The 112365-nt window shown below is 72.5% G+C and carries 104 protein-coding genes and 4 pseudogenes (1 of these 108 cut by a window edge); 54 read left to right on the forward strand and 54 right to left on the reverse strand.

Annotated features, from left to right (window positions below):
- The 3 genes from AB0K18_RS24075 to AB0K18_RS24085 form a co-directional block, all read left to right on the forward strand.
- Positions 1 to 27 carry the end of a hypothetical protein gene (locus AB0K18_RS24075; RefSeq protein ID WP_364917865.1) on the forward strand. It extends 222 nt beyond the left edge of the window, so the window shows 27 of its 249 coding nt (coding positions 223–249); the start codon falls outside the window, past its left edge; the stop codon is at positions 25 to 27.
- Positions 28 to 262: 235 nt separating this feature from the next.
- Positions 263 to 1732: an MFS transporter gene (locus AB0K18_RS24080; RefSeq protein WP_364917867.1), complete on the forward strand. Its 1470-nt coding sequence runs from the start codon at positions 263 to 265 to the stop codon at positions 1730 to 1732.
- Positions 1729 to 2172 carry a MarR family transcriptional regulator gene (locus tag AB0K18_RS24085; RefSeq protein WP_364917869.1) on the forward strand — a complete coding sequence of 148 codons (444 nt, stop codon included), beginning with the start codon at positions 1729 to 1731 and terminating at the stop codon, positions 2170 to 2172. Before AB0K18_RS24080 ends, AB0K18_RS24085 begins: the two co-directional genes overlap by 4 nt.
- On the opposite strand, the gene AB0K18_RS24090 is transcribed toward AB0K18_RS24085, so the two are convergent.
- Together AB0K18_RS24090 and AB0K18_RS24095 are read right to left on the reverse strand one after the other, a co-directional pair.
- On the reverse strand, positions 2169 to 3605 hold the full coding sequence (locus AB0K18_RS24090; protein ID WP_364917872.1) for a M81 family metallopeptidase: 1437 nt from the start codon (positions 3603 to 3605) through the stop codon (positions 2169 to 2171). The two genes, AB0K18_RS24085 and AB0K18_RS24090, sit on opposite strands and share 4 nt — an antisense overlap.
- An 11-nt stretch (positions 3606 to 3616) precedes the next feature.
- Positions 3617 to 4771 (reverse strand): ROK family transcriptional regulator, encoded by a 1155-nt coding sequence (locus AB0K18_RS24095; RefSeq protein WP_364917874.1) that lies wholly within the window; start codon positions 4769 to 4771, stop codon positions 3617 to 3619.
- A gap of 313 nt (positions 4772 to 5084) precedes the next feature.
- Here AB0K18_RS24095 and AB0K18_RS24100 point away from each other — a divergent pair, with 313 nt between their 5' ends.
- From AB0K18_RS24100 to AB0K18_RS24115, 4 genes are read left to right on the forward strand one after another with little or no spacing between them, the layout of a single operon-like run.
- On the forward strand, positions 5085 to 6815 hold the full coding sequence (locus AB0K18_RS24100; protein ID WP_364917877.1) for a peptide ABC transporter substrate-binding protein: 1731 nt from the start codon (positions 5085 to 5087) through the stop codon (positions 6813 to 6815).
- A 3-nt stretch (positions 6816 to 6818) separates the two neighbouring features.
- Positions 6819 to 7778 (forward strand): ABC transporter permease, encoded by a 960-nt coding sequence (locus AB0K18_RS24105; RefSeq protein ID WP_345404185.1) that lies wholly within the window; start codon positions 6819 to 6821, stop codon positions 7776 to 7778.
- Complete coding sequence (locus AB0K18_RS24110) at positions 7775 to 8656, forward strand: ABC transporter permease (RefSeq protein ID WP_355419555.1); 882 nt, start codon at positions 7775 to 7777, stop codon at positions 8654 to 8656. Before AB0K18_RS24105 ends, AB0K18_RS24110 begins: the two co-directional genes overlap by 4 nt.
- Before the next feature lie 17 nt (positions 8657 to 8673).
- A complete protein-coding gene (locus AB0K18_RS24115) occupies positions 8674 to 10698 on the forward strand; it encodes an ABC transporter ATP-binding protein (protein ID WP_364917879.1) in 2025 nt (674 codons plus the stop codon).
- Here AB0K18_RS24115 and AB0K18_RS24120 read toward each other — a convergent pair.
- Positions 10668 to 10853 carry a hypothetical protein gene (locus AB0K18_RS24120; RefSeq protein ID WP_364917882.1) on the reverse strand — a complete coding sequence of 62 codons (186 nt, stop codon included), beginning with the start codon at positions 10851 to 10853 and terminating at the stop codon, positions 10668 to 10670. The two genes, AB0K18_RS24115 and AB0K18_RS24120, sit on opposite strands and share 31 nt — an antisense overlap.
- Before the next feature lie 69 nt (positions 10854 to 10922).
- Here AB0K18_RS24120 and AB0K18_RS24125 point away from each other — a divergent pair, with 69 nt between their 5' ends.
- Positions 10923 to 12365 carry an MFS transporter gene (locus AB0K18_RS24125; protein WP_364917885.1) on the forward strand — a complete coding sequence of 481 codons (1443 nt, stop codon included), beginning with the start codon at positions 10923 to 10925 and terminating at the stop codon, positions 12363 to 12365.
- On the opposite strand, the gene AB0K18_RS24130 is transcribed toward AB0K18_RS24125, so the two are convergent.
- Positions 12366 to 13979 (reverse strand): heparinase II/III family protein, encoded by a 1614-nt coding sequence (locus AB0K18_RS24130; RefSeq protein ID WP_364917888.1) that lies wholly within the window; start codon positions 13977 to 13979, stop codon positions 12366 to 12368.
- Between the two features lie 101 nt (positions 13980 to 14080).
- On the opposite strand from AB0K18_RS24130, the gene AB0K18_RS24135 reads away from it, so the two are divergent.
- The 5 genes from AB0K18_RS24135 to manA all read left to right on the forward strand — a co-directional run bounded on the left by AB0K18_RS24135 (position 14081) and on the right by manA (position 19645).
- Positions 14081 to 15037 carry a hypothetical protein gene (locus tag AB0K18_RS24135; protein ID WP_364917891.1) on the forward strand — a complete coding sequence of 319 codons (957 nt, stop codon included), beginning with the start codon at positions 14081 to 14083 and terminating at the stop codon, positions 15035 to 15037.
- Between the two features lie 74 nt (positions 15038 to 15111).
- Positions 15112 to 16056: a hypothetical protein gene (locus AB0K18_RS24140; protein WP_364917893.1), complete on the forward strand. Its 945-nt coding sequence runs from the start codon at positions 15112 to 15114 to the stop codon at positions 16054 to 16056.
- On the forward strand, positions 16053 to 17144 hold the full coding sequence (locus AB0K18_RS24145) for an FAD-dependent oxidoreductase (protein WP_364917896.1): 1092 nt from the start codon (positions 16053 to 16055) through the stop codon (positions 17142 to 17144). The genes AB0K18_RS24140 and AB0K18_RS24145 overlap by 4 nt, the downstream gene beginning before the upstream one ends.
- Entirely contained in the window at positions 17141 to 18361 is a 1221-nt protein-coding gene (locus tag AB0K18_RS24150; protein ID WP_364917899.1) for a cytochrome P450, read from the forward strand. Before AB0K18_RS24145 ends, AB0K18_RS24150 begins: the two co-directional genes overlap by 4 nt.
- A 90-nt stretch (positions 18362 to 18451) precedes the next feature.
- The gene (manA, locus tag AB0K18_RS24155) at positions 18452 to 19645 is read left to right on the forward strand and encodes a mannose-6-phosphate isomerase, class I (RefSeq protein ID WP_364917902.1); all 1194 of its coding nucleotides are present in this window, start codon (positions 18452 to 18454) and stop codon (positions 19643 to 19645) included.
- A 1-nt stretch (position 19646) separates the two neighbouring features.
- On the opposite strand, the gene AB0K18_RS24160 is transcribed toward manA, so the two are convergent.
- Positions 19647 to 21221, reverse strand: a complete 1575-nt coding sequence (locus AB0K18_RS24160) for a bifunctional NAD(P)/FAD-dependent oxidoreductase/class I SAM-dependent methyltransferase (protein ID WP_364917905.1) — start codon at positions 21219 to 21221, stop codon at positions 19647 to 19649.
- A gap of 90 nt (positions 21222 to 21311) precedes the next feature.
- On the opposite strand from AB0K18_RS24160, the gene AB0K18_RS24165 reads away from it, so the two are divergent.
- Entirely contained in the window at positions 21312 to 21899 is a 588-nt protein-coding gene (locus tag AB0K18_RS24165; protein WP_355419539.1) for a helix-turn-helix domain-containing protein, read from the forward strand.
- A 135-nt stretch (positions 21900 to 22034) separates the two neighbouring features.
- A complete protein-coding gene (locus AB0K18_RS24170; protein WP_364917908.1) occupies positions 22035 to 22622 on the forward strand; it encodes a hypothetical protein in 588 nt (195 codons plus the stop codon).
- Positions 22623 to 22625: 3 nt separating this feature from the next.
- On the opposite strand, the gene AB0K18_RS24175 is transcribed toward AB0K18_RS24170, so the two are convergent.
- The 3 genes from AB0K18_RS24175 to AB0K18_RS24185 are packed head-to-tail and all read right to left on the reverse strand — an operon-like array spanning position 22626 to position 24671.
- Positions 22626 to 24023, reverse strand: a complete 1398-nt coding sequence (locus tag AB0K18_RS24175; RefSeq protein WP_364917911.1) for an amino acid permease — start codon at positions 24021 to 24023, stop codon at positions 22626 to 22628.
- A 58-nt stretch (positions 24024 to 24081) separates the two neighbouring features.
- Positions 24082 to 24258 carry a hypothetical protein gene (locus tag AB0K18_RS24180; protein WP_364917914.1) on the reverse strand — a complete coding sequence of 59 codons (177 nt, stop codon included), beginning with the start codon at positions 24256 to 24258 and terminating at the stop codon, positions 24082 to 24084.
- Positions 24207 to 24671, reverse strand: coding sequence for an AMP-binding protein (locus AB0K18_RS24185; RefSeq protein ID WP_364917917.1), 465 nt, complete (start codon positions 24669 to 24671; stop codon positions 24207 to 24209). Before AB0K18_RS24185 ends, AB0K18_RS24180 begins: the two co-directional genes overlap by 52 nt.
- Before the next feature lie 253 nt (positions 24672 to 24924).
- Here AB0K18_RS24185 and AB0K18_RS24190 point away from each other — a divergent pair, with 253 nt between their 5' ends.
- The 6 genes from AB0K18_RS24190 (at position 24925) to AB0K18_RS24215 (ending at position 32784) form a co-directional block, all read left to right on the forward strand.
- Entirely contained in the window at positions 24925 to 25686 is a 762-nt protein-coding gene (locus tag AB0K18_RS24190; RefSeq protein ID WP_364917919.1) for an alpha/beta hydrolase, read from the forward strand.
- A gap of 107 nt (positions 25687 to 25793) precedes the next feature.
- Positions 25794 to 28298 (forward strand): hypothetical protein, encoded by a 2505-nt coding sequence (locus AB0K18_RS24195; protein ID WP_364917921.1) that lies wholly within the window; start codon positions 25794 to 25796, stop codon positions 28296 to 28298.
- On the forward strand, positions 28295 to 29095 hold the full coding sequence (locus AB0K18_RS24200; protein ID WP_364917924.1) for an SDR family oxidoreductase: 801 nt from the start codon (positions 28295 to 28297) through the stop codon (positions 29093 to 29095). The genes AB0K18_RS24195 and AB0K18_RS24200 overlap by 4 nt, the downstream gene beginning before the upstream one ends.
- 203 nt (positions 29096 to 29298) lie before the next feature.
- A complete protein-coding gene (locus tag AB0K18_RS24205) occupies positions 29299 to 30693 on the forward strand; it encodes a family 2B encapsulin nanocompartment shell protein (protein WP_364917926.1) in 1395 nt (464 codons plus the stop codon).
- A 27-nt stretch (positions 30694 to 30720) separates the two neighbouring features.
- On the forward strand, positions 30721 to 31893 hold the full coding sequence (locus AB0K18_RS24210) for a family 2 encapsulin nanocompartment cargo protein terpene cyclase (RefSeq protein WP_364917928.1): 1173 nt from the start codon (positions 30721 to 30723) through the stop codon (positions 31891 to 31893).
- Between the two features lie 36 nt (positions 31894 to 31929).
- The gene (locus AB0K18_RS24215) at positions 31930 to 32784 is read left to right on the forward strand and encodes a geranyl diphosphate 2-C-methyltransferase (protein ID WP_355419525.1); all 855 of its coding nucleotides are present in this window, start codon (positions 31930 to 31932) and stop codon (positions 32782 to 32784) included.
- On the opposite strand, the gene AB0K18_RS24220 is transcribed toward AB0K18_RS24215, so the two are convergent.
- The 3 genes from AB0K18_RS24220 to AB0K18_RS24230 form a co-directional block, all read right to left on the reverse strand.
- Positions 32785 to 34092, reverse strand: coding sequence for a hypothetical protein (locus AB0K18_RS24220; RefSeq protein WP_364917932.1), 1308 nt, complete (start codon positions 34090 to 34092; stop codon positions 32785 to 32787).
- A gap of 70 nt (positions 34093 to 34162) precedes the next feature.
- Entirely contained in the window at positions 34163 to 35056 is an 894-nt protein-coding gene (locus AB0K18_RS24225) for an MBL fold metallo-hydrolase (RefSeq protein ID WP_364917935.1), read from the reverse strand.
- Positions 35057 to 35178: 122 nt separating this feature from the next.
- Entirely contained in the window at positions 35179 to 36015 is an 837-nt protein-coding gene (locus AB0K18_RS24230; RefSeq protein ID WP_364917938.1) for an alpha/beta hydrolase, read from the reverse strand.
- Positions 36016 to 36129: 114 nt separating this feature from the next.
- Here AB0K18_RS24230 and AB0K18_RS24235 point away from each other — a divergent pair, with 114 nt between their 5' ends.
- Positions 36130 to 37086: a class I SAM-dependent methyltransferase gene (locus AB0K18_RS24235; protein WP_364917940.1), complete on the forward strand. Its 957-nt coding sequence runs from the start codon at positions 36130 to 36132 to the stop codon at positions 37084 to 37086.
- Between the two features lie 102 nt (positions 37087 to 37188).
- Positions 37189 to 37833, forward strand: coding sequence for a DNA starvation/stationary phase protection protein (locus AB0K18_RS24240; protein ID WP_364917942.1), 645 nt, complete (start codon positions 37189 to 37191; stop codon positions 37831 to 37833).
- 70 nt (positions 37834 to 37903) lie between these two features.
- Here the strand turns inward: AB0K18_RS24240 and AB0K18_RS24245 are convergent, their stop codons facing one another.
- Complete coding sequence (locus AB0K18_RS24245) at positions 37904 to 38800, reverse strand: ABC transporter permease (protein WP_364917944.1); 897 nt, start codon at positions 38798 to 38800, stop codon at positions 37904 to 37906.
- 309 nt (positions 38801 to 39109) lie between these two features.
- The gene (locus AB0K18_RS24250) at positions 39110 to 39952 is read right to left on the reverse strand and encodes a hypothetical protein (RefSeq protein ID WP_364917947.1); all 843 of its coding nucleotides are present in this window, start codon (positions 39950 to 39952) and stop codon (positions 39110 to 39112) included.
- Positions 39953 to 40102: 150 nt separating this feature from the next.
- Between AB0K18_RS24250 and AB0K18_RS24255 the strand changes: the two genes are divergently transcribed.
- On the forward strand, positions 40103 to 40852 hold the full coding sequence (locus AB0K18_RS24255) for an HAD-IA family hydrolase (RefSeq protein WP_364917950.1): 750 nt from the start codon (positions 40103 to 40105) through the stop codon (positions 40850 to 40852).
- Positions 40849 to 43755, forward strand: coding sequence for a pyridoxamine 5'-phosphate oxidase family protein (locus AB0K18_RS24260; protein WP_364917953.1), 2907 nt, complete (start codon positions 40849 to 40851; stop codon positions 43753 to 43755). Before AB0K18_RS24255 ends, AB0K18_RS24260 begins: the two co-directional genes overlap by 4 nt.
- Before the next feature lie 18 nt (positions 43756 to 43773).
- On the opposite strand, the gene AB0K18_RS24265 is transcribed toward AB0K18_RS24260, so the two are convergent.
- From AB0K18_RS24265 to AB0K18_RS24275, 3 genes are all read right to left on the reverse strand, one after another.
- Entirely contained in the window at positions 43774 to 44883 is a 1110-nt protein-coding gene (locus AB0K18_RS24265) for an esterase-like activity of phytase family protein (protein ID WP_364917957.1), read from the reverse strand.
- A 278-nt stretch (positions 44884 to 45161) separates the two neighbouring features.
- A complete protein-coding gene (locus tag AB0K18_RS24270) occupies positions 45162 to 45968 on the reverse strand; it encodes a putative protein N(5)-glutamine methyltransferase (protein WP_364917960.1) in 807 nt (268 codons plus the stop codon).
- A 210-nt stretch (positions 45969 to 46178) separates the two neighbouring features.
- Positions 46179 to 46928: a class I SAM-dependent methyltransferase gene (locus tag AB0K18_RS24275; RefSeq protein WP_364917963.1), complete on the reverse strand. Its 750-nt coding sequence runs from the start codon at positions 46926 to 46928 to the stop codon at positions 46179 to 46181.
- Between the two features lie 77 nt (positions 46929 to 47005).
- Between AB0K18_RS24275 and AB0K18_RS24280 the strand changes: the two genes are divergently transcribed.
- Together AB0K18_RS24280 and AB0K18_RS24285 are read left to right on the forward strand one after the other, a co-directional pair.
- Entirely contained in the window at positions 47006 to 47719 is a 714-nt protein-coding gene (locus AB0K18_RS24280) for a histidine phosphatase family protein (protein ID WP_364917966.1), read from the forward strand.
- A 10-nt stretch (positions 47720 to 47729) separates the two neighbouring features.
- Positions 47730 to 48182, forward strand: coding sequence for an NUDIX domain-containing protein (locus AB0K18_RS24285; protein ID WP_364917969.1), 453 nt, complete (start codon positions 47730 to 47732; stop codon positions 48180 to 48182).
- A gap of 51 nt (positions 48183 to 48233) precedes the next feature.
- Here the strand turns inward: AB0K18_RS24285 and hutC are convergent, their stop codons facing one another.
- Positions 48234 to 49013 carry a histidine utilization repressor gene (hutC, locus tag AB0K18_RS24290; RefSeq protein WP_364917971.1) on the reverse strand — a complete coding sequence of 260 codons (780 nt, stop codon included), beginning with the start codon at positions 49011 to 49013 and terminating at the stop codon, positions 48234 to 48236.
- A gap of 169 nt (positions 49014 to 49182) precedes the next feature.
- On the opposite strand from hutC, the gene AB0K18_RS24295 reads away from it, so the two are divergent.
- From AB0K18_RS24295 to hutI, 5 genes are read left to right on the forward strand one after another with little or no spacing between them, the layout of a single operon-like run.
- On the forward strand, positions 49183 to 50610 hold the full coding sequence (locus tag AB0K18_RS24295) for a cytosine permease (protein ID WP_364917974.1): 1428 nt from the start codon (positions 49183 to 49185) through the stop codon (positions 50608 to 50610).
- Between the two features lie 16 nt (positions 50611 to 50626).
- Positions 50627 to 52282 (forward strand): urocanate hydratase, encoded by a 1656-nt coding sequence (hutU, locus tag AB0K18_RS24300; protein WP_364917977.1) that lies wholly within the window; start codon positions 50627 to 50629, stop codon positions 52280 to 52282.
- 34 nt (positions 52283 to 52316) lie between these two features.
- Entirely contained in the window at positions 52317 to 53540 is a 1224-nt protein-coding gene (locus tag AB0K18_RS24305) for an allantoate amidohydrolase (protein ID WP_364917978.1), read from the forward strand.
- Positions 53531 to 54871 carry a formimidoylglutamate deiminase gene (locus AB0K18_RS24310; RefSeq protein WP_364917980.1) on the forward strand — a complete coding sequence of 447 codons (1341 nt, stop codon included), beginning with the start codon at positions 53531 to 53533 and terminating at the stop codon, positions 54869 to 54871. The genes AB0K18_RS24305 and AB0K18_RS24310 overlap by 10 nt, the downstream gene beginning before the upstream one ends.
- 19 nt (positions 54872 to 54890) lie before the next feature.
- The gene (hutI, locus tag AB0K18_RS24315; protein ID WP_364917983.1) at positions 54891 to 56042 is read left to right on the forward strand and encodes an imidazolonepropionase; all 1152 of its coding nucleotides are present in this window, start codon (positions 54891 to 54893) and stop codon (positions 56040 to 56042) included.
- 7 nt (positions 56043 to 56049) lie between these two features.
- Here the strand turns inward: hutI and AB0K18_RS24320 are convergent, their stop codons facing one another.
- The gene (locus tag AB0K18_RS24320) at positions 56050 to 56259 is read right to left on the reverse strand and encodes a 2Fe-2S iron-sulfur cluster-binding protein (protein ID WP_364917985.1); all 210 of its coding nucleotides are present in this window, start codon (positions 56257 to 56259) and stop codon (positions 56050 to 56052) included.
- Here AB0K18_RS24320 and AB0K18_RS24325 point away from each other — a divergent pair.
- On the forward strand, positions 56236 to 56505 hold the full coding sequence (locus tag AB0K18_RS24325) for a hypothetical protein (protein WP_364917987.1): 270 nt from the start codon (positions 56236 to 56238) through the stop codon (positions 56503 to 56505). The genes AB0K18_RS24320 and AB0K18_RS24325 overlap by 24 nt on opposite strands.
- Before the next feature lie 59 nt (positions 56506 to 56564).
- Here the strand turns inward: AB0K18_RS24325 and AB0K18_RS24330 are convergent.
- Positions 56565 to 56774: pseudogene (locus AB0K18_RS24330) on the reverse strand (molybdopterin cofactor-binding domain-containing protein); the annotation flags it as partial.
- On the opposite strand from AB0K18_RS24330, the pseudogene AB0K18_RS24335 reads away from it, so the two are divergent.
- A pseudogene (locus AB0K18_RS24335) lies at positions 56773 to 57012 on the forward strand (helix-turn-helix domain-containing protein); the annotation flags it as partial. The pseudogenes AB0K18_RS24330 and AB0K18_RS24335 overlap by 2 nt on opposite strands.
- Positions 57013 to 57042: 30 nt before the next feature.
- On the opposite strand, the gene AB0K18_RS24340 reads toward AB0K18_RS24335, so the two are convergent.
- Positions 57043 to 58212 carry a cytochrome P450 gene (locus tag AB0K18_RS24340; RefSeq protein WP_364917990.1) on the reverse strand — a complete coding sequence of 390 codons (1170 nt, stop codon included), beginning with the start codon at positions 58210 to 58212 and terminating at the stop codon, positions 57043 to 57045.
- A gap of 86 nt (positions 58213 to 58298) precedes the next feature.
- Here AB0K18_RS24340 and AB0K18_RS24345 point away from each other — a divergent pair, with 86 nt between their 5' ends.
- From AB0K18_RS24345 to AB0K18_RS24355, 3 genes are all read left to right on the forward strand, one after another.
- Positions 58299 to 59369: a TetR/AcrR family transcriptional regulator gene (locus AB0K18_RS24345; protein WP_364917992.1), complete on the forward strand. Its 1071-nt coding sequence runs from the start codon at positions 58299 to 58301 to the stop codon at positions 59367 to 59369.
- 222 nt (positions 59370 to 59591) lie between these two features.
- Complete coding sequence (locus AB0K18_RS24350) at positions 59592 to 60299, forward strand: TetR/AcrR family transcriptional regulator (protein ID WP_364917995.1); 708 nt, start codon at positions 59592 to 59594, stop codon at positions 60297 to 60299.
- Between the two features lie 171 nt (positions 60300 to 60470).
- Complete coding sequence (locus tag AB0K18_RS24355) at positions 60471 to 61385, forward strand: DMT family transporter (protein WP_364917997.1); 915 nt, start codon at positions 60471 to 60473, stop codon at positions 61383 to 61385.
- Here the strand turns inward: AB0K18_RS24355 and AB0K18_RS24360 are convergent, their stop codons facing one another.
- From AB0K18_RS24360 to AB0K18_RS24400, 9 genes are all read right to left on the reverse strand, one after another.
- A complete protein-coding gene (locus AB0K18_RS24360; RefSeq protein WP_364918000.1) occupies positions 61386 to 62927 on the reverse strand; it encodes a two-component sensor histidine kinase in 1542 nt (513 codons plus the stop codon). It abuts the gene before it with no gap.
- 67 nt (positions 62928 to 62994) lie between these two features.
- On the reverse strand, positions 62995 to 63858 hold the full coding sequence (locus AB0K18_RS24365; protein ID WP_364918004.1) for an SMP-30/gluconolactonase/LRE family protein: 864 nt from the start codon (positions 63856 to 63858) through the stop codon (positions 62995 to 62997).
- A 52-nt stretch (positions 63859 to 63910) separates the two neighbouring features.
- A complete protein-coding gene (locus tag AB0K18_RS24370; protein ID WP_364918007.1) occupies positions 63911 to 65044 on the reverse strand; it encodes an MFS transporter in 1134 nt (377 codons plus the stop codon).
- A 68-nt stretch (positions 65045 to 65112) separates the two neighbouring features.
- A complete protein-coding gene (locus tag AB0K18_RS24375; protein ID WP_364918010.1) occupies positions 65113 to 65592 on the reverse strand; it encodes an Rrf2 family transcriptional regulator in 480 nt (159 codons plus the stop codon).
- Between the two features lie 90 nt (positions 65593 to 65682).
- Positions 65683 to 66561 (reverse strand): pentapeptide repeat-containing protein, encoded by an 879-nt coding sequence (locus AB0K18_RS24380; RefSeq protein ID WP_364918012.1) that lies wholly within the window; start codon positions 66559 to 66561, stop codon positions 65683 to 65685.
- Between the two features lie 62 nt (positions 66562 to 66623).
- On the reverse strand, positions 66624 to 67400 hold the full coding sequence (gene uppS, locus AB0K18_RS24385) for a polyprenyl diphosphate synthase (RefSeq protein ID WP_364918015.1): 777 nt from the start codon (positions 67398 to 67400) through the stop codon (positions 66624 to 66626).
- Positions 67401 to 67566: 166 nt separating this feature from the next.
- Entirely contained in the window at positions 67567 to 67713 is a 147-nt protein-coding gene (locus AB0K18_RS24390; RefSeq protein ID WP_364918018.1) for a hypothetical protein, read from the reverse strand.
- Positions 67714 to 67719: 6 nt separating this feature from the next.
- Complete coding sequence (locus AB0K18_RS24395) at positions 67720 to 68928, reverse strand: MFS transporter (RefSeq protein ID WP_364918021.1); 1209 nt, start codon at positions 68926 to 68928, stop codon at positions 67720 to 67722.
- Positions 68929 to 69131: 203 nt separating this feature from the next.
- Entirely contained in the window at positions 69132 to 69383 is a 252-nt protein-coding gene (locus AB0K18_RS24400; RefSeq protein WP_364918024.1) for a hypothetical protein, read from the reverse strand.
- A gap of 215 nt (positions 69384 to 69598) precedes the next feature.
- On the opposite strand from AB0K18_RS24400, the gene AB0K18_RS24405 reads away from it, so the two are divergent.
- Complete coding sequence (locus AB0K18_RS24405) at positions 69599 to 70255, forward strand: response regulator transcription factor (protein ID WP_364918026.1); 657 nt, start codon at positions 69599 to 69601, stop codon at positions 70253 to 70255.
- Positions 70256 to 70350: 95 nt separating this feature from the next.
- Here AB0K18_RS24405 and AB0K18_RS24410 read toward each other — a convergent pair whose 3' ends face one another.
- Positions 70351 to 71139: a hypothetical protein gene (locus tag AB0K18_RS24410; RefSeq protein ID WP_364918029.1), complete on the reverse strand. Its 789-nt coding sequence runs from the start codon at positions 71137 to 71139 to the stop codon at positions 70351 to 70353.
- 167 nt (positions 71140 to 71306) lie between these two features.
- Positions 71307 to 72518: an ATP-binding protein gene (locus AB0K18_RS24415; RefSeq protein ID WP_364918031.1), complete on the reverse strand. Its 1212-nt coding sequence runs from the start codon at positions 72516 to 72518 to the stop codon at positions 71307 to 71309.
- A 453-nt stretch (positions 72519 to 72971) separates the two neighbouring features.
- Between AB0K18_RS24415 and AB0K18_RS24420 the strand changes: the two genes are divergently transcribed.
- Together AB0K18_RS24420 and AB0K18_RS24425 are read left to right on the forward strand one after the other, a co-directional pair.
- Positions 72972 to 73325, forward strand: a complete 354-nt coding sequence (locus AB0K18_RS24420) for a hypothetical protein (RefSeq protein WP_364918034.1) — start codon at positions 72972 to 72974, stop codon at positions 73323 to 73325.
- A 22-nt stretch (positions 73326 to 73347) separates the two neighbouring features.
- Entirely contained in the window at positions 73348 to 73908 is a 561-nt protein-coding gene (locus AB0K18_RS24425; RefSeq protein WP_364918037.1) for an OmpA family protein, read from the forward strand.
- A 364-nt stretch (positions 73909 to 74272) separates the two neighbouring features.
- Here the strand turns inward: AB0K18_RS24425 and AB0K18_RS24430 are convergent, their stop codons facing one another.
- The 4 genes and pseudogenes from AB0K18_RS24430 to AB0K18_RS24445 form a co-directional block, all read right to left on the reverse strand.
- Positions 74273 to 74578 carry a hypothetical protein gene (locus AB0K18_RS24430; RefSeq protein ID WP_364918314.1) on the reverse strand — a complete coding sequence of 102 codons (306 nt, stop codon included), beginning with the start codon at positions 74576 to 74578 and terminating at the stop codon, positions 74273 to 74275.
- A 73-nt stretch (positions 74579 to 74651) separates the two neighbouring features.
- Positions 74652 to 75080 (reverse strand): annotated as a pseudogene (locus AB0K18_RS24435) (transposase); the annotation flags it as partial.
- Between the two features lie 247 nt (positions 75081 to 75327).
- A pseudogene (locus AB0K18_RS24440) lies at positions 75328 to 76068 on the reverse strand (IS982 family transposase); the annotation flags it as partial.
- Positions 76069 to 76163: 95 nt separating this feature from the next.
- Positions 76164 to 76730: a TetR/AcrR family transcriptional regulator gene (locus AB0K18_RS24445; protein ID WP_364918039.1), complete on the reverse strand. Its 567-nt coding sequence runs from the start codon at positions 76728 to 76730 to the stop codon at positions 76164 to 76166.
- A 75-nt stretch (positions 76731 to 76805) separates the two neighbouring features.
- Here AB0K18_RS24445 and AB0K18_RS24450 point away from each other — a divergent pair, with 75 nt between their 5' ends.
- Positions 76806 to 77804 carry a DsbA family protein gene (locus AB0K18_RS24450; RefSeq protein ID WP_364918042.1) on the forward strand — a complete coding sequence of 333 codons (999 nt, stop codon included), beginning with the start codon at positions 76806 to 76808 and terminating at the stop codon, positions 77802 to 77804.
- Positions 77805 to 78071: 267 nt separating this feature from the next.
- Here AB0K18_RS24450 and AB0K18_RS24455 read toward each other — a convergent pair whose 3' ends face one another.
- Entirely contained in the window at positions 78072 to 78539 is a 468-nt protein-coding gene (locus AB0K18_RS24455) for a hypothetical protein (protein ID WP_364918044.1), read from the reverse strand.
- 74 nt (positions 78540 to 78613) lie between these two features.
- Entirely contained in the window at positions 78614 to 79240 is a 627-nt protein-coding gene (locus AB0K18_RS24460) for a GNAT family N-acetyltransferase (RefSeq protein ID WP_364918047.1), read from the reverse strand.
- 270 nt (positions 79241 to 79510) lie between these two features.
- Between AB0K18_RS24460 and AB0K18_RS24465 the strand changes: the two genes are divergently transcribed.
- On the forward strand, positions 79511 to 79780 hold the full coding sequence (locus tag AB0K18_RS24465) for a hypothetical protein (RefSeq protein WP_345404004.1): 270 nt from the start codon (positions 79511 to 79513) through the stop codon (positions 79778 to 79780).
- Positions 79781 to 79937: 157 nt separating this feature from the next.
- Positions 79938 to 80777 carry an LLM class flavin-dependent oxidoreductase gene (locus AB0K18_RS24470; RefSeq protein WP_364918050.1) on the forward strand — a complete coding sequence of 280 codons (840 nt, stop codon included), beginning with the start codon at positions 79938 to 79940 and terminating at the stop codon, positions 80775 to 80777.
- A gap of 209 nt (positions 80778 to 80986) precedes the next feature.
- On the opposite strand, the gene AB0K18_RS24475 is transcribed toward AB0K18_RS24470, so the two are convergent.
- Positions 80987 to 81424, reverse strand: a complete 438-nt coding sequence (locus AB0K18_RS24475) for a MarR family transcriptional regulator (protein WP_364918052.1) — start codon at positions 81422 to 81424, stop codon at positions 80987 to 80989.
- A 97-nt stretch (positions 81425 to 81521) separates the two neighbouring features.
- Here AB0K18_RS24475 and AB0K18_RS24480 point away from each other — a divergent pair, with 97 nt between their 5' ends.
- From AB0K18_RS24480 to AB0K18_RS24490, 3 genes are read left to right on the forward strand one after another with little or no spacing between them, the layout of a single operon-like run.
- On the forward strand, positions 81522 to 81851 hold the full coding sequence (locus AB0K18_RS24480) for a multidrug efflux SMR transporter (protein WP_364918055.1): 330 nt from the start codon (positions 81522 to 81524) through the stop codon (positions 81849 to 81851).
- A 35-nt stretch (positions 81852 to 81886) separates the two neighbouring features.
- Positions 81887 to 82207 carry a multidrug efflux SMR transporter gene (locus AB0K18_RS24485; protein ID WP_345403995.1) on the forward strand — a complete coding sequence of 107 codons (321 nt, stop codon included), beginning with the start codon at positions 81887 to 81889 and terminating at the stop codon, positions 82205 to 82207.
- A gap of 60 nt (positions 82208 to 82267) precedes the next feature.
- A complete protein-coding gene (locus tag AB0K18_RS24490; protein WP_364918059.1) occupies positions 82268 to 83062 on the forward strand; it encodes a TetR/AcrR family transcriptional regulator in 795 nt (264 codons plus the stop codon).
- 40 nt (positions 83063 to 83102) lie between these two features.
- Here the strand turns inward: AB0K18_RS24490 and AB0K18_RS24495 are convergent, their stop codons facing one another.
- From AB0K18_RS24495 to AB0K18_RS24515, 5 genes are all read right to left on the reverse strand, one after another.
- The gene (locus AB0K18_RS24495) at positions 83103 to 83462 is read right to left on the reverse strand and encodes a DUF4180 domain-containing protein (protein WP_364918062.1); all 360 of its coding nucleotides are present in this window, start codon (positions 83460 to 83462) and stop codon (positions 83103 to 83105) included.
- Positions 83459 to 83860: a helix-turn-helix domain-containing protein gene (locus tag AB0K18_RS24500; RefSeq protein WP_364918065.1), complete on the reverse strand. Its 402-nt coding sequence runs from the start codon at positions 83858 to 83860 to the stop codon at positions 83459 to 83461. The genes AB0K18_RS24495 and AB0K18_RS24500 overlap by 4 nt, the downstream gene beginning before the upstream one ends.
- Before the next feature lie 44 nt (positions 83861 to 83904).
- A complete protein-coding gene (locus AB0K18_RS24505; protein WP_364918067.1) occupies positions 83905 to 85023 on the reverse strand; it encodes a winged helix DNA-binding domain-containing protein in 1119 nt (372 codons plus the stop codon).
- Positions 85024 to 85096: 73 nt separating this feature from the next.
- Entirely contained in the window at positions 85097 to 85948 is an 852-nt protein-coding gene (locus AB0K18_RS24510; RefSeq protein ID WP_364918070.1) for an ATP-binding cassette domain-containing protein, read from the reverse strand.
- A 98-nt stretch (positions 85949 to 86046) separates the two neighbouring features.
- The gene (locus AB0K18_RS24515; RefSeq protein ID WP_364918073.1) at positions 86047 to 86724 is read right to left on the reverse strand and encodes a nucleotidyltransferase domain-containing protein; all 678 of its coding nucleotides are present in this window, start codon (positions 86722 to 86724) and stop codon (positions 86047 to 86049) included.
- Positions 86725 to 86763: 39 nt separating this feature from the next.
- Between AB0K18_RS24515 and AB0K18_RS24520 the strand changes: the two genes are divergently transcribed.
- The 3 genes from AB0K18_RS24520 to AB0K18_RS24530 all read left to right on the forward strand — a co-directional run bounded on the left by AB0K18_RS24520 (position 86764) and on the right by AB0K18_RS24530 (position 90178).
- Positions 86764 to 88002: a sigma-70 family RNA polymerase sigma factor gene (locus AB0K18_RS24520; RefSeq protein ID WP_364918076.1), complete on the forward strand. Its 1239-nt coding sequence runs from the start codon at positions 86764 to 86766 to the stop codon at positions 88000 to 88002.
- Positions 88003 to 88039: 37 nt separating this feature from the next.
- Complete coding sequence (locus AB0K18_RS24525) at positions 88040 to 88516, forward strand: metallophosphoesterase family protein (RefSeq protein ID WP_364918311.1); 477 nt, start codon at positions 88040 to 88042, stop codon at positions 88514 to 88516.
- A gap of 357 nt (positions 88517 to 88873) precedes the next feature.
- Complete coding sequence (locus AB0K18_RS24530; RefSeq protein WP_364918079.1) at positions 88874 to 90178, forward strand: FAD-binding oxidoreductase; 1305 nt, start codon at positions 88874 to 88876, stop codon at positions 90176 to 90178.
- A gap of 130 nt (positions 90179 to 90308) precedes the next feature.
- Here the strand turns inward: AB0K18_RS24530 and AB0K18_RS24535 are convergent, their stop codons facing one another.
- On the reverse strand, positions 90309 to 90575 hold the full coding sequence (locus AB0K18_RS24535) for a WGxxGxxG family protein (RefSeq protein ID WP_345403963.1): 267 nt from the start codon (positions 90573 to 90575) through the stop codon (positions 90309 to 90311).
- Positions 90576 to 91048: 473 nt separating this feature from the next.
- Here AB0K18_RS24535 and fusA point away from each other — a divergent pair, with 473 nt between their 5' ends.
- The gene (fusA, locus tag AB0K18_RS24540) at positions 91049 to 93037 is read left to right on the forward strand and encodes an elongation factor G (protein ID WP_364918083.1); all 1989 of its coding nucleotides are present in this window, start codon (positions 91049 to 91051) and stop codon (positions 93035 to 93037) included.
- Positions 93038 to 93083: 46 nt separating this feature from the next.
- On the opposite strand, the gene AB0K18_RS24545 is transcribed toward fusA, so the two are convergent.
- The 6 genes from AB0K18_RS24545 to AB0K18_RS24570 all read right to left on the reverse strand — a co-directional run bounded on the left by AB0K18_RS24545 (position 93084) and on the right by AB0K18_RS24570 (position 101503).
- The gene (locus AB0K18_RS24545; protein ID WP_364918085.1) at positions 93084 to 93578 is read right to left on the reverse strand and encodes a GNAT family N-acetyltransferase; all 495 of its coding nucleotides are present in this window, start codon (positions 93576 to 93578) and stop codon (positions 93084 to 93086) included.
- Between the two features lie 69 nt (positions 93579 to 93647).
- Complete coding sequence (locus tag AB0K18_RS24550) at positions 93648 to 96206, reverse strand: M14 family zinc carboxypeptidase (protein ID WP_364918088.1); 2559 nt, start codon at positions 96204 to 96206, stop codon at positions 93648 to 93650.
- Positions 96207 to 96285: 79 nt separating this feature from the next.
- Entirely contained in the window at positions 96286 to 98325 is a 2040-nt protein-coding gene (locus tag AB0K18_RS24555) for a M14 family zinc carboxypeptidase (RefSeq protein WP_364918091.1), read from the reverse strand.
- Between the two features lie 123 nt (positions 98326 to 98448).
- The gene (locus tag AB0K18_RS24560; RefSeq protein ID WP_364918094.1) at positions 98449 to 99102 is read right to left on the reverse strand and encodes an aspartate/glutamate racemase family protein; all 654 of its coding nucleotides are present in this window, start codon (positions 99100 to 99102) and stop codon (positions 98449 to 98451) included.
- Positions 99103 to 99185: 83 nt separating this feature from the next.
- Positions 99186 to 100070 (reverse strand): hypothetical protein, encoded by an 885-nt coding sequence (locus AB0K18_RS24565; RefSeq protein WP_364918096.1) that lies wholly within the window; start codon positions 100068 to 100070, stop codon positions 99186 to 99188.
- Entirely contained in the window at positions 100067 to 101503 is a 1437-nt protein-coding gene (locus tag AB0K18_RS24570; RefSeq protein ID WP_364918098.1) for an FGGY family carbohydrate kinase, read from the reverse strand. The genes AB0K18_RS24565 and AB0K18_RS24570 overlap by 4 nt, the downstream gene beginning before the upstream one ends.
- 137 nt (positions 101504 to 101640) lie before the next feature.
- On the opposite strand from AB0K18_RS24570, the gene AB0K18_RS24575 reads away from it, so the two are divergent.
- Entirely contained in the window at positions 101641 to 102462 is an 822-nt protein-coding gene (locus tag AB0K18_RS24575; protein ID WP_364918101.1) for a DeoR/GlpR family DNA-binding transcription regulator, read from the forward strand.
- A 66-nt stretch (positions 102463 to 102528) separates the two neighbouring features.
- Here the strand turns inward: AB0K18_RS24575 and AB0K18_RS24580 are convergent, their stop codons facing one another.
- Complete coding sequence (locus AB0K18_RS24580) at positions 102529 to 103608, reverse strand: hypothetical protein (protein ID WP_364918103.1); 1080 nt, start codon at positions 103606 to 103608, stop codon at positions 102529 to 102531.
- A 425-nt stretch (positions 103609 to 104033) separates the two neighbouring features.
- On the opposite strand from AB0K18_RS24580, the gene AB0K18_RS24585 reads away from it, so the two are divergent.
- On the forward strand, positions 104034 to 106352 hold the full coding sequence (locus tag AB0K18_RS24585) for a rhamnogalacturonan lyase (RefSeq protein ID WP_364918105.1): 2319 nt from the start codon (positions 104034 to 104036) through the stop codon (positions 106350 to 106352).
- 600 nt (positions 106353 to 106952) lie between these two features.
- Here the strand turns inward: AB0K18_RS24585 and AB0K18_RS24590 are convergent.
- From AB0K18_RS24590 to AB0K18_RS24600, 3 genes are all read right to left on the reverse strand, one after another.
- The gene (locus AB0K18_RS24590; protein ID WP_364918108.1) at positions 106953 to 107519 is read right to left on the reverse strand and encodes a hypothetical protein; all 567 of its coding nucleotides are present in this window, start codon (positions 107517 to 107519) and stop codon (positions 106953 to 106955) included.
- 259 nt (positions 107520 to 107778) lie between these two features.
- Positions 107779 to 108540 (reverse strand): hypothetical protein, encoded by a 762-nt coding sequence (locus AB0K18_RS24595; protein ID WP_364918111.1) that lies wholly within the window; start codon positions 108538 to 108540, stop codon positions 107779 to 107781.
- 518 nt (positions 108541 to 109058) lie between these two features.
- Entirely contained in the window at positions 109059 to 109772 is a 714-nt protein-coding gene (locus tag AB0K18_RS24600) for an ATP-binding cassette domain-containing protein (protein WP_364918113.1), read from the reverse strand.
- Between the two features lie 161 nt (positions 109773 to 109933).
- Here AB0K18_RS24600 and AB0K18_RS24605 point away from each other — a divergent pair, with 161 nt between their 5' ends.
- Both AB0K18_RS24605 and AB0K18_RS24610 read left to right on the forward strand, forming a co-directional pair.
- A complete protein-coding gene (locus AB0K18_RS24605; RefSeq protein WP_364918117.1) occupies positions 109934 to 111499 on the forward strand; it encodes a histidine kinase in 1566 nt (521 codons plus the stop codon).
- Between the two features lie 21 nt (positions 111500 to 111520).
- Entirely contained in the window at positions 111521 to 112150 is a 630-nt protein-coding gene (locus AB0K18_RS24610) for a response regulator transcription factor (RefSeq protein ID WP_364918119.1), read from the forward strand.
- The last annotated feature ends 215 nt before the right edge of the window (positions 112151 to 112365 follow it).

Here is a 112365-nt window from a genome sequence, read left to right on the forward strand (position 1 = left end):
GCCGGTCAGGACTGGCGCGGGTCGTAGCCTCTGAAGCCGCTCAGCTCCACGGCGCTGTCCGGCAGGGTGAGGTTCTTCAGCGGGACGGATCCCTCCAGCCAGGGCCGCCGCTCCGGTGACCGCTGCCAGCGGTCGGCCACCTCGCGGGCGAGGGCGGTGAACGCCTCGTCGGACCGGCCGAGCCGGAGTACACGTCCCGGCCCACCATCCGGGCACTTCCCCCAAGCGGTGACATCATTAGTTATGCGAATATAATCGTTGTATGCCTATAACCGATCAGTCCGCCTCCGCCGCGGCGGCGCCCCCCGCGCTCGGCCGGCGGCGGCGGATGCTCGTCCTGGCGATCTGCTGCATGAGCCTGTTCATCGTCGGCCTGGACAACACGATCGTGAACATCGCGCTGCCCGCCATCCGGCGCGACCTGAACGCCTCCGTCTCCGGCCTGCAGTGGATCATCGACGCCTACACGGTGGTGCTGGCCAGCCTGCTCATGCTGTCCGGCTCCACCGGCGACAGGATCGGCCGGCGCCGCACGTTCCAGACCGGGCTGACGCTGTTCACGCTGGGCTCGCTCATGTGCTCACTGGCGCCGAGCCTGGGCTGGCTGATCGGGGCGCGGGCGTTGCAGGCGGTGGGCGGGTCGATGCTCAACCCGGTCGCCATGTCGATCATCACGAACACCTTCACCGAGCCGGGCGAGCGGGCCAGGGCGATCGGCGTGTGGGGCGGGGTGAGCGGCGTCAGCATGGCGCTGGGCCCGCTGGTGGGCGGCGCGCTGGTGGGCGCGGTCGGCTGGCAGTCGATCTTCTGGATCAACATCCCGGTGGGGGTGGCCGCGTTCGTGCTGTGCGCGCTGTTCGTGCCCGAGTCGCGCGCGCCGCGCCCGCGCCGGGTGGACCCGGTCGGGCAGGTGCTGGTCATCGTGGCGCTGGCGACGCTGACGTTCGGGCTGATCGAGGCGCCGGCCGCCGGATGGGGGTCGCCGCGTACGCTGGCCTGCTTCACGGTGGCCGCGCTGGCGCTGGCCGGGCTGATCCGCTACGAGCTGCGCACCGAGGAGCCGCTGATCGAGCTGCGCTTCTTCCGCAGCGTGCCGTTCGCGGGCGCGACCGTGACGGCGGTGTGCGGGTTCGCCGCGCTCGGCGGCTTCCTGTTCGTCAACACCCTCTATCTGCAGGACGTGCTGGGCCTGTCCGCGCTGCACGCCGGCCTCTACACGCTGCCCATGGCGGGACTGACCGTGCTGTGCTCGCCGCTGGCGGGCCGGATCGTGGCCAACGCCGGGACCCGGGTGCCGCTGCTGCTGGCCGGCGCCTCGATCGGGGCGAGCGGCCTGATCATGACGGGGCTGGCGACGGACACGCCGATCTGGCGGCTGATGGCCGCGTACGTGCTGTTCGGCCTCGGCTTCGGCATGCTGAACGCGCCGATCACCAACACCGCCGTGTCCGGCATGCCGCGCGAACGGGCCGGGGTGGCGGCGGCGGTGACCTCGACCAGCCGGCAGATCGGGCAGACGCTCGGCGTCGCGGTCATCGGCGCGCTGGTCACCTCGGCGGTGGCCGGGCCGTTCGTCACCGGGTTCCCTGCGGCCAGCCACGTCGGCTACTGGATCATCACCGGCTGCGGCGTGGCGATCGTGCTGCTCGCTATCCTGACCACCACCGGCTGGGCCCGCCGCAGCGCCGCGCGCACCGCCGAACGGCTGGCCCACCCGCAGGAGACGACATGAGCGAGACCAACGAGCAGGAGGCGGTGGCCCGGGTGTGGGCCGCCATGTACGACCTGGTCCTGCGGCAGGAGAACCGCCGCAAGGAGGTGGCCGACGCGCTCGGCATGAGCTTCTTCCGCATCAAGGCGCTGCGCTACCTGCTGGCCGGGCCGATGACCATGCGGGAGCTGACGACCGAGCTGGCCACCGACAAGCCGTACACCTCGCTGATGGTGGACGACCTGGAGCGGCGCGGCCACGTCACCCGCAGCGTCTCCCCCGGCGACCGCCGCAGCAAGATCGTCACGCTGACGCCGTCGGGCACGGCGGTCGCCGAGGAGGCCCAGCGCATCCTGGCCCGCCCGCCGCGCTCCCTGCTGGCCCTCGACCCCGACGATCTGGCCGCGCTCGACCGCATCATGACCAAGCTGCGCGCCCCTGAGGAGCAGGCCGCGCGCTAGAGCGCGGCGTCGGCGTCGAGCGGGAAGATGGGCCGCTTGAGGTTGCGGTAGGGCAGCCGGTGCAGGTCCTGGTCCACGCCGCCGGGCGTGAGCGCCAGCATCCAGCCGGCGGCGGCCTCGAACAGCTCGGGCTCCAGGTAGCCGATCTTCACGGTGACGACGTCAACCTCGGCGACCTCCACCCCCAGCCGCCGGTACGACTCCAGCAGCCGGTACTGCATGCGCCGCGAGGTGAGGAAGACGCTCAGCCCGCCGATGCGCACGCTGACCACCCGGCCGCCGTCGGGGTCGTCGGCCACGGCCTCCAGCGTGCCCTCCAGCAGGAGCGGCCCGGGCGCGCGGGTGTCGATCCGGCCGCCGGCGCGCACACCGACGGGCGAGCCGACCGGCAGGTGCCCGACGCGCGCCACCGCCTCGGGGTCGACGAGGGAGGCGAAGACGGCGCGTACGGAGCCGTCGCGGATCTCGGGCCTGGCCAGCAGGCGCTCCAGGGCGTAGGTGACGTCGTCGGCGCCGCCCGCGCCCGGGTTGTCGCCGGAGTCGCTGATGAAGTAAGGCCGGGCCGCGCCCTCCTTCAGCGCCGCGTCGAGGCACTCGTCCATGGAGCCGGTGGGGGCGACGAAGGCGAAGTCGTCGCGGGCGTCCCAGAACGCCTGGCCCAGCTCGCGGGCGGCCTGCTCGGTGGCGGCCCGGTCGGTGCCGGTGGCCACGACGGCGCCGGTGCAGCGCGGCTCGTCGGCCCAGGCGAAGCCGATCCAGATGGCCGCGTCGATCACGCCGGGCCTGGACTCGACCTCGGGGATGCGGGCGTACAGGCCGCGGGCGGGCTCGACGCGGGTGCTGGTCATCTCGCCGGGCAGCAGGATCGGCACGTGCACGAGCGCCTTGTGCGGCCGGCCGCCGGCGTGCAGCGCCTCGACGAGGTTGCGGGCGGCGCGCTCGCGGGTCTCCCAGACGTCCACGTGAGGCGCGGTGCGGTAGCAGGTCAGCAGGTCACAGCCGTCGAACAGGACGTGGGAGACGTTGCCGTGCAGGTCCATCGCGGCCGACACGAGCGGCTCCGGGCCGATCACCGACCGGATCGCGGTGATGAGGTCGCCTTCGGCGTCCTCGCGGCCGACGACGCTCATGGCGCCGTGGATGTCGAGCAGAACGCCGTCGAAGTCACCCTGGCCGAGGCCCTGGACGATCTCCGCGCGCCAGGCGTCGTACGCGGCGGGCTCGACAGCGCCGCCGGGCAGGGCGCGGGCGTGCACGAGCGGCACCCACTCGACCTCGGCCGCCCATGGGCTGCCCAGCCAGTCGTAGCGGTCGAGCAGGGCCTGGCCGCGGGTGACGTCGAAGTCGGCGGTGCCGCTCAGGTGCGGCGAGAAGGTGCTGGACTCGATGTGGATGCCGCAGACGGCGATACGCAGGGACCCGGTAATGGTCACGGTGGTGCTTCCTAGGTGGTGGCGTCGGTGGTGGAGTGCAGGTCGGTCGTCTCGCGCAGCAGCCTTCCGAGCCCGATGAGGGCGGCGTCGGGGCCCGCCGCGCTCGCCTCGATGGACAGCGACTGGGTCAGGGGCGGCAGGCAGCGCTCGTACAGCACGCCTTTGACGGCCGCGACGTAGACGTCGAGGCTGGACAGCGCGCCGCCGATGACGACGCTGTCGGGGTTGAGGAAGTTGACCAGGCCCGACAGGGCGACGCCGAGCAGCCGGCCGGCCTGGCGCACGAGCGTCACGACGGCGGGGTCGGCGTCCACGGTGGCGGCCACGACGTCGCGCAGCCCGGTGACGGGCCGGCCGCGGCGGGCCAGCTCGCGCACGAGCGCGGCGCCGCTGGCGACGGTCTCCAGGCAGCCGCGGCTGCCGCAGGAGCATTCGCGCTCGCCGCTGTCGGCCACCCGCACGTGGGTGAGGTCGCCGGACAGGCCGCGCCCGCCGCGGTAGATGCGGCCGCCGGTGACCAGGCAGCCGCCGATGCCGCTGCCGGCCTTGACGTAGATCATGTCGCCGGTGGCGCGGCGGGTGACGTACTCGCCGATGGCGGCGGCCTTGGCGTCGTTGTCGGCCAGGGCGCCGGCCTGGAAGCGCTCGCCCAGGTCGGCCTGGACGTCGTAGCCGCTCCAGCCGGGCATGCGGGCCGGGCCGACGAGCCGGCCGTGCGGGAAGTCGACGGGCCCCGGCAACGCCATGCCGACGGCCAGCAGGCGGCGGCCGGGCGCGTGGGCGGTCCTGACACGGTCGAAGGCCTCGCTGATCTCGTCGAAGATCGCCTGCGGGCCTGCGCTTATGTCGACGGCGAGCTCCTCGGCGACCTGGAGTGCTCCTGAGGGGGCGCACAGGCCGACGCGGGCGTGCCGGCCGCCGAGCTCGGCCACGGCGAGCACGCCGCCGTCCTCGCGCAGCCGCAGGATCCTGGGCCGGCGGCCGCCGGTGGAGGCGCCGACGCCCTCCTCCAGGATCGTGCCCTCCTCCAGCAGGCGGCGTACCACGCTGGAGACCGTCGAGGGAGCCACCTCCAGGAGCTCCACCAGGTCCGCACGGGAGGCGGCCTTGCCGCTGGCCAGCAGGTTCAACGCCTGCTCGCGCAGCTTGGCGGGCGGCTCCGGCATGTCTCTCCTCCCCCCTGGCGCAGCGCAGGCGAGCACGGGGGCCCGCGAGCGGGCCCGACCCCTGGGCCCAGGCGGGCCATCACAGCAGACGCCCATCATCGGGCACGAAGACGATCACCGAAAGATGTCACGCGGATGTCGCATGCGTTCCACGCGGATCTCGCCCGGCGGACCTCCTCGCCGCGGACTCTATCCCGAAATAAGTGTCCCGAACAAAGCCGATTTTTCACATTGACTTAGTACTTGTACCTCTATACATTCTCCGGACTGAAGGCCCCCTGGAGGGCCCGCGCACGTCTCGACGAGGAGAAACATGGGGACGAGAACCCGCATCGTGAGCGGCGTGGTGGCCATCGGGCTCGGTTTGACCGCCTGCAGCGCGGGCGCCGGCGGCGGTACGCCGCAGGGCGGAGCGGCGCAGAGCAAGGACACCGTGACCGTGGCCCTCCGCACGCCGAACTGGATCCTGCCGATCTCGGCCCCCGGATTCACCCAGGGCGAGAACGACATCTTCTCCACCGCCCTGTACCGCAAGCTCTACAGCTTCCAGCTCGACGGCACGACCGAGGACAACGTCAACCCGACGCGGTCGCTCGCCGAGCCGCCCGTGGTCAGCGACAAGGGCAGGACGCTGACCATCACGCTCAAGGACAACACCTGGTCCGACGGCAAGCCGATCACCACCAAGGACGTCGAGTTCTGGTGGGACCTGGTGACCACCAACAAGGACAAGTGGGCCTCCTACCGGCCCGGCGGCTTCCCCGACAACGTCGCCGACTTCAAGGTCAAGGACGACAAGACCTTCTCGATCACCACCAAGAAGGCCTACAACGCCGCCTGGTTCGTCGGCAACCAGCTCAACCGCATCGTCCCGCTCCCCCAGCACGCCTGGGACAAGGGCGACCCCAAGAAGACGTTCGAAGAGCTGACCGCCGCCTCCAAGGACCCCAAGACCTACGCCACCAACCCGCTGTGGAAGACCACCAGCGGCCCCTGGAAGCTGGAGAGCTACGTCCCCAGCGGCGAGGTGGTCCTGGCCAAGCAGGACGCCTACTCTGGCCCCGACAAGCCGAAGATCGGCAAGGTCGTGCTGCGCCCGTTCACCGGCGACGACGCCGAGTTCAACGTGCTGCGCGCCGGCGACATCGACTACGGCTACATCCCGCCGGCCAACCTGTCGCAGAAGTCGTACCTGGAGTCCAAGGGCTACAAGGTCGCCCCCTGGTACGGGTGGTCGATCACGTACCTGCAGCTGAACTTCAACAACCCCAAGACCGGGGCGTTGTTCAAGCAGCCGTACCTGCGCCAGGCGCTGCAGCACCTCATCGACCAGCCCACCATCAGCAAGGTCATCTGGGCCGACATGGCCGCCCCCACCTGCGGCCCCGTTCCCGCCAAGCAGGGCTCGCCGGCCGGCGAAGGCTGTGTCTACCCGTTCGACCCGGCCAAGGCCAAGCAGTTGCTGGAGAGCCACGGCTGGAAGGTCACCCCCGACGGGACCACCACCTGCGCCGACCCCGCGCTGTGCGGTGCGGGCATCGCCAAGGACACCCCGCTGAACTTCACCGTCACCAGCCAGTCCGGCTTCGCCGCCACCACCAAGATGTTCGCCGAGATCAAGTCCCAGATGGCCAAGCTCGGCGTGCAGCTGACCATCAAGGAGGTGCCCGACTCCGTCGCGGTCACCCCCGCCTGCAAGCCGGAGGAGTCCAAGTGCGACTGGGACATGTCGTTCTTCGGTTCCCAGGGCAGCTGGTACTACCCCGCCTTCGCCTCCGGTGAGCGGCTCTTCCAGACCGACGCCCCCGTCAACCTCGGCAGCTACAGCAACCCCGAGGCCGACGAGCTGATCGAGAAGGCGCAGTTCTCCGACGACGCCGGCGCCCTCCAGGAGTACGACGACTTCCTGGCCAAGGACCTGCCGGTGCTGTGGATGCCGAACCCCGTCTACCAGATTTCGGCGTACAAGTCGGGCCTGCAGGGCGTCGAGCCGCAGGACCCGATGAACCTCATGTACTTCCAAGACTGGTCCTGGAAGAGCTGACCCTTGCCCCGGTACCTCCTCACCCGTCTGGGCCAGGCCCTGGTCATCGTGATCCTGGTGACGCTGATCACGTTCGTGATCCTGCACCTGCTGCCGGGAGGCGCGGCCAGGGCCATCCTGGGCAAGGAAGCGACGCTCGAGCAGATCGCCGCCTTCAACCACGAGATGGGGTACGACCGGCCGCTGTGGCAGCAGTACGCGATGTACCTGCAGCGGCTGGTCACCGGCGACCTGGGCTACTCCTTCCAGCTCAACCAGTCGGTGTCGGAGGCCATCGCGCAGCGGCTGCCCAAGACCATGCTGCTGTCGCTGGCCTCGACCCTGCTGGCGGTCGTGGTGGCCGTCCCGCTCGGCGTGGTGCAGGCCGTCCGGCGTAACCGCTGGCCCGACTACACCATCAACGGGCTGTCGCTGCTGGCCTACGCCACCCCGATCTTCTTCATGGGCCTCATGATGATCATCCTGTTCTCGCAGGTGTGGCCGCTGCTGCCGCCCGAGGCGCCGCAGGGCTTCACGCTGGCGGAGGTGCTGGCCGACCCGGCCGGGCTGGTGCTGCCCACGGTCACGCTGGCCATCCTCACCGTCGCCGTCTACTCCCGCTACGTACGCTCGTCCATGGTCGACAACCTCAACGAGAACTACGTGCGCACGGCCCGTAGCAAGGGCCTGTCGGAGAGCCGCGTGATCGTCGGCCACACCCTGCGCAACGGCCTGTTCCCCGTCATCACGCTGCTCGGCATGTACCTGCCGGCGCTGTTCAGCGGCGCCCTGGTGGTCGAGCGGCTGTTCAACTACCCCGGCATGGGGCTGCTGTTCTGGCAGGCGGCGCTCAAGCGGGACTACCCGATCCTGCTCGGTGTCACCCTGCTGATCTCCGTGGCCACCGTGCTGGGCGCGCTGGTCGCCGACGTGCTCTACGCCGCCGTCGACCCGCGCGTACGACTCAAGGCAGGCCGCTCATGACCGCGACCCCGCACGAGGACGAGGCGCCCGTCCGCGGCATGTGGCGCCAGGGCCTGGAGGTGTTCTGCGAGAACCGGCTGGCCCTGGTGGGCGTCGGCCTGTTCGTGCTGCTGGCCGCCTTCAGCTTCCTAGGGCCGCTGTTCTACCAGACCGACCAGGTGCACACTGACCTGACGAAGGTGTTCCTCACCCCCGGCGACGGGCATCCGCTCGGCACCGACGGCGTCGGCTACGACCAGCTCGGCCGGCTCATGCTGGGCGGGCAGACCTCCATCGTGGTCGGCCTGGCGGCCGGCCTGCTGGCCACGGTCGTCGGCACCGTCTGGGGCGCCGTCGCGGGCTTCGCCGGCGGCTGGCTGGACGCGGTCATGATGCGCGTGGTCGACGCGTTCATGTCGATCCCGGCGCTGTTCCTGTTCATGCTCATGGCCTCGATCGTCACGCCGACCGTGCCGATGCTCATCGTCATCATCGGCGCCTTCGCCTGGCTCGGCCCCGCCCGGCTGGTCCGCGGCGAGGCGCTGACGCTGCGCACCCGCGAGTACGTCATGGCGATGCGCGGCATGGGCGGCACCGGCGGGCGCGCGGTGCGCCGGCACATCATCCCCAACGCCATCGGCACGGTGATCGTCAACGCCACCTTCCAGGTGGCCGACGCCATCCTGTACGTGGCGTACCTGTCCTTCCTCGGACTGGGCGTGCCGCCACCCGCCGCGAACTGGGGCGGCATGCTGTCGGACGGCCTGTCGGACACCTTCAGCGGCCACTGGTGGCTGCTGTACCCGCCGGGCATCGCCATCATCCTCATCGTCCTCGCCTTCAACTTCATCGGCGACGGGCTGAGGGACGTCTTCGAGGTCCGCCTCCGGCGGCGTTGACAGGAGTTTTTCGCACCATGGGGAACCCCACCAGCGAGCCGCTGCTGCGGCTGCGCGACCTCAGCACCGACATCGCGCTGCGGCGCGGCACCGTGCACGCGCTCGACCGCGTCACCCTCGACGTCCACCAGGGCGAGACGCTCGGCATCGTCGGCGAGTCGGGCAGCGGCAAGACCATGACCGTGCTGTCGATCATGGGGCTGCTGCCCACCGGCGGCTCCGTCGTCGGCGGGGAGATCCTCTTCGACGGCCGCGACCTGCGCACCATGCAGGCGCCCGAGCTGCGCCGGGTGCGCGGCGTCGAGATGGGCATGGTCTTCCAGGACCCGCTCACCTCGCTCAACCCCACCATGCGCATCGGCGCCCAGGTGGCCGAGCCGCTGCGGGTGCACCAGAAGGTCGGCAAGGCCGAGGCGCGCGAGCGGGCGATCGAGATCCTGCGCCGGGTCGGCATGCCCCGCCCCGACAAGATCGTCGACGACTACCCGCACCAGCTGTCGGGCGGCATGCGCCAGCGCGTGGTCATCGCCATGGCGCTCATCCGCTCCCCGCGCCTGCTCATCGCCGACGAGCCCACCACGGCCCTGGACGTCACCACCCAGCGCCAGATCCTGGAGCTCATCGACGACCTGCGCGAAGAGTTCAGGATGGCGGTCATCCTGGTCACCCACGACCTCGGCGTGATCGCAGGCCGCGCCGACCGCGTCGCCGTCATGTACGCCGGCCGCGTCGTGGAGACCGCCACCACCCCCGAGCTGTTCCGCGCGCCCCGGCACCGCTACACCGAGGCGCTCATGCGCGCCCTGCCCGAGTCGGCCACCGACGGCGACGGCCGCCTCTACAGCATCCCCGGCCTGCCGCCCGACCTGTCGCGCCCGCTGACCGGCTGCCGCTTCGCGCCGCGCTGCCGCTTCGCCACCGACGAGTGCCGCACCGGCGACATCGCGCTCACGGCGGCCGGGAACGGGCACGCCTTCGCCTGCCTGCACCCCGTCACCGAGCCCGTCGTGCTCGCCCCGCCCACCGGCCGCGAGCAGGCCGCCACGGCCGCCGCCGAGCCGATCCTGAGCGTGCGCGACCTGGTCAAGGAGTACGACGCGGGCGGCGCCGGGCTGAAGCGCTCCAGCGGCAAGGTCAGCGCCGTGGCCGGGGTGTCGTTCGAGGTCGCGCCCGGCGAGACGCTCGGCATCGTGGGCGAGTCGGGCTGCGGCAAGTCCACCGTCGGCCGGCTCGTGGCCGGTCTCGAGCCCGCCACCGGCGGCAGCATCGTCGTGGACGGCACCGACATCGCCGGCCTCGACCGGCGCGCCCGCCACCGCATGCACCGGCAGGTGCAGCTGATGTTCCAGGACAGCTACGCGGCCATGAACCCGCGCATGCGCATCGACTCCATCCTCACCGAGCCGCTGGAGATCCAGCAGGCCGGCGACGCGGCGCAGCGGCGCGCCCGGGTCACCGAGCTGCTCGACCAGGTGGGCCTGCCCAGGACGGCGCTGGAGCGCTACCCGCACGAGTTCTCCGGCGGCCAGCTGCAGCGCATCGGCCTGGCCAGGTCGCTGGCGTTGCGGCCCCGGCTCATCGTCGCCGACGAGCCGGTCAGCGCGCTGGACGTCTCGGTGCAGGCCCAGGTCCTCAACCTGATGCGGGACCTGCAGGGCGAGCTGGGCCTGTCGTACGTGTTCATCAGCCACGACCTGTCCGTGGTCGACTACATGGCCGACAGGATCGGCGTGATGTACCTCGGCAAGATGGTCGAGATCGGGCCCGCCCACCAGGTCGTCCGCGCCCCGCGCCACCCCTACACGCAGGCGCTGTTGGACGCCGTCCCCTCACCGGACCCCGATCACGTGCCCAGCCCGGACACCACGATCAAGGGCGAGCTGCCGAGCGCGCTGAACCCGCCGACCGGCTGCCGCTTCCGCACCCGCTGCCCGCTCGCGCAGGACATATGCGCTGCCGAGCCGCCCCTTCAGGGCGGGGCGCACCAGGTGGCCTGCCACTTCCCGCTGCGTCAGGAGGAGCCGGCCGCGCCCCTGGCGTAGGCCGGCCAGGGGCGGGCGGGGAGGCGTTCGACGTCGTCGTCGAGACCGAAGGCTCTGCTGAGCTGCCCGATGGACATCGGCCCCTCGCGGCGGATCCGGCTGAGCAGGAGGTACGCGCTGCGGTCGAGGTGCATATCTTCCACAAGAATGTGCAACACCCACAATGTGTGCATTCATCACGCTATGTGGGTGGTGCACGTCGCTACCATCGGGGGGACACACGCGTGGAAGAGCCCGGCAGACCCGCAACCCGGCACGGCATCGTCACCGTGATGGCCGTCGCCGGCATCGTCGCCTCACTCACCCAGACCCTCGTCGTCCCCCTCATCGGCCGCCTGCCGTCGATGCTGCACGCCACCGCCTCCGACGCCTCCTGGGTGGTCACCGCGACCCTGCTGGCCGGCGCCGTCACCACCCCCGTCATGGGACGGCTCGGCGACCTGTACGGCAAGCGCCGCATGATGCTCGTCTGCGCCGTCCCCCTGGTCCTCGGCTGCGTCACCTGCGCCCTGGCCGGCTCGCTCGCCCCCATGATCGCCGGACGCGGCCTGCAGGGCATGGGCATGGGCCTCATCCCCCTCGGCATCAGCGCCCTGCGCGAGGTGCTGCCGCCCGACCGGCTCGGCCCGTCCATCGCGCTGATGAGCTCGTCCATGGGCATCGGCGGCGCGCTCGGCCTGCCCATCGCCGCCGCCGTCGCCGAGTACGCCAGCTGGCGGGCGCTGTTCTGGGCCACCGCCGTGCTCGGCCTGCTGGTGGCCGCGCTCATCCGGCTGCTGGTGCCGTACACGCCGCCCGCCGCGCGCGGCCGCGTCGACGTGCTCGGCGCGCTCGGGCTCGGCGCGGGACTCGTCTGCCTGCTGCTCGGCGTCTCCAAGGGCGCCGACTGGGGCTGGGACAGCGCGCCCACGCTCGGCCTGCTGGCCGCCGCCGCCCTCGTGCTGCCGCTGTGGGGCTGGTGGGAGCTGCGCGCCCGCGACCCGCTGGTGGACCTGCGCGTCGCCGCCCGCCCCCAGGTGCTGCTCACCAACGTGGCCTCGATCGTGGTCGGCTTCTCCATGTACGCCCAGTCGCTGATCGTCATCCAGATCCTGCAACTGCCCGCCGCCACCGGCTACGGGCTCGGCCAGTCCATGCTCGCCGCCGGCCTCTGGATGGCCCCCGCCGGTCTCATGATGATGATCGTCTCCCCCGTCGGCGCCCGCCTGTCGGCCGCCCGCGGGCCCAAGGTCACGCTCATCACCGGCAGCCTCGTCATGGCGCTCGGCTACGGCCTGTCGGTCGTCCTGCTCGGCTCCACCTGGGGCCTGCTCGTCATCACCTGCGTGTGCGCCGTCGGCGTCGGCTTCGCCTACGGCTCGATGCCCGCCCTCATCATGGGCGCCGTGCCGCGCTCGGAGACCGGCGCGGCCAACAGCTTCAACACCTTGATGCGCTCCATCGGCACCACTGTCTCCGCCGCCGTCGTCGGAGTCGTGCTCTCGCAGCTCACCATCGACTTCGGCGGCCACCCGCTGCCGTCGGAGCGCGGCTTCCACGTCGGCATGCTCATCGGCTGCGGCGCGGCACTCGCCGCCGCCCTCATCACCATGACGCTCCCAGGTGAGGGCGGCCCGCCCCGACGCGTGCTGGTGCCCGCCGACCCCGCCCCCGCCACCGAGTCCTGATCAGCCGTCCACGGTGAACGTGAACCGGTGCGCGCCCGACGGCACCCTGGCCGACAGGCGCACCCGGTGCACGGTCTCCTGCTCGCCGTCGTGGCCGCGTACCGCCAGCTCGTCGGCCTCGGCCCGCCACCCGGCCGGAACCTCCAGCGCGACCGGCCCCCACGTGACCCGGCCGTCGCCCAGCACCGGGCGCCGGCGCGACACGAACACCTCGGTCACCCGCGCGTCCCGCGTGGTGAAGCCGAACGCGTCGGTCAGCTCCAGCCCGCCGGGCCGCCACCGGAACGTCCGGGTGAGCCGCTCCAGGCAGGGCACCGCGTAGGCGGCGGTGAGGTCGAGTGCGAACGTCACCGCGTCGCCGCCGGCGGCGTGCTCCAGCACCTCGGCCCGCCGCTCGGGCCCCGGCACCTGCCCCCGCCCCTCGACCAGCGGGATCGAGTGCCACTCCGCCGACGCCTGCGGCACCAGGTAGCGGCCCTCGCGGAAGTAGTCGCGGGTGTACTCCGGCGCGCCCAGATCGTCCAGCAGCGTCTCACCCCGCACGTGCAGCACGAACGTGCCGACGTCGAGGTGGTTGTGCGGCTCGTCGTTGTGCCCGCCCTTGGCCGCGAACGCCGCCCCGCCGGACCGCGCCACCACGATGCCCGCGTCCGGCAGGTACGCATGCGGCTCCGGCTCCGCCACCGGAACCTCCCGCGCCCACCACAACGTCCGCGACAGATGCGCCCACCGGTAACAGGCGTCGTCATGGAACGACGGCTCCCCCACGGTGACCGGCACCGGCACGCCGAGCCGCTCCGACAGCCGCGACAGCAGCCCCGCCGGGTAGACGCCGCGCGCCTGCGCGTCCGCGAACGCCGGCCTGGTGCCGTCACCCAGATCCACCCGCGCCGGGTAGGCGGCCATCTCCCGCACGTGCGGATCGTCCAGCAGGTCCGCGCCGGTGTGCTCGCGCAGCGCCTCGGCGAAGTACACGAAATATCCGAACCCGTACGCCCAGTAGTCCGGCCCCTCCAGGCAGGCGCCGTCGGCGCCCGTACCCGACAGGAACGCCTCCATCGCGCCCTTCAGCCGCGCCACCACCCGATCGGCGCCCAGAGCCAGCGCCGCCGCGCCCGCCGCGCCCGCGCACACCGCCGACCAGTTGTGCGGGGCCGACTCCCACCACATCGTCCCCGCCTCCAGCGAAGCGAAGACCCGCCGCTCCACCTCCGCGCGCACCCGCGCCCGCACCCGCGCGTCCACGTGCCCGCCCAGCAGCCGCACCCCCTCCGCCAGCGTCTGCGCCGTCTCGGCGGCGAACAGGTCCACGAACGCGTTGGGGTCGCCGCCCTCCGGCTCGTGCGCCGGCAGCACCCAGGAGTACTCGTCGCACACCGACCACAGCAGGTCGTCCAGCGCCGGGTCCGGCCGGTCGTCCAGGTGCGCGGCCAGCAGCAGCGCGGCCAGCCTGCGGCGGCGCTCGAAATAGGCGCCCTCGTACGCCAGCCGGTCCCCGCCGTCGGCGAAGCGCCGCCACAGGGAGAACGTCAGCTCGGGAGCCGGCGACGTACGGGCACGCTCCGCCTCCTCGTGGATCTCGCGGACCAGACGGGTCAAGACATCGGCGGACATACGGTCCTTTCACCTCCAGCGGGGTCACGTGATTCTCCCAGCCCCCGACCCGCGGAAAATCGCCTCGCGGCACGACCACCCGCCCGGCTAGATTCAGGAACGTGGCGCAACCCCTCGAAATCGCGTGCGACGAATCCGGCGCGGAGGGCGAGAAGCTCGTCGGCGGCAACAGCGACGTCTTCGCCCACGCCAGCGTGCTCATGGACGCCGAGGCGGCCGCCGCCGTCATCGCCGAGCTACGCGTGCGAGCGCCCACCCCCGCCGACGAATACCGCGCGAACCACGTCCTGCGCGAGAAGCACCGCGCCGCCCTGCTCTGGCTGCTCGGCCCCAGCGGCCCCGTGCTCGGCCACGTCCGCGTCTTCGTCGCCGACAAGACCTTCTGGCTCACCGGCAAGGTCACCGGCCTGCTCCAGGACGACCACACCCCGCGCCTCGGCCTCGACCCCCTCGCCAGAGCCGACGCCCTCGCCCTCTACCGCGAGGGCCGCCGCACCTTCGGACCCGGCCGCTGGGCCGCCTTCCTCGACTCCTTCAACTACCTGCTGCGCGCCAAGAACGGCCAGGGCATCACCACCTCCGTCGCCGACACCTACCTGCTGATCGACGAGCTGCGCACGGCGCACGGCCCGGCCGGCGACGTCATGCGCGCACTGTGGAAGGTCCGCGACCGCGTCGAGGAGTTCCGCGACCGCCTGCTGACCGACCCCCACGTCTTCCCCGCGCTCGACCCGCTCATCCCCGCCATCGTCCAGGCCGTCACCTCCTGGGGCGACGGCCGCGGCCCCGTCGCCGTCGTGCACGACCGCCAGACCACGCTGACCGACGAGCGCATCGCCCAGATGCGGCAGATACTCGGCGGCCGGATGGCCGGCCTCCGGCTCGTCGTCTCCGAGCTCGACGAGCGCGTGCAGATCGCCGACGTGCTGGCCGGCATCGCCCGCAAGGCCGCCTCCGACGAGCTCAACGGCCGCCCCGACCCCGAGCTGACCCACCTCCTGCGCCCCTACGTCGATCCCGCCTCCATCTGGGCCGACGAACGCGGCCCTTTCGCATAAACCCAGGTCATGCCCCGGTAAACAGCCCCACCCCCACACGATCGCCACCAAACGTGACGTTAGAGTGACGTAGTGTGAACGAGACGAAGCAACTGGAAATCTCCTGGCCCGGCCTCGGCATCACCGTGGCCGCCGAACTCGACCAGCGCAACCCCTCACTGGCCCAGGCCCTGTGGGACGCGCTGCCCTACCGCAGCCTCCAAGGGCATGCCCTGGTCGCCGGGTACCACCTGTACCACCTCGCCCCGGTCCACGCCCTGCTGCACACCGCCGCCGAGTACAAGGTGGACCGCCGCACCGTGCCCGACGGCACCCTGTTCTGCTCCCGCCTGCAACACCTCGGCATCAAGTACGGCGAACTCACCGAACCCATGACCGCCACCCCGATCGGCCAGGTCGTCGAAGAGGACCTCGACGCCCTCATCCACGCCGGCCGCGAAGTGTGGAACTCCGTCTACACCACCAAGGAACCGGTCATCGCCGAGGTCCGCCAGGCCGGCCAGACCGGCGGCCACGTGCTGCCCCGCCTGCCCGTCGGCGACCCCGAGCTCAACCAGCTCGCCAAAGAGGTGCACGCCGAGACCGAGCGCATCTGGCTCGACCCGCCCAGAGAGCTCCTCGACCTGCACGAAGGCCGCATCCCGTCCGGCGCGGGCAGCTACGAGACCGTCCTGACCACCCTGCTGTTCGTCAACGGCGAGACCCGCCCGCTCGGCTACAGCTGCTACGGCGGCCTCGTCCGCGCCGCACTCGACGGCATGCCCATGCCCTGGCTGCGCCAGATGACCCGCCAACTCGCCCACACACCCGCCGAGTTCCTCGGCTACTGCGGCCTCGACCGCCTCTGGGACTTCACCCAGCGCCTCCTGGACGGCCTCGAACGCCTCGACAGCCACGAGGACTACATCGCGATCATGGCCCACATGGCCCTCTACTGCAACTGCCTCGGCGGCTGGAACCTGCACCTGTTCCCCTGGGAGGCCGGCGCCCACCTGCGCAGACTGCAGGTCCAGGCATGAGCGCCGGATCCCGCGTGGTGGTGATCGGCGGCGGCGTCATCGGGCTGTCGATCGCCTACCACCTCGCCGAAGCCGGAACCGACGTCACCCTGCTCGAACGCGGCACGCTCGGCTCCGGCGCCTCCCGCGCCACCGCCGACGTCGTACGCTCCTACTTCGCCGGCAACCCGGTCAGCTCCGCGCTCGCCGTCCGCAGCCTCGCCGCCTACCACGCCTTCCCCGAAAGGCCCGGCATCGACCTGCCGCTGCGCCAGGTCGGCTACCTCGTGCTGTTCACCGAGCCCGAGCAGGTCACCGCCTTCGAAGCCGACCTGCCCGCCCAGCACGCCGCCGGCGTCGACGTCGGGCTCATCGGCGCCAAGGAGGCCAGGCGCCGCAACCCGCTCATCGGCGACCTGCCGCTGCTGGCCGCCGCCTACTCGCCCGACGCCTACATCTCCGACACCACCGCCATCGTCACCGCCTACGCCATGGCCGCCGAGAAAGCCGGAGCCACCCTGCGCACCGGCTGCCCGGTGACCGCCATCGACGCAGAAGCGGGCCGCGTCCAGACCGCCGACGGCGAACTGTCCGCCGACGCCGTCGTCTGCGCCGCCGGCGCCTGGTCGGCCTCGCTCGTCCGCTGCGCCGGCGTGGACCTGCCGCTCACCGAACCCATCGAGCAGGAGCTGCTCACCACCGACCCGCTCCCGCCCGGCACACCCGACATCCCGGTCACCCTGCACCCCGCCAGCGGCCTGCTGATCCGGCGGCGCGACGACCGCATGCTCATCGGCATGGGCTACCCGGGACCCGACCGCGAGTCCTGGCGCCGCGACGTCGCCGCCCGGCTCGCCGAGACATACCCGAGCCTGGCCGGCCTGGCCCTGCACACCGCCGTCACCGGGCTGCGCGACGCCAGCCCCGACAAGACGGCCTTCATCGGCCACCAGCCGGGCCCACCGGCCTTCCTGTACGCGACCGGCTTCTCCGGCCACGGCCTGTGCAACGCGCCCGCCGCCGGCGAACTCGTCCGCGACCTCTACCTCGACCAGGACCCCGGCATGGACGTGACCGCCCTGGCGGTCAGCCCACGACGAACGGGATGACCATGACCGACGACCGCTTCATCCTCGACCCGGCCACCCGCGACATCCACGCCGACAACGAACGCCTGCGCGCCGCGGGACCACTCGTGCCGGTGACCGCGGAAGGCGTACCGGCCTGGGCCGCCACCCGGTACGCCACACTGATGACCGTCCTCACCCACCCGGACCTGTCCAGGGAGCTGCGCCACTGGTCAGGCCGCGACGCCCTGCCACCGGGCACCGCCATCGACCGCATCGTCACCGACACCTCCATGCTCAACGCCGAAGGCGAACGCCACCGGCGGCTGCGCATGCCGCTCACCGCCGCGTTCTCACAACGCCGGCTCAACGGCCTGCGCCCGCGCATCGAGGAACTCACCGCCCGGCTCATCGACCACCTCGCCGAGCAGCCGCCCGACCAGCCGGTGGACCTGCGGCTCGAATTCGCCTACCCGCTGCCGCGCGAGGTCATCTCCGAGCTCATCGGCATCCCGCCCGAGCACCAGGACGAGCTGCACCGCCTCACCGACGCCGTCGCCCAGGTCGGCGACCTCGAAGACTCGCCCGGCCTGCGCAAAGAGCTGCACGAACTGCTCGACCAGATCATCGACGAGCGCCGCGGCGCACCAGGAGAAGACCTCATCACCGACCTGTTCCGGCTGCACGAGAAGGACGGCGGGCGGCTGTCGGAGGACGAGCTGTTCGCCACCATCGAGCTGCTGTTCATCGCCGGGCACGTCACCACCGTCAACCTCATCACCAACGCCATCGGCGCCCTGCTCGGCCAGCCGGGCCAGCTCGGGATGCTGCTGTCCGGGCAGTGCCCGTACAGCGCCGCCGTCGAGGAGACCCTGCGCTGGGACTCGCCCATCGCGTACTTCCCGATGCGCTACGCCGTACGCGACGTCGAACTCGACGGTGTCCGCGTACCCGCGGGAGAGCCCGTCCTGGCCTGCTTCGCCTCCACCGGACGCGACCCCGACCAGTACGGACCCGACGCCGACCGCTTCGACATCACCCGCACGCAGACCCAGCACCTCGCCTTCGGCCACGGCCCGCACTTCTGCCTGGGCGCGCCACTGGCCAGGCTGGAAGGCGAGATCGCGCTGCGGGCGCTGTTCACCGCCTTCCCGGGCATGCGGCTCGCCACGCCCGCCGAGGACCTGCCGCCGCTGGACACCCTGCTCGGCAACAGCACCCGCGCCATGCCCGTCCTGCTGGGCCCGCGCGCCCGCTGACCAGATGGGCCGCCCCGCGCGGCCCAGCCCGGGTACGCACTCCCCCCGCACGCGTTCTACGCTCCATGAACGACGATTGGAGCCAACGCCGTGCAACACCCCGCCCCGCCATCGGGCACCGCCCCCATACGCCTGGCCACCACCATCCGCCCTTACGACTGGGGCTCGGTCACCGCCCTGCCGCGCCTGTTCGGCACGGAGCCGACCGGCGAACCGCAGGCCGAACTCTGGATGGGCGCCCACCCCGGCGCGCCCTCGACCGCCGGCGGCGTCCCGCTGAACGAGCTCATCGCCCACGACCCCGCCGCCACCCTCGGCGCCCCCGCCGCCGATCGCTTCGGCCCCGAGCTGCCCTACCTGCTCAAGGTCCTCGCCGTCGAACGCCCGCTCTCCCTCCAGGTCCACCCCACCACCGAGCAGGCCAGGGCCGGCTACGCCGCCGAGAACGCCCGCGGCATCCCGCTCGACGACCGCACCCGCACGTACAAGGACGCCTCCCACAAGCCCGAGATGGTGTGCGCCCTCACCCCCTTCCACGGCCTGTGCGGCTTCCGCGCCCCCGCCGCGACCGCCGCCCTCCTCGACCGGCTCGGCCTGCCCGGCCTGCGCCCCTGGATCGACGCCCTCACCGACGGCGAGCCCGAGGCCGCGCTGCGCCGGGTGTTCGCCGAGATGCTGGACGACGCCGCCCGCCCGCTGCGCGCCGGCGTCGAACGCGCCCTGCTGGAAGCCGTGGAGGACGACGAGCTGGCCGTCTACGCCGGCATCGCCCGCGCCTACCCCGGCGACCCCGGCATCGTCGCCGCCCTCCTGCTCAACCACGTCGACCTGGCCCCCGGCGAGGCCCTCTACCTCGGCGCCGGCGTCCCCCACGCCTACCTCGGCGGCATCGGCGTCGAGATCATGGCCAACTCCGACAACGTGCTGCGCTGCGGGCTCACCTCCAAGCACGTGGACGTGCCCGAGCTGATGCGCGTCGTGGACTTCACCCCGACCGCCCCGCACCGGGTCGAGCCGGCCGAGGACCCCCGAGGGGCGTACGCCTACCGGCCGCCCGCCCCCGAGTTCGCCCTCACCCGCCACGAGCTGACCGGTGAGCACACCCATCAGCTGCCCGGCGGGGTGCCGCAGATCGTGCTGTGCGTGGAGGGCGAGGCCCGCCTCGGCGAGGATCTGACGCTGCGTCCCGGCGAGTCGGCGTTCGTCCCGGCCGCCGCTGCCTCGGTGACGCTGGCCGGCAAGGGGACGGCGTACCGCGCCGAACCCGGCGCCTTTACACTGTAGATCACAGACGGCGGAGCACCAGGACGTTGTCCTTGCGGGTGGTGGGGGTGCCGTCGGGGGCGGTCTGGGGGCGTTCGAACTCGGCGTCCTTCAGCACCTCCCACTCCCCCTCCGTCAGGTCCAGCGACTCGTACACCTCGCGGGGCGTCGGGAGGTGCACGTGGGGGTGGGGGTTCGGCTCCCAGGACGGCCCGGCGGCGTGCCCGGCCACCAGCAGCACCCCGCCCGGCGCGACGGCCGCGGCGGCGGCCCGCAGGATCTCCTCACGGGGCAGGTCGTGCGGTGAGTGCAGGTAGCAGGCGGTGACCAGGTCGTACGTGCCCTCGGGGAAGGACCGGCCGAGGTCGTGCCACTGCCAGTCGATCCGGTCGGCCACGCCCATGCGCTCGGCGAGTTCGGCCGCCCGGCGCAGCGCCACCCCCGACACGTCGGCCGCGGTGACCCGCCAGCCCCGCTTCGCCAGCCACACCGCGTCGCCGCCCTCGCCGCTGCCCAGGTCGAGCGCCCGGCCCGGCGGCAGGTCGCTCAGCTCGCGGACGAGCACCACGTTCGGCTCGCCGGTCCAGAGCCGCTCGCGCTCGGAGTAGCGGCCGTCCCACAGCTCCTCGGGAGTCACCTCGGCCTGGGCGGCCCGGCGGGCGGTGACGGCGGCTCTGGTCTCCTCCTCGATCAGGTCGGCGTTGATGGCGGCGCCGGCCTTGACGCCCGCCGCCGCCGAGCCGATGACCTGCTCGAACAGGCTGGTGACGTTCCCCGCCGCCCACACCCCTGGCACGGACGTGCGGCCCGTGGGGTCGGCGGGGACGTGGGTGCCCACCACGTGGCCGCCCATCTCCATCTCGGCGGTCTCCAGCCTGAGCCGCGCCAGCGGTCCGACGCGGGCGGTCAGCCGCGTGCCCAGGGCCAGCGCCTGGCGGGCGTGCTCACGGCCGTCGGCCGTCCGCACGCCGTGGAGCCGCCCGTCCTTGAGGACCAGCTCCGTCACCTCGCCCTCGATCACCGCGACGCCCCGGGCGTCGAGCTGCTCGCGCTGCTCGCCGGACGGCTCCGGCATGGTGTGCGAGAACAGGGTCACGTCGTCGCTCCACTGCCGCCACAGCAGCGCCTGGTGCACGGCGAGCGGGCCGGTGCCGAGCACGCCGATGGCCTGGTCGCGTACCTCCCAGCCGTGGCAGTACGGGCAGTGCAGCACGTCCTTGCCCCACAGCTCGGCCAGTCCTGGCAGCGGGGGCAGCTCGTCGATCAGGCCGGTCGCGACCAGCAGCCTGGCCGCCTCGACGGCGGTGCCGTCGTCCAGCGTGAGGCGGAAGCGCCCGTCCCCGAGCCGCTCCGCTCCCGTCACGGCGGCGTTCTCGACGCGCACGCCGTACGCGGCCACCTCCTCGCGCCCGGCGGCCAGCAGCTCCGACGGCGGCGTGCCCTCGCGGCCGAGGTAGACGTGCACCCCCTCGGCGGGGGCGTTGCGCGGCCGGCCCGAGTCGACCACCAGCACGCTGCGGCGGGCCCGGCCCAGCGTGAGCGCCCCGCTCAGCCCGGCGGCGCCGCCGCCGATCACTACCACGTCGTACGTCTTCATGTCGCGGTCTCCCTTCCGTATGCCAGGCAACTGTGCGCGAGCCGCCGACGAGTTGACAAACTTCGTTGCCGGAATGGCAAGGTTGGGTCCATGGAACTCGACGAGGTGCTCCAGGCGGTGGGTCCCCGGCTGCGGGCCCTGCGCCTGGAGCGCGGCATCACCCTCACGCAGCTCGGCAAGAGCACCGGCATCTCGGTCAGCACCCTGTCCCGGCTGGAGTCCGGCGGCCGCAAGCCGACGCTCGAGCTCCTGCTGCTCCTGGCCAGGGCCTACCAGGTGCAGCTCGACGAGCTGATCGACGCGCCCGTGACGGGCGACCCGCGCGTGCACATGCGGCCGGTCAAGCGGCACGGCATGACCTACATCCCGCTCACCCGGCGGCCCGGCGGGCTGCAGGCGTTCAAGCAGATCTATCCGCCGCACTACCCGGGCTACCTGCCCGAGCAGCAGGTGCACGAGGGCTACGAATGGCTGTACGTGCTGTCGGGCCGGCTGCGCCTGCTGCTCGGGCCGCACGACACGACGCTGGTGGCCGGGGAGGTGGCCGAGTTCGACACGCGGACGCCGCACGCGTTCATCAACCCGGGCGACGAGCCGTGCGAGGTGCTGGCGCTGTTCGGCAAGCAGGGCGAGCGCATGCACGTACGCGCTCGTCCGGCCGCCCGCAAGCAGGACTGAACCCCAGGTCGGCTTCCTTTTCGAGAGGGATGTGGGGGTTCGTCATCGCGTTGACGGGCAGGGCGGCGGGGCGGGATCGCGGACTCCCGGACGGGCGGCGGTCAAGGCCCTAAAGTCCGTGCTGGGGGGTGCTCGATGAAGCTGGTGATCGACGGCGTGACGCGGCTCGTACGGCGCTACCGCCCTGACGGCAACCCGCTGCGCCGGCGTACCGACCGGTGGGAGAGCGCGGGGCTGGTGGTGGCGGTGCTGCTGATCCTGCTCTCCCTGTGGCCGGCGACGGCCGCCGCCCGCCAGGCGTACGCGGGCGCGCTGGCCACCGGCACCGGCCGCCAGCAGGTCCGGGCGACGCTGCTGGCCGACACGCCGGTGACGACGCTGTCGTTCGGCGAGGTGGGCGGCGGCGGGCTGGTCTCGGCGGGCTGGACGACGGCGTCCGGCCGCCGGCACACCGGCAAGGTGTCCGTGCTCTCCCCCGCCAAGGCCGGCGCGCAGCTCACCATCTGGGTCGACAGGTCAGGCCGCCCGGCCCCGCCGCCGCCCAGCGAGGCCGAGCTGCGCATCACGGCGGCGGCCACGGCCCTCATGATCCTCGGCGTGGCCGCCTGCCTCGTGCTGACGCTCTTCGCCGCGTTCCGCCACGGCCTCGACCGCGTCCGCTACCGCGACTGGACCGTCGCCTGGGCACTCGCCGACGACCACTGGCGCCAAAGCCCTTCGTGACCGTTACGATCTGCGTTCCAGGGCCGAGTGGCGGCGGCTGTAGGTGAAGTAGATGATCAGGCCGATGACGAACCAGACGGCGAAGCGCAGCCAGGTGTGCGGGTCCAGGAACGTGATGAGCCAGATCGAGAAGACCACCCCGATCGCGGGCACCACCGGCATCCACGGCGTGCGGAACGTACGCGGCAGGTCGGGCTGCCGGTAGCGCAGCACGATCACGGCCGCGCACACCACCACGAACGCCAGCAGGATCCCGATGTTGGTCAGCTCGGCCGCCTCCCTGATCGGCAGGAACCCGGCGATCACCGCCGAGGCCGCCCCGACGATCCAGGTGACACGGGTGGGCACCCGCCGTACGGGGTGCAGCTTGGCGAACCAGGCCGGCAGCAGCCCGTCGCGGCTCATCGCGAACCACACCCGCGTCACGCCCAGCATGAACGTGAACATGACGGTCAGGATGCCGATGATCGCGCCGGCCGCGATGAGAGAGGCAAGACCGGACAGCCCGACGGAGGCGAACGCCGAGGAGAAGCCGCTCTCCGGGTCGATCTCGCGGTAGTTCTGCATGCCGGTGAGCACGAGCGTGGCCAGCACGTACAGAACCATCGCGATGATCAGCGAGTAGATGATCGCCTTGGGCATGTGGCGCTGGGCGTCGCGCGACTCCTCGGCGGCGGTGCTCATGGCGTCGTAGCCGAACACCGCGAAGAACACGGTCGCCGCGCCGGTGATGGCGCCGCCGATGCCGAACGGGAAGAACGGCGAATAGTTGGCGGTGTTGATGTGGAAGAACCCGACGACGATGACGAGCAGCACGACGGCGACCTTGATGGCCACCACGAACGTCTCGAACCTGGCGGCGGCGCGGATGCCGAGGTTCAGCAGGTAGGCGATGAGCAGGCACAGCAGGGCCGCGAACAGGTCCACCACGCGCCCCTCGCCGGTCCCCGGCGCGCCCAGCATCCAGGGCGGCAGCGTGAGGCCGAGGTTCTGGACCAGGAAGCCGAAGTAGCCGGAGATGCCGATGGCGACGACCGCGACGATGGCGGTGTACTCCAGCAGCAGGTCCCAGCCGATGAACCAGCCGACGATCTCGCCGAGCACCGCGTAGCCGTAGGTGTAGGCCGAGCCGGCCTTCGGGATGAGGCCGGCGAACTCGGCGTACGAGAGCGCGGCGGCGGCGCTGGCCACCCCCGCGATGAGGAACGACACCAGCACCGCGGGCCCGGCCGTCTCGTGGGCGACGGCGCCGGCCAGCGCGAAGATGCCGGCCCCGATGATGCCGCCCACGCCGATGGCGGTGAGCTGCCACAGGCCGAGGGTCCTGGCCAGCTCCCCCTCGTGCTCGGTGGCGATCTGCTCCACCGGCTTGCGCCGGAAGACGCCACGGGAACCGACCATGACACCCCCACTGCCGATCGTCGCATCCGTGGGGGCGACCTTCCCTTCTGGCAGCGGGCTAACCTGCGGCGCGCCGCCTCAGCACGGTCTTCTGAATCTTGCCGGTGGAGGTCTTGGGGAGATCGCAGAAGTGGACCTCGTCGGGGCGGGCGACGACGGCCTCCTGCACGGCGGGGTGGGCGGTCAGGACGTTCTCGACCTCGACGGAGGCGCCGCGTACCGCGATCTCGCCCACGGTGGTGGCGTCGGCGGGCACGTCGGAGCCGTCGCCCGCCACGCCTCGCCGGGATCGACGACCTTGGGCAGGCACACGTGCCTCGCTCCGGCCAGCGTCACGGCCCACGGGAAGCACCAGCCGTGGCAGTGGAACATGGGCAGCGTCCACAGGTAGCTGCTCGCCGCCTCCAGCCTGGTGTGCAGGGCCATGGCGAGGGCCTGGAGGTAGGCGCCGCGGTGGTGGTGGACGACGCCCTTGGGGCGTCCTGTGGTGCCGCTGGTGTAGTTGATCGGCAGCGGCGACAGCTCGTCGGTGACGGGCACGAGCAGCTCTCGCGCGGTCTCGATCATGCTCTCGTACGCGGTGCCCGAGATCAGGCGCGGCGTGACCGTGCTCTGCTCGGCCGCGGCCTCGGCCAGGCCGCCGGCCAAGCCGCTGGACGCGCTGCCACAGCTCGGCGCAGGTCAGCTCCAGGCCGCCGTCCACGACGGCCAGGCGGGGGCCGAAGACGGCGGCGGAGCGCTGGAGGAAGCTGGTGGGTGTCAGGGGATCGTAGGACAGTACGGACTTCCGGTCCTCCTGTTCGTGACGCACGATGATCGTACGCACGCGCCGGGCCTTCCAGGGAGGGCGCTAACATCCGTGCCCGGACGAGGACGAGAGGCGACGACGAGAGGCGAGCACGTGAGCGAGCACCCCCTGTGGCCGGTGGACGGCGCGGCCACCATCACCGCCCTCCCCGTACGCGCGGCGCGCCCCGCGCCGGCGGTCGTGGTGTTCCCCGGCGGCGGCTACCACCATCTGGCCGACCACGAGGGCGCCCCGGTGGCGCGGTGGCTGAACGGGCTCGGCCTGGCCGCGTACGTGCTGCGCTACCGCCTCGCGCCGCACCGCCATCCGCTGCCGCTGCTCGACGCCGCGAGGGCGGTGCGCTGGGTCCGCCACCACGCCTCCGCTCATGGTGTGGACCCGGCCAGGGTGGGGGTCCTCGGGTTCTCGGCGGGCGCCCATCTGGCGGGTCTGCTGGCCACCGAGCCCGGGCCGGCGCTGCCCGAGGGCCCGCACGACGCGATCGACCGTGCCGACCCGCGGCCCGGCCTGGCCGTCCTGGGCTATCCGGTGACGGTGCTCGACGGGCACCGCGGCTCCGCCGACAACCTGCTCGGCCCCGATGCGCCCGCGTCGCTGCGCGCCGAGCTGTCGCTGCCCGGGCGCGTCTCCGCCGCCACGCCGCCGATGTTCCTGTGGCACACGGCCGACGACGAGTCCGTCCCGGTGGCCGGCACCCTTGAGCTGGCGGGCGCACTGGCCAGGCACGGAATCACGCAGGAGCTCCACGTCTACCCGAACGGCCGGCACGGCCTCGGCCTGGCGGCGGGCGAGAACCCGACGGCCGCCGACTGGACCGCCCGCTGCGCGGTCTTCCTGCGCGACCAGGGCTGGTGACCCGGGCCGGGCGGCCCGGGCTTTTGTGGGCGACGCGCCGGGATTACTCATGCGCGGTGGCGCCCGAGGGATTCATCATGGAGTCCCCCGCTGAGGGAGGTTGCGCCATGACGACCGCGAGCACGGGACACGAGGAGCCCGCGCGCAGGGTGGCGGCCGGGCTGGGACGGCGGCCGGACGGGTTGTCCGGAGTGGTGGAGATCCGGTTGCACGGGGTGGGCGGCACGTCGCCCCAGTCGCTGCTCGACGACCTCGCCCCCATGCAGGTCTCCGGCGACCGCATCGCCGGCTTCTACCGGACGGCCGACCGGGAGGGGCGGCACGTGGAGGCGTACTCGTGGGGCGGCCTGACCTCGGGCAGCGCCTGGCGGGTGCTGTGGCTGTTGCTGCTGCCGTTCGCGATGGCGAACATGGCGGCCCGCATGTTCCCGCCGTGGCTGCCGGGCAGGCCGCGCCGGTTCACGGTGTTCCTGTGGGCGGCCAGGCTGGCGTCCTTCGGGCTGACGCTCAACCTGGTCCTGCTGGCCGCCGCCATCCCGGTCGACTACGTGGCGTACCAGTGCGGGGGCGCGCCGGAGTGCGCGCGCTGGCCGGCCTGGCTGCTGCCGCCCGAGCGGCCCGGCGTACGGATCCTGGTGGGCGCGCTGGTGCCGCTGCTGGTGATCGCCGTCCTGTACCTGCTGGCGCACACCTCCCAGAACCGCTACGACCAGGTGAAGCCGCCGGCTTATGACACCGGCGTGCCGCCCAGGGAGACGGGGCTGCGCGAGGGCGAGTTCCCCGGCCTGTCGGACCCCGCGTTCTGGGACGACGTCGAGCACACCAGGACGCTCACCCGCCTGCACGTGGCCGGTGCCGTGGCGCTCGTCGCCGCGCTGGTCGCGTGGACGTCGCACGCGGTCAGGCCGCTCCCTGAGCCGTGGGCGGCGATCGGCGTGGCCGTCCCGCTGGCCGTGATCGGCCTGTGCGCGCTCGCCCTCATCGGCAGGCGGAAGGCCGGCTCGTGGGCGCTGCTGGCGGTGGCGGGCGCGGCGATGGCGCTCTCGGCGGTGCTGGCCGCCGGGCAGCCGCCGGGCGACCCGTTCGGCGCGGGCCCGCACGAGCTGCCCGGCCTCCAGGTGTTCATGAACGGCGTGTACGGAGGCGTGCTCGGCGCGCTCTTCCTCGTCCCCGTCACCCTGGCCGCCGCCGCGTGGACCAGGGCCGACTGGCCGGGCGTGGCCGCGCGGGCCGTGCTCGTGCCGGTCGGGTTCGCCGCCGGGGTGGCGCTGCTGTCGGTGTGGGAGACCGACTACCGGTGGATCTGGACAGGGCTTGGGCTGGGCGTCGCGGTCGGGGCGTTCGCCGTCCTGACGAGCGGGGACGGCCGGCTGGGCGGCAGGTTCCGCTGGGGTGCGCCGTTCGTGGTGCTGGGGCTCGCGGTGGCCGCGCTCAACACGTTCATGCTGGCCACGCTGCTGCTGGTGGCCGAGTGGCTGGGCACGCTGCGGCCCTGCCACGACCCGCGCCGCGGCGGCTGCCTGGACGTCCCTGAAGCGGGGACGGCGGAGACGCCGATCGCCGTGTTCCCGATCATCAGGAACGTCATCCCGTACCTCATCGTGGTGCCCGTGCTCCTGCTGCTCTGCTTCCTGCTCTACCAGGGGGTGCGCTGGTGGAGCAGCGGCGTGCAGGGCGGTCGAGGCGTGGCCCGCCACTACCGCGAGCGTTTCGCCGTCCCCGACGGCCCGCTCAAGCGGTGGTGGGCGTCCACGGTGGACGAGCGCCCGGTCCCCGCGTGGCACCGGCGGCTGGTCGGGAGCTGGCCGGCCCGCGTGGCCAGAGCCCGGCGGCTGGCCAGGGTGCCGCGCGACCTCGACCTGCTGCTGACCGCGCTGATGGCGGTCGGCGGCATGGTGCTGGCCTGGGTGCAGTGGCGGGTGTGGTGGCACGACGACCTGCCGTCCAACGCCAACTGGCTCACCTCGCTGTGCGCCGGCGTCGCGATGCTGCTGCCGTTCGTGCTGGTCGGGCTGTTGCGGCTGGGCTGGAAGGACGAGCGCAACCGCCGCCTCATCGGCGTGCTGTGGGACGTCGCCACGTTCTGGCCGCGGCACTGCCACCCGCTCGCCCCGCCGTCCTACGCCGAGCGCGCCGTCCCCGAGCTGCAGCGGCGGCTGTGGTGGCTGCACGACAACGGCGGCGTCCCGCTGCTGGCCGCCCACAGCCAGGGCTCGGTCATCGCGGCCGCCGCGCTCGCCCAGCCCTGCTCCAGGCCGCGCGACGACCGGGTGACGCTGGTGACGTTCGGCTCGCCGCTGCGCACCCTGTACGCCTGGGGTTTCCCCGCCTACTTCGACGACGAGCTGTTCCGCCGGCTGGCCCACGGGCCCGGCGTCCAGGTGGCCCGCTGGCGCAACTTCTGGTGCGACACCGACTACATCGGCGGCCCCGTACGCGACGACGTGGACGAGCAGCTGCCCGACCCGCCCGACTGCCGCTTCCTGTACGGCCAGCCGCCGCCCGCCATCGGCGCCCACACCGGCTTCTGGGATGACCCGCGGCTGCACCGCCGCATCGCCGAGCTGGCCTCCGGTTTCCCCTCCCCACCAGGGGCAGGGAACGGCTCATGAACGACACCTACGACAAGGTCGCGATCGTGACGGGTGCCGACTCCGGCATCGGCAAGGCCACCGCGGTTGCGCTGGCGGAGCAGGGCTTCGAGGTGGGCATCACCTACCACCGGGACGAGGACGGCGCGGAGGAGACGGCCCGCCTCGTGCGCGCGACCGGCCGCGCCCCTGCCGTCCGTCAGCACGACCTGACCGATCCTGTACGCGCGGCGGCGGTGGTGGACGAGCTGGCCGACGAGCTGGGCGGGCTCGGCGTGCTGGTGAACAACGCGGGCACCGGCAGCCACGAGCCGCTGCTGGAGATGGGCTACGACCGCTGGCGGTCGGTGCTGGCGGTGGACCTGGACGGGCCGTTCCTGTGCGCGCAGCGGGCGGCCCGCCGCATGGTCGCCTCGGGGCGGGGCGGCCGGGTGGTGAACATCACCAGCGTGCACGAGGAGTACCCGAAGATGGGCTCGGGGCCGTACTGCGCGGCCAAGGGCGGGCTGCGCATGCTGAGCCGGGTGCTCGCGCTGGAGCTGGCCGAGCACGGCATCACGGTCAACACCGTCGCGCCCGGCGAGATCGCGACGCCGATGACCGGGCAGGAGGACATGCCGCCGCAGACCGGCAGCAGGCCCGGCAACCCGATCCCGCGGCCGGGCGACGCCCGCGAGGTGGCGGCCGTGGTGGCGTTCCTGGCGGGGCCGGCGGCGTCGTACGTGACGGGGGCGACGGTGTTCGTGGACGGCGGGATGACGATGATGGGCCCTCAGGGCGCGTCGGCGCTGGGATCGAGTGACTGGCGATCCCTTTAGCCCTTCGCCCGGCCCTTAGCCGCGAGGCGGGGTTTCACACCAGGTCAGGCGGTTCCCATCACGGGCTCGTCCAAGGGTGGCGGGCCCGTGACATCGACCTTCCGCGATCGCCAGCAATCCTGTCCGCGCAGAGACTCCTACGCTCCGTATCAATATCACTACTTTTAGTGGCGACTGCCCTGCCGACCCCGCCCGGAGGAAAGATGCCCACGGAGCCGACGGAGACGCGGCTGAGCCTCGACACGAGGGCCGCGCGCAACCTGGCCACCACCACCAAGACCGTCCCGCAGATGCAGGCGATCAGCTCGCGCTGGCTGCTGCGCATGTTGCCCTGGGTGGACGTGCGCGGCGGTACGTACCGGGTGAACCGCCGGCTGACCCATCGCATCGGGCGCGGGCGGGTGGCGGTGACCAACAACGGGGCCGACGACGTCCGTGTCGTGCCGGAGACGCTGACGGAGATCCCGGCCCTGCGCGGCTTCGGCGATCCCGCCGTGCTGGCGGAGATCGCCTCCACGTTCACCGCCCGCGAGGTGCAGCCGGGCGAGATCGTCGCCGAGGCGGGCCGCCCAGTGAACCAGACCTGCGTGATCGCCCACGGCCGGCTCGAGCGCCTGGGCACCGGCCCCTACGGCGACCGCCAGTTCCTCGGCATCATCGCGGGCGGCGACCAGTTCGGCGACGAGGCGCTGACCGAGGACGACCCGCGCTGGCCGTGCACCTACCGCGCGGCGACGGCCTGCACGGTGCTGGTGGCGCCGCGCTGGGAGCTGCGCCGCGTCGCCGACCGCTCCCCCGAACTGCGCGACCACCTGGCCCGCTACCTGGAGGTGCTGAGCCGACCCGCCAACCGCCGCGGTGAGGCGGCGGTGGAGGTCACGGCCGGGCACAGCGGCGAGCCGGCCATCGGCGGCACGTTCGTCGACTACGACCTGCACCCCCGCGAATACGAGCTGAGCGTCGCCCAGACCATCCTGCGCGTGCACACCCGGGTGGCCGACCTCTACAACCAGCCGATGAACCAGATCGAGCAGCAGCTCCGCCTGACCATCCACGAGCTGCGCGAGCGCGAGGAGTGGGAGCTGCTCAACAACCGCGAGTTCGGGCTGCTCCACAACACCGACTACGACCAGCGCATCTACACCTGGTCGGGCCCGCCCACCCCGGACGACCTCGATGAGCTGATCAGCATGCGGCGCAAGACGAAGCTGCTGCTCGCCCATCCGAAGGCGATCGCGGCGTTCTTCCGCGAGTGCAACAAGCGGGGGCTGGTGGTCGGCAGCACCGACGTGGGCGGTCACGAGGTGCCGGCCTGGCGGGGCATCCCCATCTTCCCCTGTGGCAAGATCCCGATCTCCGGCGCGCGGACGACGTCGATCCTGGCGCTGCGGACGGGCGAGGAGGACCAGGGCGTGGTGGGCCTCTACCAGACGGGCATCCCCGAGGAGTACGAGCCGGGGCTGAACGTGCGCTTCATGGGGATCAACGAGCGGGCCGTGATGTCTTACCTGGTCAGTGCCTATTTCTCGGTGGCGGTCCTGGTGCCGGACGCGATCGGGATCTTGGAGGACGTCGACATCGCCGCCCCGCGCTCGTGACCGGCCGACCCCAGGAAGAGGCATGACATGCCGGACATCTCCCCCCATGACGCTCCAGTGGCGCGGCTCCTGGCCGGGCCCGCCGGGCTGGGCTCGTCCTCGCTGAGCCTTCGGGCCGCGCTGCTGCCGCACCGGCGCGCGTACGAGGAGGGGGACGGGCACGAGCCCCCCGGTTCGCCGGTGGGGCCCGTGCCCGGGTCCGACCTGACGCCCCTCCCCTACCGCGAGCGCGAGTGGGGCGACGGCACGTACCCGCCGCTGCTCTGCCCCGAGACCGTCCGCGTGGACGACGCGCTCGCCTCGGAGGTGGACCGGCGGCTGACGGCCTGGGCCGGGCGCATCGGCCTGCACGAGGGGCGGATGGAGGAGTTCGCCGCCACCGGGTTCGGCCGGCTGGCCACGCTCGCCCACCCCGACACCGACGACCCCGACCGGCTGCTCATCGCCGCCCAGATGAACGCCGCCTGGTGGGCCGCCGACGACTACTACGCCGACGAGACCGACCTCGGCGCCACCCCCACCGAGCTGCCGCCCCGGCTGGCGCTGGTGACCTCCGCCATGGACCCGCCGCCCGACGCCGGCCCCTACACCGAGCAGCTCGAGGCGGCCATCGCCGCCGACCCGGTGCTGGTGGCGCTGCGCTCGGCGCTCAGCCACGTCGCCCGCCACGCCACCGACTCGCAGATCCTGCGGGTCCGCAACATCACCAGCCAGATGTACGTCAGCTGGGCCGCCTACGCCGCCTGGCGCTACCTGGAGACCCCGCCGCCCGTCTGGCGCTACCTGGCCGCCCGCCAGCACGACAGCTTCTACACCTCGATGACGCTCATCGACGTCGTGGGCGGCTACCGGCTGCCCGCCGAGCTGTTCGCCGAGCCGCGCTTCCACACCGCGCTCATGCAGGCGGGCACCGCGAGCGTGCTGGTCAACGACCTGCACTCGGCGGCCAAGGAGGCGGCCGACGAGCTGCCAGACTCCAACGTCATCCTGCTCATGGCCGCCGAGGACGGCTGCTCGGCCCGCGAGGCCACCGAGCGCGCCGTGCACCTGCACAACGACTTCGTCCGCGGCTTCGAGCAGAGCAGGCAGGCGCTGTCGGCCGTCCACTCCCCCGAGCTCAAGCGGTTCCTGCGCGGCGCGCAGGCGTGGATGGCCGGGTGCCTCGAATGGCACGGCAGCAGCAACCGCTACCAGTCCTGACCGTCACCCCGTCCCGTAACTGAGAAGGAGTCGTTGATGACCATGACGCCCCATGCCCCCGTGCTGAACAGCCTCTACCAGCAGTCGGTCGCCGACTACTGGAACACCGAGGAGAACCCGGTCAACCTGCGCCTCGGCGAGGTGGACGGCCTCTACCACCACCACTACGGGGTGGGCGAGGTGGACTGGTCGGTGCTGGAGGGCCCGGCCTCCACGCGGGAGAGCCGGGTGGTCAAGGAGCTGCACCGGCTGGAGACCGCGCAGGCCGAGATGCTGATGGCGCACCTCGGGCCGCCGCGCCCCGACTACCGCGTGTTCGACGCCGGGTGCGGCCGTGGCGGCTCCAGCCTGCTCGCCCACCTGCGCTTCGGCTGCGAGGCCGACGGCGTGTCCATCTCGGAGTCGCAGGTGGCCTTCGCCAACCGGCAGGCCGAGGAGCGCGGCGTCGGCGACAAGGTGCGCTTCCACTTCCGCAACATGCTCGACACCGGCTTCCCCACCGGCGCGTTCCACGCCTCGTGGAACAACGAGAGCACCATGTACGTCGAACTGTCCCTGCTGTTCGCCGAGCACGCCAGGCTGCTGGCCCGGGGCGGCCGCTACGTCTGCATCACCGGCTGCTACAACGACGCCTACGGCCTGCCGTCCCGGGCCATCAGCCAGATCAACGCCCACTACATCTGCGACATCCACTCCCGCAGCACGTACTTCAAGGAGATGGCGGCCAACCGGCTCGTCCCGGTCAGCGTCATCGACCTCACCGCGGCCACCATCCCCTACTGGGAGCTGCGGGCCAGGACCCATCTGGCCACGGGGATCGAGGACGCGTTCCTGGAGGCGTACAAGAGCGGCAGCTTCCAATACCTGCTGATCGCCGCCGACCGCGTCTGATCACACGCGTGCTGTGCGCCGGTCGGCTCCGGCGCGCAGCAGGTGCGTCCAGGCCAGGAGCGGCGCAGCGACCGCGCAGGCGACGGTGAACCACAGCGGCGACATCCCGATCGCCAGCCGGTCAGTGGCTACGACCAGGGCCACCACGGACACACCGGCCAGCCCGGTGGCGGCCAGCGCGGCCAGCGCGAGCCTCCTGCCCCGCCACAGCACGGCCGTCAGCACCACGACGGCCAGCCCTCCGAGCCCGACGGCGGCCTCGAACCCCCGCCACAGCAGCGACAGCGGCTCGCCGATCATGCTCTGTACGGTGTGCAGGGGCAGGTACCGGGTGAGCCACAGCGGGTCTCGGCTGATCAGCGGCGGGATCAGGACGCTCACGCACGCCGCGAAACCGGCGAACCGCACCAGCGGCGCGGGGCCTTCAGGTGCCAAGCCGGGTGGCCGGGCCGGTGACGTGGCCTGTGATGGGGCCTGTGATGGGGCGTGTGATGGGGCCGGCTGCGGAGCGGCGAGGTCGTGGGCGGAGCGGGCCAGCCAGATCACGATCATGGCGTCCATGACGGCGTACGCCGCGAGGTCCACGCCGGCGACCCGAGCCGGCAGGAGCGCGACGAACATGACCAGGAGGAGGGGCAGGACCTGGGCGGCGACGCCGTACAGGACGGTCGCGCGCCGCCAGCGGCCGTCCCGCCACTGAGCCGCCAGCACCAGCACATACCAGAGCGTCCCGGCCAGGCCGCCCAGCCCGGCCGCCTGGGCCGCGCGCTCCCAGTCGTGCAGGTCGAGCGCGTAGAACACCTCGCCCGCGACCGTCGTCACGTAGCCCAGCAGCCCCGCCGCCAGCGCGAACCCGGCCAAGCTCCACCGCTGCCGCAGCACGGGATGGAGGGCCACCACGACCGCGGCCAGCACCGTCGCATCGAGCACCACGGCCCACCACGGCCAGATCGGCGCGGCAGCGTAGACGACCCAGGTGCCGGCGACGACGTAGAGGGTCAGCCGTAACCGCCGCTCGTCCCGCCCTGCGGGGTGACGGGCGGCTCCGGGCGGTGGGCGCGAGGGGCCGCGGAGGGACTGCCACAGTGTCCAGGTCCAGACGGCGCCGACTGCGAGCAGCAGGCCGACGCTCGGCCGCGACAGTCCGGCGATGACGTCCCGCAGGGTCGGCTCGCCGCCGTCGCCGTCGTCGGTCTCCTTCAGGACGGTCAGCCGTTCGAGGGGGCCGATGTCGCCGCCGGTCAGCGCGATGCCGGCGGTGACGGCGACGGCGATGACGTAGGCGGCGGTGAGCAGGAGGGCGGGCACGGCTGATCGGTGGCGGCGCACGGGGGGTCACACTCTCAAGGAAAGCCAGGTGTACTGGGGTGAGGACGCCTCACCTTAGCGGGCCGGAGTCACCCGGTCGATCTTGCAGGCCGGGCCGCCATGCGTACGCCCCGCCGCGCCGCTCGATGCGGCCCAGCCCGGGGAACGGCAGGTGGTAGGCGTGCATCGGCACCCCCTCGTCGGCGGCCCACGCGAGCAGCCTGCGGCGGGCGGCCACCGACCGCACCTGGTCGTGGTCCCACGGCGTGCGCCAGTCGGGGTGGGCGAGCTGGAGCGGGTCGTAGAAGGTGTCGCCGAGGCAGAGCAGCCGCTCGCCGCGCGAGCGCAGCAGGATCGCGGTGTGGCCGGGGGTGTGGCCGGCGGCGTCCACGGTGTGCACGCCGGGTAGCAGCTCGGCGTCGTAGCTCGCCGGACGCAGCCGCTCGCCGAAGAGCCTGATCGCCTCCAGCGCGGGCCGGCGCTGCTCGTCGGGGATCCGCTGGGCGCGGTCGGACCAGTAGGCCACCTCGGCGGCGTGCGCGTACGCCACCGCGCCGGGGAAGGCCGGCTCGCCGTCGGTCCCGGCGCCTCTGACGTGGTCCTCGTGCAGGTGGGTGAAGACGACGGCGGACACGTCGGACGGTGTCAGCCCGGCCTCGCCCAGGCCGGCGCCGAGCTTGCCGACGTAGGGCGTGAAGGCGGGCCCGTAGCCGAGGAAGCCGGGCCCGAGCCCGGTGTCCACGATCGCGATCCCGTCGGGGGTGCGCACGCACAGGCAGTTGTACGCGCACGTCAGCGTGGTGCGGCCGCTGCCCTCCTCGGCCACCGCGTCCCGCAGCTCGGACTCGGGCACCCCGGTCGCGGGCTGGTAGAAGGAGCCCAGCGGCGGCTCCAGCGGCGGCTCTGACTGACCGTCGCCGACGACGGCGCACTCGAGATCACCGACCGTGAACCGATGGAACATGCGCGGCCCCCTGCTTTGCGGACGTCCCGGCCACCTTATCGACGGGCCGGCGCGCGAGCACGGCCCGAGGCGGGACCGACGCCTTCCACCGGCCTGCCGGTGAGCCGTCCCCGGTCGCCGCCCTACGGGTGGACCGACAGGAACGTCTCGATCGTCCGCACGAAGCGGGGCGGGTCGTCGCGCCAGGGGAAGTGGGCGGCGGCGGGCTGGACGGCCGTCTCGGCGGACGGCAGCAGCGCGGCCAGCTTCTCCGCGGCGGACGGCGGGGTGTTGAGGTCCACCTCGCCGGCCAGCACCAGCGCGGGCACGTCGAGGGCGGCCAGCGCCTTTCCGGTGGCGTCGGGGTCGAAGGCGGAGCCGAAGACGGCGGCGGCGTCGGTGTTGCGGGCGGGGGCCTGGGCGGCGTGGTAGCGGCGGGTCTCGTCGTCCCAGCGGCCGTGGAAGAAGGGGTCGAGGGCGTCCCAGTCGGCGCCGGTGCCCGCGACGACGGCTTCGAGCGCGGCGTACGCCCGCGGGTACCAGGGCTCGGCCGCACGCAGCCGGGCGACGTCGAGGCGGTCCTGGCCGGTGACCTCGATGCCGGCGCCCATGGGGCTGGGGGTGACGAGGACGAGGGCGGCCACGCGGCCGGGGTGGCGGATGGCGTACTGGAGGGCGAGGTTCGTGCCGGCGGAGTGGCCGAGCAGGGCCATGCGGTCGAGGCCGAGGTGGGCGCGCAGAGCTTCGACGTCGTCCACTTGCCGATCGCACCGGTACGTCTCGGGGTCCGCGGGCGTGGCGGAGCCGCCCGTGCCGCGCGGGTCGAGCTTGACCAGCCGCCGGTGGACGTCGAGGCCGCCGAGGCCGCCGAGGTAGGCGGAGTCCTGCATCGGCCCGCCGGGCAGGCAGATGAGCGGGTGGCCTGAGCCGGACTCGTGGTAGGCGAGGGTGGTGCCGTCGAAGGCGGTGAAGGCGAGCATGGCGAAGAGCCTCCCAGCGCCGTGATGTGCAGGCAACGGGATATTTCGCGCCGTCTTCTTGCGTCCTGCGCAAGACGGTAGGTCGCCATACGCAAGCCCGCTTAGAGTCGAGCCATGGCACACCACCCCGCGCACGATTCCGGACATCAGGCCGCCCACGGCTCCCACGAGCACGACCACCGGCACGGCGCCGAGCACGCCTCAGGACATGGGCATGGGCATGGGCACGGGCACCACCACGACCCGCACGCGTCGGCGGCGATGGCCGAGTTGCTCGATCTCGACGCCGAGGTGCTGCAACCGCACCTGGCCGAGGTGACCGCCTGGATCGACGGGCTGACCGCCGACCGGCCGCCCCTCCGCCTGCTCGACCTGGGCAGCGGCACGGGCGCGGGCACGTTCGCGCTGCTGGAGCGGTTCGCGGACGCGGAGGTGACGGCCGTGGACATGGCGGAGGACATGCTGCGCCACCTGGAGGCCAAGGCTCGCGAGCGCGGCGTGGACAAGCGCGTCCGTACGCTCCAGGCGGACCTCGACAGCACGTGGCCCGAGGTCGGCACCGTCGATCTGGTGTGGGCGGCGGCGTCGCTGCACCACCTGGCCGACCCCGATCGCGTCCTCGGCGAGGTGCTCGCCGCGCTGCGCCCCGGCGGGCTGCTGGTGGCGGTCGAGATGGACTCCTTCCCCCGTTTCCTCCCCGAAGACCTCGGCTTCGGCCGGCCAGGGCTGGAGGGGCGCGGCCACGCCGTGCTGGACGAGCGCCGGGCCGCCGCGCTGCCGACGTTCGGCTCCGACTGGGGGCCGCGGCTGGCGGCGAACGGCTTCACGGTCGAGGCGGAGCGGGAGTTCGTCATCGACCTGCGGCCCCCGCTCCCGCCGGCCGCCACCCGCTACGCGGAGGTGGCGCTGCGCCGCATGCGCGGCGGCCTGGAGGGCACGCTGGCGGCAGACGACCTGGCGGTGCTCGACGACCTGCTGACCCCGGACGGCCCGCGCAGCCTGTCGCGCCGCGACGACCTGTCCGTACGCACCCGCCGTACGATCTGGCTCGCCCGCCACCCCGGCTTGTGACCACTTTTTGCCAGCCGCTGATACGGGCTGGAGCTCCTTTTGCCGACACACGGGAAGGTTCGAGGACGGATCGGCTCAAAATCACCGCACCGGGAGATGATCGTGCCCGCCAAAGGCAGCAGCAAAGCGTCCAAGAAAACGAGCAGCCAGCCGTGGCTGCACGTGGACGGCACCGAGATCCAGGAATACGGCACAGTGCGGACGTGGCCGCTGGCCCTGTCCGATGAGGCCCGCAACTACTCCTGCGGCCGGCTGAACCAGATCCTGGCCGACACGCAGATCCTCTACGCCCTGTACAAGAAGCATCACTGGCTGATGCGCGGCCCGACTTTCTACCAGCTCCACCTGCTGCTCGACAAGCACGCCAAGGAGCAGCTGGAACTGGTGGACGAGATCGCGGAGCGGGTGCAGACGCTGGGCGGCATCGCGGTCGGCGACCCGCGGCACGTCGCCGAGATCACCGTGGTCCCGCGCCCGCCGAACGGCGCCGAGGAGGTGCCGGCCATGCTCTCGCGCCTGGTCGAGGCGCACGAGACCATCCTGCTCGCCTCGCGGGACGCGGCGTCACGGGCCGCCGAGCTGGGCGACGACGGCACCAACGACCTGCTGGTCTCCGAGGTGATCAGGACCGGTGAGCTGCAGGTCTGGTTCCTGGTCGAGCACCTCGTGGACACGCCGCTGGTCGAGACGCCGAGCAACGGGGAGACCAGGGCGCCGCGCAAGACGACGACCCGCTCCGGCAAGTGACGGTCCGCACGGGCGAATGCGGCGCCCGGCCCGCTCCCGCGGGCCGGGCGTCCGCCGTCGGCGTGCCGCCCTAGCCGCGTCCGTAGCGGTCCTCGGCCCGCCAGAAGTACCAGGATCCGAGGACGAGCGCGAGGACCGCCCACACCAGGCACGCCAGCCAGACCATCGGCGGCGGGCTGTGGCTGCCGATGAGGATGTCGCGCATCCACTCGATGTACGACGCCGCCGGGTTCAGGTACATCACGGTCGCCACCCATTCGGGCAGCCCGGCCCTGTTGACCACCTTGTCGTGGATGGCGAAGAACACGCCGGAGGCGTACAGCCAGGTCCGCATGATGAACGGCAGCAGCTGCCCGAGGTCGCGCAGCTGGGAGCCGAGCCTGGCGAGGATCAGCCCCGCCCCGATGTTGAACATCGTCTGCAGCACCAGCACGACCGGGATCATCAGCCAGAACCAGTTGGGCAGCTCGCCGGTGAGCACCACGATGAGCAGCAGCACGCCCATGGAGATGGCGAGCTGCTGCAGCTCCTGGATCGTGTACGCCAGCGGCAGCGAGGCGCGCGGGAAGTGCAGGGCGCGGATGAGGGACAGGTTGCCCGAGATGGACTTGGCGCCCGCGGTGGCCGTGCGCTGGGTGTAGGTGAAGACGAACATGCCGGTCAGCAGGAACGCGGGATAGTTCGGCACCCGGTCGCTGCCGCCCAGGATGAGGCCGAACATCACGTAGTAGATGGCGGCGTTGAGCAGCGGGGTGATGACCTGCCAGAGCTGCCCGAGCGCCGAGCCCGAGTATCTGGAGACGTTGCGCGAGGTGGCGTAGGTCAGCACGAAGTGCCGCCGCTCCCACAGCCGGCGCAGGTAGACGCGGAACCGGGGACGCGCGATGGCGGGGCGCAGGCCGTGGCGGCGGGCCAGCTCGGCCAGCGAGCCCGGCGCCGGTTCTGCGGTCTCTTCCACGTGACTCATGAGCACCTCGCGCTGGTGACCGGAGTGTCGTGCCACGATCATCCCTCGCGACATGGCCGGCGGTCCCGTTATCCGCCGGTGCGTCGCGAGTGCTTTCAGCCGGGGGGTCCTTCAGCCGGACAGGCAGGGCCGCAGGGTCTGGTCGACGGCCTCGGGCAGGGCGGCGATCTCGTCGCGGGTGCGGTGGGCGTGCGCGGCGGCGTGCGTACGGAAGCCGGGGTCGGTCAGGTCGAGCTGCAGGAAGCCGAGGCTGCCCGCGAGGTCCTCCGGCGTGGCGACGCCCTCCGCCAGCGTTCACTTACTATCGCATCACAGGGGCAGGGTCACGCCCGTCACGGCGAAGCGTTCGACCTCGGCGACGTGGCCGCCGGTCGAGGCGACGACGGTCAGCGTACGGCCGTCACGCGGCGTGAAGGAGAGCTTGCCGGACCACGGCGACTTCCGCCCGCCCGCGCTCACGCAGCAGCGCTCACCGAGCGGCTTGTCCGAGCCGGGGTGCAGGACCTGGATCCTGATGCTCTCGTCCACGCCGGTGATGCGGCCGCCGACGGTCAGCGGCGAGGTGACGGAGGCGCCGTACGCCGGCTCGGTGAGTGAGAACGTGGTGTCGTCGGTGCCGACGACCTCCCAGGGCGCGTGCTCGCCCGAGCCGTACCGCATGAGGTGCACCACCGCCGCCACCATCGGCTTCGGCCCCTCCTCCGTCCGCAGGCCGACGTGCACGCGGGCGTGCTCGCCGTCCACGACCGTCTTGACGGCCTGGTCGATCTCGGTGAAGCCGAGGTAGTCGCGGGAGAAGCCGATCGCGGTCGCGGCGGGGTCGAGGTGCCACGGCTGGTGGCCGTTCGTCTGGTAGGCGCGCTGCCAGGCGGCCACCTCGTCAGGCCCGGAGAACGGCCACAGCGGCTGGTAGCGGCCGGCGATGAGCAGCCGCGCGGGCGCGGAGGCGCCGGACGTGCGCGGGGCGGGCGCGGGCGTGCCCGACGTCGGCACCTCGCCGGGGTCGGGCGTGACGGTGGAGCCGGGCTCAGATGCGGTGGCGGCGGGGGTGAGGGTGGCGGTGGTGCCACCGCCGGGGGCGCCCCCGCAGCCCGCCGCGCCCAGGGCGAGCGCGGCCAGCAGGGGCAGCACGCGTACGGTCGTCGCTCTCATGCGGTACCTCCTGCCGACGGGCCATCTGTTGAGGTAGACGTACCCAGGACGGCCATGGTTCGCGTGCCTCTTCGCGTGCCTTGCGAAGGTCCCGGCGGGCGAGGTCTTCGGTCCATGGCTGAGCCGGGCCTGCGCGGGTAGCGTCCGGGCATGACCACCTTCGATCTCACCGCCCTGCGGGCCGTCGTCTTCGACACCGACGGCGTGGTCACCGACACGGCCCGGGTGCACGCGGCGGCGTGGAAGCACGTGTTCGACGGCTTCCTGCGCGGCCGTTCCGCGCCGTTCGACGTACGCGCCGACTACCTGACCTACGTGGACGGGCGGCCGCGGCTCGACGGCGTGCGCACGTTCCTGGCCTCGCGCGGCGTCTCACTGCCCGAGGGCGGGCCGGACGACGAGCCGGGCGCGCCGACCGTCCACGGGCTGGGCCGGGCCAAGGACGAGTTGTTCGTCCAGGAGATCGCGCAGCACGGCGTGGCCGCGTTCCCCTCGACGGTCGAGCTGCTGCACGAGCTGCGCAGGCGCGGCTGCCGCACCGCGGTGGTCTCGGCCAGCAGGCACTGCCGCTCGATGGTGGCGTCGGCGGGCGTGCTGCACCTGTTCGACGTGCTGGTGGACGGCACGGACGCGGCCAGGCTCGGCCTGCCGGGCAAGCCGGACCCGGCACTGTTCCTGGAGGCCGCGCGGCGGCTCGATCTGGCCGCCGGGCAGGTGGGCGTGGTGGAGGACGCGGTGCCCGGCGTCGAGGCGGCCCGCAGGGGCGGTTTCGGGCGGATCGTCGCGGTGGACAGGAGCGGTACGCGGGCCGCCGCGATGCTGGCCGCGGGCGCCGACGCGGTGGTGTCCGACCTGGCGGAGGCCGACGTCACGGGACGGGTGCCGGTGGGGCGGCGATGAGCGCGTGGACGCTCACGTACGAGGGGTTCGATCCCGAGGGTGAGGGGCTGCGCGAGGCGCTGTGCACGCTGGGCAACGGCCGGTTCGCGACGCGGGGGGCGACGCCGGACGGGGAGCCGCGGACTCCGGGCACGTACCTGGCGGGGTGTTACGACCGGCTCGACTCGGTCGTGGCCGGGCACACCGTCACCAACGAGGACATCGTCCACCTGCCCGACTGGCTGCCGCTGTGGTTCGCCACGCCCGGCACGGACTGGTTCCGTCCGCAGGCGGCCGACCTGCTGCTCTACCGGCACGAGCTGGACCTGCGGCACGGCGTGCTGGTGCGGCTGCTGCGCTGGCGCGACGCGGAGGGCCGCGTCACCCGGGTACGCCAGCGCCGCCTGGTGTCGATGGCGGATCCGTACCTCGCGGCGCAGGAGTGCACGTTCACCGCCGAGAACTGGTCGGGCCCGCTGCGGGTGCGGGCCGCCCTGGAGGGGCGGGTCGCCAACGAGGGCGTGGCCCGCTACCGCGACCTGCGCGGCGACCACCTGACCTGCCACGAGACCGGCTCCGAGGACGACCTGGCCTGGCTGACGGCCGTCACCCGCTCCTCCCACGTCGCCGTGACGCTGGCCGCCAGGATCGACGCGGAGACCGGCACGGGAGCACGTCCGGTGCTGGCGGGTGACCACATCACCTCCGACCACGTGCTCGACCTGGCGGAGGGACGCCCGTCCCGGCTCGTCAAGACCGTGGCGCTGACGTCGTCGCGCGACCCCGCCAGTCACGACCCGCGCTCGTCGGCGCTGCGGCACGTACGCAGGGCGCCGCCCTTCCCCGAGCTGCTGGCCCGGCACATGGCGGCGTGGGAGCGGCTGTGGCGCAGGGCCAGGATGGACGTGGACGGCTCCGAGCTGTCGCAGCTCGTCCACGTGAACATCTTCCACCTGCTGCAGACGCTCTCCCCGCACACCGCCGGCCTCGACGCGGGGGTGCCCGCGCGGGGGCTGCACGGCGAGGCGTACCGGGGGCACGTGTTCTGGGACGAGCTGTTCGTCCTGCCGTGGCTCGCGCTGCGCTTCCCCGAGATCTCCGAGGGGCTGCTGCGGTACCGGTGGCGGCGGCTGCCCGAGGCCATGGACGCGGCCCGGCTGGCCGGGCACGACGGCGCCATGTTCCCCTGGCAGAGCGGCAGCGACGGCCGCGAGGAGACCCAGGTCCTGCACCTCAACCCCAAGTCGGGCCGCTGGCTGCCGGACGACTCCCGGCTGCAGCGGCACGTCGGCCTGGCGGTCGCGTACGACGTGTGGCAGCACTTCCTCGCCACCGGCTCGATGCCGGCGTGGTGCGCCGAGATGCTGCTGGAGATCGCCCGTTTCTTCGCCTCGCTCGCCGTCGAGATCGACGGCCGGTACGAGATCCGCGGCGTCATGGGCCCCGACGAGTACCACGACGCCTACCCCGGCGCGGACTCCCCCGGCCTGGACAACAACGCCTACACCAACGTGATGACCGCCTGGCTGATGCGCCGCGCCCGCGAGGCCGCCGCGCTCTGCCCCGACGTCACGCCGCGCCCCGGCGAGCTCGACCGCTGGGACGACGTGGGCCGCCGCCTGCGGGTCGACTTCCACGACGGCGTCATCAGCCAGTTCACCGGGTACGCCGGGCTGGAGGAGCTCGACTGGGACCGCTACCGCGGCGTGCGCCGGCTGGACCGGGCGCTGGAGGCCGACGGCGACGACGTCAACCGCTACAAGGCGTCCAAGCAGGCCGACACGCTGATGCTCTGCTACCTGCTGACCGGCGGCGAGCTGACCGGGCTGCTCGAACACCTGGGCTACGAGGTGGACGACGGCCTCATCCCCCGCACGATCGCGTACTACCTGCGGCGCACCAGCCACGGCTCCACGCTCAGCGCCGTCGTGCACGCCTGGGCGCTGGCCAGGCTCGATCGGGAACGCTCGTGGGAGTTCTTCATCGAGGCGCTGCAGAGCGACCTGAAGGACGTCCAGGGCGGGACCACCGCGGAAGGCATCCACCTGGGCGCCATGGGCGGCACACTCGACCTACTACAACGCTGCTACCTCGGGGTGGAGCCGCGGCGCGACGGGCTGTGGCTCGACCCGCTGCTGCCCGACCGGCTCGGCGAGGTGTCGATGCCGATCTGCTACCGGGGACGGCCGCTGTTCATCGACGCCGACCATCAAGAGGCACGCGTCAACGGGGTCGCGTGCCGCACCTTCAAGCCAGGAGAGGCCATCATGTCCGGCACCGGCGACCTCGGACGACGCATCATCCATCACCGCGAGCGCCGCGGCCTGACCCGCGAGCAGGTCGCCGAGCACGCGGGCATGTCGGCGGGCTACCTCAAATACCTGGAGGAGCACGCCGACACTCCCGACGGCGGCACGCTCTACCGGCTCGCCGACGCGCTGGGGACCACGGTGGACGAGCTGCTCGGCGGCGGGCACGACCGGCCGCCCGGCCGTGGCCCCGCCGCCGCGCACCCCAGTCTGGAGACGCTGGACGAGGCCGAGTCGCTGCGGCTGATCGCGCCGGGCGGCATCGGGCGGGTCGCGTTCAGCGGCTCGCACGGGCCGACCGTGCTGCCGGTCAACTACAAGCTGCACGACGGGAACATCATCTTCCGTACGGCGGCGGGCGGGCCGATGGACAAGGACCTGCGTACCGGGCTGGACGGCGTGGACATCGTCATCGCCTTCCAGATCGACCACTTCGACGAGGCCACCAGGGAGGGGTGGAGCGTCCTGGTGCAGGGGCCCGCGCACCACATGCCGCCCGAGGAGACGGCCGATCTCGCCCGCTCCGGGGTCACGCCGTGGGCGGGCGGCGACCGGCCGCTCTACATCCGGATCACGCCGCAGCGCGTCACCGGCCGCCGCATCCACGGCATCTGACGGGGACTATTGCGGGGACTATGGGCAGCCCGTGGCGGCGAAGGCCATGAAGCGGGTCGTCTCGCGTTCGTCGAAGTTGTCGTCCGAGCCGATCACCAGCGTGCATTCTCCGCCGGTCAGGCGCGGGCCCCACGACAGGCTCTCCAGGTTCTGCACCGGAGGCCGGAACGTGCCGAGGTCGTAGACCAGGCGCTTGCCGGCCGGACGGTAGCCGCCGCGGGCCAGCGAGTCTCGGCCGAGCACGTTGGAGGCGCCGCGCAGGTCGATCTCGTACAGCTTGACGCGGTAGTTCACGCCCTCGATCCAGGAACGTTCCAGCGCCAGGTAGCGGTGGTCGTCGATGGCCAGGATCTCCGACACGCCGGTGTCGGCGTCGCCGGTGGGCGGGTTCGGCGGCTCGGGCAGGCGGTCGAGGCGGTAGGCGTACTGGCCGCGCGGCCTGCCCTGGCGGTCCCAGACGGTGATCCTGGCCACCGAGCCGCGCTCGGCCGTGGGCAGGGGGCCGTCCTCGTAGCGCGGGCCCTCGGTGACGGCGGTGACGGAACGGGCGGTGACCGCCAATCCCTCGAATCCGAAATTACGCCTCGGGCCGCGTTCCGTAGTCGTCAGCCGCAAATTACGCGGGAGAGCGAATTCGCCTACCTCGCGGCCGTTCAGGTCTGCTCTGCGAATGGCCGGTTGTGAAATGGGAATGTCGGGATTTCTGGCGTCGGGCCGGTCGCCCTCGTCGCCCCACACCAGCCGGTTCGTCCACCGGTCGAACCTGATCGTCTCCGCGTCCGCCGCGCCCGGCCTGCCGTACCCGGGGTAGGGGGTGCCGTCCGGGCGGGTCAGCGTGCGGACGCCGGTCAGGCGGACGCCGGTGAAGTCGCCGGTCCTGCGGTTGATGTCGAGGTGGCCGGTGTAGAAGCGGGCCGGATTGTACCGGTCGCGGTCGTCGGAGATGAGGTACCAGGTGCCGGTGCGCGGGTCGCGGTCGACGCCGGACAGGCCGCCCACGGTGGTGCCCTGGAACGTCGTCTTGTACGGGATGCGCTGCTCGCCGAGGAAGCGCGTGATGCGTACCGGCGCCCGCCGCTCCGCCGCCTCCGCCACCGGCGCGGTGGCCAGCACCGTGGCGAATGCCATGGCTATTCCGGTTATTCTCCGAGCACGACCCATTTGAGCCTCCGTCCTGGAAATCGACGGAGGCCATGAAAGCGCGAATCAAAAGCGAAGTCCACGAACCACCCAACGGCATGCCGCCCGCCAAAAGCCGCAAATTCCCTCGGGGTTGAGGGCGGGTCGGAGGTGGTTGAGCGGAAGACCCGCCCGGGCTGGGGACCGGGTCCCGGGCGGGGGCGGAGGGAGCGGCCCACTTGGGATGGGTGCGGCGAAGGAGGGGGCGGCCAACCACCTCTCCCTGGTCATGGGGTGGGACGGGCGAGGGTGCCTATGACGGTTGTCGCGTCGTACTCCGGTGAGGTGGTGATGCGAGGGAGGAGGCCGGCTGAGCGCACTGCTTCGGCGGTGGCCGCCGCCTGGTTCTGGCTGGTCTCCACCAGGAGGCGACCACCGGGGGTCAGCCAGAAGGGGGCGGCGGCGATCACGCGGCGGACGACGTCCAAGCCGTCCTCGCCGCCGTCCAGGGCGAAGCGCGGCTCGTGGAGGCGGGCTTCAGGAGGCAGGAGGGCGACCGATTCCGAGGGGACGTAGGGCGGGCTGGTGATGAGGATGTCGACCCGGCCTTGGAGCGACGGCGGCAGGGGGTCGTACAGGTCGCCCTGGTAGACGTGCGCGGCGGGCAGGTTGCGGCGGGCGCAGCGCACGGCGGCCGGGTCGAGGTCGGCCGCGTGCAGCTCCACCCGCCCGGCCAGCCCCGCCGCGACGGCGGCGCCCATGGCGCCGGTGCCGCAGCACATGTCGAGGACCACCGGCCGGCCCGGCACCTCGCGGGCGAGGGCGACGGCGCGGTCGACGAGGAACTCCGTACGCGGCCTGGGCACGAACACGCCGGGCTCGACGTGGACGCGCAGCCCGCAGAACGACGCCCACCCGAGGACGTGCTCCAGGGGCTCGCCGGCGACCCGGCGTTCGAGCATGGCGGCGAGGGCGTCGGCGGTGGCGGCGGTGGAGACGAGCAGCTCGGCTTCGTCCTCGGCGAACACGCAGCCGGCGGCACGCAGCCTGGCGACGATCTCGGCGGAAGGAAGCGACGAGGAGGAGACAGACATGGGAACCTTTCGGGATGCCGTCGGGCGCTCCCGCGGTCACCTAGTCCTGGTGGGCCGCACGGTTACGGGAAGGGAGCACCCGGCCTGACACAGCGGCGATGGGTCTCACCTCCCTGGGACGAGCACGGACGATCACTTCTGCGAGCGCCACGGTACCAGAGCGCTCGCCGCCGCCCGTGACGGGGTGCGAGCCGGAGGCGGGCGGCTGATTCAGATGCGGCGGGCGAGGGCGAGTTCGGTGGTGAAGGTCAGGTTGACGCCGTCGCCCACCAGCTCGCCGACCTCGCCCAGCACCCGCTCCCGCACGTCGGGGGGAAGGATCCGGTACGCGGACAGCGTGCCGGTGAGGGTGACGAAGCGGTCGGTGTCGTAGCGCTCGGTCCTGGTGTAGCGGCGCCGGTCGAGGTCGGTGAAGCGGGGGTCGCCGTCCAGCAGGTGGCCGGACTCCTCGGCGCGGTCGCCCTCGTTCTGGTGCAGGCTCTGGCTGGCCAGGCCGTACCGCTCGGCCAGCCGGCCGAGTGCGGCGCGCACCCCGTCGTCGGCGGGGATGTAGTGGTTCCAGAACAGCGCCAGCGCCCCCGACGGGGCCAGCGCCGCATGGGCCAGGTCCCAGCGCCGGTCGGGGTCCACCCAGTGCCAGGCCTGCGCGGAGTAGAGCAGCGCGAAGCGGCGGTCGGGGACGTAGTCCTCGAAGATCCCGCTCACCACCCGCACGCCGGGGCACTTGGCCGTGAGCGCCGCCGCCATCCTGGGGTCGGGCTCGACGCAGGTCAGGTCGCTCACGCGGGCGGCGAAGCCGGCGGTGGCCTTGCCCGTGCCGGCGCCGACCTCCAGCACCGGGCCGCCGGGCGCGTAGGCGAGCACCTCGGTGACGAGCCGCTCGGGGTAGCCGGGCCGCGCGGCCTCGTACTGATCGACCGCCTCGCCGAACACCACGCTCCGCCGCCGGTCCACTCCCATGGCGCTTCCCCTCCGTCCGTACGCGAGTGCCGATTCAATCACGCCCGGCGCGGGCGGGCGGAAGGGAGTAGGGTCCGGTGACTGTGAGGGATGAGCGCGACGAGCCGGTCGAATACCGGCAGAGCCGGTTCCGTACGCCGCCGGGCGCGACCGAGGTGCTGCTGGTGCGGCACGGCGAGTCCGAGCCGGCCCGCCCCGACCGGCCGTTCCCGCTGGTCGGCGGGCAGGGTGACCCGGCGCTCGCGCCCGAAGGCCGCGAGCAGGCCGAGCGGGTGGCGCTGCGACTGGCCGCCGAGCGGATCGACGCGATCTACGTCAGCACGTTGCGCCGCACCTCCGAGACGGCGGCGCCGCTGGCCGCCCGACTGGACGTGACGCCGGTGGCAGAGGCCGAGCTGCGTGAGGTGCACCTGGGCGAGTGGGAGGGCGGGCTGTTCCGCCGCATGGTGGCGGAGGGCCATCCGGTCGCCCGGCGCATGGCGCAGGAGGAGCGCTGGGACGTCATCCCCGGCGCGGAGCCGGCGGCGGCGTTCTCCGAGCGGGTCAGGAAGGTGCTGGAGAAGCTCGCGGCCGCCCATCCCGACCAGCGGATCGTGGTGGTGACCCACGCCGGCGTGATCGCGGAGGCGCTGGCGGCGGCCACCGGGTCGCGGCCGTTCGCGTTCCTGGGGGTCGACAACGCCGCGGTGTCGCACCTGGTGCTGACCGAGTCGCGGTCGATCCTGCGCAGGTTCAACGACACCGCGCACCTCGCCCCCTTCTTCACCACCACCGCCGCGCTGCCCACCTGACCGGGGCCGCGTGGTGAAGAGGCTGATCGCCCGGCTGTGGCGGAGCCTGCGCGGGTCGGTGAAGTGGCGGCTGCTCTACCTGACGCAGGACAAGTTCATGGTCGGGGTGACCGGGGTGGTGCGCGACCGCGACGGGCGGGTGCTGCTGCTGCGGCACCGGTTCTGGTCCGAGGAGCGCCCGTGGGGGCTGCCCACGGGCGGCGCGAAGCGCGGCGAGACGTTCGAGCAGACGGTCGTGCGCGAGGTGCGCGAGGAGACCGGGCTGGAGGTGCGGGTGGGCGAGCTGGTGCTGCTCAAGAGCGGGTTCCGGCTGAGGATGGAGGTCGCGTACGCGGCCGAGTACGCCGGCGGCACCCTGCGGCTGAACGCGATGGAGGTCCTGGAGGCCCGCTGGTGCGCCCCCGACGACCTGCCCGACGGCCTGATCCCGTCGCACCGGGCCCTGATCGAGGCGACCCGCTGACCGTGCCCAGCCTGGTCGTGCCCGGCCTGGCAGTACCCAGGCTGGTCATGCTCAGCGGGTGTCGAGCGTCCAGTCGGCGCCGAAGGAGCCTTCGAGCCGGTGGCGCGAGCCGGGGTGGAGCAGCCGGGCCACGCTGACCAGCACGTCGCGCGACCAGGTGCGGCGGCGCACGAGCAGGCACGGCTCGTGGCGGCCGATGCGCAGCAGCCTGCGCTGGGCGGCGTCGCCGAGCACCGCCTCGACGATGTGCTCGCCGCGGGTGAGCGGGGCGACCTCGTTGAGGTAGGCGTGGGGGGTCTGCCGGGTGAAGTCGCGGTCGAGGTAGCAGGGTGCGGCGGCCGGGTTGACCAGGCGGTCTTCGAGCTGGATCGGGGTGTCGTCCTCGAAGTGCACGATGAGCGAGCGGTAGACGACCGGCCCCGCGGCGGCGCGCAGCTCGGGGTCGGCGGCGTCGGACGGCTCCTCGCGGACGAAGACGACCTCGGTGTGGTGGCGGTGGCCGTGCCGGCGGATGTCGTCGGCGATGTTCCTGACCTGGAGCAGCGCGGAGGCGGCCTTGGGCGCGGCGACGAACGTGCCGACGCCGGCCCGCCGCTCGATGAGCCCCTCATGGGTGAGCTCGCGCAGCGCCCTGTTGATGGTCATGCGGGACAGGCCGAGCGCGCCGACGAGCTGGTGCTCCGACGGCAGCTGCTGGCCGTGGGCCCACCGGCCGGAGCGCACGCCGGCGCTGATGACCTTCTTGACCCGCTCGTACGCGGGCGCCGAGGCGGGCCCGAGCTGCTGGAACTGGGCGGCGAGCTCGGACTCGACCACCGTGATGGGCACCATGGCTCGGCGGATCCTCCGGTCGGGGGACGGCGGGCGGAGCGATCTCCGGACTCGATGGCCCGAAGTTTATCTTCCTCCCAAGGGTGGCGAGCTGTATATACAGGACTGTACATTTCCCCTCGAACCCCCGTTTCCCCCAGGGCGCGTGACGCGCGAGAGGCGGACCGCCATGACCGACCATCAATCACTGGGCGCGGGTCCTGCCGTGGAGCGCCGGACGATCGACGTGATCCCCGACGCCGAGCGGCACGGGACGCCGCGCAGCCAGTTCACCCTCTGGTTCGGCGCCAACATGCAGATCACCGCGATCGTGGACGGCGCGCTCGCCGTCGTGTTCGGCGCCGACGCCCTCTGGGCGATCATCGCCCTGCTCATCGGCAACGTGCTCGGCGGCGTGGTGATGGCGCTGCACTCCGCGCAGGGGCCGCGGCTCGGACTGCCCCAGATGATCTCCAGCCGGGCGCAGTTCGGCGTGCTCGGCGCCGTGCTGCCGCTGCTCCTGGTCGTGCTGATGTACCTCGGCTTCGCCGCCACCGGCAGCGTGCTGGCCGGGCAGGCGCTCGGCCGGATCCTGCACGTGCCGGCGACCGCCGGGATCCTGCTGTTCGGGCTGCTGACGGTGATCGTCGCGGTGACCGGCTACCGGCTCATCCACACCGTCGGCAGGATCGCGACCGTGATCGGCGTGTGCGGACTCGGCTACCTGCTGATCAAGGTCTTCACCACGTACGACGTGGGCGCCTTCGTCGGCGTCAAGGGCTTCGAGGCGCCGACGTTCCTGCTGGCCGTGGGGCTCGGCGCGGCCTGGCAGCTGACCTTCGGCCCGTACGTCGCCGACTACTCCCGCTACCTGCCGCGCAGCACCAGTGAGCGCTCCACGTTCTGGGGTACGTTCCTCGGCAGCGTCATCGGCTCGCAGTGGGCGATGTCGCTGGGCGCGCTGATCGCCGCCGTCTCGGGCGCGGTGTTCGTCGGCGACCAGGTCGGCTTCGTGGGCGAGCTGGCCGGTCCCGCGGCCGTCGCGCTGCTGATCTACATCGTGATCGTGGTGGGCAAGCTGACGGTGAACACGCTCAACGCCTATGGCGGCTTCATGTGCCTGCTGACGACCGTGACCGCGTTCAACGGCCGCTCGCGGGTCTCGCCGGTGGTGCGCGCGCTCTACATCGTCGGCTTCACCGCCGTGTCGGTCCTGGTGGCGATCATGGCCAGCGCGGACTTCCTGGACAACTTCAAGAACTTCGTGCTGGTGCTGCTCATGGTGTTCACGCCGTGGAGCGCGATCAACCTCACCGACTACTACCTGATCTCCAAGGAGCGGGTGGACATCCCCGCCCTGTACGACCCGGCGGGCCGCTACGGCCGCTGGAACGTCACCGCGCTGGTCACCTATGCCTTCGGCGTCCTCGTGCAGATCCCCTTCCTCGCGCAGAAGCTCTACACGGGGCCGGTCACCGAGCTGCTCGGCGGCGCCGACATCTCGTGGATCGTCGGCCTGCTGGCCACCGCCGCGCTGTACTACCCGTGGGCCAGGCGGACGTCGAACCCGCCCGCGGAGATGATCTATCCGTCCACCGAGCCGGTCGCGGCTCGCTGACAGAAAGGACCCGGTCATGGAAGGCGCACGCCCGGTCAGGGCCGCCCGTGGCACCGAGCTGACGGCCCTCGGCTGGCAGCAGGAGGCCGCGCTGCGGATGTTGCAGAACAACCTCGACCCCGAGGTTGCCGAGCATCCGGACGACCTCGTCGTCTACGGCGGGACGGGCCGCGCCGCCCGTGACTGGCGCTCCTTCGACGCGATCGTCCGCACGCTGCGCACGCTCAAGGCCGACGAGACGATGCTGGTGCAGTCGGGCCGGCCGGTGGGCGTGATGACGACCCACGAGTGGGCGCCGCGCGTGCTGATCGCCAACTCCAACCTGGTCGGCGACTGGGCGACGTGGGAGGAGTTCCGGCGCCTGGAGGCGGCGGGCCTGACCATGTACGGGCAGATGACGGCCGGTTCGTGGATCTACATCGGTACCCAGGGCATCCTGCAGGGCACGTACGAGACGTTCGCCGCGGTCGCCGCCAAGCGGTTCGGCGGCTCGCTGGCCGGCACGATCACGCTGACCGCCGGGCTCGGCGGCATGGGCGGCGCCCAGCCGCTGGCCGTCACCATGAACGGCGGCGTCGCGATCTGCGTGGAGTGCGACCCGTCGCGCATCCGGCGCCGGCTCGACCACGGCTACCTCGACGTCGAGGCCGACGACCTGGCGCACGCGCTGCGGCTGGCCACCGAGGCCAGGGACGCCCGCAGGCCGCTGTCGATCGGGCTGCTCGGCAACGCCGCCGACGTGCTGCCGCGCATGCTGGCCGAGGGCGCGCCGATCGACGTGGTGACCGACCAGACCAGCGCGCACGACCCGCTGGCGTACCTGCCGGTCGGGGTGGCCTTCGAGGACATGGCGGCCGAGCGGGACAAGGACCCGGCCGGCTTCACCGAGCGGGCGCGGGCGTCGATGGCGCGGCACGTCGAGGCGATGGTCGGCTTCCAGGACGCCGGGGCGGAGGTGTTCGACTACGGCAACTCGATCAGGGGCGAGGCGAAGCTGGCCGGCTACACCAGGGCCTTCGACTTCCCCGGCTTCGTGCCGGCCTACATCAGGCCGCTGTTCTGCGAGGGCAAGGGGCCGTTCCGGTGGGCGGCGCTGTCGGGCGACCCGGCCGACATCGCGGCGACCGACCGGGCGATACTCGACCTGTTCCCCGACAACGAGCCGCTGGCCAGGTGGATCCGGATGGCCGGGGAGAAGGTGCACTTCCAGGGGCTGCCGGCGCGCATCTGCTGGCTCGGGTACGGCGAGCGTGACCGGGCGGGCGAGCGGTTCAACGACATGGTGGCCTCGGGCGAGCTGCGGGCGCCGATCGTGATCGGCCGCGACCACCTCGACTGCGGGTCGGTGGCCTCGCCGTACCGCGAGACCGAGGGCATGCGCGACGGGTCGGACGCGATCGCGGACTGGCCGCTGCTCAACGCCATGGTGAACGTGGCCTCCGGCGCCTCCTGGGTGTCGATCCACCACGGCGGCGGCGTGGGCATCGGCCGGTCGATCCACGCCGGGCAGGTGACGGTGGCCGACGGCACGGCGCTGGCCGGGGAGAAGATCAGGCGGGTGCTCACCAACGACCCGGGCATGGGGGTGATCCGGCACGTGGACGCCGGGTACGAGGAGGCCGAGGAGGTCGCCGGCCGCACCGGCGTGCGCGTGCCCATGAAGGAGTCCTGATGCCGTCGTCGTTCCACTCGCGGGAGGGCTGCTGATGCCGTCGTCGTTCCAGGAGATGTGGGCGGAGCTGCTGCCCGTCGGGCGGCACGCGGGCTCCGGCGGTTACCGGCGCTTCGCGTGGACCTCGGCGGACGCCGAGTGCCGCGACTGGTTCCGCGAGCAGGCGGCGGCGCGCGGGCTGGACGTCGAGACCGACCGCAACGGCAACCAGTGGGCCTGGCTGGGCGACCCGGCGGCGGGTGACGCCGTGGTGACCGGGTCGCACCTGGACTCGGTGCCGGACGGCGGCGCGTTCGACGGGCCGCTCGGCGTGGTGTCGGCGTTCGCGGCGCTGGACGAGCTGGCGGCGCGCGGCGTGCGGCCGTCGCGCCCGGTCGCGGTGGTGAACTTCGGCGACGAGGAGGGCGCGCGCTTCGGGCTGGCCTGTGCGGGTTCGCGGCTCACGGCGGGGCAGCTCACGCCGGAACGGGCCGCCGCGCTGCGCGACGCGGACGGCGTCACGCTGACGCAGGCGATGGAGCGGGCCGGCCACGACCCTGAGGCGATCGGCCCCGACGACGAGCGGCTGGCCAGGATCGGCGTGTTCGTGGAGCTGCACGTCGAGCAGGGCCGCCACCTCGCTGGCACCGGCTCCCCGGTGGGCGTGGCGTCGGCGATCTGGCCGCACGGGCGCTGGCGCTTCGACTTCCGCGGCGAGGCCAACCACGCGGGCACCACCCGCATGCAGGACCGGCACGACCCCATGCCCGCCTACGCGGCGACCGTGCTGGCCGCGCGGGAGCGGGCCGCCGCGGCGGGCGCGCGGGCCACGTTCGGCAAACTGCTCGTCGAGCCGAACGGCGTCAACGCGGTGCCGAGCCTGGTACGGGCCTGGCTGGACGCGCGGGCGGCCGACGAGGAGACGCTGGCGCTGCTGCTCGGCACGATCGAGGACGCGGCCCGTGAGCACGCCGCCCGCGAGGGGGTGGAGGTCGGCCTGGAACGCGAGTCGTTCACGCCGGTCGTGGACTTCGCGCCCGCGCCGCGCGACGAGCTGGTGCGGCTGCTGGCGGCGCGCCGCCCGTACGAGGTGCCGGTGCTGCCGACGGGCGCCGGGCACGACGCGGGCATCCTGGCCGCGAAGGTGCCGACGGCGATGCTGTTCGTCCGCAATCCCACCGGGGTGTCCCACTCCCCTGCCGAGCACGCCCGTGAGGACGACTGCGTGGCAGGGGTGGAGGCGCTGGCCGACGTGCTGGAGGGGCTGGCATGCCGGTGACGTACCACGCCGAGCACGCCTGGATCGGCGGCGCGGTCGTGGCGGGGGTGGTGATCGAGGTGGCCGGCGGCCGCATCTCCGGCGTCCGTACGGGCGTCGCCACGCCCCCGCCCGGCGCCTCGGTGCTGCGCGGCCTGACACTGCCCGGTCTGGCGAACGCGCACTCGCACGCCTTCCACCGAGCCCTGCGCGGCATCGCGCAGCGCGGCTCGGGCACGTTCTGGACCTGGCGCGACACCATGTACGACGTGGCAGGCAGACTCGACCCCGACACGTACCTGGACCTGGCCACCGCCGTCTACGCCGAGATGGCGCTGGCCGGGATCACCTGCGTGGGCGAGTTCCACTACCTCCACCACGCGCCGGGCGGCACCCCGTACGCCGGCCAGAACGCCATGGGCGAGGCGCTCATCGAGGCGGCGGCGCGGGCCGGGATCAGGATCACGCTGCTCGACACCTGCTACCTGTCCGCCGGGTTCGGCGCGCCGCCCGAGCGGCACCAGCTCCGCTTCAGCGACGGCGACGCCGCCGCCTGGGCGGCCCGCGCGGGCGAGCTGAAGGAGCGGCCGCACGCCCGGATCGGGGCGGCGGTGCACTCGGTGCGCGCGGTCCCGGCGGACCAGATCGCGACCGTCGCGGAGTGGGCCGCAGGGCGGGCGGCGCCGCTGCACGTGCACCTGTCGGAGCAGCCCGCCGAGAACGCGGCGTGCCTGGCCGCGCACGGCCGCACGCCCGCCGCGCTGCTGGCCGAGCGGGGCGCGCTCGGCCCGCGGACGTCCGCCGTGCACGCCACCCACCTGACCGGCGACGACATCGCGCTGCTCGGCGGCTCGGCCACCACCGTCTGCATGTGCCCCACGACCGAACGGGACCTCGCCGACGGCATCGGCCCGGCCGCCGCCCTGGCCGCCGCCGGGTCCCCGATCAGCCTGGGCAGCGACAGCCACGCCGTGATCGACCTGTTCGAGGAGGCGCGGGCGGTGGAGCTGGACGAGCGGCTGCGCACGCTGCGGCGCGGCCACTGGAACGCCGCCGCGCTGCTGCGCGCCGCCATCGAGGACGGGCACGCCTCGCTGGGCTGGCCGGAGGCGGGCAGGATCGAGGCGGGCGCGCCGGCCGACTTCGTCACGGTCGCGCTCGACTCCGTCCGCACAGCGGGGCCGCCGCCGTCGCTCGGCGCGGAGACCGCGGTGTTCGCCGCGTCCGCCGCCGACGTCCGGCACGTCGTGGTGAACGGCCGCCCGGTCGTCCGCGACGGCACGCACCTGCTGGTGTCGGACGTGCCCGGCGCGCTGTCCCGCACGATCACCCACCTCACCACCCGGCTGTAACGCAGAAAGGAGCCGTGCCGTGTCCGTCGCCATCACCGGGATCGGCAGCCTGCTCACCAACGATCCCGAGCTGGGCACGATCACCGGCGCCGCCGTCGTGTTCGACGCGGGCCGGGTCGTCTGGGCCGGGCCGCAGGCGCGGGTGCCCGACGCCGACGAGCGGGTGGACGCGGGCGGCCGGGCCGCGATCCCGGGGTTCGTGGACTCGCACGCGCACCTGGTGTTCGCCGGTGACCGCACGGCCGAGTTCGACGCCCGCATGTCGGGCCAGCCGTACACGGCGGGCGGCATCCGCACGACGGTGGCGGCGACCCGCGCGGCGAGCGACGCGGAGCTGGACGCGAACGTCGCCAGGTACGTCGCCGAGGCGCTGCGCCAGGGCACCACGACGATCGAGTGCAAGTCGGGCTACGGCCTGACGGTCGAGGACGAGGCCCGCGCGCTGCGCATCGCGGCAGCTCACACCGACGAGGTGACGTACCTGGGCGCCCACGTGGTGCCGCCCGAGTACGCCGGCGACCCGGACGCGTACGTGGACCTGGTGGCGGGACCGATGCTGGACGCCTGCGCCCCGCACGCCCGCTGGGTGGACGTCTTCTGCGAGCGGGGCGCGTTCGACGGCGACCAGTCCCGCAAGGTGCTCACGGCCGGGCAGCGGGCGGGACTGACGCCCCGGGTGCACGCCAACCAGCTCGGCCCGGGGCCGGGCGTGCGGCTGGCGGTGGAGCTGGGCGCGGCGTCCGCCGACCACTGCACGCACCTCGGCGACGAGGACGTGGACGCGCTGGCGAGCGGCTCGACGGTGGCGACGCTGCTGCCCGGCGCGGAGTTCTCCACCCGCTCGCCGTACCCGGACGCGCGCCGCCTGCTGGACGCGGGCGTGACGGTGGCGCTGTCCACGGACTGCAACCCGGGGTCGAGCTTCACCAGCTCGATGCCGTTCTGCGTGGCGCTGGCCGTGCGCGAGATGGGCATGACGCCGGACGAGGCCGTGGCCGCCGCGACGCTGGGCGGCGCGCGGGCGCTGCGCCGCGACGACGTGGGCCGCCTGTCCCCCGGCGCCCGCGCGGACCTGGTGCTGCTGGACGCGCCCAGCCACGTCCACCTGGCCTACCGGCCGGGGGTTCCGCTGGTCGCCGGGGTCTGGCGGGGCGGCGTACGCGAGGTCTGACGGGCGCTCACATGCGCTCGGCGCCGGCTCTGATCGCCTGCCGGATGCGGGGGTAGGTGCCGCAGCGGCAGATGTTGCGGATGCCGTCGAGGTCGTCGTCGGTGATGGCGCGGCCCTCGGCGGCGACCCTGCGCACGAGGTCCACGGCGGCCATGATCTGGCCGGGCTGGCAGTAGCCGCACTGGGAGACGTCGTGGTCGATCCACGCCTGCTGCATGGGGTGCAGGCCGTCGTCGCCGGCGACGGCGGGACGGGCGGGACGGTGGGCTCGGGGGTGAAGGACAGCGTGCCGTGGTGGATCGGGAACGTGGCCGGCATGGCGCCGGTGGCGCGGCCGTACGCGCAGGCGACGGCGGCCATCGAAGCGGCCACGGCCAGCTCTCCGGCGCCGCCGGGCTGGTCGGAGGTGTCGGGCATGATGATGACCCGCACGTCGGGAGGGGTGTTCCACTGGCGGGTGTAGAAGTAGTCGTCCCAGCTCGCCTCCAGGAAGGCGCCGTCGCGCAGGTGCAGGCTGGAGGTGAGGGCGAGCGCGATGCCGTCCATGACGCCGCCCGTCATCTGCGCCTCCAAGCCGCGCGGGTTGACGGTGAGCCCGGCGTCCACGGCGAAGACGACCTTGGTGACGCGCGGCCCTGTCACGCCGTCGCGGATCGGCCGGCCGACGGTCGCGGGCCGGCAGTCGATCTCGACGAGCGCGGCGCAGGTGGAATCAACGCTGTCCGCGTTCATGACGCCGTCCGAGTCGGAATCGCTGCTCGAACACGCCTACCTCGAGGCCGTCGAGCGCGTCGGCGACACCGACGAGCTGCGCACGCGCATCCTCGACGCCGCCTACGAGCAGTTCTGCCGCATGGGCATCCGCCGCTCGACCATGGAGGAAGTCGCCCGCCGCGCCAAGGTCTCGCGCATCACCGTCTACCGCCGCTTCGCCACGAAGGACGCGCTGGTGGAGCACGTCGCGCGGCGGTTCCTCGTGCCGATGCTGGAGCCGCGCTGATCAGCCCAGGGTGACCGGCAGGGCCGCCAGCCGCAGCGTCCCCGGATCGGGCAGGTACGCCGGCTCGCCCTTGAGCTCCATTCCGGGGAAGCGGCGCAGCAGGGCGCCGAGCGCGACGCCGGTCTCCACGCGGGCCAGCCCGGCGCCCACGCAGAAGTGCGGCCCGTGGCCGAACCCGAGGTGCGGCACCGGCTCCCTGGTGATGTCGAACCTGTCCGGCTCGTCGAACACGCGCGGGTCCCGGTTCGCCGCGGCCACCGAGACGGTGACCGGCTCGCCCTCGGGGATGCGCACGCCGCCGATCTCCACGTCCTGCGCCGCGAAGCGCGGCACGGTCATGATCTGCGGGGTGCACCAGCGGGCCAGCTCCTCCACCGCGCGCGGCATGAGCGCGGGGTCGGCGCGCAGCGCGGCCAGCTGATCGGGGTGGGCGAACAGGGTGACCAGGGCGTTGGCGATGAGGTTGGCCGGGGTCTGGCCGGCCAGGACCAGCATCCACACCATGGTGACCAGCTCGTCGTCGGAGAGCCTGTCGCCGTCCTCGCCGGCGATGCGGGCCAGGTCGGAGACCACGTTCGCGGACGGCGTCGCGCGCGCCTCGGCGATCGCCTTCTTCGCGCCCTCGATGATCGCCGGCAGCGCCTCCTTGAACGCCTCGCCGTGGCCGCTCGCGACGGCGACGCCGTACTCGCGCCAGGCGGGACGGTCGGCGGCGGGGATGCCGACCAGCTCGCAGATCACCTCCATGGGCAGCGGCCTGGCGAAGTGCGCGAGCAGGTCGGCCTCCTGGCCCGGCAGCTCGGTGAGCAGGCGGTCCACGACGGCCTCGATGCGCGGGGCGAACTCCACGGCCTTGCGCGGCGTGAACGCGGGCGCGACGAGGCGGCGCAGGCGGGTGTGCTCGGGGCCGTTCATCTCGGACATCGTGCGCATGTAGCGGACGCAGTGCTCGGGGACGTCGGGGCGCAGGAAGCTGCCTGTGTTGATCTCGAGGCGGGGGTCGGCCAGCGCCGCCCTGGCCTCCTCGTAGCGGGTGACCGCCCACAGGTGGCCGAGTCCCGGCACCAGCAGGCGTACCACGGGGGACTTCTCCCTGGCCGGGGCGTACGCGGCGGCCAGGTCACGCAGCACCGCGAGGTCGGACAGGTGTATCTCCGGCACGTCGGTCATGACGCCGCCTCTCATTTCGAATGATGCCATCATCTGAATGTTGACGGTATCTTGCTTTTCGAGCGCACGGCAACGGAGGAGGGCGGTTGGTCAGGCTCACCAGGGCACAGACGCAGGAGCGCAACCGGGCGAAGGTGCTGGCGGCGGCCAAGGAGGAGTTCGCCGAACGCGGCTACCGCGACGCCAAGATCGACGACATCGCCGACCGGGCCGAGCTGACCCGCGGCGCCGTCTACTCCAACTTCCCCGGCAAGCGGGCCCTGTACTTCGCGGTGCTGGCCGACCTGGCCGAGCACGCACCCGTACGGCCTCCCGCCGAGCCCGCGCCGACCGTGCGCGAGGCGCTCGGCGAGGTCGCGCGGGCCTGGGTGACCCGGCTGCCGCTGGTCACCGACGGCGAGCACGAGCCGAGCCGGCTGGGCATGCACCTGCTGCCCGAGATCCTCGCCGACGAGGCGACGCGCAAGCCGTACGCGCAGCTCATGCGACTCAACGCGATCCTGCTCGGGCTGGCCATGGAGCGCCTGCGGCCGCCCCGCGAGCCGGACGGGCGGCTCGTGCGGCTCGCCGAGTCCACGCTCACCGTCCTGCAGGGCGCGGCGCAGCTGTCGGCGGCGGCGCCCGGGTTCGTCGATCCGTTCAGCCTGATCAGGACGTGCGAGCAGCTCGCCGAGCTCGACCTCGACGACCGCTGGTTCCAGGCCCCCATGACCCCCTCGACCCTGTCCCCCGCCTCCCCCTGGGCACCGCCGTCCGGGACCGTGGACGCGGTCTCCGGCGAGCCCACCCATCCCGAGCGCGACGGGGTGGTGGCGGTGCTCGGCCTGCACCGGCTCTCGGCCGCCGAGGAGCTCGTCCGCGCCGCGCCCCCCGGCACCGAACCGACAGTCGTCATCGTCACCGGCGCCCCCAAGGAGCTGCTCCCCCTGGCCCGCCTCGTCATCGCCGAAGTGGTCACCTGCCTCCGCCAGGCCTTCCCCCGCGCCGCCTGGCCCCGTCTGCGCGTCCTGTACGACGACACGGGCGCGCTGGCTTCGGCCGCGGGCGTAGCGGACCCGGACGACCGCACGGAGGTGGCGCTACGGGTGCGCGCGGGCCGCGTGGAGCTGCGAGCCGAAGGCTTCGGCGCCTGCCACGCCGCCGCCCTCCACCCCTGACCTGCGGGTGGGGCGGGGTTCGCATTCCGGTGGAACCGGGGCGGGTGGGTGCGCGGTCCAAGGTAAGGGCGACGCTCGCGCCGGCGTCCAGAGCGGGCTCGACACCGCCGGGAGGCCGGCCGACGCCGCCAGGCGGCCCTTCCCGTCCGGCACGTGCCGGGCGTCGCCCCCCGCCGGCTCCACCGCTCCGCTTGCGGTGGCATGCCCTTCATAATGGGGACCGTGGTGGAGCAGGAGGCCGGGGTGGTCGTCGGGCGGCGTGAACGCAAGAAGCAGGCCACCAGGGCGGCGCTCAGCGCGGCCGCACTCCGCCTCTCCCTGCGTCACGGCGTCGAGAACGTCACCGTCGAGCAGATCGCCGGTGAGGCCGACATCGCGCTGCGCACCTTCTTCAACTACTTCTCCAGCAAGGAGGAGGCGGTGGTGGCGACCCTCTCGGCCGCCGCCGAGCAGCTCATCGCCGAGTTCCGCGCCCGGCCGCCGGAGGAGACGGTGCTGGCGGCGTTCAGGGAGGCGGTGCTCACGGTCATGGACGCGAGCGACGCCGGCGGCCGGGACCACATCAGGGCGCTGCGGCTGGTCAGGACCACGCCGTCGCTGGTGCCGTACGAGCTGGCCGTGCTCGCCGCCCAGGAGCAGGCCCTGGCCGAGGCGATCACCGAACGCATCGCCCCGCCCTCTGCCGGGGTGGCCTCCTGGGACGCCGGCCTGGACGAGGGCGAGAGCGTCTATCCGATCGTGTGCGCCGGCGCCGTGCTGAGCGCGCTGCGCGTGGTGCTGGATCGGTGGTCGCGCCAGGCGGGCGAGACCGGCCTTTCGCCCGACATCGCGGTGCTGCGGCGCCGGTTCGACGCCGCCATCGCCGAACTGGCCGCCGGCCTCGACCGCCCCGGCCACACCCCATCCGAGCCAGACCCCATTCCCGCCTGAGCGAGCCCGCGACCGAGCCAGAGCCCACCCCCGCCGAGCGAGCCTGCGGCCCTCCGGTCGAGCCCCGCCTGAGCGAGCGTGCGAGCCTGTGGAAATCGCGTTGCGGGTGGCCGGCCCCGGGTGACAGCATCGAAGGCTTCTTACAGTGATGACGGTGCTGGTGGTGGCGGGATGCGGTGGGCGGGGGCGGTGCTGGCGGTCGGGTCGGCCTGTGGGTTCGCGTTCTCGGGGCCGATGGCGAAGTACCTCGTGGCGGGCGGGATGACGCCGGTCGAGGCGGTGTGGGTGCGGCTGGCCGGGTCGGGGGTGCTCATGGTGCTCGTCCTCGGCCTGTTCCGGCCCGCGGCGTTGCGGATCGCCCGGTCGCGGTGGACGTTCGTCGGCCTGTACGCGCTGACGGCCGTCGCGGCCGTCCAGACCCTGTTCTTCGTGGCGGTGACCCGGCTGCCGGTCGGGATCGCGCTGCTGCTGGTGTCGATGGCGCCGGTGCTCGTGGTGGCCTGGGTCCGGCTGGTACGCCGCCTGCGCCTGCCCAGGTCCGCGTACGCGGGCGCGATCGTCGCGGTCGCCGGCCTGGCGATCGTCGTGGAGGCGTGGCGGGAGATCCGCCTCGACGGGCTGGGCCTGGCGACGGGCCTGCTGGCGGCGGCCTGCTCGGCCGGCTACTTCCTGATGAACGAGAGCTTCGGCGACGAGGTGGACCCGCTCGCGCTCATCGCCTGGGGCACGGTGGGCGCGACCGTGGCGCTGGCGCCGTTGGCGTCGCCGTGGGACCTGCCCTGGGAGGCGTTCCTGAGATCGGTGGCGCCGGGCGAGGTCGAGCTGCCGGTGCTCGTGGCGTACCTGCTGATGGTGGTCGCGGGGACGGTGCTGCCGTACGTGTGGGGCGTGCACGCCGTGCGGCGGCTGTCGGCGGCGGTGGCCGCCACCATGGGCACGGTCGAGGTCGTCGCGGGGGCGGTGATGGCGTGGGGGTTCGTCGGGGAGACGCTGGGCGCGTACCAGATCGCGGGCGGCGTGGTCGTGTTGTGCGGCGCGGTGCTCGCCCGCCGTTCGCATCGCGCTCCCGACCGCGTACTCGCGTGATCATTCTCTGGGCGGCAGGTCGGCTTGGAGGAGCCAGCCGCCGTCGCCGTCGGGGCCCGAGTCGAGGGTGCCGCCCACGGCGCGGACGCGTTTGCGCATCCCGGCCAGGCCGTGGCCGGAGGAGGGCAGGGGTTCCGACGTGGCCGGCGCGGGCCCGTTGTGCAGCTTCACCGACAGCCCCCCGCCGGAGGCGGCGACCGTGACCCGGACGCGGGTGCCTGGACCGGCGTGTTTGAGCACGTTCGTCAGCCCTTCCTGGACGATGCTGGCGGCGCACGTGCGCAGCACCGGCGAGACCGTCGCCATGCCGGGGTCGAGGCCGAGGTCCACGACGAGGCCGGCGGCGGACATGCGGCGGGCCGCCGCGCGGATCAGCTCGGCCGCGTCGAGGTGCAGGTCGGCGCCGTGCAGCAGGTTGCCGAGGTCGCGCAGCACCTGGTTGCCCGTCTCGCGGATGTCGGTGAGCGCGTGGCCGACCGGCCCGTCGGGAGCGGCGTCGCAGGCGGCGCCGGCCCGCAGCACCATCGCGCCGACGTGGCCCGCCACCAGGGTCTGGACGTCGCGGGCGATGTGCTCGCGCTCGGCCAGCAGGTCGGCGCGGGCGCGGGCGAGCGTCAGGCGTACGGCCTCCTCGGCCCGCAGCCGCTCGGCCGCGGTGACGGCGCGGCGCATGCCGAGGTAGCGGCCGACCGCGATCGGCATCGCCACCAGCGTCATCAGGAAGAGCACGCGCAGGGTGGTGATCCTGCTCAGCGGCTCGAACACGGCCACCGCGACGACCACGCAGCCCGCCGCGTACGCCAGGGCCGTCCGCGCCCACGACGCCACCCGCATCGCGAACACCCCCATCGCCACCATCAGGAGCAGCATGCCGGTGTCGGCGGCGCGGTTCAGGTGGGCGTCCGCGGCGATCAGCAGCACCCCTTCGACGGCCACGACCAGGCCGGGCAGCCTCCTGGCCACGCCGAGCGCCAGCCCGGAGACGACCGCGGCGACCTGGACGATCGCGACCGGATGGCCGCCCGAGTGCCAGACGTCCCACGTGCTCAGCACGGCCAGCAGCACGCCACCGGCCGCCAGCAGCAGGTCAGGGGTGACGTCGCGGGTGCTGCGGTGCAGGTAGCCGCCGATCACGGCGGGCGCGGCGGGCAGCAGGAGCGCGAGCGCCATCGTGCCGGGGGTGACGCCGGGGGCCGCCACGGTGAGCGCCGTGGCCAGCATGGCGGCGGCCATCGGGCCACGCGCCGCCCTGAGCCCGGAACGGTAGCCGGTCAGGCACAGCGCCACGCACAGCAGGATCTGCGCGCTGTCCGTGCCCGGCGCCAACCGGCCGGCGATCACCACGAGGGCGGCGAGGTAGACGGTGACGGGGCCCGGGCGCTGGCGTACGACGCCCATGGGCAGGCCGGCCAGCAGCGCCGCGGCGAACTCGGGCGGCGTCGGCGACGCGGTGCCCTCACTCGCGTACCCGTTGATCACCAGTTCCAGGGCGACGGCCGAAGCGGCGAACAGCCCATCCACCGACACACCGCGCGAACGCATGCGCTAACGCTACCGATTGATCACCTCACCCGGGCACATCCTCGCGCCGAACGCGTTCGCGGCATGGTCAGAGCGTGGTGGGAAGGACGGGGAGGCCGTGGACGCCGGGGTCGGCGGCGAAGAGGGCGCCTGCCTCGGGTTGTTCCGTGCGGTCCACGTCCAGGGCCGAGGTGGTGATGAAGAGGCGGTTCAGATCGTCGCCGCCGAAGGCGACGGCGGTGACCTTGCGGACCGGGAGGGTGATCACCGCGTCGAGGCGGCCGTCGGGGGCGTAGCGGTGGACGGCGCCGCCGTCCCACAGGGCCACCCAGACGCCGCCCTCGGCGTCCACCGTCAGGCCGTCGGGTGCCCCCTGCGAAGGGTCCACGGCGGCGAAGGGGCGCCGGCCGCTCAGCCCGGTCTCCTGGTCGTAGTCGAGGACGTCCACGCGGCCGGTCTCGGTGTCGGCGTAGTAGGCCAGCCGGCCGTCCGGGCTGAAGCAGAAGCCGTTGGAGATCGTCACCTCCGGCAGCACCACGCGCAGCTCGCCGCCGGGCCCGGCCACGTAGAACGAGCCGCGGCCGGGGGCGGAGTCGTAGGCCATGCTGCCGATGTAGAAGCGGCCGTCGGGGTCGCAGCCGCCCTCGTTCATGCGGACGCCGGGGTCGGTCCACGCCTCGCCGAGCGAGCGCAGCGGGGCGTCGAGGTCGTCGGAGTCGGCCAGCAGCAGCTCGCGCTCGGCGGCGACGACGTACCCGCCGGAGACGCGGGGGCGCACGACGGCGGCGACCTCGGCGACGTGGCGGCGGCGCACCTCGCCGCCGGGCGTGAGCGCGAGGACGTCGCCGGCCAGCATGTCCACCCACCGCAGCCCGCCCCACCGGCCGGACCACACGGGCCCCTCGCCGTGCTGGGCGACGGGGTCGGTGACGGTGTACGCGGTGATGGTCATGCCGCTTCTCCTCCATGATCGCCGGGGTAGGCCAGCCTAGTACGAGGCGGGGTCAGATCCGGCGGGTGGCCGTGACCAGCAGCAGGGCGAGCACCGCCAGCGCCGCGCCCGCCGCGTACGTCACCGCCACCCCGTGCGCCAGCGTCAGCCCGCCGGCGAGCGTGCCGGCGCCGATGCCCGCGTAGATGGCCGACGCGTTGAGCGAGACGACCAGGGACGCCTCCCCCGGGGCGACGCCGATGAGCCGGTGCTGCTGGGGCGGCGTCTGGCACCAGGTGCCCGCGCCCCACCCGGTGGCCAGCAGCCCGACGAGGACGACGGGGACGTCCTGCGAGCCCGCCAGCCGGCCCAGCCCGGCCAGACTGGCGGCCATCACGACATATCCGATCATGAGCACTCGGCCGGCGCCCCACCGGTCCGTGGCGTACCCGGCGGCCAGGTTGCCGAGGACGGCGCCCAGCCCGTACAGGAAGAGCATCGACGCCGTGGACTCCACGCCGACGGCGCGCATCGCGGGGGCGCTGTAGGCGTAGACGGTGTAGGTGGCGGCCATGCCGAGCATGGTCAGCGCCAGCACGGCGGGGACGGCGGGCCGTCGCAGCACCCTCAGCCGTACCCGCAGCGGCACCGGGGATCCGCCGGGCAGCGCCGGCAAGATCACGCACACGGCGCCGGCCACCACCACGCAGGCCGCCGCCACCAGGCCGAGCGCCGCCCGCCAGCCGAGCCACTGCCCGGCCAGCCCGCCCAGCGGCACTCCGGCCGCCGTCGCCACCGTGAGCCCGCCGACGACCGTGGCGAGTGCCCGGCCCCGCGCCTCGGGCCGCGACAGCGCCGCCGCCACCGCCCCGGCGTTCGGCGTGAACGCCGCCGCTCCCGCCGCCGCCACGACCCGCGTCACCAGCAGCACCGCGAACGTCGGCGCGAGCGCCGACCCCAGGTTCGCCAGCGCGAGCAGCAGCAGCGCGCCGACCAGCAGCGCCCGCCGCGACAGGCGGGCGGTCACGGTGGCGAGGACGGGCGACAGGATCGCGTACGCCACCGCGAACGCGGTCACCGACTGCCCCGCCGCCGTCTCGCTCACCTCTAAGGACGCGGCGAGCTGCGGCAGGAATCCCGCCACCACGAACGCGTCCGTCCCCACGGCGAACGCCCCCGCGGCCAGCACCGCCACGGGTGCGAACATGCTCTTAACCGGGACATCCAACATCCCGTTTTACCTCCTGGGTTTGTCATGACTCGGGCCGGGCCCGGTCAGGTGGTGAGGCGGGCGTAGTGGCGGCGGAAGCGGCCGGGCGCGGACGGGGCCGCCTCCCGCATGAGGTCGGCGACGGTCTGCGCCGCCAGCTCCCTGCGCCAGGCCAGCTCGGCGCGCCGCATCGCGATCACCACGCCGCACGGCTTCGCGAACGCGGTGGGCGGCTCCTCGGCACCTGCACCCTGCCGGCGGATCTCGGTGCACCTGAACGCCTCGTCCCTGCCTTCGATGGCGGCGACGACCTCCAGGAGCGTGATCTGCTCCGGCGCCTTCGCCAGCCGGAACCCGCCCTTCACCCCCGGGACCGAGGTGAGGATGCCGGCGCGTACCAGGTCCTGGAGCCGTTTCTTGAGGTAGACGGGTGGCAGCTCGAACAGCTCGGCGAGCCTCCCCGTCGGGATCGGCGCCTCGTCCTCCAGCCAGGCCAGGGCCAGGCAGCAGTGCAGGCCCCACTCGACTCCTTCACCCATCCGCATGAAAGGGGATACTACATGTCCCGTTTCAGGTCAGAGCAAGGGGTATGGGGGCAGGGCGGGGTCAGCGGCGGGTCTCGCCATACAGGCGGGTCAGCGGCGGGGACGGGGGCGGCGGGGCTTGGTGGTGCGGCGGGGTGCGCGGGGTTCCGGGGTGCTCGCCGTCCAGTGCGGCGGGCGGGTCAGCGTGGCGGGGAGGCGGGTGGTGGGGGCGCCCTTGGCGGCGTTGACCTGGGCCTGGGTGAGGAAGATGGCGCCGGTGAGGTCGGCGTCCGTAAGGTCCGCGCCGCGCAGGTCGGCGCCGATGAGGTCGGCCTGCCGCAGGTCGGCACCACGCAGGTCGGCGCCGATCAGGTACGCCCCGCGCAGGTTCGCCCCGCGCAGCCGCGCGCCGCGCAGCCGGGCCCCGATGAGGTCGGCGCCCCGGTGCTGCCGGCCGTCGAGCCCGTGGCGTACCAGCTCGCTGGCCCGCAGCAGCACCTCGTTGACGCGCTCGCGATGGGCGGCCACGTCGAAGCCTTCGAGCACGTCGGCGCTCTCGCGGGTGAGCCTCTCGGTCTCCTCCAGCAGCGCGCGGGCGCTGTCGTGGACGGGCGCGGCGGCGGGCAGGGTGAGGATCTCCGCGAGGTACCACAGCAGCTCGTGTAGCCCGCGCATCACCGGGAACACGGCGTACATCTGCCGGGCCGTCTCCGGCGCCTCCCGCCAGCTCCGCCCCGCGTACGTGACCTGCGAGACCTTCTGCCCGGCCCCGAAGCAGTCGAACACCGTGCACCCGGAGAACCCGCGCTCGCGCAGCCGCGAGTGGATTGAGCAGCGGAAGTCGTCACGCAGGTTGGCGCAGGGCCGGCCGGCGTCCTTGTCCACGGCGAAGTCGGCCGACGCCGAGAACGGCAGCGCCACGCAGCACAGCCCGAAGCAGCTCTCGCAGTCGGACAGCAGGCCGAGCTCGCGCGGGTGGGTTCCGGGCACCGGGCGGGTCTCCTCTTCACGTACGGGGCGGCAGGTCAAGGGTACTCGCGGGCAGGGCCCGCTCAGCCGCCGTAGCGCCGCTGCCTGGCGGCGAAGCTGCGCAGCGCGCGCAGGAAGTCGATCTCGCGGAAGGCCGGCCAGAACGCCTCGCAGAAGTACAGCTCGGAGTAGGCCGACTGCCACAGCAGGAAGTTCGACATGCGCTGCTCGCCGCTGGTGCGGATGACCAGGTCGGGGTCGGGCTGCCCGGCGGTGTAGAGGTGCGGCGCGATGTCGTCCACGGTCAGCGTCGAGGCCAGCTCGACCATCGACTGCCCGGCCTCGGCCCGCTCGTACAGCAGCTCGCGCAGCGCCTCGACGACCTCCTGGCGGCCGCCGTAGCCGATGGCGAGCGTGAGGTGGAACCCGGTGTCACAGGTGCGGGTGGCCTCGACGGCGCTCTTGAGCGCGCGGGCGGTGGTGTCGGGCAGCATGTCGAGCATCCCCGCGACGTGCACCCGCCAGCGGGCGTCGGGACGGTCGAAGCGGTCGGTGACCATCTGCTCGATCACCCGCAGCAGGAACGCCACCTCCTCGTCGTCACGCCGCTGCAGGTTCTCGGTGGAGCACAGGAACACGGTCAGGTGCTTGATGCCGATCGTCTCGCACCACGAGAGCACGTCCTGGATGTGGTCGGCGCCGTACTTGTGGCCCATGCTCGGGTTGGCCATGCCCATCTGCCGGGCCCAGCGGCGGTTGCCGTCCATGATCAGGCCGACGTGGCGGGGCAGCGGGCCGGACGTCACCTGGCGGCGCAGGCGCCTGGCGTAAAGGGAGTGAAGGAGGTCAGTGGTGTGCACCTACCAAGAATGGCGTGGGTGAGGGTCAGGAATCTGATCTTTCCTGATTTCCACCTCCGGCAGGTGCCCACCGGGACGCTAATCCGAAAATCGGACGGTGACGGGGCAGGCGGCAGCGAACCCTGGCCCGCGGTGGTGGGTCAGGGTTGTTGGTTGGCGTATTTGGTCAGGCGGCTGGTTCGAGGATCATGCGGTGGCCGAGGGCTTCGAGCTGGCGGACGTGGGCGCGTTTCTTGCGGTCAGGCTTGATGCGGGTGTCGTAGAAGCCGGCGCCCAGGTCGTGGAAGCGGGCGTCGGTCGGTGTGGGGCGCATGTGAGGTCAGCCCGCTCGCGCGCTGCTCTCCCGGGCGATCGGCCGCCAGGCGACGGCGATCGGCACTGCCGCGAGCACGCCGCCCACTCCGGCGATGGCGATGGCGGCGGCCGGATCGGTGAGTTCGGCCAGCAGGCCGCCCGCCGCGATCCCGAGCCCCTGGACCGCGACCAGCCCTGACCCGGCCAGCCCGACAGCCTGGCCGCGACGGTGGTCCGGCACCGCCCGGACGAACTCGGCGTTGGCCGTGACCTGGTAGGCGGAGAACACCCCGATCAGCGTCCAGAGCGCGATGGACCCGCCCACTCCCGGATCGAAGGCGGCGAACACCAGGGGCACGCTGGTCAGCACGGCCAGCGGTCCCAGCAGGGTCAGCCGCACGCGCGGTGGCACGTATCTCGCGAAGACCGTCACGCCGGCGAGCGTCCCTAGCGGGACCGCCGCCATCAGCATCCCCGCCACCGAACTCCCGCCTCCCATCCCATCGGCGTACGGTACGGCCAGCGCCTGCGGCATCACGTAGAACCCGGCCAGCCAGGCGGCGGCGACCAGTAGCCGGAGCCGGGGTTCCCCGGCGATCAGCCGCGCGGCGGCCAGGATGGCGCGCGGCGCGGTCTCCGCGGGCTCGGGAGCCGGCCTGGCCGCCAGCCCCCACCGCACGACGATCCCGGCCACCAGGAAGGTGCCGGCGTCGATCAGCAGGGCGAAGGAGGGCTCGACGAACGCGACAGCGAGTCCGCCCGCCGTGAACCCCAGAATCCGGGTGAGCTGGGAGGTCATCTGCAGGGCCGCCAGCGCGGTGACGTATCGGTCGTCGTCGAATACCTGCGGAAGTACGGCGCTGTAGGACGCCCTGACCGGAGCCTCCAGCAGGTGCACGGCGAACAGCAGCGCGCAGAGCAGCCAGAACGGGATCGACGGCACGGCCATCAGGGCGACGAGCCCGGCTCTGGCCACATCGCAGTGGAACATCAGCTCGCGACGCGGCAGGCGGTCGGCGAGCCCTCCGAGCAACGGCCCGCCGACCAGCGCCGGCATGAACGTCAGGGCGTACGTGACGGCGGTGATCGCCGCCGAGGACGTCCGCTCGTACGCGATCACCGCGACGGCCACGCGGGCGAGTTGGTCGCCGAGGTCCGACAGGAGCGTCGCCGACCAGAGGGCGCGGTACTCGCGGGAGGAGAAGACCTGGCGAAAGGTTACAGCCTGTGACACTGGGATGGGACTCCGGGAAGGGAAAGGGCGGCCCGCCTGGAACGGACCGCCGGTACGAGAACGTCTAGTGCCAGCTGAAACCGCGCTTGGCCATGTCCTTCACCTCCTCCAGAAATCGTCTTCATGGACATCGTTCCGGCCCGCTGCGGCCGTCTCCAGAGGGTTAACCCTGATCCGAAGATCACGGCTGGACGCTCAGAAGGTCAGATGGACACGGGGGCGCGGCGCTGCGCGATCGTGGAGGCGATGGCTGCGAGCAGCCAGATCACCGGCCCGGACAGCCCGCCCGCTAGATCGACGTGGGCGGGCCCGACCATCAAGATCAGGAACACCGCATCGACGACGCCGAGCGGGATGAGATTGAGCCAGTGGCCCCGCCGGCTGTTGAGCCGGTTCATCGTAAGAGCGACGACGATGGCCTGGACCCCGAAGACTGCGGCGCACACGAAAAACATCAGGCTCTCCGCTGCGGCCTCGTCCTGCGGGGAAAGCTCGGCGTCCCCCTCATGATCATGGCCGTTCCCAGCCCCACGTGCCCGCGAACAGTTGAGCCCTTGTCAGCTGGCTCTGACGCCGGCCGTGCCCACGCCTCACTGCGAGGCCTGCGCGCGGCGTTTCGGTCGACCATAGGCTTGAGCATGATCGAGAAGCTGAGGAAAGGCCGGTAGGCATGCGGGTGATGGTCGCCGACGACTCTCTGCTGTTTCGTGAAGGGCTGGCACGGCTTCTCACCGAACGCGGGTTCGAGGTCACGGGCCAGGCCCGTGACGCCCGATGGCTGGCCACGCTCGTCCGCCAGGACCCTCCCGACGTGGTCATAGTCGACGTCCGCATGCCGCCCACGTACACGTCGGAGGGGCTCAGGGTGGCGCGGGAGCTGCGCAGCGCCTATCCCGGCCTGGGCGTGCTCATCCTGTCGCAGTACGTGGAGACGCACTTCGCCGGCCAGCTGCTCGAAGAGGCCGGGGTCAACGGCGGAGGGGGAGCGGGATACCTGCTCAAGGATCGAGTCAACCGGCTGGACGATCTGGAGAACGGCGTCAGGAACGTCGGCGCAGGCGGTCTGGTCCTCGATCCGTCGGTGGTCGACCGGCTGCTGCGGCGCCGACGTACGCGAGACCCCCTCGACGAGCTGACCGACCGGGAGCGCCAGGTGCTCGGCCTGATGGCGGAGGGCCGGACGAACGCGGCCATCGCCAGGGCCATGAGCGTCACCGTCAAGACGGTCGAGGCGCATGTGCGCAGCATCTTCGACCGGCTTCACCTGGCGCACACGGAGGACGACAACCGCAGGGTCCTCGCTGTCCTGGCGTACCTGCAGCGCTGAGCCCCGGCTCGGCCCCGCCGGCTCGCGGGACCGGGCCGCGGGACGTCAGGCCGGCGGAAGGACCCTTCCAGGCGGGGCCTGACGGCCGGACGGGCTCATCGCCCGCCCTTCGTCCCGGCCGCGAGCGGTGTCCTGACGGTGGGCAGCAGGATCTGTCCCGTGACGAACTCGGTCCACAGGCCGAAGCGGAGCTCGCCGCCCGTCCTCGCGGTGGTCTCGGCGAAGCCGATGGTGCGGCCGTGGTGTCGGCGGGTGGCGCCGAACGAGAGCCGGAACCGGGTCGTGCCCACCCGTTCCTGCGGCGGGATCGACGTGGGCGGCACGATCTCGTCCAACGCCCATCGGTAGTCCTTCCGGTTCGGGGACGTGACGCGTTCCAGGGTCTGCTCGAGGATCACGTTCGAGGCGGGCATCACCACCAGCACTCCGGGCGAGCGCCCTATCCGCGTGTTGAAGGCATGAACCTCCTGCGGCTCACCACTCGGGAACTCGCCACGACCGCCGCCGATCCGCGACCCGGCCGGGCACGCCCCCACCCCCTTCTGCTCGATCAAGGTACGGGCGCAGGTGGGGAACGCCTCAGGGTTGAAGCTCACCGAACGGTCGAACAGGAACCCGAACCGCCTCGCCGCAGCCGGGATCTCGCCCGTCCCGGCCCGGCTGCGCCGGTCGAAGGCGATCGTCACGCTCCGCCCGGCGCCGCGGGTCGCCGTCACCGACAGCGCGTCGATGTTCCGCGTGGCCTCGACGTCCGGCTCGTACGGCCGCTGCGGCCCTCCCGGAGCGGGGTCCGGGAAGGCCGCGACGTCGGCGGCCGCGGCCGGAGCGGGCGCGCTCAGGGAGGCGAACACGGCGGCTGCGGTCACGACGGTCATCAACTTCATGAAACCTCCAGGGGAAACGGCGGCAGCCGGTCACACGTGTGCACCGGACCGGGGCCGGCTGCTGGCCCCTCGCCAGCTCGCGGCTCCGGCGAGATCATGCTCGCGGCCGTGCCGGGCGTCGGCCAGAGGGTTAACCCTGCGTTGGTACCGGGGGCGAGGCTCCGGCGTCACGGCCGGTCGGCGATGGGCAGGCTCGCCGTCACGCGGGTCCCCCCGCCGGTGGGACTGTGCACGTATAGGCGGCCGCCGATCGCCGCGGCCCTGTCGGCCAGCCCGCGCAGGCCGCTCCCCGACGGGTCCGCGTTCCCCGCACCGTCATCGCTCACCGTCACCGACAGCCGGTCGCCCTCGTCACGGAGCCGGACGACGACCTGCGAGGCCCGGCCGTGCTTGGCGGCGTTGGCGATGGCCTCGGAGACCAGGAAGTAGGCCGTCTCCTCGACGCGGAGGCGCAGCCGGCGCGCGGGCATCTCCGCCAGGACCACGGGTAGGAGCGCGCGTTCGGCCAGCGACCGCAGCGCTGGCGCCAGGCCCGCGGCCGCCAGGATCGCCGGATAGACACCGCGGGCCAGTTCGCGCAGCTCGCTGAGGGCCGCGTTCAGCTCTCTCTCCGCCAGGTCCAGCGCCTCGTCCATCTGCCTGGTCGCAAGGTCCGGTGCCGCCCCGACCGCCGGCGGTCCGGCCACGTGGCTGCGGGCCAGGCTGAGCGACATGCCGACGTTCACCAGGCGCTGCTGCGCGCCGTCGTGCAGGTCGCGCTCGATGCTGCGGCGCCCCGCGTCCATGGCCTCCACCACCTTCCCCCTGGCGTCCCTGACCTCGCCGTACAGGTGCTCGTTCGCCGCGAGCAGCCCACGTACCCGCGTGTCGCCGGTGCTGATCACCCGCGCGAGCACTTCGATCGGCCAGGTCACCAGCGCCACCAGCAGCAGCCCGAGACCGGGCACGGGCAGGAAGACCTCCATAGCCGTCACCCCGCAGGCCAGCCAGCCGAGCAAGGTGAGCAGCAACCCCGCCACCGTGAAGGGAAAGCCGGGCCACGAGACAGCGACCGCGTAGACGAACAGCATGAACAACATTCCGGGCGCCAGCTCGCCGACCCAGGCCAGGACCGGGTGGTCAAGATGGCGGAGACCCGGCAGGAACCAGGCGAAGCCCATTCCGGTCGTCCGCCGCCCGAGCGCGCTGATGTGCCGCTGCGACCAGATGATCAGACCCATGACGATGTAGACCCACGCCGCCCATAAAGGCCCGGACGCCCCGGCCAAATCCCACAGCGGCGCAGCGTGCGGGTCGTCCAGCCAGCCGGTGCCGGCGAAGTACCCGAAACTGGCGATCACGGCGAGTACCACGATGCCGCACTTCGTCCAGAGCCCCACGAATTCTCCTCCACCACGATCACGTCGATCGGCCCCTATGACACCAACCTCCACCGCAAAAGGGCGTAAAGCCGTCATTCGGTGAGGCGAGATCTAGGGATAACCCCATGGTCGGCGTCATGACGGGCCGAGACGATGTCTCCTCCAGTGCGCTTGAAATGAGAGGCGATGAGGAGTTTCCCGATGGCAAGGCACGTCGCAACTCTGGCGGGGGTTCCGGTTCTCGTGCTCGCCCTGGCGGCCTGCGGCATGACGGGCGGGTCCAGCGGCAACGGGGAGCGTCAGGACGGCGTTCGGATGGCAGACCTCACCGGGGATCCCAAGCCCGAACCGGGTCAGTCCACGTCACCTGAGACGACGGCGACGACCAGCACCCCCGCGACCACGCCGGCCGCCTCGCCCTCGGCTCCTGCGCCGATCCTCTCCCGGCGATTCGAGGTCGGCGGACGCAACATGACCGTGTCCATCGCCCAGCTCGAACGGGAGGGCAAGGTGATCACACTGAACTTCACGATCGCCAACGAGGATGGGACCAGGTGGCGCATCGGCAATGACCTGGGCAAAGGGCCGACCGACTACTCGGTCGGCGGCCTGTCCCTGGTGGACGCCGGCAACGCTAAGCGGTACCTGCCGGGCCGTACCGGGCACTTCACCTGCCTGTGCTCCACGACTGGCGGCAGCGTGGCCATCGAGGAGAACCAGAGCCTCCCCTTCTACGCGATGTTCGCCGCGCCGCCTCCGGACGTCACCAAGGTCCACATCGAGATCCCCGGCTTCGGAATTCTGAGCGATGTCCCGATCGCCTGAACCGGCCCCATCGCCTGCGGTGGTGCGCCAGCGCCTGGCCCGGATCGTCTGGACGGCGTCGGTGCTGCTGCTCGCCGCGAGTCCCCCGGCCTCCGCCGGTGTCCGGGCCGACGACGTCTTCCCCGTTGAGGACATCCGGCACCAGGTCGAGAACATCCGGTTCACCGTGGAGTCCCTGGACGCCACCGAGAGCGAGACGCGCGACGACCGGACCGTCACCGTCACCTTGACCAGCGACGTGCTCTTCGCCGTCGACAAGTGGGAGGTGACCGGGGCCGCCAGGACCCGGCTGGAGAGGATCGCGCAAAACATCAGGACCGACGCGCCCGAAGGCGTCATCGAGATCGCCGGTCATACCGACGACCAGGGATCGGACTCCTACAATCGCAGGCTGTCCGAACGCCGCGCCGAAGCCGTGCGCGGCGTCCTCATCAAGCTGCTCGCCGGGCAGTCCGTGCCGTTCAAGGCCATCGGGCACGGCGAGGCCAAGCCGCGGGTGCCCAACATGGTCGACAACCGGCCCAGCGCCAAGAACCGGGCGCTCAACCGGCGCGTGGAGATCGTCTATGAGGCTGGCAGGTGACCGGCAGGCCCGGCCAACTGCGGCCGCGACCTGATTGAGGTACACGGCCACGACTCTCGACCGGCTCGCCGAGAGCTGCGAGGCCGCCGCCGAAGCCCACCAGCATCACTTTGCCGATCTCCAGTAGGACCGATCAGTGAGTCATGGCCAGGCGCGTTGATGCGGATCGGCTGGGCCGCCCTTGACACGGCACCGCGGCTCCGGGGCGCGGTGTAGCGGCCCGGAGCCCCCTTCTGCCCTTGGTGGCGTGCCGTCGCCGAGGTCGACTTTGCCGCACCAATCCGAAAATCGGACAGTGACGGGGCAGGCGGCAGCGAACCCTGGCCCGCGGTGGTGGGTCAGGGTTGTTGGTTGGCGTATTTGGTCAGGCGGCTGGTTCGAGGATCACGCGGTAGCCGAGGGCTTCGAGCTGGCGGACGTGGGTGCGTTTCTTGCGGTCAGGCTTGATGCGGGTGTCGTAGAAGCCGGCGCCCAGGTCGTGGAAGCGGGCGTCGGGGTTGGACAGCAGGTGCCAGACGATGGTCAAGATGGAGCGGCCGACCGCGACGACGGTGATCGTGTGGGCGGCGATCGCCTCCACCCGGGCGACCATCTTGCCGAGCAGGTAGGCGTGGTGGTCGGTGAAGTGGCCGGTGAAGGCTTCCTCGAGCGCGCCGATCTTGGTGCGCATCCGGGTGCGGGCAGAGCTTTTCGACGCGGTTCTTCTCCGCGGTGGCCGCGCCGACCAGATCGACCCGGTAGCGGGTCAGGTCACGCAGGCGGCGGATCGCCGGGGGTGGGACGAAGCTGGGGCGGATCACCTGTCGTTCGGCGACCCTGCAGAGCCATACCGCGCCGATGGTGTCGCTCTTGGGCCGGCCGGGCAGGTGTTCGACGTCACGCGCGTTGACCAGCCACACCTCGAACCCTGCCGCTTCCAGCAGGTAGAAGACGGGTTTCCAGTAATCCGAGGTCGCTTCCATGACCACCCGGGTCACGCCCAGACAGCGGAACCGATCCGACATGGCCAGCAGCGCGCGGGTCATCGTGGAATACGTGCTGATCTCCTGCAGCCGTTTACCGGAGGTGGTCTCGCTGGGCAGGCGCACGCAGGCCAACAGTTCGGCCTTGCCGATGTCGAGCGCGGCGATCCTGGGGATGATCTCTTCGTTGTCGTTGGTCTCGACCAGCACCAGCTTCCTCCCTGTCGCTTCGCGGGCAATAACGGTCGCCCGCAGGAGCCAGGGCGGTTGCGGAAGCTAATCCGCGTGCTCGAAGGCGACAATGAAGGGCCCAGGGGAGGCTCCCAGCGCCCGACTAGACGACGGCCTCATGACGACCATAGAGCTACGGCGTCGGCGGGCGACCACTCCCGATTTTCAGCCCGGAACGGGCTCTGCGCAGCGGAAATGGGACTGGACGAGTAAGTCCGATCTCCGGTCAGTGGTCGTAGGCGGTCAGTGACCGGGTGATCGGTGCGTTGGTTACGTTGTTATGCCAGATCGCAGCGGCCATCGCCAGGAGGCGCTGGGCGACGCGGACGGCGACGCCTTCGAAGGACCGGCCGCCGTGGTCTTCCAGGTCGAGCTGTCCCTTGAGGGTGTCGTTGACCGGCTCGATCAGTTGCCGGACCTTCTTGAGCATCGGCTCGCCGTAGCGGGCCTTCTCGTTCTTGCGGCAGGGCCGCAGCATCGTGATCCCGTAGTCGCCCAGCAGGGTCTCGAAGTCTTTGCCGGCGAACCCCTTGTCGCAGATCAGAAGGATGCCGTCGTGCTCTGCCGCCACGCTGGCCTCGACTTCGAGCATCGCGGCCAGGACCTCGCGCTCGCCGATCTTCGGGTCGGCCAGTGCCCACAGGATCGGCATCCCGGCCGGGGTGCACACCAGATACAGCTTCAGTCCCCAGTAGAACCGCGAGTGGCTGGCGCAGTAGCCGTAACCCGCCCATCCGGCCAGGTCCGAGCGTTTCACGGTGGGCCGCGACATGCCGCAGGGTACCGGGGTGGAGTCTGCGATCCAGCAGTCGTCTAGCCAGAAGTCGCTCGATTTCGCGAGCATCCGGATGGCCCGCTTGATCAGGCCGAGCGCGGCGCGCAGCCGTTTGTTGTAGCCGGATTGCTGCGGCAGGTACGGCAACAGGTCTGTCAGGTGCTTGCGGGCGTAGCGCAGCCAGTGCGCTTCGGGTCAAGAGGGTGTTCAGGTCCTGCGTCACAACAAGATCTTGAACGCACTCTACTCATGTCTGATCACCGGCCCAGGACTTAGGACTTACTCGTCTAGGGGGTCGTCTGCCGGAACAACTTCCAGAATGCCAGCGCCGCCCCCTCCGGCCCGCCTGGGCAGGCGGCGATCACCCAGTGGGCGATGACGCCGGCCAGGGCGCCGGCCAGGTAGGCGGCGTGCACGCCGGCCGGCACGTCCTCCCATCCCGGCGGCCGGTGGCCGGCGGCGAAGCGGTGGGTCAGCTCGTCGGTGAGGCGTTCGCGCAGGCGGGCGGAGAAGCGGGGGCTGCCGTGGGTGCCGAGCATGCGGGCGTACAGGGTGGCGTGGTCGGCGACGTACGCGAACAGCTCGGCCAGCGGATCGGGGGCGCGGTCGCGGGGGGCGTCGAGCGGGCACAGGGCGGCGGCCCTGGCGACGGCGGCCAGGGTGTCCTCCATGGCGTCGGTGACGAGCGCGTCGACGTCGGGGTAGTGCAGGTAGATCGTGGCCCGGTTCACCTCGGCGCGCTTGGCCAGCGCGGACATGGTGATGGTGGCGGGCTCCTGATGGGCTGCCAGGTCGCGCACGGCCTCCTTGAGGCGGGCCCGGGTGCGCACGGCGCGGGGGTCGTCCGGGTTCACCCTCCCCATTATACGACATTCATCGCTTAAGCGACATGTGTTGACTAATCGACATTTGTCGCATACTTTGCTGGCATGCGTATTGAGATCTGGGCAGACGTGGTCTGCGGCTGGGCCCACATCGGCAAGCGGCGGCTGGAGAAGGCGCTCGCCTCCTGGGACGGCGAGCCGGTCGAGGTGGTCTGGCGGCCGTACCAGATCGACCCGTCCGCGCCCGCCCAGGCCGTGCCGATGGCGCAGGCGCTGCTCGACCCCGTGGCCGACGAGGCGCTGCGGGCCTGCGCGCCCGGCCTGTCCCCCGCCGAGAACCGGGCGCGGGTCGCCGAGGTGGCCGCGTCCGAGGGGCTGGGGGCCGAGTGGGGCTCCTCCTACCGGGCCGGCACGCTGGAGGCGCACCGGCTGATCGCGCTCGCGTACGAGGAGGGCGGGGCCGCGCTGCAGGACCGCGTGGTGGAGCGGGTGCTGAACGCCCACTTCGTCGAGGTACGCGACATCAGCGACCTCGCCGTGCTGACCGAGATCGCGGCGGACGCGGGCCTCGCCGAGGCGGCCGGCTACACCGGCGCGGGCCCCGACCGGCAGACGCTGCCCGGCGCCGAGCTGACCAGGGAGCTGCTGCTCACCGGCAAGGCCAAGGGCGTGCGTACGTCGCCGACCATCGTCGCCAACGGGCTCGCCCTGGAGGGCGCGCAGCCGGCTGAGACGATCGCCGCGTTCCTGCGCGACGCCGCCGGGCACGCGCCGCGCCGCCTGCCCGCCGAGGTCGAGCGGCTGCGGCACGCCGAGTCGCTGCTCGACCAGCGCGACCCGCTCGGGGCGCTGACGCTGCTGCGCCCCCTCATGGACGCGCACGGCGACGACCGGGGCGTCCGCCTGCTGGCCGCGCGGGCCTACTTCGGGTCGGCGCAGCTCAACCGGGCGCGTACGGCACTGGAGTCGCTGGTCGCCGAGTCCCCCGACGACTCCTACGCCCGCCACCTCCTGGGCCGCACCCTGCAACGCCAGGGCCGCCACGAGGAAGCCACCACCCACCTCACCCTGGCCGCCACCATGACCCCCGACTACGCCGCCTAACCCATGTGGGCCTGGGCCGGAGGCCCACCAACCACCTCCGCCCCAGGCCCCATCCGCCCCAGGCCCCATCCGCCCCTGGCCCGCCACCGAGACGCCCAGGCGACCCGCCTCCGGCCTTGCCGTGTCACCCGGGCGGGCACGGCTCCGTGACCGGGACGGCAAGGCGACTCACCTGGCCCTCCTCCGTCCTGGATTCCGTCCGCCTTGGGCGGTGTCGTTTCGCGAGCGAGGCGCCCGCGCAGCCCCGCCTGACCCGCATCTTGGGGGTCAGGCGTTCTGGTCGGCTGGACCTGTCGTGGTCGCGGCGGCGGTCCGCTCAGGCGGTCGCCGTAGGTCGCGGGTCGACAGGGCGATCAGGGCGGCCCACACTCCGCAGTAGAGCCCGAAGACCGCTCCCCCGCGGTCGGTGAAGAGCGCGCCGCCCACCATTCCGACGGCTCCGGCGGCGGCCATGAGGCCGCAGAGCCAGTGACCGGTCACCACACTCACGTGCACCCACCTGGCCTTCGCCCGGCCGAGGCGGAGTCGGCCGGCCAGCAGGATGGCCATGACGACGACGCCCGATGCGGCGTTCGCCCACTGGGCCGAAGCGACCTCGCCGGGGCCGTAGGAGAGGTAGCTCTCCGGCTGCACCACCGGGCCGCCGGTGACTCCCAGGCGGCCCTCGAGGGCGTAGGCGATCTTGGAGGCGACGTACAGGGCGGTCCAGGCGATTCCCGCATCAGCGACCTTCATGGGCATCACCCTCCCGATCGCCGCGTTCCTCGCGACTCCCCCGTGCGAGGGATACCGCTCCCCCGCACGGGCGCTCAGAGGTCAGGGGACAGCAGCACCTCGGCGCCGACCGGGACGTATCCGGCGGCCAGGAAGGCCCGTACGCTCGCCGCGTTCCCCGGCGCGACCTGGGCCCACACGGGACCGGGTGCCAGGTGCCGGGCGGCGGCGGCCAGCGACCGGCCCAGCCCCCGACCCCGATGATCGGGCTCGACCTCGACCGCCACCTCCCACCGCCCGCCCACGCCCCGCCCGACGGTCAGCAGCCCGGCGGGGGCGGTCCACACGCGTACGTCGTCGCGGTAGCGGCGGGCCCGCGCCACCCTCGGATGCCCGCTGTCGCGCAGCTCCTCCAACGGGAGCGGCGCAGGTCCTGGCAGCGGAGTCGCGACGGCGAGCAGGTCGTGGCTGCCGGCGGCCCGGCCGGTCAGGGCGGCCAGCTCCTGCAGGAACGGCGGCCCGAGCGGCGCGGACAGGTCACCAGGGCGCAGCCGCTCCCGGATCCAGGCATGATCGACGTCGGCGAAGACCACGGCGTGCGCGGTGAAGGAGAGCACCCCGAGGTCGCGCGGCGACGGCTGCGCCATGATGGTCACACCGCCGTCCGCAGCAGGAAACCGGCCGTCCTCAGCGTCCCGAAGCACCTCTGCCAACGTCGTCATGAGCCGCCATGATGACACGCACCCCCACCCACCCCACCACCGCCCTCACCGCCGCCGGCGCCGCGGCCGGGGTCGGCGGTTTGGACGTGGAACGGGGGTTCGGTCATGGGACGGGGGTTTGGATGTGGGGCGAGGGTTTGTACATGGGGCGGGGGTTTTGCCGGGGGGCGGGGGCCTGTTGATCAATTACGGGGTGTGGCGGGCCGCCCTACCACAAGATCGCTACGTATAGTGATGGCCGATGTCACTTCGTGATTACAGGGGGAGATCATGAGAAGTAGCCTCGTGGCCGCCGGCGGCGCGCTGCTCATCACGGCAGCGGTGTTCGGAACGGCCGGCTCTGCGGCCGCCGACATCTGGTCCGACCACAGCTGGAACGAGCACCCGAGGGCGTGCGGGCTCGTCCTGAACGACGACAGCACCTACCACCACATCACCAAGCACGGCGTCTTCGCCGGTACGCGCGACGCCGACGCCTGCAAGAACAGCCACAAGCACCACTGGGGCTGGGACGACGACGACGCGGACGACGACGACTGAGTCCACCTGATGGCCGCCGCCGCCCGGGACACCCCGAGCGGCGGCGCGCCGTTTCCCGCCCCCGCGAGAAACGCCTCAGGTCTCCCACGACCACTCAGCTCCCGCGAACAAACCCGAGCCGTTTCCCGCCCCCGCGGAACGCCGATAGCCTGTGCCGATGCGACTGGGTGTGAACGTCCCGAACTTCGGTCCCGGTACCGACCCCGAGGTCCTGCGCCGCTGGGCGCTGACCGTCGAGGGGCTCGGCTACGACCTGCTCATGGTCTCCGACCACGTGGTGATCACCCCTGACGTGGCCGAGCAATATCCGGCGCCGTTCTACGACCCGTTCACCACCCTGGCCTGGCTGGCGGGCAGCACGACCCGGCTCACGTTCGGCACCACGGTCCTGATCGTCCCCTACCGTCACCCCCTGCTGGTCGCCCGCATGGCGGCCAACCTCAACGACCTGAGCGGCGGCCGGTTCGTGCTGGGTGTGGGCGCCGGGTGGGCGCGGCAGGAGTTCGAGGCGCTCGGGGTGGCGTACGAGCGGCGCGGCCGGCTGACCGACGAGCACCTGACGGCCATCAGGGCGGCCTGGGCCGACGAGGCCGACTACCGGTCCGGCGGGGTGCCGATCTGGGTGGGCGGCGGCAGCGGCGCGGCCCTGCGAAGGGCGGTGCGGTTCGGCCAGGCGTGGCATCCGCTGCGGATGACGCTGCCGTGGCTGCGCGAGCGGTGGGCCACCCTCCAGGAGGTAGCCGCCGCCGAGGAACTGCCGGTGCCGGCCCTGGCGCCGCGCATCCTGCTGCGCGTGACGGGCACGCCGGTCACGGGCGACGAGCGGCTCCTGGGCGAGGGCACGATCGAGCAGGTCACCGAGGACCTCGAGCAGCTCAGGGAGATGGGCGCGGAGACGGTGGTGTTCGACCCGTTCTTCGAGGACCCGGCCGAGACCCTGCGCCCCGAGGCGGCCTGGGAGATGCTGGCCGCGGTCGTCGCCAGGATGCAGAAGTAGGGGCGTCAGCGGCAGGCGAGCGCCTGGGTGCGATAAAGGTCGGCGTAGTCGCCGCCCGCCGCGAGCAGCTCGGCGCGGCCGCCCTGGTCGCCGGCTCCAGCTAAGGGTCTGCCATGAGAACAGCAGGTATGCGCCGGTCACGATGCCCCAAGATCGCCGAGCAGGACGGTTCGCACACGTCAGCGATCAAACTTCAAAGAAGCATCCCGCTATGAATGGATATTCGCGGCAAGGGTCGTGAGCGCGGTGGCAAGCTGGGGGTCCGCCTCCGCCAGGGCGGTTCGCAGGGTCTCCTCGTACGTGCGGCTCGCCTCGGCATGGCGGGCCTTGCCGGTCTCGGTGACGACGGCGTAGACGCCGCGCTTGTCGTCGGGGCACAGGTCGCGGTAGGCGAGGTCGGCCGCGTTCAGCCGGGCCACCAGGCGGGTCACCGAGCTCTGGTTGAGCCCCAGCTTGTCGGCGAGCTCCTGCATGCGCAGCTCACTGCTCGGCGAGGCGGCGAGATGGCCGAGCGCGCGGAACTCGGACAGGCCGACCCCGTGCCTGCGCTGCAGCGTGGTGGCGAGCCTGCTTTCGACGTGGGAGTGCAGCAGGAGGACCTGCTGCCAGGTGTCGGTGATGGACGGCCCGGTCGCCGTGTCGGTCATGCGGGAGCCCTTCGTCCGGACATCGGCTTGACATGAGAATACATGTACATGCAACATACTACTCATTATTTGCACGTACATACATATAGGAGGAGCGGTGGCGTGGGTCCATCTGCTCATCGCGTCCGTCTTCGAAGTCGTCTTCGCCCTGGCCACCAACGCCACCGAGGGGTTCACCCAGCTGTGGCCCTCACTGCTCACGGCCGGCGCGGCGGCCGGCGGGATCTTCTTCCTGAGCCTGGCGCTGAAGACCCTGGACGTCGGCGTCGGCTACACCGTCTGGACCGGCATCGGCTCGGTCGGCACCGTCGTGCTCGGCACCCTGATCTTCGGTGAGGAGATGAGCGCCTGGAAGGCCCTCGCCTTCGTCCTCATCATCGGCGGCGTGCTAGGGCTCAAGCTCTCCGACCGCCTGACCACCGCCTGATCATCCGCCTGACCCCGTCCCTCAGGAGCTGCACCATGGCCTGGATCTATCTGTCCATCGCGATCGTCTTCGAGATCGCCTTCGCCCTCGGCACCAACGCCACCAAGGGCTTCACCCGGCTCTGGCCGTCGGTCTTCACGTTGCTGGCCGCGGCCGGCGGCATCTTCACGCTCAGCCTGGCGCTCAAGACGCTGGACGTCGGCGTCGGCTACACGATCTGGACCGGCCTCGGCTCGGTCGGGACCGTGATCCTCGGCGCCCTCATCTACAAGGAGAAGATCACGCCGGCCAAGCTGGGCTCGTTCGTCGCCATCATCGGCGGCGTCGCGCTGCTCAAGCTCACCTCGGGGATCTGAGCGGCTGCGGCCGCTGTTAGCCTTATGCCGTAAAGAATTGTCCGTACGGGGAGTTCCGCGTTGGTCGTCTACGCAGGCCAGGGTGACGCGCGACGGTCGATGGCGCTGCTGTGGCGCAGCGGCGAGCCCGGCGAGGCACGGCCGGGCCCCAAACCGGGGCTGAGCGTCGACGCGATCGTGGACGCCGCGATCGAGGTGGCCGACGGCGAGGGCATGGCGGCGCTGTCGATGCGCAAGGTGGGCGAGCGGCTGGGCCGCACGGGCATGGCGCTCTACACGTACGTGCCGAGCAAGGGCGAGCTGATCGACCTCATGTACGACCGCGCCCTGGCCGAGCTGCCCGCGTCCTACGACCTCGGCGCCGGCTGGCGCGCGGCCCTGACGGCGTGGGCCGAGCAGACGCTCGCCTTCTACCTGCGTCACCCCTGGATGTTGCAGGTGTCGCAGGCCCGTCCTGTGCTGGGGCCGAACGAGTTCGCGCTGCTGGAGAGCCTGGTGGCGATCCTGCGCGGCACCGGCCTCGGGCCGCGCAGGGTGCGCGGGATGGTGGCGCTGCTGTTCGACTTCGTCAGGGGCGCCGCCACGACGGTCGCCGAGTCGCGTCAGGCGGCGACGGCGACCGGGGTGTCCGACGAGGAGTGGTGGCAGGCGCGCGCGTCGCTGCTCGAGGAGGTCGCGCCGGGGTTCGCGGGCCGGTTCCCGCAGGTGCGCTGGGTCGAGTCCGACGACTCCGAGCCCGTCGGGGACGAGCCCTACCTGGAGCATCGGGTGAGCGAGACGTTCTCGATCGGGCTGACGGTCCTGCTCGACGGCATCGAGGCGGCGGCGAAGGCCACGAGCCGTCAGCCGCTGTGAACAGCCTCGCGGCGAATGCGAGACGAGCCCGGGACCGTCGTCAGCGCGGGGTCAGGCGGGAGGTGAGTTCGGCGGTGTCGGGGACGAACCAGATGTGGTGGCCGCTGTTGCACTCCTCGACCCAGGCGCGCAGCGCGGAGCTGGTCTCCAGGTGGCGGGAGATGTCGCCGACGATCGACAGGCCGATGCGGTAGTTGACGAACTTCTGCGCGATCTCCCCCGCCACGCCGGTGCTGAGCGTGAAGAAGGCGGCGGGCAGCCGGTCGGCGGGGACGGCGACCCAGGCGGCGCCGCTCGACCACGCCTCGCCGATGAGGTCGAGCACGTCGCGGACCTCGGCCAGGGGCGGGCCGTCGTAGGAGTGGACGTCGGGCATGGGGGTCCTTTCGCGGGTGGTCATGGGCGGACGAGGGCGTCGATGATCCGCAGCACCTGGGCGGTCTCCTCCAGCCCGCCGAGTACGACGACCTTGAGCTGCCGCCGCCGCTCGTCGTAGGCGAACTCGACGCGCAGCCCGCTCCGCTCGGCCGACAGGGCGCCGAGGACCATGGTGCTGACGCGGTCCATCGCGGCCCGGTCGATGCCGTCCACCTGGACGATGCTGGTCGCCTCCGCGTGGCGGGGGCTCGGGGGCGGGTCGGCGGGGAGTCCGGTGAAGGCCGCGAGGTCGTCTTTGGCGATGCGGTATTGCTTGCCGATGCGTACGGCGGGCAGGCGGCCGTCGCGGATGTAGCCGCGCACGGTCTTGACGTGCAGACCGAGGAGGTCGGCCACCTGGTCGACGGTGTAGTTTTCCATATCGTTCCCCATTATGCAGGACGATAGGGAGTGATAGAGAACGATCAGGCGTGCGCGCCGACCGTGACGGTGCCGATGGTCAGGCGGGGCGCGGCCTCCATGACGGCCCCCAGGCGCTGCACCTGCTCGTCCAGTTCGCGGGCCTCGGCCGGGGCGAGGTCGCGCAGCGGCTCGACCGTGACGTCCATCGTGCGGCCCTTGCGGCGCTGGTGCCAGACACCGCTCACCTGCCCGTCCACCAGCAGCACGGGGAAGTTGCCCGCCTGCCCGCCGGCCAGCGCCCGCTCCGCCGCGACCCCGGCGTAGAGCAGCTCGCGGGGGCGGCCGGCGACCACGTACGCGTCGAAGTACGGCAGCAGCCGCACCCCGCGCGGCGGCTCGTCGGGCAGCTCGGTGTCGCCCGCGAGCAGCCAGGCCCGCTGCCCCTCCAGCCGCACCTCCGCCGCCTCGACTCTCTTGAACGCCTCCGCCGCCCACGTCACGGGACCGCCCGCCCATTGGGCGAACTGCGCGGGCGTGGCCGGCCCGTACGCCGCCAAGAAGGCCCTGACCAGCCAGGCGGCTCCGTCAGCCGCAGTGCCGGTGGAGAGGGGCGCGGCGGTGTAGGTGACCTTGCGGCCACGGCCCGCGCCGAAGACGAACGCGCCCCGGTGCGCCGCCAGCCCCATCACCTGCCGCCAGCGCGGCCACCACCCCTGGAACGCCGGCATGACCAGCTCGCCCGCCCACGGCCCTGTCGCGGCGAGGACGGCCTCGCTCAGCTCGTCGATGGTCAGCTCGGCCCCGGCCACCGCGTCGCGGATGGCGGCGATGACCTGCTCGATCTGCTCGGGCGTCATCCTGATGGAGGCGGGCGCCCGGTCCGCGTACGGGATGGACGACATGGCCGCGACCCAGAGCGGCAGGTCGCGGGCCGGCAGCAGGTGCACGGTGCCGCGCGGCCCGTGCGTCTTGACGAGGCCCTCCCCCACCGCCGCCCGCACGCCGGTCCGCGTGACGCCGTCGAGCCGCAGCCCGATCGACGCCTCGGCGGCGGACATCACCTGGGCGTGCGCCCCGCACATGGCGGCCACCACCTCCGCGGGCTCCGCCCGCAAGGGGACGGTGAGCCCCGCGCGGGCCAGCCGGCGGGCGCTCACCTGCGGCCAGGTCAGTTCGATCATGCATTCCTCCTCGGTCAGGCGACCACCCTAGGAGGCATTGCGGAAAGGATCGTGCCGCGTTACAAGCGTTCGGTCAGGCGGCTGGGACGGGCTCTCCGGGCATGGCGACCGGGACCCGGGCGGCGCGCGCGGCCCAGCGGCCGTCGTCGCTGCGCACGAGGCGTACCGGATGGTCGAAGCAGGCGCTCACCAGCTCGCCGGTGAGGACGTCGGCGACCGGGCCGCTCGCCAGGCAGCGGCCGTCGCGCAGCAGCATGGCGTGCGTGGTGGTGGCGGGCAGCTCCTCGAGGTGGTGCGTCACCAGGACGGTGGCCAGCGAGGGGTGCCGGGCGCGCAGGGCGTCGATGCTGGCGAGGAGTTGTTCGCGGGCGGCCAGGTCGAGGCCGGTGGCGGGCTCGTCGAGGAGCAGCAGGCGCGGGCGCGGCATGAGGGCGCGGGCGATCAGCGTACGGCCGCGCTCGCCCTGCGACAGCGTGGGCCACCTGGACTCCGCCTTGTCGCCCATGCCGAGCATGGCGAGGAGCTGGTCGGCGCGGGCCGCCTCGTCCTGCGCAGGCTGCCAGCGTGGGACGAGCGCGGCGGTGTTGGTCAGGCCGGTGAGGACGACGTCGCGCACCCGCATCGGCCCGTCGGGGGCGTGGCGCGGGTTGACGTGCCCCAGGTATGAGCGCAGCTCCCGGACGTCCACCCGCCCGAGCGTGCGCCCGAGCACCTCGACCACGCCGCGGCTCGGATGGTTGACGGCCCCCAGCAGGGCGAGCAGCGTGCTCTTGCCGGCGCCGTTGGCTCCGAGCAGCGCCCAGTGCTCGCCGGGGTGCACGGTGAGCGAGATGTCGCTCAGCAGGTGGCGCCCGTCACGGATGAACGCGACCTCGCCGGCCCGCAGCACGGGACCGCTGTCGGCGGGGCGGGAGACGACGGTCATCGGGCCACCTCGCCGCCGCTCGCCGCCCGCGGCCTGGACGCTTCCGCCACCACATGTCTCCCTTCGTCCGGTCATACCCGAGTCAAGCTATCAGGTTCTCAGACATCTGACCTTTGGGTGCCCTCGCACGCGGCGCGGACCTCGGCGACGAGCTCGGCCGCGGCGTCCAGAGTGCGGCCGATCTCCTCAGGGGTGGCGCCCACGTGGGCCAGCAGCGCCTGGGCCCGCTCGCCGAACCGCTCGGGCGCCGACGGCAGCCGGGCGGCGGAGCCGATCATGCCCTTCTCGTTGATCAGCCAGGCGCCGTCGGCGGCGTGCAGCGCGTGGCAGGCCACGCCGATCGCGCGGAACAGGGCGACCTCCCCCGCGTACGCGTGCGAGTAGAAGCCGAGCGGATGCCCCGCCTGGAAACCCACCTCGTAGCGGCCGGCCCGGCAGTCGCGCCAGACCTGCTGGACGCGGTCGAGGTCGCGGTAGATCCAGTCCACCTGCCGGCCGTCCACGATCAGCCAGCCGCCGCCGTCCACCCACGGGCCCCAGCCGCCCGGCTCGGTGACGTCGGTCTCGTGGCCGGTGATCTCGCGGGCCAGCGCGCGCAGGTCGTGGACGGCGAGCGGGCCCCGGTAGTAGAGCCCGAGGTCGATGTCGGAGTCGGGACGGTGGGTGCCGCGGGCGCGGCTGCCGCCCAGCGTCACCGCCACCACCCCGTGCACCGCCGCCAGCCGCCGGGCGATGCCCTCCAGATCCAGTCCCGCGTAGGGGTCGGTGTCGTGCATCCGACCGAGCATAGTGAGCCCCGACCCTAGGATGGCGGGATGGAAGTGCGCGAGGTCGAGACGTTGCTGCGCGAGCTGGCCCCGCAGGTCCTCGGCACCCTCGTACGCCGCTACGAGCAGTTCGACACCTGCGAGGACGCCGTGCAGGAGGCGCTGCTCGACGCCTCCGTGCAGTGGCCGGAGCAGGGGCTGCCGGACAACCCGCGGGCCTGGCTGACGACCGTGGCGGCGCGCCGGGTCATCGACCACATCCGCAGCGAGCACGCCCGCCGCCGCAGGGAGGAGAGCGTGGCGGTCAGCGTCCCCGCCGACGCGTTCGTGATCGCGCCGCCCGGCGAGGAGCAAGCCGGCGACTCCGACGACACGCTGACGCTGCTGTTCCTGTGCTGCCATCCGTCGCTGTCTGCGCCGTCGCAGCTCGCGCTGACCCTGCGCGCGGTGGGCGGGCTGACGACGGCGCAGATCGCGAGCGCGTTCCTGGTGCCCGAGGCGACGATGGCGCAGCGCATCAGCCGGGCCAAGCAGCGCATCAAGGCGAGCGGCCTGGAGTTCCGGATGCCGCCGCAGGACGAGCGGGCCGAGCGGCTGCGGGTCGTGCTGCACGTCCTCTACCTGATCTTCAACGAGGGCTACGCCGCCACCTCGGGCCCCGAGCTGCTCAGGGCCGATCTGACGGCCGAGGCGATCCGGCTGGCCAGGGCGGTGCACCGGCTGCTGCCCGATGACGGCGAGGTGGCCGGGCTGCTGGCGCTGATGCTGCTCACCGAGGCGCGCAGGCCGGCGCGCACGGACGGTGACGGGCGGCTGATCCCGCTCGCCGAGCAGGACCGGAGCCTGTGGAGCCGGCCGCTCATCGAGGAGGGCGTGGAGCTGGTCAGCAAGGCGCTGGCGACCTCGCCGGTGGGCCCCTACCAGCTGCAGGCGGCCATCGCGGCGGTGCACGACGAGGCGCCGGCCGCCGGCGAGACGGACTGGCCGCAGATCCTGGCCCTGTACGACGTGCTGCTCGGCATCGAGGACAACCCCATGGCCAGGCTCAACCACGCGGTGGCCGTGGCCATGGTGCGCGGGCCGCGGGCCGGGCTCGCGCTGCTCGACGAGCTGGCCGCCGACGAGCGCCTGGCGGGGCACCACCGGCCGGTCGCCGTCCGCGCCCACCTGCTGGAGCTGGCTGGTGACGCGGCGGGGGCGGTGGCGGCGTACCGGGAGGCGGCGCGGCTGACCACGAGCCTGCCCGAGCAGCGCTACCTGGAGGAGCGGGCGGCGGCGCTGGAGTGAGGCGCTCGTCGCGGTGGGCAGGGGTGACGGGGTGAAGGTGGTCGCGTTGTCCGACACGCACGCGCCGAGGCGCTGGCGCTCGTGCCCGCCGCGGGTGGCCGCGCACCTGCGCGGCGCGGACGTCATCCTGCACGCGGGCGACGTGTGCGTGCCGTCGGTGCTGGCCGAGCTTGCGGCGTACGCGCCGGTCCACGTGGTCAAGGGCAACAACGACGGCCCCGACGTGGACGCGCCGGAGACCCTCGATCTCACCCTGGACGGGCTGCGGGTCGGCATGATCCACGACAGCGGCCCGGCCAAGGGGCGGCTGGCCCGGATGCGGCGCCGCTTTCCCGAGGCCGATCTGGTGGTCTTCGGTCACTCGCACATCCCGCTCGACGAGTCGGGCGACGGCCTGCGGATCTTCAACCCGGGCTCCCCCACCGACCGCCGCCGCCAGCCGCACGGCACCGTGGGACTGCTCACCGTCGAGGACGGCGTCCTGGTGCGGGCGGAGATCGTCCCCGTCACCTGAGGCGTGATGGGTCGGGCGACCACGTCGTCGCGGGCCTTCTCCAGCTCGGTCGGCTTCCCGGTCATCTCATCGATCTTCATCGACCGACGGTGGTGATGTCCACCTCGCCCACCTCGGGTCGCGCCCGCCGAGGGCGGCCTGACCACATGCCCGCTCTGATGTACGCCCCCGCCTCCGCGCTACGCCTCCTGGCGTAGCTCCGGCGGCGACGCGGGGCCGATTCGCGGGCCGCCCGCGCGGCCGATTCTGGAGCTCTACGAGGGGCTTAAGGGCGGCGGTAAGAAGAGCGGAACGCCGCCGTAAGCGCCCTCCAGCACAGTGATCCGTAGATCGCGAAACAGAGAAGGGCCGACGACGATGAGCCAGCCGTACCGCATCCAGGACGACATCCGCCTCCCCGGCTTCACCGGGCCCGTGCACCGGCCGGGCGAGCCGGGCTACGACACCGGGCGCCGCGCGCTGAACCCGGCGCTCGACCCGCGCCCCGCCGTGGTGGCCGAGGCGTACGGCGTCTCCGACCTCCGGTCGGCGCTGCTGGCCGCGCGGGCCCACGGGGTGCCGTTCGCGGTGCAGGCCACCGGGCACGGCACGCACGTCGCCTGCGACGGCGGCGTCCTGGTCAAGACCGCGCCCATGGCCTCGGTGCTGGTGGATCCCGTCCGCCGGATCGCGAAGGTCGGCCCCGGCGCGCGGTGGTCCGAGGTGCTGGCCGCCGCCGCGCCGTTCGGGCTGGCGCCGCTGTGCGGCTCGTCGCCCTCGGTGGGCGTCGTCGGCTACACGCTCGGCGGCGGGCTGGGCTGGCTGGGCCGCAGACACGGATTTGCGGCCGACGGCGTGCTGCGGGCCGAGGTGCTGCTGGCCGACGGGCGCCACGTGACGGCGAGCCCGGACAGCCACCCCGAGCTGTTCTGGGCGCTGCGGGGCGGCGGTGGCGGGTTCGGCGTGGTGACCTCGCTGGAGTTCCGGCTGTACCCGGTGGCTGAGGTGTGCTCGGGGTTCGCGTACTTCCCGATCGAGGCGGCGGCCGACACGCTGGCGGCCTACCGGACCTGGATCGAGGACGCGCCCGACGCGATCAGCACGGCGGTCGTGCTCAGGCGCATGCCGGACGACGAGGGCACGCCCGCCGCGGTGCGCGGCCGGCACGTCGTGATGATCAAAGTGCTGCACGCGGGTCCGGCCGGCGAGGCCAGGCGGCTGCTGGCGCCGCTGTGGCGGGCCGCGAGCGCGCACGGCGGGCCGCTGCTGGACGAGGTGCGCGCCACCACGTTCGCGGCCAGCTCGATGGGCGGTACGCCGGCCCGCCACCTGGACCTGTTCGACAGTGTCAGCGACCAGGTGATCGGCGCGCTGCTGCGGGCCGCCGAGCGGGCGCAGACCGTGGAGGTGCGGCATTGGGGCGGCGCGCTGGGGCGGCCCGGCCCTGACGCGGGACCGGTCAGCCGGCGCTCCACGCGGCTGTCGGTGATCGTCGACACCGTGGTGCCGGGGCTGGCCGAGGAGTTGCGGCCGTACGCCAACGGCGGGTCGTTCCTGAACTTCATGGCGGACACGTCGCGGACGGCGGCGGCGTACGCGGAGGGCGACTACGAGCGCCTGCGCCGCGTCAAGCGCGCCTACGACCAGAACGGCTTCTTCCGCATCGGGCACGTGACCCGATGATCCGGGTGATGAACCGGGTGATGAACCGGGTGATGGTCGAGCGGCGCACCCGCGTGACACGGCTGACGTGGGACGGCAGCCGTGTCACCGTCGGGACGTCACCCCGGCCGGCGGCCGGGGCCGGGCCTGTCTACGGCCTGTTGCCGCGGTGTGTGACGTGCTCCGCGCTGCCGACGTGATTGCGCTGCTTGCGCATGCCGGCGAAGCCCAGCAGTCCCAGGAGGCCGAGCAGGCCCCAAAGGCCGGCGTTGCCGCCTCCCTCGTCCCTGTTCTGCTGCGGTGCGGGTGTCACCTGACTCTGTGCCACCGGCGCGGCCGGTGCCTCAGCCGTGGCTGCGGTGGCCGGTGCCAGCGTGAGAAAGAACGCCAGGCCCAGCCCGGTGAGGGTCTTGCGCATTGGGTTCCCCCGATCCGGCGGTCTCAACAACCGCGGAGACCGCCTATCACGCCTTCTCGATTGAAGGCTCCCGATAGCGGGGCGATCTCCTAATCCCCTGCTACCTGTGCCTCTACCATCGACGCCACATCATCAAACGCCTTCTCATCCCACCTGACCGGCGGCGACGGCCCCGCATCCCCTGCCGCGCACGGAAATCCGTTGCCCCCGGAATTCCTGGATCACTACACTCGCCACCGACATCACCACGCGACGAAGGAAGGGAGCCGGCCGTGCGCCACAGCACCGCTGCCGTCGTCCCCCCGTCGCGTCACGAGGTGATTCTGGTGTCTTCGTCGCCCCGGCGCCCGCTGCGCGGCCGGCGCCGGCCGCTGCCCTGACGAAGACCCCGTTCGCCGGGCTCAATCGCGCAGTCCTGTTCGGAAACATCCCCGAAAGGCTGTAGAGCCGTGCGTGCTCACCTTTCCTCTCCTTTGACCACCGTCCGCAACCTCGGCATCCTCGCGCACGTCGACGCCGGCAAGACCACCGTCACCGAACGCATGCTGTACGTCACCGGCGCCACCTACAAGCGCGGCGAGGTGCACGACGGCACCACCGTCACCGACTTCGACCCGCAGGAGCGCGACCGCGGCATCACGATCTTCGCCGCCGCGGTGAGCTGCGTGTGGGACGGCCACCGGATCAACCTCATCGACACGCCCGGCCACGTGGACTTCTCCGACGAGGTCGAGCGCTCGCTGCGGGTGCTGGACGGCGCGATCGCCGTGTTCGACGGCGTGGCCGGCGTCGAGCCGCAGAGCGAGTCGGTGTGGCGGCGGGCCGACCGGTACGGCGTGCCGCGCGTCGCGTTCGTCAACAAGCTGGACCGGCCCGGCGCCGACCTGGACGCGGCCGTCGCCTCGATCCGGGCGCGGCTGCACCCCGCGCCGCTGGTCGTGCAGCTGCCGATCGGGCACGAGGACGGCTTCACCGGCGTGGTCGACCTGGTCGCCATGCGGGCGCTGGTCTGGTCGGGCGACGGCTGCGAGGCGGGGCCGGTGCCGGAGGAGCTGCTGGCCGAGGCGCGGCGGCGGCGCAGGCTGCTGGAGGAGGCGGTGGCCGAGCTGCACGCCGGGGCGCTGGAGGAGTTCTGCGCCGAGCCGTCGCTCTCCGAGGCGACGCTGGCCGGCGCGCTGCGCGACCTGACCCGTACGGGTGCGGGCGTGGTCGTGCTGTGCGGCTCCGCGTACCGGAACCGGGGTATCGAGCCGCTGCTCGACGCGGTCGTCCGTTATCTGCCCTCGCCGCTGGACGTGCCCGCCGTGCACGGCCAGGACGGCGAGGAACGGCCGGCCGACCCGGCGGCTCCGCTGGCGGCGCTGGTGTTCAAGGTGACCTCGACCGCGTCGGGGCGGCTGACGTACCTGCGGGTCTACTCCGGCACGCTGCGCAAGGGCGACACGGTGCTCGACGCGGGCACCGGCGGGACCGAGCGGATCGCCCGCATCCTGCGGGTGCAGGCCGACCGGCACGCCGAGACGGAGGCCGCGGTGGCGGGTGACATCGTCGCGGTCGTCGGGCCGAAGTCGGCCCGCACCGGCACGACGCTGTGCGCGCGGGAGTCGCCGCTGCTGCTGGAGCCGCCGAACGCGACGGAGCCGGTGGTGTCGGTGGCCGTGGAGCCGCGCAGGAGCGTCGACGGCGACCGGCTGGCGGCGGCGCTGGCCCGGCTGGCCGAGGAGGACCCGTCGCTGTCGGTCCGCACGGACGCCGAGACCGGGCAGACCGTGCTGTCCGGCATGGGCGAGCTGCACCTGGAGGTGGCCGCGGAGAAGCTGCGCCGCGACCACCGCCTGGAGGTCACCGTCGGCCGGCCGCAGGTCGCCTGCCGCGAGGCCGTCACGCGCGGGGTGTCGGGCCTGGTCTACCGGCACGTCAAGCAGGACGGGGGCGCCGGGCAGTTCGCGCACGTCGTGCTGGACGTGGAGCCGCTGGAGGAGGGCTTCGCGTTCGCGTCCACGGTCACCGGCGGCCGGGTGCCGCGCGAGTACGTGCGCGCGGTCGAGGCCGGCTGCCGCGACGCGCTGGCCTCGGGGCCGCTCGGCGGGCATCCGGTGACCGGGCTGCGGGTGACGCTGACCGACGGGGCCACGCACGTGAAGGACTCGTCGGAGATGGCGTTCCGCACGGCGGGCAGGCTCGCGCTCCGCGAGGCGCTGCGGGCCTGCACGATGGTGCTGCTCGAGCCGGTGGCCGAGGTGACGGTGACGGTGCCGGACGCCATGGCGGGCGCGGTGCTGGGCGACCTGTCGGCGCGGCGCGGGCGCGTGTCGGGCTCGCAGGCGCGCGGCGGCGCCGTGGTCATCACCGCGGTGGTGCCGCTGGCCGAGGTGTTCGGGTACGCGACCCGGCTGCGCAGCCGTACGCAGGGCCGCGGCACGTTCACCACCCGCCCGGCCGGCTACGCCCCGGCCGGCTGACCGCTCCCCCGCCCCCGGCGACCGCTCGCCGGGGGCGGGAACCCGCTCAGGCGGCGGTGAAGGCGATCCACGTGTCCGGCGGCACCTCCGGCCTGCCCGGCACGGGACGGCGCTCCTCGGTCCAGGCGTCGCCGGCCAGGTCGGCGGCGACCCGGCGCCAGAACGCCACGGCACCGGTGTTGGCCTCCTGGAACGCGATCTCCCACCGTCCCGGGTGCCGGGCGACGACGACCCTGACGGCCCGCAGGCCGAGACCGGAGCGGCGGGCGGCGCGTACCACGAAGAAGCTGTTCAGCACCCTGACCGGCCCGTCGAGCCCGCGCACGAACGCGAAACCTGCGGGCCGGTCGCCGCAGCTCATGAGGTACGCCGCCCAGCCGGGGTCGGCGAAGGCGGACTCGAGGCGCTCACTGCGGAAGGTGGCGTCGGGGCGGGGCAGACCGCCCTGGAACTCGGACATGTCATGACGGAACATCAGCCACAGCCGTTCGACGACGGGCCGGTCGGAGGCGGTGACGGGGCAGATCGCAAAAGAGGTCATAAGACAATTCCGGCCGGCATCGCCAACGATGACCGGCCGGAAGGGATGGAGTAAGGAGAGATTACCAGATCACGGGGTGGTGACCGCTGCGCCGGTGACCGAGGCGGCCCAGTACACCGCCCTTGCCACCTGCGGGAACAGGCCCTTGGGGTGGTTGCGGAACATCGGCTCGGTGCCGAACATGACGACCGCCGCGCCGCGCTCGTCCCTGCCGCTGATCACCGCCGCCTGGCCCCTGGCCGACTCGGGGCCTCCGGCGCCGGCCGCGGTGGCCCGCCAGTGACCCGAGACGAGCGGGCCGTCGGCCGCGTACGACTGCTCCACCGCCACCTCGGACCCGAGCCCGGTGAACCAGAGCGGCGAGTACACGAACGAGTGACCCGTCGCGGCGCCGCCGACCTGGCCGCCGTTCGCGACCGTGCGGACCACGCCGTTGGCGTCCGAGCGGCCCTCCACCGTGGTGGCGGTGAGCAGCCCGGCTGCGGCGTTGAACGCGGCGCCCGTACGGCCACGCGTGATGACGCCGCCCGACCCGAGGAACGCCTCCAGGTCCGCCCGCGCCTGCGGCGTGAGCGCGGCGTGGCCGAGCCCGCTGGAGACCCACAGGACGTCGGTGCCGCTCCAGTCGAAGCCCTGGTTGAGCACGGCGGTCGAGACGGGCGTGACGTCGAAGCCCAGCTCGCGCAGCGTGAACAGCTCGTCGGCGGACGCCGCGGCGGCCACCCTGACCTGGGCGAGCGGGACCCCGCCCGGCGTGCGGGCCGGGGTGAAGGCGACGCCGTGGCGGTCGGCGACGACCCTGGCCGCCTGCCTGGCAGCGGACGGAATCACCGCGGCGCCGCCGTCCCAGCGCACGGCCACGCCCTGGGCGAGCAGGTCGTTGAGCGCCCGCACGTCCTGGGCGTCGGCCACCTTCAGGGCGAGCGGCCCTGACGTGCGCGGCACCGAGCCGGTGGGCGCGGCGACCTTGACCGGCGTGGTGTGGGCGCGCAGCGAGGTCAGCGGCTCCACCTGGGCGCCCCAGAGCAGGGCGTGGCTCCAGCCCGAGATGTCGTACATGGCATCGACGCGGGGGGAGATGTCCGCGCCCGGCTCCAGCATGACGTTCGCCAGGCCGCGCTTGGGCTGGCGCATGTCCACGACGTACGTGCCCGCCGGGTACGTCTTCCCGCCCTGGCGGAACGCCGTCTTCGCCCGCTCCACCCGGACGTCGTTGGCGATCAGGTGGTCCACCAGCCGGGCGGCGGCAGGAGTGCCGGCCGGGATGGCGTAGGCGCGGGGGAAGGTGGTCGTGTAGACGTCCTCGGGGCCGAAGCCCGGCACGATGCCGAGCGGCACCGCCTTGGCCGGCTCGCCCGCCGCGCCCCGCCTGAACACCTCGATCTGGTCGGCGATCAGCCGGTCGTGGCGGTCCTGGACGAAGCGGTAGGTGGCGCGGATGGCCGCCGCCGCCACGTCGGTGTTGATCGCCGAGCGCCGCCGCAGCTCCTCGACCGGCAAATTGGCGTAGTCGGCGTTGTTGACCCGCAGCGGGATCTCCACCGTGTGCGCGGCGACGGCGCCGTGGAAGGGCGCGTACTGCGGGGTGAAGATCGGCGGCCAGTCGTCCCAGCCCTCCGCCGAGTCGCGGAACGGGATCTGCGCCGGCTGCACGCCGTCCTTCTCCGGCGTGTAGCCGAGCCCGTTGACCGCGGCCTCCATGCCGAGGCCGTTGGCGTAGGTATTGGTGATGAACAGGTCGTACTCGTAGTTCGCGCCGTGCGGCGGCGTGGTCGGCTCGATGAGCGTGCCGTTGACGTAGCCGTGCAGGTCGATCATGGCGACCGGCTGGGCGTCCATCATCACCTGGCGCATCGCTCTGACCTCGGGCTGGGAGGCGGTGACGAAGTCGCGGTTGAGGTCGAAGCCGGCCGCGTTCTGCCGCGAGTTCGCGATGCGGCCGTCGGGGTTGGCGGTGACGTTGACGTAGAGGCGGGTGCGCTTGAGCAGCGCGGTGATCGCCGGGTCCCTGCTGGTCGCCAGTTCCTCGATGGTACGCAGCGCCGCGTCGGTGCCCTCCCACTCGTTGCCGTGGATGTTGGCGTTGACGTACAGCGGCGCCTTGTACTTCTTGGCCAGGCCGCGGTCCCTGGCGGCGGCGGCCGGGTCGTTCTCGATGCGCTCGCGCAGGCGGGCCTGCTCGCGCGCCTGCGCCGCGCTCTCCGGCGCGGTGACGGTGACGAGGTAGAGGTCGTGGCCGCCGGCCGAGCGGCCGATGATCTCCGCGCTCACCCGGTCGCTGCGCCACTGCAGCTCGTTGAGCTTGGGCGCGATGCCGTGGTACGGCACCAGCCCGAGCTTGATCGCGGCGTCGGCCGGGTTCTCCTGCGGCAGCGGCAGCTTGGTGCGCCTCGGGTAGCCGCGGTCGTGCGGAATGCCGTACGAGCGTTCCTCGCCCTGCGCGGCGGAGCGGGCGGCGGCGGCCTGCTCGGGGAGGCCGGCCGCGACCTCGTTGCGCTCGGGGCCGTTGCCGAAGTCGCGGACGGCCGGCGGTGGCGGCTGCGCCGGATCGGCCATGGACACGTTCTGGGGGACGGTGAGCAGGGCGGCCGCGACGGCGGCGCCGAGCAGGGCTTGGGGTAAGCGCACGGAAGAGCCTCCGGGGTTCCGGCTTGCGGGACGTCGGCGCGAAAGGGCGGCCGGGTGCGGGCCCGGCCGCCGCGGTTCGTCAGTGTTCGCGGTAGTCGGCGGCGATACCGACCAGGGAGATCAGGCCGGCGGCGAACTCCATCGCCTCCTTGTGGCCCTCGTCGAACGGCGGCTGGAAGCCCACGCCCTGCCACGTGCGGGTATCGGCGTTCCACAGGTCGGCGCCGACCTCGAAGTCCCAGCCGTAGATGCCGTGGTCGTACCAGAGCTCGTCGGCCGAGTTGCCGGCCGCCGAGTACAGCACGTCCGTCACGGGCCCGGTCTGCTGCGGCCAGATGACGGTGCCCCGCTCGGCGGCGATGGCCTCCAGGATCGTCTCGGACGAGCGCTCGAAGAACGCCTCCTCCTTCTTCGTCGGCCTGGGCAGCGTGACGCGGCCCTCGGCCTTGTACGCGCCGGGCGGCCACATGAAGTAGCCGCCGTAGCTGTGCACGTTCATGGCGAACTTGATGTTGCGGAAGCGCTGCGCCAGCCAGATGACGTTGCGGCTCTCGGGCTCGGAGTGCTCGGCGGGGCCCGCGTACGTGCCGCTCTGGCAGTTGGCGGAGGCGCCGAAGTAGCCGTCGTCGTTCGAGCCGACGGCGTAGTTGCGGTTGACGTCCACGCCCCACTGGTTGCGCAGCGCCGGGTCGGACTGCTGCGGCGGGCAGTGGTTGGTCATGTTCTTCCGCTGGGAGTTGAAGTCGTAGAAGCTGTAGTTCGCGCCGTCGGGATTGACGGTCGGGACGATGAAGATGTCCGTACGCTCCAGCAGCCGCCTGGTGGCCTTGTCGCGCCCGTAGTTGCGCAGCAGCCGCTCCGCGGCCTCGATCGTGACCAGCGGCGTCACCCACTCGCGCGCGTGCTCCTGGGCGTAGGCGAGCACGCCGGTGCGCGAGCCGTCGCGGCGGGTGCCGATGCGCAGGGCCAGCACCTCGGCCGGCTTCCTGGAGACGTCGGCGGGGGCGTTCAGGAAGTCGTCGAGCTGGACGGGCTGCGCGGGCGCCATGACGCCGGCCCCCGGATCCGTACGGTAGAGCGCCGCCTTGAGCGGCAGCCCGGGCGTCGCGTTGATCGCGGCGACCACGTCGGCGGCGGTGCTGACGGGCGCGCCCGCCTCGTCGGTGCCCAGGCTGACCGTGACGAGCTTGCCGTCGAGCTTCACGTTCAAGGCGCTGCCCGGCGTGCCGGGGTCGGTCAGCTCGACGGACAGGTCGTCGCCGCCCTCCGAGCCGTAGGCGTTCGAGGTGATCACGACGGCGGCGCCCGGCGGGGTGCCGATGACGGCCTGGGCGTGGCGGCGGTAGCCGTTCGTCCGGTACGGCAGCGTGATCAGGTCGGTGAGCTTGGGGAACTGCCGGTGCAGCGCCTTGATGCGCTCGTTGAGCTGGGCCGGCGGCATGTACTGGGTGATGAAGTCCTTCTGGTAGCCGCGGTCGTGCTTGTCGGGGCGTTCGCCGTCGGGCCACTCCCGTACGTGCGCGTCGGCCCTGCCGCCGCCGGTCGAGGTGACGGTGATCTTCTGCGGCCGGTCACCGGCCGGGACCGGGGTGCTGAACTGGTGCCCGAGGTACGCGCCCGCGTCCACGTACGCGACCATCTCGGCCCGGCCCGTCGTGCCGCGCTTGCCGCGCCACTCGACGGTGAGCGTGGCGGCCTGGGCGGCGCTGCTCGACGCCTCGACGGACAGGAAGTAGCCGTCGCGCGACTTGTACCAGAGCGCCCGCTCCACCACGATCTGGTCGCCCGAGGGCGGCTTCTTGCGGGCGTCCGCTCGTGTCCCGGCCGGCGCCTCGGACGCGAGCGCGGCGCCGAGCGCGCGGATTTCGGTCAGCTGGGTCGGGGTGACGACGGCGTCGACCTGGACGCTGCCGTCGGCCTGGGGACGTACGCGTTCTGTGAGGTCGGCGCCGGACGCCACCAGCCGCTCCATGACCGTCCGGTCCGGCACGGACAGCGTGACCAGCGACGCCGCTTCGGGATCCGCCGGTCCGGCGACCGCGGGAACGGATGGCGGCGCCCCCGGCAGCGCCGTGGCGGCGATCAGCAGAGCGACTACGGACGCCCGTAAACCACGCATATGGACCCTCCTGGATCTTGCCGTATGGGGCTCATTGAAAGCCGACAAACCACATCAAGCAAGACCCAGGACGACCTCTTCCGGCGATCACGTGCGCGCGTGGCCTCCGTGAGCACGGCGGCTTCAGGCCGTCATGTGCGCGAGCTGGGCCACCCCCGAGCGCGGCGACGACAGCACCGGCACCGCGCCCGCCGGGGCGTCCCCGACGATGCGCGCCATGGACGCCTGCGCCAGCACCACCACGTCCACCTGCGCCGCGAGCCTGCCGAAGCCGTCGAGGACCAGCGCGTCGTGGCGGGCCGGGTCGCCGCCGCGCAGCGCCTCGAAGGCGCCCTCGCACAGGTACGGCACCACCTCCCGCGCCACTCCCTGCCTGGCGGCCGCCCGCTCGACCACCCGCGTGGTGGGGCCAAGCGTGGAGGCGAGGGTGGCCAGCACGCCGATCCTGGCGCCCGTACGCACCGCCTCCTCCGCCATCGGCTCGTCGATGCGCAGCACCGGCAGCTCGGCGTACGGGCGGGCCCGCTCGGCCGCCTCCCCGATGGACGAGCACGTCACCAGCAGCACGCCCGCGCCCGACTCCTTCGCGTAGGTGGCGTAGGCGATCAGCCGGCGCAGCACGTGCGGCGGCGGGTCACCGGCCGCGATGGTGTCCTGCAGCAGGCTCTCGTCCACGAAGTTCAGCACCTTGGCACCGGGACGCGCCTCCTTGGCCAGCTCGGTCAGCGAGGCGGCGAGCGCGGGCACGGTGTGCACCATCGCGACGGTCTCCTGCACGCCCTCCTGACGCACTCGCCCGGCTTCCGTGCCTCGAACGGCTTCCCCGCGCCCCTGCGCGCCTTCCCGGCGCGCCTGGCCGGTCATCGGGCGGTCCAGGGGCGGGCGTGCTCGTCCACGATCGCGGCCAGCCGCCGCACCCTCGGCACCGACGTGGCGCGCAGCTCGGCCGCGAGGTCCGCCGTACCGACCAGGTCGCTCCAGACGGCCCGCCCGGCCAGCATGCCGGACGCGCCCGCGCGGCAGGCGGCGCGTACGGCGGCGGGGAAGTCGTCCCGCTCGACGCCCTGCGACAGCACCACCCACGGCACGGGGATCACCTCGTCCAGCGCCGCGCACTCCTCGACCAGCCGCTCCTCGGGCGCGGCGCCGCCGAGCGGGACCTGCGCCTTGTAGAGGTCGGGCCGCAGCCCGGCCAGCTCGCGGGCCGCCTCCCTGATCGCGGCGGGCCCGTCGAACCCGGCGGGGTCCCCGGCCGGCTTCGCCACGCCCTCCAGCACGGACAGCAGCCCGGCCGCGGCGCACCTCCTGACGAACTCGGCCGCCGTCTCCAGCCGCCGGCCCCGCTCCTCGTCGTCCCGCCAGATGAGCAGCAGCTTGGCCGCCACCGCCCCCGCCGCGCGGGCCGCCTCGAGATCGATCCGGTCGTCGATGCCGGTGTCCTCGACCGGGCCGTCCGGGTCCTGCTGGAGGCTGTCCACCGCCACGATCAGCCCGCCGGACACCGCGCCCTCCGCGGCCACCTGCTCGAGCCCGTAGTCCTGGTCGATGAGGAACCCCGAGGCGTACGGGCCGACCTCCCGCGCCACGGTCAGCTTGAACTCCCGCAGCGTGTCGTCGCCGGCCCGCTCCCCCGTCGCGGCCGTGAACATCTGCCTGAGGCTCTCCCGCTGGTCCATGGCGACCATGGCGAACCCGCCGGAGGGGCGGGCGAGCAGGTCGAGGGTGGGTCGGTCTGGGGTGGTCATGCGTGCTCCCGTTCGGGTGATGGGTTTCTCGGATGCGCGGCTCGCGTCAGGAAGGTGTCGTATCCGGGGAGGTAGGCGGCGCGCAGGGCCGGATCCTCGGGGTGACGTTCGAGGGGCAGCACGGGAACGTCGGCCGGCGAGCCACCGGCCTGGCCCGCGATGAGCGCGGCACCGGCGCAGACCGCGTCGCCGGACCGGACGATCTCGACCGGCACCGGCGAGAGGGCGGCCTTGATCCGCATCCACGCCGGGATCCTGACCTGCCCGCCGAAGACCGCCAGCCGTCCGGGGACGACACCGGCCACGGCGGCCAGCTCGTCGAGCATCCAGCGCGCGTGCAGGCAGGTGCCCTCCACGACGGCGGCCAGCAGGTCGCCGGGCCCGTGAGCGGCGTCCAGCCCCGCCAGCACCGCCCGCCGCTCCCGGTCGGGCGCCGGAGCCACTCTCCCCCTCAGGTACGGCTCGACCACGATGCCGGTCGGCAGCCGCACCTCTTCGAGCAGCCCCGGCAGGTCGCCGTACCCCTTGCCGCCGACCAGGCGCAGCGCCCAGTCGAGCATCGCCCCGCTGGTGGGCAGCCCGCCGACGAGCACCGTGCGCGCGCCGTCCAGCGACGGGTCCGCCGTGACGCCCAGCGCGATCCCGGCGCGCGGTCCGGGCAGCGTTTCCGCGGGCACCATGAGGGCCTCGGCGGTGCCGAGCGAGTCGGCCACGTCACCCGGCCGCCGTACGCCCGCCGCCCACGCCCCTACCGCGTGGTCGTGCCCGGCGATCACGACCGGCACCCCGCGCCGTACGCCGTTCACGTGCACGTTCAGCCCGCCGACCGGTTCGGTCGCGCCGATCACGGGCGGCAGGCGGTCGGGGCCGATTCCGGCGTGCGCGGTCAGGTCCGGGTCGTAGCGGCCGGTCCGTACGTCGTAGGCGAGCGTGCGCGCCGCCAGGGTCGCGTTCGAGCGCAGCACCCCGGTCAGCGCGTACGCCACCGCCTCCGGCACCCCGGCCCACCAGCGCATCGCCTTGAGCACCGCCGGCTCGTGGCGGCCCAGCCACATCCATTTGGCGAGCGGGGCCTTTGCGTCGGCCCAGCGGCCGGTGGCGGCGTAGAGCGCGGCGTCGTCCGGCTTCAGCCCGGCGATCTCCGCGGCACCGCGCGGGTCGTTCCACCAGATGAGCGGGGTGAGCGGCCGTCCCTGTACGTCGAGCGGCACCCCGGTCTCGGCCATGCCCGCGATCCCGATGGCCTCCGGTCCCCGGCCGGCCCGCTCCGCGCACTCCCCGAGCGCGTCCGTCACGGCCGTGACGAGGGCGGGCAGGCCGGAGGGCGTCCTGCGCCGGACGGTGGCCGCTTCGCCGCCCCGTTCGTCGAAGAAGCCCACCTTGACGTGGGTGGTGCCCACATCGATCCCGGCCAGCAGCCCGTTCGGCGTCATGTTGTCACTATAAATCCATAAGTTGGCGGAAAAGTGCCAACTTTTGGTGCATCATGGCCATACGCCCAGCGTACGCGTAACGGGCAGCACCGAAACGATCTACGCTACGTCCCAGCGATCCACGGACCGAGCAGGAGGTGAGAAGGCTGCGCTCCGAGCAGAACCCCAGGCACACCGGACCAGAGCCCGGCGCTGCGCAGGAGGCCGGAAGCCTGCGTTACGGATCCGCGCCCGGCCGGCGGGCCGCCATCCTGCGCCGGGTCTCCCAGGACGGCTACGTCTCCGCCGCCACCCTGGTCGACGAGCTCGCGGTCTCCCCCAACACCGTCCGCCGCGACCTGCAGAAACTCGCCCAGGACGGCCTGATCAGGGCGGTGCGCGGCGGAGCCACCCCGGCGGACGCCGGCGCCCTACCGTTCTCCGACCGCTCGACCCAGGCCGCCGGCGCGAAACACGCCATCGCCGCCGCCGCCGTGCGTCTCATCGAACCCGGCACGACGGTGGCGCTCGACTCGGGCACCACCACGCTGGAGATCGCCAAGCTGCTCCCCGCCGACGCCGGTCTCACCGTCGTCACCCACTCACTGCCGGCCATCGCCGCCCTCGCCCCCCGGCCGGACATCACCCTCATCGGCATCGGCGGCCAGTACAACCGCGACACCCGCTCCTTCGGCGGCCCGGAAACCGTCGCGGCGCTCGAACACCTCGGCGTACGCACGCTCTTCCTGGCCGCCACCGCCCTCGACGAGGCCGGCGTGTACGGCGCGACCCCCTACGAGGCCGAGACCAAACGCCGCCTGATCTCCATCGCCCGCGACACCGTCGTGGTGAGCGACGCCCGCAAGTTCGAACTGAGCGCCCCGATCAGGGTCTGCACCTGGCCGGCCGTCACCCACCTCATCACCGACGCCCTCCCCGAGCCGTTCACCCTCCCCACCCCCACGACCGTCGCCCCCTGACAGTCCCCAGGCGGTTGGGGAACGGTTGAGGGGCGGCGGGCCTGCACCCCCGGATCAGGAACCTCCCTAGCCGTAGTACTCCTCGGCCTTCCCGTAGGCGTCTTTCCTGCGCTCCAAGAGCCGCAACCACGGGTCGTCCCAGTCGCTGAGAGGCATCTCCAGTTTGCTCTCATGAATGTCCTTGACATCCCACTTGAGTCTGAGGTGATTCTCGTCGTTGACGAGCAGCCCGGGCAGGTTCTCCTCGATCCGCTTGGGCATCAGCTCGTAGACCTCCATGAAGGCCTTGTTCGCCTGGGCGAGGAAGTCCCGGGCACGGCTGTCCGCCGTGCCGCCGAAGTCCCAGAACTCGTCCCAGCCGCCGCGGTCGGGGTCGGCCATCGCCTCGAAGTTCTGGGCACACCACGTGATGACCTCCAGGAAGCGGCTGCTGGCCCTGTTCATCGCGCCGGTGACGGCGGCCAGCGCCGTCACGCTGCCGTAGGTCTGCCGCAGCGCCCACTGCGCCTTGACGGCGGCTTCGCCATGCCACGGGCTGTCACGCAGGTCCTGCGCCCGTAGCCGCAGCGTGTGGGCCAGATCGACCAGGGTCTCGGCCATCTGCGCGTAGCTTTGCGGGTCGCGGTGACCGCCGTTCATCACCAGGATCTCGATGTCCCGCCTCGCCTGCTCAGCGGTCATGTCGCCGACGCCGTAGTCGATCGCCTTCGACAGTGTCAGCGGCACGATGCCGTTGGGGTAGATGTCGCTCGGCCCCCTCAGCCTGCCGTTCCCCAGGCCATGGACCCGATCCTGCAGCTCCTCGATCGGCACGTCGCCGAGCAGAGGACGGTCGGCGAGCTTGTAGTTGGCCGCGGCCCGCTCGATCAGCATCCCCGCCATGCCCGTCTCGGCGTACACATCGTTCCAGAAGCCTGCGACCGTTCTGTCGGCCTCGGCCATCATCAGGTGCAGCTGGCGCGGCAGATCCCAGCGCATTTCCGAAACGCCGATGCCGTCGGCCCTGCTGTAGTTGAAGTCGCCCGCCGCGGCGGCCAGCGCGACGAGCTTGCCCCCCACGGATTTCACGGGGCCACGAGAGATCTCGAATCCCTCCGGATGGTCCAGATCGAGCCCCGGCCAGGAGTTGGGGATGGTCGGCTCCATCTCCCACGTGGACCACTGGTCGGCGGGCGTCGGCTCAGGCTCACGCATTGAGGCTCCGATCAACACATGTGGGGTTGCCACACCCTACGAAGATCGTCATCACCTCCGCAACCGCTGACGTGTTGGCGAGGACCGCCGAAGCCTGCCGATGCCGCGCTCAGCGGCTGAGCGGGCGCGGTGGCAGGGGGATGCCGGAAGCGGGCGCCCGGACCCGGAGCAGGGCTGCTCGGATCGCGTTCATGACGGCGCTGCGCTGAGCGGTTTCTTCGGCTTCCTCGCTGAACGCTTTCAAGCTCGTTCGCAGCCCCCACCTGCGCTCCCTTACCTCCGACGCCACCTGGCGAAACGAACCCTTGACAAACCTCACAACCCCACATAATCTCCAGCCCAAAATTTAATCGATTCAACGAGCGGAGCTCGTCACGATGAGACCCCCCAGCAGCATCCGCCGCACCCTGGCCGCAGGCTTGACCGCCCTGCTGTGCCTGCCCCTCACCGCCGCCCCCGCGCAAGCCACCACGGCGACAGGCGGCAAGCACCGTCCGGGCCCACGCCTGGAGCACCTCGACAGGGGCCTGGTGGCCGCCTCTACCAGCGAGGGTGTGTTCCTGAGCTGGCGACTGCTCGGCGACGAGGTCACCGGGCACGGCGCGAAGGGCATGACGGGCAGCGACTTCCGCGTCTACCGCGACGGCCGCGCCATCGCCACGGTGACCGACAGCACCAACTACCGCGACCCCGCGGGCACGTCCCGCTCCAGGTATCAGGTGGCGCCGACGGCCAAGGGCCGCGAGGGGCGGAAGAGCCCTGCAGCCACGCCCTGGCTTAAAACGTTTTATGATCTTCGCCTCAGCAAGCCGGCCGACGGCGTGACCCCGGCGGGCGAGGCGTACACGTACGCGGCCAACGACCTGAGCGTGGGCGACGTGGACGGCGACGGTCAGTACGAGTACGTGGTCAAGTGGGACCCCTCGAACTCCAAGGACGTCTCGCAGCGCGGCTACACCGGCAACACGTACGTGGACACGTACGAGCTGGACGGCACCCTGCGCTGGCGCCTCGACCTCGGCGTGAACATCCGCTCGGGCGCCCACTACACGCAGTTCCTGGTGTACGACTTCGACGGCGACGGCCGTTCGGAGATGATGCTCAAGACCGCCCCCGGCACGAAGATCCTTCGCTACGACGCCAAGGGCAAGCTCGTCACCGAGCGCTACGTCACGATGCCGCGCGAGGATCGCCGGGCCGGTTACTCCGACACCGACGACTACCGGCTGAGCGCCGCAGGCTACTTCGACCATCTCACGGGGATCTTCGCGAAGTGGCACAAGCACCCCGAGGTCGTCGCCGGGCACTGGCCGAAGACGATCGAGGAGGCGCTGGGCATCGAGCCGAAGTACCGCTACCCGCTCTCCCGGGCCGACGCGGCCGAGCTGGCGACGTACTTCATCGACGTCTACGCACCCGCCCGCAGCGGCAACAACCGGCTGCGCGAGTTCGCGGGCTACATCCTGACCGGCCCCGAGTACCTTTCGGTGTTCGACGGCGCGACCGGCCGCGAGCTGCAGACCGTCCACTACAAGCCGGGACGCGGCGACGACGGCCTCCTGTGGGGCGACTACGCGATGGGCAGGATCGAGCCGGGCAACCGGGTGGACCGCTTCCTGTCGTCGGTCGCCTACCTCGACGGCAAGCGCCCGTCGGCGATCTTCGCGCGCGGCTACTACACCCGCAGCACACTGGTGGCCTACGACTGGGACGGCAGGCGGCTCAAGCAGCGCTGGTACGTCGACAGCGGCCACGCCCCGATGGCGAACCCGTTCAACGCCTCGCCGCACGGCCTCCCCGGCAGCAACCCGAAATATGCCGGCCTGACAACGCAGGGCTTCCACTCGATGGGCGTGGCCGACGTGGACGGTGACGGCAGGCAGGAGATCGTCTACGGCTCCGCCACCATCGACGACGACGGCGACCTGCCGTACTCCTCCTTCGACGTCGCCCCGCCGCAGAGCAACGTGCCGGGACAGAACGTCCGGCTCGGCCACGGCGACGCCATGCACGTGGGCGACTTCGACCCCGACCGGCCCGGCCTGGAGATCTGGACCGTGCACGAGGGCGGCGCGTGGGCCCCGTACGGCTGGGCGCTGCGCGACGCCGCCACCGGCGCGGTGATCCACGGCGGCTACAGCGGCGTGGACACCGGCCGCGGCATGGTCGGCGACATCGACCCGGACGTCCGCGGCGTCGAGACCTGGTCCTCCATGCCGCCCGACCAGGCCATCGAGGCCGGCCTGTGGTCGGCGCGCGGCGACTACCTCGGCAGGAACGCCCCCGGCACGAACATGAGCATCCGCTGGGCCGCCGACATGACCACGCAGCTCGTCAACGGCACCGCCACCGACGTCCTGCAGACACCGACCATCGACGACCACCGGCGCGGCACGCTGCTGACCGCCGAGGGCACGCTGACCAACAACTGGACGAAGGGCAACCCCGGCCTGGTGGCCGACGTCTTCGGCGACTGGCGCGAGGAGCTGCTGGTCCGTACGACCGACAGCACCGCGATCCGCATCTACCTGAGCACCGAGGTGACCGGCAGGAAGCTGTACACGCTCATGCACGACCCGCAGTACCGCGTGGACGTGGCCAGGCAGCAGACCGGCTACAACCAGCCCGCCTACCCGAGCTTCTACTTCGGCTCGGACATCGACTGGTCAAAGGTCCCCGTACCAAACCAGCGCTAACCACCCCACCCAAACACAAGACAACCGCCCCACCCGAACCCGAGATACCCGCCCCCGCCCGGACTTGAGATACCGACGACCCAGTTCCAGGCGCACCGCTCCAAGCCGTACCCCGGGCCGGGCTCGGGGCTCCAGGCCCCCAGCTCCGGGCCGCGAGCAACGGCCCGCCAGTTCCGGGCAGCGGCGCAACGGCTGCCACGCCTACGCCGCCGGCCCGAACCTGAGAAAACCACCCCGCTTTGGGCCTCTGAGCTCGGGGCCTCCGGAGCCCGAACCCCCGGGCTCCGATAACAGCAAAGCACCGGCCCTGCCTGATGGTGGCAGAAATTGCGGCCAGCACATCGGGCTTGCGCTCAGAGCACGGGCGCTGCGGTGACGGTTTCGTCCCGGGGGCCCAGGAACGGCGAAGAGGGCGCTCCCACTACGGGAGCGCCCTCTTCGAGGGGGATTTCGGGGGTTGCGGGGGTTCTCCGGGCCGAACCGCCAGGTCGTCTGCCTGGCAGGTTCACCCGGCCGCTTAACGGGGCCGTTGACGGGACCGCTCAGCTGAGGCCGGGGGCCGCCCAGCTGGGGCCGAGGCGCCGCTCAGCCGGGGTCGCTTTACTTGGCAGGGACCTTGACGGACACCTGCTGGATGACCGGGTTCTGGTCCTTCTCGGACCAGGCGCCGGTGGAGAACGCCACGGGGTAGCTCTTCTTGCCGACCCCATCGCCCCACTTGGTGATGATGTAGTCGACCTTGATGTGGCCCTGGCCCTTGACGCCGTCGACACCCAGCGTGCGGGAGTTGAACGTGCCGCCGGTGAGTTCGGCGAAGGTCTTGGCGTCGAGGTCGAGCATCACGCCACGGTTGGAGGGGTCGCCGGGGCCGCGGTCACCCACGAAGAAGGGCAGCTTCTTGCCCTGGTAGAGCACGTAGCCCTCGGTCATGAGGGGCCAGCTCGGGCTGGCGGCCAGGCCCTTCTGCATGGGCTTGCCCGCGGCGGGCAGGCCGGTGTCGCCGGCTCGGCCGGAGGTGTCGTCCCAGAAGTAGGACGCGGTCGTCGAGCCCTTCAGCACACCACGCTGCTCGACGTCGGTCTCGGCGTGAGCGGTGGTCGCGCCGACGGTCATGGCCGCGACGGCGGAGGCTGCGAGCATGGCGACGGAACGCAGGCGAGCAGACATAGGAAAATTCAGGTCCTTTGTTAGGGGACGGGAACTTTGCGCTCGTCAGGACGAACGTAGCCGGGCAGCACGCCGTACAGACGCTACGTAGAGCGCGAGAATCCACGGGAACGGGATCCAGGGAACCGGGGCAGGCCCCGCCTCTTTTGGTCAGGCGCGGGTCACTGCTCGGTAACGTCTACGACAGTACCCTCTTAAACCGGACATTGGCAAACATATCACCACGAAACCGGCATAGATCTACCTTGCCGGTAAAGCGTCAGGTCACATCCCGCTTCAGCACCCGCAGGGTGCCCACCGCGGCGGGGACGGCGATCCAGAGCGTCACCGACGCCGCCAGCCGGGCCAGACCGCCGGCCGTCACGTCGTCGCTCATCAGGACGCCGCTGGTGGAGTTGAGGTCCAGCCACTGTGCCACGGCTTTACCTCCCGCGCCAAGTTGGGCGGCGAAGCTCCCCACCATGGGGCCGACCAGGTAGATCACGATGGCGGCCGGGGCGTTCAGCAGCAACAACCCAAGGGCGAGGCCCTCAGCGGTCAGCAGCACGGTGGTGGCGATCCAGCCCACCAGCACGTGCACCTCCAGCCCCCACGTCGCCTCAACGCCCCGCACGGACGCCACCACGGCCGTCGTCGGCACCGCGACCAACACCGCCAGCAGGCACGCCAGCACGGCCGCCACCAGCACCGACACGCACTTGGCCACCAGCACCCGCGCCCTCCTGGGCTCCAGGGTGAACGTGGTCAGCGCCGTACGGTGCTGCCATTCGCCGGTGATCGACAGAATGCCCAGCACGGGCAGCAGGATCCCGAACACGGTCCCCGCCGTCCCCGCCAGCATGAACAGATCGGCTGTCTCCGTCACGACCCCCCGCCCGGCGACGAGCGCCACCGCCACGACGACGAGGACCCCGGTCATGATCAGGCTGGTACGGGTATCGAGCAACTTCCGCGCCTCAACCCGCAACAACCTCCCGAACGTGACGCGCTGCGGAAGCTGGATGGCGGTGTGGGTGGTCATGCCAAAGTCCAATCACTGAGTGGAGAAAGGGCGGTCGGTTCCGAATCGCTGACCGTGGTCGCTGCGATTTCGGGCGGGGTGTGCAGAGGCTGTTGCCGCCGGTCAGCGCAGGCGGCGGATGGGCGGGCACAGCAGCACGAGAGCAGGCGTGGTGAGGGCAGCGCTCAGGCACGCCGGGTGCGGCAGGCGAGAAGGCGGAGTCAAGAGTGGTGGGTAGTCGGCAGTGCGGGGGTGGGTGGCAGGTGCTGAGCGCGGGCCAGACAGCAGTCCGATGGTGAGTGGCAGGTTCCGAACGCGGGTCAGGCAGAGGGACAGCGGGGGTGAGGGGCGGATCCCGAACGCGGGCCAAACGAAGATGCAGCGGTGCGTCGCGAGTTCCGAACGCAAGTCAGACAGGGTGCGATGGTGAGTGGCAGGTTCCGAACGCGGGTCAGGCAGAGGGACAGCGGGGGGTGAGGGGCGGATTCCGAACGGGAGTCAGACAGGGTGCGATGGTGAGTGGTGGGTTGTGAGTGGGTTTAGGCAGGGGTGCGGGAGGTTTGGGAGGTGAGGGCGAGGAAGGTTTGTTCGAGGGTGCGGCCCTGGCTGAGCTCGGCCAGGGGGCCGTCGGCCAGGACGCGTCCTGCGCCGATCATCACGATGCGGTCGGCGACCTGCTCCACCTCGTACAGCAGGTGGGAGCTGAGCAGGACGGCGCAGCCGGAGGTGGCCAGGCCGCGCAGGAGCTCGCGCATCCACTGAATGCCCTGGGGATCGAGGCCGTTGGCGGGTTCGTCGAGGATGAGGGCTCTCGGGCGGCCGAGCAATGCATGGCCGATGCCGAGTCGTTGCCGCATGCCCAGCGAGTAGCCGCGTATCGGGCGTCCGGCTTCCTTGCCGGTCAGGCCCACCAAGTCGAGCACCTCGTCGACGCGTGACCTGGGCAGGCCGAGCATGAGGGCGCCCAGGATGAGCACCTCGCGGCCGGTGCGGCCCGGGTGCTGGGCTCCGGCGTCGAGGAGGGTGCCCACGTCGTAGCCGGGGCGAGCCAGCTCGGCGTAGGGCTTGCCGAGCACGGTGGCGCGGCCGGAGGTGGGTCTGGCCAGGCCCGCCAGGATGCGCATGGCCGTCGACTTGCCGGCGCCGTTGGGGCCGAGGAAGCCCGTGACGGAGCCGGGGTGGACGGTGAAGGACACGTCGTCGAGCGCCTTCACCCCGTTGTAGGTCTTGGTGACGCGGTGGAGTTCGATCACGTGCCCCAGTTCATCGAAAACGCGGCCCGGCCTCATCGGACCAGGGTCGAGAGTCGCCGTCGCCAGGGCTACAACCACCGGCCAGGTTATGGCCGAGGGTCTATACGGGGATCGACCCAGGGTGCTGATGCGCAGGCCAAGCGATGTTTAGGCTTGGTGCCGTGCACGACCACCCCGGCCCTCCGCACCAGCCCTCAGGCGACGCCCCCTGGCCCCCGGCCCCTTCCCCCGGCGACCGCCCGGTTTCACCGACCCCCGCTCCGGGCGAGCGGCACGGCGTGGCGGCCCTGTCCTCGGACGGACCGCGTCACGTGCCAGGTGCGGCCTCGAACGAGCCGTACGACGTCTCGGGTGCGGCCGCCAACGCGCCGCACAACGGCCCAGGTGCGGCCTCCAACACGCCCCACGACAGCCCAGCTCCGGCCTCCAACGCGCCGCACGACATCCCGGGTCCGGCCTCTGATGAGCCGGGTTCGGGCTGGAAGCAGGCGCCAGGGGTGTCCGTCTCCCGGGGCATGCCGCGCCCCCTCCCCCACAGCCTGCCGGGTTCCTCTTCCGGTGAGCGGCCTGTGGAGTGGCTGGGGGTCGCGCTCTTCTACCTGTTCGCCTCGGCGCCGCTGCTGCTCCTCGTCCTGGTGCTCATCAGCGGCAGCGTCGGCCGGCCGGTGGCCGACGTGGGCGTGCTGCTCGCCGACATTGCCACGGGGGCGGTGGGCATCGCGTTGCTGCCGTTGCGGCGCCGGTGGCCGTGGCAGGTCGCGACGGTGCTGGCGGCGGCGTCGGCGTTCTCGTTCGCGGCGAACGGGCCGGCGATCGCGGCGTTCGCCTCGCTCGCCACGCATCGCCGGTGGCGGCAGGTGGTGCCGGTGGGGGTGCTGTTCTGGGTGTGCGTGGCGATCTCCACCCGGTGGAAGGGCGACTGGCGGCTGACGGCGGTCTACGCGGTCGTCTCTGGCACGATCCTGGCCGGGCTGACCGTGTTCGGGCTCTACCTGCGGGGGCGGCGGGAGCTCGAGGCGGAGCGGCGGGCGGCGGAGCTGCGCGGGCAGGCGCAGCGGGTGGAGCAGGCGAAGCTGGCCGAGCGGCTGAAGATCGCGCAGGAGATGCACGACGTCCTGGCGCACCGCATCTCCCTGCTGGCGATGCTGGCGGGCGGACTGGCGTACCGGAAGGATCTGACGCCTGAGCAGACACGGGAGACAGCGCTTGCCATCCAGGAGAACGCCCACCAGTCCTTGACCGAGCTGCGCGCCGTGCTCGGCACGCTGCGGCGCGGCGACCCCGCCGATCAGGGCGGACCGGCCGGGCAGGGCGGCGCGGCGGAGGGCGGGCCCGCGCCGCCGCAGCCGACGCTGGCGCATCTCGGCGCGCTCTTCGCGGAGGTACGCGCCGCCGGCCAGCAGGTCGAGGTGGACGACACCGTCACCGACAGGGAGCTGCTGCCGACGCAGACGGGGCGGCACGCGTACCGGATCGTGCAGGAGGCCCTCACCAACGCGCGCAAGCACGCGCCCGGGAGCCTGGTGCGGGCCGAGATCGGCGGGCGGCCCGGTGACGGGCTGCGCATCCGGGTCAGCAACGCGGCGGTGCCCGGCAGGTCAGGGCCTGGTGGGCGGCTGGGGCTGGTAGGACTGGCCGAGCGGACGCGGATGGCCGGAGGAAGGATCACTCATGACGTACGTGACGGGCGCTTCGTCCTCGACGCGACGCTGCCGTGGGAGGCTTGAGCCGTGGTGAGAGTCGTGATCGTGGATGACGATCCCATGGTGCGTACGGGATTGCGCCTCATCCTGGGCGGGGAGGCCGACCTCGACCTCGTGGGTGAGGCGGCAGACGGCAAGCAGGCCATGACGGTGATCCGCGACCTGCGGCCCGACGTCGTGCTGATGGACATCCGGATGCCGGAGCAGGACGGGCTGACCACCACCGAGCTGCTGCTGCGGCAGGCGTCGCCGCCCCGGATCCTGGTGCTGACCACGTTCGACGCCGACGACATGGTGCTGCGGGCGTTGCAGCTCGGCGCCAACGGGTTCCTGCTGAAGGACACGCCGCCGCCGAAGATGATCGAGGCGGTGCGTGCGGTGGCCAAGGGCGAGCCGGTGCTGTCGCCGACCGTGGCCCAGCAGGTGATCGCCGCCGCCACCGGCCGCTACGAGCCGCGCCGCCCCGACGCCGCCCGCGAGCTGGCCGAGCTGACCGAACGCGAGCGGGAGGTCGCCGTCGAGGTGGCCAGGGGCAGCTCGAACGCGGAGATCGCCCGTGATCTGTCGGTGAGCGTGGCCACCGTCAAGGCCAACATCACCCGCATCTTCGCCAAGCTCGGCACCGACAACCGCGTCCACGTCGCCATGAAGGTCCGCGACGCCGGCCTCCTCTGACCGCCTGCCAGTTTCTGGGGCAGGACGGGGCCCGAGGTCCATAAAGGCGTGCGGTGATTGCGCCATGCGGGCGTGTATGGGAACTCGTAGGCGCGGCCGGACGGGCGTGGGGGTCCTGGAGGGCCGCGCGTTTCGGGCCGTTGGGCCGTGCGGTGCCCTGCGGGCAGGGAGTTGAAGGGGACACATGAGACGAAGGCGGCCCAAGCGGAGGCGGT

The sequence above is a fragment of the Nonomuraea sp. NPDC049421 genome (assembly GCF_040677005.1).
GTDB classification, from domain to species: domain Bacteria; phylum Actinomycetota; class Actinomycetes; order Streptosporangiales; family Streptosporangiaceae; genus Nonomuraea; species Nonomuraea salmonea.

What these genes read in the sequence shown, in the direction of transcription:
- AB0K18_RS24080 (WP_364917867.1), top strand. Translation starts at nt 263, where the DNA reads ATGCCTATAACCGATCAGTCCGCCTCCGCCGCGGCGGCGCCCCCCGCG.
- AB0K18_RS24085 (WP_364917869.1), top strand. Translation starts at nt 1,729, where the DNA reads ATGAGCGAGACCAACGAGCAGGAGGCGGTGGCCCGGGTGTGGGCCGCC.
- AB0K18_RS24095 (WP_364917874.1), bottom strand. Translation starts at nt 4,771, where the DNA reads ATGCCGGAGCCGCCCGCCAAGCTGCGCGAGCAGGCGTTGAACCTGCTG.
- AB0K18_RS24100 (WP_364917877.1), top strand. Translation starts at nt 5,085, where the DNA reads ATGGGGACGAGAACCCGCATCGTGAGCGGCGTGGTGGCCATCGGGCTC.
- AB0K18_RS24110 (WP_355419555.1), top strand. Translation starts at nt 7,775, where the DNA reads ATGACCGCGACCCCGCACGAGGACGAGGCGCCCGTCCGCGGCATGTGG.
- AB0K18_RS24115 (WP_364917879.1), top strand. Translation starts at nt 8,674, where the DNA reads ATGGGGAACCCCACCAGCGAGCCGCTGCTGCGGCTGCGCGACCTCAGC.
- AB0K18_RS24130 (WP_364917888.1), bottom strand. Translation starts at nt 13,979, where the DNA reads ATGTCCGCCGATGTCTTGACCCGTCTGGTCCGCGAGATCCACGAGGAG.
- AB0K18_RS24145 (WP_364917896.1), top strand. Translation starts at nt 16,053, where the DNA reads ATGAGCGCCGGATCCCGCGTGGTGGTGATCGGCGGCGGCGTCATCGGG.
- AB0K18_RS24150 (WP_364917899.1), top strand. Translation starts at nt 17,141, where the DNA reads ATGACCATGACCGACGACCGCTTCATCCTCGACCCGGCCACCCGCGAC.
- AB0K18_RS24160 (WP_364917905.1), bottom strand. Translation starts at nt 21,221, where the DNA reads ATGAAGACGTACGACGTGGTAGTGATCGGCGGCGGCGCCGCCGGGCTG.
- AB0K18_RS24165 (WP_355419539.1), top strand. Translation starts at nt 21,312, where the DNA reads ATGGAACTCGACGAGGTGCTCCAGGCGGTGGGTCCCCGGCTGCGGGCC.
- AB0K18_RS24170 (WP_364917908.1), top strand. Translation starts at nt 22,035, where the DNA reads ATGAAGCTGGTGATCGACGGCGTGACGCGGCTCGTACGGCGCTACCGC.
- AB0K18_RS24175 (WP_364917911.1), bottom strand. Translation starts at nt 24,023, where the DNA reads ATGGTCGGTTCCCGTGGCGTCTTCCGGCGCAAGCCGGTGGAGCAGATC.
- AB0K18_RS24195 (WP_364917921.1), top strand. Translation starts at nt 25,794, where the DNA reads ATGACGACCGCGAGCACGGGACACGAGGAGCCCGCGCGCAGGGTGGCG.
- AB0K18_RS24200 (WP_364917924.1), top strand. Translation starts at nt 28,295, where the DNA reads ATGAACGACACCTACGACAAGGTCGCGATCGTGACGGGTGCCGACTCC.
- AB0K18_RS24205 (WP_364917926.1), top strand. Translation starts at nt 29,299, where the DNA reads ATGCCCACGGAGCCGACGGAGACGCGGCTGAGCCTCGACACGAGGGCC.
- AB0K18_RS24210 (WP_364917928.1), top strand. Translation starts at nt 30,721, where the DNA reads ATGCCGGACATCTCCCCCCATGACGCTCCAGTGGCGCGGCTCCTGGCC.
- AB0K18_RS24215 (WP_355419525.1), top strand. Translation starts at nt 31,930, where the DNA reads ATGACCATGACGCCCCATGCCCCCGTGCTGAACAGCCTCTACCAGCAG.
- AB0K18_RS24225 (WP_364917935.1), bottom strand. Translation starts at nt 35,056, where the DNA reads ATGTTCCATCGGTTCACGGTCGGTGATCTCGAGTGCGCCGTCGTCGGC.
- AB0K18_RS24230 (WP_364917938.1), bottom strand. Translation starts at nt 36,015, where the DNA reads ATGCTCGCCTTCACCGCCTTCGACGGCACCACCCTCGCCTACCACGAG.
- AB0K18_RS24235 (WP_364917940.1), top strand. Translation starts at nt 36,130, where the DNA reads ATGGCACACCACCCCGCGCACGATTCCGGACATCAGGCCGCCCACGGC.
- AB0K18_RS24245 (WP_364917944.1), bottom strand. Translation starts at nt 38,800, where the DNA reads ATGAGTCACGTGGAAGAGACCGCAGAACCGGCGCCGGGCTCGCTGGCC.
- AB0K18_RS24250 (WP_364917947.1), bottom strand. Translation starts at nt 39,952, where the DNA reads ATGAGAGCGACGACCGTACGCGTGCTGCCCCTGCTGGCCGCGCTCGCC.
- AB0K18_RS24255 (WP_364917950.1), top strand. Translation starts at nt 40,103, where the DNA reads ATGACCACCTTCGATCTCACCGCCCTGCGGGCCGTCGTCTTCGACACC.
- AB0K18_RS24260 (WP_364917953.1), top strand. Translation starts at nt 40,849, where the DNA reads ATGAGCGCGTGGACGCTCACGTACGAGGGGTTCGATCCCGAGGGTGAG.
- AB0K18_RS24265 (WP_364917957.1), bottom strand. Translation starts at nt 44,883, where the DNA reads ATGGCATTCGCCACGGTGCTGGCCACCGCGCCGGTGGCGGAGGCGGCG.
- AB0K18_RS24270 (WP_364917960.1), bottom strand. Translation starts at nt 45,968, where the DNA reads ATGTCTGTCTCCTCCTCGTCGCTTCCTTCCGCCGAGATCGTCGCCAGG.
- AB0K18_RS24275 (WP_364917963.1), bottom strand. Translation starts at nt 46,928, where the DNA reads ATGGGAGTGGACCGGCGGCGGAGCGTGGTGTTCGGCGAGGCGGTCGAT.
- hutC (WP_364917971.1), bottom strand. Translation starts at nt 49,013, where the DNA reads ATGGTGCCCATCACGGTGGTCGAGTCCGAGCTCGCCGCCCAGTTCCAG.
- AB0K18_RS24295 (WP_364917974.1), top strand. Translation starts at nt 49,183, where the DNA reads ATGACCGACCATCAATCACTGGGCGCGGGTCCTGCCGTGGAGCGCCGG.
- hutU (WP_364917977.1), top strand. Translation starts at nt 50,627, where the DNA reads ATGGAAGGCGCACGCCCGGTCAGGGCCGCCCGTGGCACCGAGCTGACG.
- AB0K18_RS24305 (WP_364917978.1), top strand. Translation starts at nt 52,317, where the DNA reads ATGCCGTCGTCGTTCCAGGAGATGTGGGCGGAGCTGCTGCCCGTCGGG.
- AB0K18_RS24310 (WP_364917980.1), top strand. Translation starts at nt 53,531, where the DNA reads ATGCCGGTGACGTACCACGCCGAGCACGCCTGGATCGGCGGCGCGGTC.
- AB0K18_RS24320 (WP_364917985.1), bottom strand. Translation starts at nt 56,259, where the DNA reads ATGCAGCAGGCGTGGATCGACCACGACGTCTCCCAGTGCGGCTACTGC.
- AB0K18_RS24340 (WP_364917990.1), bottom strand. Translation starts at nt 58,212, where the DNA reads ATGACCGACGTGCCGGAGATACACCTGTCCGACCTCGCGGTGCTGCGT.
- AB0K18_RS24355 (WP_364917997.1), top strand. Translation starts at nt 60,471, where the DNA reads ATGCGGTGGGCGGGGGCGGTGCTGGCGGTCGGGTCGGCCTGTGGGTTC.
- AB0K18_RS24360 (WP_364918000.1), bottom strand. Translation starts at nt 62,927, where the DNA reads ATGCGTTCGCGCGGTGTGTCGGTGGATGGGCTGTTCGCCGCTTCGGCC.
- AB0K18_RS24365 (WP_364918004.1), bottom strand. Translation starts at nt 63,858, where the DNA reads ATGACCATCACCGCGTACACCGTCACCGACCCCGTCGCCCAGCACGGC.
- AB0K18_RS24370 (WP_364918007.1), bottom strand. Translation starts at nt 65,044, where the DNA reads ATGTTCGCACCCGTGGCGGTGCTGGCCGCGGGGGCGTTCGCCGTGGGG.
- AB0K18_RS24375 (WP_364918010.1), bottom strand. Translation starts at nt 65,592, where the DNA reads ATGCGGATGGGTGAAGGAGTCGAGTGGGGCCTGCACTGCTGCCTGGCC.
- AB0K18_RS24390 (WP_364918018.1), bottom strand. Translation starts at nt 67,713, where the DNA reads ATGCGCCCCACACCGACCGACGCCCGCTTCCACGACCTGGGCGCCGGC.
- AB0K18_RS24400 (WP_364918024.1), bottom strand. Translation starts at nt 69,383, where the DNA reads ATGTTTTTCGTGTGCGCCGCAGTCTTCGGGGTCCAGGCCATCGTCGTC.
- AB0K18_RS24405 (WP_364918026.1), top strand. Translation starts at nt 69,599, where the DNA reads ATGCGGGTGATGGTCGCCGACGACTCTCTGCTGTTTCGTGAAGGGCTG.
- AB0K18_RS24410 (WP_364918029.1), bottom strand. Translation starts at nt 71,139, where the DNA reads ATGAAGTTGATGACCGTCGTGACCGCAGCCGCCGTGTTCGCCTCCCTG.
- AB0K18_RS24420 (WP_364918034.1), top strand. Translation starts at nt 72,972, where the DNA reads ATGACCGTGTCCATCGCCCAGCTCGAACGGGAGGGCAAGGTGATCACA.
- AB0K18_RS24430 (WP_364918314.1), bottom strand. Translation starts at nt 74,578, where the DNA reads ATGCGCACCAAGATCGGCGCGCTCGAGGAAGCCTTCACCGGCCACTTC.
- AB0K18_RS24450 (WP_364918042.1), top strand. Translation starts at nt 76,806, where the DNA reads ATGCGTATTGAGATCTGGGCAGACGTGGTCTGCGGCTGGGCCCACATC.
- AB0K18_RS24455 (WP_364918044.1), bottom strand. Translation starts at nt 78,539, where the DNA reads ATGAAGGTCGCTGATGCGGGAATCGCCTGGACCGCCCTGTACGTCGCC.
- AB0K18_RS24460 (WP_364918047.1), bottom strand. Translation starts at nt 79,240, where the DNA reads ATGACGACGTTGGCAGAGGTGCTTCGGGACGCTGAGGACGGCCGGTTT.
- AB0K18_RS24465 (WP_345404004.1), top strand. Translation starts at nt 79,511, where the DNA reads ATGAGAAGTAGCCTCGTGGCCGCCGGCGGCGCGCTGCTCATCACGGCA.
- AB0K18_RS24470 (WP_364918050.1), top strand. Translation starts at nt 79,938, where the DNA reads ATGCGACTGGGTGTGAACGTCCCGAACTTCGGTCCCGGTACCGACCCC.
- AB0K18_RS24475 (WP_364918052.1), bottom strand. Translation starts at nt 81,424, where the DNA reads ATGACCGACACGGCGACCGGGCCGTCCATCACCGACACCTGGCAGCAG.
- AB0K18_RS24485 (WP_345403995.1), top strand. Translation starts at nt 81,887, where the DNA reads ATGGCCTGGATCTATCTGTCCATCGCGATCGTCTTCGAGATCGCCTTC.
- AB0K18_RS24495 (WP_364918062.1), bottom strand. Translation starts at nt 83,462, where the DNA reads ATGACCACCCGCGAAAGGACCCCCATGCCCGACGTCCACTCCTACGAC.
- AB0K18_RS24500 (WP_364918065.1), bottom strand. Translation starts at nt 83,860, where the DNA reads ATGGAAAACTACACCGTCGACCAGGTGGCCGACCTCCTCGGTCTGCAC.
- AB0K18_RS24505 (WP_364918067.1), bottom strand. Translation starts at nt 85,023, where the DNA reads ATGATCGAACTGACCTGGCCGCAGGTGAGCGCCCGCCGGCTGGCCCGC.
- AB0K18_RS24510 (WP_364918070.1), bottom strand. Translation starts at nt 85,948, where the DNA reads ATGACCGTCGTCTCCCGCCCCGCCGACAGCGGTCCCGTGCTGCGGGCC.
- AB0K18_RS24515 (WP_364918073.1), bottom strand. Translation starts at nt 86,724, where the DNA reads ATGCACGACACCGACCCCTACGCGGGACTGGATCTGGAGGGCATCGCC.
- AB0K18_RS24520 (WP_364918076.1), top strand. Translation starts at nt 86,764, where the DNA reads ATGGAAGTGCGCGAGGTCGAGACGTTGCTGCGCGAGCTGGCCCCGCAG.
- AB0K18_RS24530 (WP_364918079.1), top strand. Translation starts at nt 88,874, where the DNA reads ATGAGCCAGCCGTACCGCATCCAGGACGACATCCGCCTCCCCGGCTTC.
- AB0K18_RS24535 (WP_345403963.1), bottom strand. Translation starts at nt 90,575, where the DNA reads ATGCGCAAGACCCTCACCGGGCTGGGCCTGGCGTTCTTTCTCACGCTG.
- AB0K18_RS24545 (WP_364918085.1), bottom strand. Translation starts at nt 93,578, where the DNA reads ATGACCTCTTTTGCGATCTGCCCCGTCACCGCCTCCGACCGGCCCGTC.
- AB0K18_RS24555 (WP_364918091.1), bottom strand. Translation starts at nt 98,325, where the DNA reads ATGCGTGGTTTACGGGCGTCCGTAGTCGCTCTGCTGATCGCCGCCACG.
- AB0K18_RS24565 (WP_364918096.1), bottom strand. Translation starts at nt 100,070, where the DNA reads ATGACCACCCCAGACCGACCCACCCTCGACCTGCTCGCCCGCCCCTCC.
- AB0K18_RS24570 (WP_364918098.1), bottom strand. Translation starts at nt 101,503, where the DNA reads ATGACGCCGAACGGGCTGCTGGCCGGGATCGATGTGGGCACCACCCAC.
- AB0K18_RS24580 (WP_364918103.1), bottom strand. Translation starts at nt 103,608, where the DNA reads ATGGAGCCGACCATCCCCAACTCCTGGCCGGGGCTCGATCTGGACCAT.
- AB0K18_RS24585 (WP_364918105.1), top strand. Translation starts at nt 104,034, where the DNA reads ATGAGACCCCCCAGCAGCATCCGCCGCACCCTGGCCGCAGGCTTGACC.
- AB0K18_RS24590 (WP_364918108.1), bottom strand. Translation starts at nt 107,519, where the DNA reads ATGTCTGCTCGCCTGCGTTCCGTCGCCATGCTCGCAGCCTCCGCCGTC.
- AB0K18_RS24595 (WP_364918111.1), bottom strand. Translation starts at nt 108,540, where the DNA reads ATGACCACCCACACCGCCATCCAGCTTCCGCAGCGCGTCACGTTCGGG.